Consider the following 115343-nt stretch of genomic DNA (forward strand, 5'->3'; position numbering starts at 1 on the left):
GCCTTGATCAAGGCCCTCTTCTTCATCTCGGAGTGTTCAGGCTGAAAGAAGCCGACCATCTGCTTATCACGATTCATCACCTTATCACGGACGGCGTGTCATGGAGGATATTGCTTGAAGATCTGCAGACAGCTTATCAGCAGGCATTGGACGGCAAACAAATCGAACTGCCGCCGAAAAGCGATTCTTATATAAAGTATGCTGAAGAGCTTTTTGACATTTCCAAGAGCAAAGCATTGCTGGAGGAAGCCGCATACTGGGACAGCGTGATGTCTGGTAAAACAGCGCCGCTGCCGAAAATAACTGATGAAAACGCCGGACGATTGCAGGAAAACGCGCACACTGCATCGTGGATATTAAGCAGCGAAGTCACGAAGCAGCTGCTGTTGGAAACACAGCAGGCATACGGAACGGATGTTCATGAATTGCTTTTAACGGCGCTTGGAATGGCGCTTCATGAGTGGACGGGTTCCGAACAGATGCTTATCAGCACTGAAGGACACGGACGCCAAGGGCATATTCCTGACATTGATATGTCAAGAACGGCAGGCTGGTTTACATCTGTTTACCCGGTGCTTTTGGATATGAGAGTGCCGGACGGCTCAGGCGAAAAAACCGCGCACCGCATAAAGACGGTAAAAGACATGATGAGACGGGTTCCTCATCACGGAACCGGCTACGGGCTGCTGAGATATTCGCGAAACATTCTTTATAAAGACCCAGAAATAAGCTTTAACTATCTCGGTGCGTTTGACGGTCTTGAGGGGACGCTGAAGATGTCACCGTTCAAGCCGCAGCATGATATAGCATCCGGGCGCATCCGCGAGTTTGATCTGGATATTAACGCGATGGTGGCGGCCGGGCAACTGGAGGTAAAAGCCGTTTATACCGATGTATTTGCACCGGGGGCAATCGAGTTCTTCATGAATCGTTTCCATACTCACCTCGAGGACATCATCGCCCATTGTTCCGGCAAGAAAGAGCGGGAAAAAACATTAACGGATTACAGCCATACAGAATTGACCGCTCAAGCACTATCAAGCATTGAAGATCTCGTAAAAGGACTTTAATTTCATAAAAAGGTGTGTGGCATTCGTGACACAAGCGACAGAAATTCAAGATATTTACCCTTTATCATATATGCAGGAAGGCATGCTGTTTCATTCGCTTCTGGATTCCGGATCAAACGCATATGTCGAGCAGATTTCGTTTACAGTCAGCGGGGATTTATGCATTGATACATTCCAAAAAAGTCTGGATATGCTTGTCAGCCGTTATGATATTTTCAGAACGATTTTCATAAAAGAAGTGCCTGACCTTGAAGGGCCGCAGCAGGTTGTCCTTTCACTCCGTGACACTGCCGTACAGACTGAGAACATTTCAGACTATTCGGAAGAACGGCAGCAAAGCATCATTGACGAATTTAAGGAAAACGACCGGCATAAGGGGTTTGATCTGCAAAAAGGCCCCTTAATGCGCTTGACTCTTTTTCAAACGGGAGAAAACCGCCATACATGCGTTTGGACTCATCATCACATTATGATGGACGGCTGGAGCTTGGGCCTTGTACTGAAAGATTTCTTCAGCATGTATTATGCGATCCGAAACAACAGGTCTGTAAACCTCGGCAGTCCGGCTCCTTACAGCACTTATATCAAATGGCTCCGAAGCCGGAATAAAGAAGAGACGTCAGCGTTCTGGTCGCGCTGCTTGGAAGATTACGGAGAAACCGTTTCCGTTCCGCAAACGAAGAATAAGCCGGCGAAAAACTGTTATGCATCTGAGCATTTTCAATTTTCCCTTGAGCCTGAAACCGTGCAAAAACTGACAGACATTGCCCGAGGCATCGGGGTCACGCTGAATACTATATTTACGGGCATTTGGGGTCTGCTTCTCCATCGTTACAACGGGACTGAAGATGCCGTCTTCGGTTCAGTTGTTTCCGGCAGGCCGTCAGCTATCAGCGGCATTGAATCCATGGCCGGACTGTTTATCAATACCGTGCCGGTAAGGGTGCGCGCGGCTGGTGATATGACTTTTTCTTCTCTTCTCAAAAAGGTGCAAAAAGAGTCACTCGCTGCGGAAGAGCACAGCTATTATCCGCTTTATGACATCCAAAACGAGAGCGGTCTGCAAAAAGATCTCTTGAACCATATCCTGGTCTTTGAAAATTATCCGGTTCAGATGCAGGCTGCGGTAAACGGCTGGCAGCAAACGGAAAGCAGTGCGCTCTCACTTGAAAACTTTTCGATGGCGGAAGAAACCAATTACGATCTTAACGTCGTCATCGTTCCGGGAGAAGAGTTTTATGTGAAATTCAGCTACAATGCGGGCATCTACGATCGGGAAGACATGAAACGGATCAAAGGGCATATTCTGGAGGTCATCTCCTGTGTAACGGAAGATCCGGACAGGCTTTTATCAAGCATCAGTCTCGTACCTCCGGAGGAAGAAGCCCTGATTCATTCGTTTAACGAAACGAACCGTCCGTACCCTGAGACAACCGTTCATGGGCTGTTTGAAGAACAGGCGGCAATAACGCCTGACCAAGAGGCGTTGAGATATAACGGAGTAAGCTGGAGCTACAAAAAATTAAATCAGCGGGCGAATCAGATTGCCCATGCGTTAAGGGAAAAAGGCGCCCGTTCCGATCAGATCACCGCTGTTATGCTGCGCCGATCAATGAGTACGGTTGCCGCTCTGCTCGGAATTTGGAAGTCGGGCAGCGCCTATATGCCGATTGATGCGGAATTTCCGCCTGAACGGATTTCATTTTTACTGAGAGACAGTGAAGCCTCACTGCTCCTGACTGAAAAAGACCTGCTCCCCCTCATTCCGCCGCATTTCAAGGGCAGCGTCGTCATCATGGAGGAAACGGTTTCCCAGCAGACCGCACCGCTTCCGCCGGTGTCTGACAGCGGAAATTGGGCGTATGTCATTTACACTTCCGGAACGACAGGCCGGCCGAAAGGGGTGCTTGTACAACACAAAGCGATCAGCAATACATTGCAATGGCGGCGTGAAGAATACGGGATGACAGAAGGAGACATAGCGCTTCATCTTTTTTCATACGTATTTGACGGGTCATTAACGAGTCTTTTCACTCCGCTTCTGTCGGGCGCCTGTGTACTGTTAACTGATGAAGATGATGCGAAAGACGTCCTTTCAATAAAACAGAAAATCGCCCGCCACGGAGTGAGCCATCTTCTGATCGTTCCGTCTCTGTATCGCGTTCTGCTTGATTCGCTGACGAAAAAGGATGCGCAGACGCTTCGGGCGGTGACATTTGCCGGGGAAGCGGCCACCCCTGATATCGTGGAAGCGAGCCGCAACATATGCCCGAATGCCGAGCTGCTGAATGAATACGGACCGACGGAAAACAGTGTGGCCACGACGATTCTGCGCAACCTGCAAAAAAGCAGCCGGATTACGATCGGGCGCCCGATTGCCAACACTTCTGTCTATATGATGCACGGAGATCGGCTGCAGCCGGTCGGAGCCGTCGGTGAACTGTGTATTTCCGGAAAAGGTCTGGCGGACGGATATTTTCAGCAAAAAGAGCTGACGGACAAAGTCTTTACCCCTCATCCGTTTCGTAAAGGTGAACGGTTGTACAGAACGGGAGATGCAGCCCGATTTTTACCGGACGGAACGATTGAATACATGGGACGCTTTGACGATCAGGTGAAGGTAAGAGGTTACAGAATTGAATTAGGAGAAATCGAAACGGCACTCAGAAGTCTGTCCGGGGTAAAAGAGGCGGCAGTCACCGTGCGCAAAACGGCGGACGGGGAACAGGAGCTTGCAGCTTATGTCGTACTGGAAAACGTCGGTGTGACATTTGATCCTCATGCCGAATTGGCCGGGAGATTACCTGCTTATATGATCCCGGGAAGCTTTACCAAATTGACGGAAATGCCGCTGTCTGTGAGCGGAAAACTTGACCGGGCCGCACTTCCTGAGCCGAAAGAAGCCGAGAGAACCGGTGATTATCAAGCTCCGCGCACAATGCTTGAGACTGAGCTGCTGTCTATTTGGCAAGAAGTGCTGAAACGGGAACACATCAGTATGAGAGATGATTTCTTCCAAATCGGCGGACAGTCGCTGAAAGCCGCGTCGCTTGTTTCAAAGATACATAAACGGCTGCAAATTGAACTTGCCGTCCGCCATGTTTTTGAACATCCGACTATCGAGAGCATGGCCCGCTTCCTAGAACAGAGGAAAAGAGGAGAATATGCAGAAATCATGCCTGCGGAGGCAAAGGACTTGTACCCGCTATCTTTTGCGCAAAAAAGGCTCTATGCCCTTCATCAGCTTGCGGCGGACAGTACGGGCTATCATATGCCCGCTTGTCTGGAGCTGAGCGGCAGACTCAACCGTGATCGTCTGCACGAAGCCTTTTCAGCGCTGTTACAAAGGCATGAAGCGTTACGCACATCATTTGTTTTGCGAAACGGGGAGCCGATGCAGCACATACATTCACATGTCGATCTCGATCTCACAGAGATTCACATGCCATCCGGGACACTTCTTCAAGCGACAATGGAAACTTTCGTCAAGCCGTTTGACGTGGAACAAGCGCCGCTTTTGAGAGTGACTTTAGCCAAAGCCACTGAAGAACGTCATTTTCTGCTGCTTGATATGCATCATCTTATCGTAGACGGTGTGTCAATGAGCGTTCTGATTCAAGAATTGACGGATTTGTACAGAGGAAAAGAGCTGCGGCCGTTAAAACTTCAGTACAAAGATTTTTCCGTCTGGCAGCATGAGCGGTTCGCCGCTGAAGAATTCAAAAGACATGAGCGGTATTGGCTGGATGCGATCGGGGAAAACATTCCCGTTCTTGATCTGCCGCTCGATAAAAAGCGCCCGCAGCTTCCTGATTTCAGCGGGTCCGTTGTACGAACGCGCCTTCAAAAAGAAACGGCGGAGAATTTGCGCCGGCTTATGGATGAGACGGGTTCGACGCTGTATATGATTCTTTTGGCAGGCTACTCCTTGTTCCTTTCTAAATTGAGCGGGCAGGAAGACATTATCGTCGGTTCACCTGCGGCCGGCAGAAGCCGCGCTGAGCTTGATGGGGTCATCGGCATGTTTGTAAATACCGTAGCAATGAGAAGCAGGCCGAAAGGGGATAAGACATTCCGCGCTTATTTAGAAGAGGTGAAAATGCTTGCCCTCGGCGCAGCCGAACATCAGGACTTCCCGTTTGAAGAACTTGCCCAAAAGCTTGATACACACCGGGAAGTCAATCGCAATCCGCTGTTTGATGCCATGCTCGTTTTGCAAAACAGTGATGATTTCAAAGTGAACCTTCCGGGCTTATCCGTTTCTTCACATGCAGTGAAACATGACATTTCAAAATTCGACTTGACGCTTCATGCCGAGGAACAGCCGGACGGCTCACTGGATTTTCATTTTGAATACAGTACCGCGTTGTTTGAAAAAGATACGATCGAACGGTGGGCCGGTCATTTTAAAGAGCTTTTAGGACAAATCGCATCGGATGATGAGCAGAAGCTGTCTGACATTCATTTGCTGGACACAAACGAGCGGCAGATGCTTCTTCAAGCGGAAAATCAAACAGCTGAGTATCCGAAGCATGAGACGATCGTCAGTTTATTTGAAGCACAGGCGGAAAAAATGCCGGATCAAATTGCAGCCGTTATGTCCGATGAGCGTCTCACCTACCGCGAGCTCAATGACAAGGCGGATCGAATCGCTGATATGCTGTCGGAAAACGGCATCCGCTCCGGACAGATTGTCGGAATTATGACCGAACGATCCCCGGATATGCTGATTGGGATTCTCGGTATTTTAAAAGCGGGAGGGGCTTATCTGCCGATTGATCCTGACTATCCGGACGAGCGGATTTCATTTATGCTGACTGACAGCGGCGCGCGTGTTCTGTTGACGCAATCGGGTCTTGGGATATCCGGAATGGACGGGCTGCCGGTATTATACATTGATAAGCCTGAATCCGTTTCAGCAGACAGAACGAAAGAAATGATAACGCCTGAACAGCCGGCTTACGTGATTTACACATCGGGCACAACCGGAAAACCGAAAGGCGTTATGACGGAACACCGCAATGTCATCAGCCTTATCACACATAAAGGACTGCCGTTTGATTTCGGCTCTGGAGACGTCTGGACGCTGTTCCACTCCTATTGTTTTGATTTTTCTGTCTGGGAAATATTCGGCGCGCTCTTATACGGCGGAAAGGTAGTTATCGTGCCGAAAGAAACAGCCCGTGATCCGCATTTGTACCGGCAGCTGCTGCAAAGTGAAGGCGTAACGGTGCTGAATCAAACGCCGACGGCTTTTTCCGGACTCATTCATGAAGAGGCCGGGCATGCGGACAAGCTGAAGCTTCGATATGTCATTTTCGGCGGAGAAGCGCTTCAGCCCGGCATGCTGAAAAGCTGGAAAGAGAAGTACCCGGAGACGGAGCTTGTTAATATGTACGGCATTACGGAAACCACGGTTCACGTCACATGCAAAAAACTGAAGATGGATGATATTGAGAGAAATAAAAGCAATATCGGCAGACCGCTGGAAACCCTTCATGCTTTTGTCATGGACGCCTATATGAATCCGCAGCCGATCGGAATTCCAGGTGAGCTTTATATCGGCGGGGAAGGCGTCGCGAGGGGATATGTAAACAGGGATGATTTAACCGCCTCCCGGTTCATCACGAATCCGCACAATACCGGCATGCGGCTCTACCGAACGGGCGATATTGCCAAAAGACTCTCAAATGGCGAGCTGGAATATGTCGGGCGGATAGATGCGCAAGTAAAAGTCAGAGGCCACAGAATTGAGCTGGGAGAAATAAAATCAGCGCTGCAGGAGCTTTCCTTCGTGAAAGAGGCCGCCGTGATCACACGTGCTGATCAGCACGGTCAGCACTCCATTTACGCATACGCGGTCATACACGGGAACGAAAAAATAAAAGAAGCAGAGATTCAGGCCTCTCTCAGAGCTTTTCTGCCGGAATATATGATTCCCGCCCGCTTGATAGAGCTTGATGAACTGCCTTTGACGGCGAATGGGAAGCTGGACGAGAAGGCACTCCCGCAGCCTGAATTAAATGAAAGCCTTGGAGATGATATCAGCCTGAGAAATGAAACTGAAGAAATGATGGCTGACATCTGGGAAGAACTCTTAGGTGTTGAAGGACTCGGCCCCAATGCTCATTTCTTCCATCTCGGCGGGGATTCGATTAAAGCGCTGCAAGTATGTGCGAGGCTGAAACAGCAGGGCTATGAAACGACCGTCCGCGAGCTGTTCGAGCATCAGACACTGGGAGAAGTGTCGATGCGGCTCCGGAAAGTCCGCCGCGTGATTGATCAGTCTCCCGTCACGGGAGACGTGCCGCTGACGCCGATCCAGCACTGGTTCTTTTCGCAATCATTGCCGCATGATCATTTTAATCAGTCCGTTATGCTCCGCAGTGCAGACAGAATCAATGAATCTGCTATGAGAAAAGCGCTGGCACAGCTCGCGGTTCATCATGACGCATTACGGATGGTATGCGGCACGCAAAACGGATCGGTGATTCAATATAACAGAGCGGAAAACCTTTCTGAAGAAGAACTCTTTACGTTTGAAACGCATGACGTAAGAGAGAAAGGTTCATTACAAGAGGAGCACGCCGCAATTGAACAGGCGGCCGCCCGTATTCAAACTTCCATTCGGCTGGAGACGGGTCCGCTCGTAGCTGTCGGCTTATTTCATGCCGCTGATGGCGATCATCTGCTGCTTTCCATTCATCACCTTGTCATTGACGGAGTGTCATGGAGGATTTTATTTGAAGATCTCACCGCGTGCTACAGGCAGGCGCTCGAAGGAAAAGAAACCGCGCTTCCGGCGAAAACCGATTCCTATCAGACTTACGCAAAGCAAATCTCTGATTATGCAAAAAGCCGCCGGCTGTTACAGGAAGCAGACTACTGGTCCGAAAGAGAAAAAGCGGCGGTCAAACCGCTTCCGAAAGATGCCCGTATCTCTTCCAATCTTCTGAAAGATACAGATGTGATGACCGTTACATTGACAAAACAGGAGACCGAGCAGCTGTTAACGGAAGCGAACAGAGCATACACAACAGAGACGGGCGAATTATTGCTTGCCGCGTTAAGCCTTGCGCTGAACAGATGGACCGGAAACGAGGCATTCAAAATCAGCATGGAAGGCCACGGAAGGGAAGAGCACCTGGAGCATCTTGATATCAGCAGAACCATCGGCTGGTTTACGTCAATTTATCCGGTATTGGTTGACGCAAGTTTTCAAGATCAGCCTGATGACGGTGAGCGTCTCGGTTATCACATTAAGCGGACAAAAGACATGATGCGCCGCATACCGCATAAAGGAGCGGGATACGGGGTGCTGAAATATATAAGCAAACTCTGGGGAGAGACTGAATCTGATTCTCCTGAAATCAGTTTTAACTATCTGGGACAGTTTGACCGGGAAATCCGTTCCAGCGGCTTCGGTGTTTCTCCCGTAAAAGCGGGAAATGAAGTCAGCCCAGACTGGGAACGCCCGTACACACTTGATATCAGCGGCTCCGTATCGTCGGAATGTCTCAGCATGCATGTCGTGTACAACCGTTTTCAGTATCAAAAAGAAACGATTGAAGTTTTGACGGGATATTTTCATACCTTTCTCAAGCAGATCATCACGCATTGCACAGGAAAAGAGGAGCGTGAATGGAGCGCCGCTGATTTCAGTGACGAGGAGTTAACGCTGGAAGATCTGAATGACATTATGGGAGCCGTCAACAAACTATAGAAAAGGAGTGGCGCAATGGGGCAGCAACCGGAAATACAAGATATATATCCTTTGGCTTTTATGCAGGAGGGCATGCTTTTTCATTCTCTGTTGGATCATGACTCAAGAGCCTACTTCGAACAAGCGGTGTTTACGATCAGCGGACAGCTTGACCGGGAACGATTCCAAAAAAGTATAGATGCTGTTTTTGAACGATACGATATTTTCCGTACGACATTTATTCACAAGAATGTGGCAAAGCCCCGCCAAGTCGTGCTGAAAAACAGGCCGAGCCGCGTTCAGTTTCATGATATTTCTCATTTGGACGAGAAGGCGCAAGACAAATATGCCGACCGGTTCAGAAAAGAAGATAAAGATAAAGGCTTTGATTTGCAATCAGATCCTCTCATGAGAGTCTCCATTTTGAAAAAAGCGCCTGAACGCTATGTTTGTATATGGAGCCATCATCATATTGTCATGGATGGCTGGTGCTTCGGAATTGTCATGAAGGAATTTCTGATGATCTATCAATCTCTGGGAGACGGACGGCTTCCGTCTCTCGAGCCTGTTCAGCCATATGGGAAGTATATTAAATGGCTCATGAAGCAGGATCGTAAAGAAGCTGAGATTTTTTGGAAAACGAGACTTGCCGATCTTGAGCAATCGGCGTCTCTTCCGAAAAAATCCGCGGAACCAAACGGCGAACTTGAGCAGGCGGTTTTCACCATTTCTGAAGAGCAGACAAATGAGCTGAAGAACATTGCGGCAAGGGCTGGAGCAACGCTGAATACAGTGTTCCAGGCACTGTGGGGCATTTTGCTGCAGCGTGTCAGCCGCTGTGATGATGCCGTTTTCGGTTCTGTCGTTTCCGGCCGGCCGTCGGATCTCGCAGGCGTGGAAAAAATGGTGGGACTGTTTATTAATACGATTCCCGTACGGGTGAAAAGCGGTTCATTTTCTTTTCTGGAGCTTGTCAGGCATTTGCAGCAGGAGACGCTGCAAGCAGAAGCTTACAGCTATTATCCGCTGTATGACATTCAGGCGCAAAGCCCTCTGAAGCAAGCGCTGTTTGACCATATTATCGTGTTTGAAAATGTGCCGGCCCAGCGTGAAATTGAAAATGTGAGTCAGGCCGGTTCATTTGATTTTGCGGTAGAGGATTTCACGATGGAAGAAGTCACAAACTACGGATGCAGCATAAAGGTGATTCCGGGCAATTCTCTTTATATCCGCTTAAAATTTGATACCGGTATATACGACGATGTTTTTATGAAGAATATCGAAACATTTTTACGGCATATGGTGAACTCAGTCATTTCCGACCCTGAAATCGGCGCTTCCGAGATCGCATTGCTGGATGCGTGTGAAGCCAGAAGTATGATGGATGCATTTAACCATACAGAAACGGTTGAACCGCCGGCTCCGACGCTTCACGGGCTGTTTGCCCGCCGCGCCGCGCTTTCGCCGCATCGTCCGGCGCTCCGTTTTCCGGACGGTATGCTGACGTACGCCGAGCTCGATCAGTACACGGACAGGCTCGCCGTCCGGCTCCGACAAAAAGGCGTCCGCAAAGAAAGCATGGTCGGCGTACTCGCCGAACGCTCGCCGGAGATGGCGGTTTCTGTGCTTGCCGTGTTAAAAGCGGGCGGCGCCTATGTGCCGCTTGACCCTGACTATCCTGAGGACAGGCTGCGCTATATGCTCGATGACTGCGGCGCTTGTCTCCTGCTTGCACAGCCGGGGTTATCCGTTTCCGGTTTTTCCGGCGAAACGCTAGAAGTGTCTCTTTCTGCTCTGACAAGTGAGACGGAGACAGGGGCTGTCTCTGACGAAGCGGATGCTGATTCGCTCGCTTATATCATTTATACGTCCGGTTCGACGGGAACACCGAAGGGAGTGGCTGTTGAACACCGTCAAGCCGCCGCCTTTTTATCAGGGATGCAAGGGCAGTTTCCGTTAACGGAAGAGGATATTATCGTGCTGAAATCATCCTTTTCATTCGACGCCTCCATCTGGCAATTGTTTTGGTGGACGATATCCGGCGCCTCCGTGTATCTGCTTCCGGCCGGCTGGGAGAAAGATCCAGTGCGGATGATTGAAGCTTTTTCTTCTGAAAAGGTGACGACCGCACATTTTATTCCGGCGATGGTCAACAGCTTTTTAGACGCGCTGGAAACTGAGCCTGCAGAAACAAGAACACGCCTCGGCAGAACACTGACACGCGTGTTTGCCGGAGGGGAAGCTCTTTCCCCGCTTACGGCTGCCCGGTTTGCCGATCTTCTGCCGGAGACCGTGCTTATTCACGGCTACGGGCCGACGGAAGCGACGGTCGATGCGGCCTTTTACGTCTGTGATCGAAAACGGGACAGCGGACGGACGCGGCTTCCGATCGGAAAACCCGTTCCGGGTGCCCGTCTTTATGTGTTAGACGGCGGGGGAACCGTCCAGCCTGCGGGCGTGGCAGGAGAGCTGTACATCGCGGGGACCGGCGTGGCCCGGGGCTATCTGAACCGCCCTGAGCTGACGGAGGAGCGCTTTCTCGATGATCCGTTTTATCCGGGAGAACGCATGTATCAGACGGGCGATATCGCACGCTGGACAGAAGACGGCCTTGTTGAATGGCTCGGGCGTTCAGACGGACAAGTGAAAGTCCGCGGCTACCGGATTGAACCGGGAGAAATCGAAGCGGCGATCCGGCGAATTGACGGCATTCGTGAGGCGGCGGTCACCGCCCGGACCGAACACGGCGAAACCGCACTTTACGCCTATATTGAAGGACGAAAAAGCGATGACGTGCGGGCGGAGCTTGCAACACGCCTTCCGGCCTACATGATGCCGGCTCAGTTCATAAAGATGAGCGAATGGCCGGTCACGCCGAGCGGAAAGCTTGACCGCCGCGCGCTGCCGGCTCCCGGCGGAGCGGCAGACAGACAGGCGTACACCGCCCCGCGGAACGTCACGGAAATGAAGCTTTGCACCCTTTGGGAAGAGGTGCTGAAAAACGGCCCCGTCGGCATCCGGGATCACTTTTTTGAGCGGGGAGGCCATTCGTTAAAAGCGACGGCTCTCGTATCCCGCATCGCCAAGGAGTTCGGTGTTCAGGTGCCGTTACAGGACATCTTCGCCCGGCCGACGGTGGAAGAGCTCGCTTCGGTTATTCAGGAATTGGAAGAGAGCCCGTATGAAGCGATTCAGCCTGCGCAAACACAAGATACCTACCCGGTGTCTTCGGCGCAGAAACGGATGTATGTGCTCCAGCAGCTTGAAGACGGCGGTGTCGGCTACAATATGCCGGCTGTGCTGGAACTGACGGGCCCGCTTGACCGTGTCCGGCTGGAGGAGACGTTCCGGCAGCTTGTGGAGCGGCACGAGTCGCTCAGAACGTCCTTTGAAACGGGGCCTGACGGCGAACCGGTGCAGCGCATCCATGACAGCGTGCCGTTTCAGCTCGATGAGGCCGAGTCAGCTGACGCATTCATCCGGCCGTTTTGTCTGGAGGAAGCGCCGCTCTTCCGTGCGGCCCTCGTGAAAGAATCGGACGAACGCCATCTTTTATTAACGGATATGCATCATATTATTTCTGACGGTGTGTCCGTCAACACCTTGATTAAAGAATTCGGCGAGCTGTACGCAGGCCGTTCGCTTGCGCCGATGCGCCTTCAATATAAAGACTATGCCGTCTGGCAGCGGTCGTTTCAGGAGAAAGAAGGGTATCAGAAGCAGGAAGCGTATTGGCTGAAGCGGCTCGAAGGAGAGCTTCCGGTGCTTGAGCTTCCGGCTGACAAGCCCCGTCCGACTGTCAGAAGCTTTGCGGGCGGCAGCGTATCGTGCACGCTTGACGCTGAAACGGCATCCGGCCTTCACCGCATCGCCCGGGATTACGGCTCCACTTTGTATATGGTGCTTCTCGCCGCGTACAATACGTTACTCGCGAGATTGAGCGGGCAGGAAGACATCATCGTCGGCTCGCCGATTGCCGGGCGTCCGCACAAAGACCTTGAACCGATTCTCGGCATGTTCGTCAACACGCTTGCCATCAGAACGGAGCCGAAAGGAGACAAACGGTTTACCGATTACTTGGCGGAAGTCCGCCAGGCGGCGCTTGAGGCGTATGAGCATCAGGACTACCCGTTTGAAGAGCTGGTGGAACGGCTCGGCGTGCAGCGGGACACAAGCCGCAATCCGCTGTTTGACGTGATGTTTGTGCTCCAAAATATGGAGCGTGAATCCCTGAATTTAAATGAGCTGCATTTGACTCAAGCTGCGGATACAAGTCATAAAACCGCAAAGTTTGATGCCACGCTTTACGCGTCAGAAGGGTCTGACGGTTCCATCAGCTTTGATTTTGAATTCAATACAGATATCTATCAAAAACAGACAATCGAAAAATGGCTTTCTTACTTTACCCGAATTCTTACAAAAGTAATTGAAGACCAAACAATACCGCTTGGTGACATTCACGTACTGGATGATGCTGAAACAAATCGCGTCATTTATCAGTTTAATCAGACGAAAAGCGATTACCCAAGACACGAAACCATCAGCCGTTTATTTGAGCGGCAGGCTGAAGAAACCCCCGATGCCCGGGCAGTTGTATATGATGGACAAATCTTGACATACCGTGAGCTGAACGAACGGGCTAACAGAATAGCGGCGGCTCTCCGATCAAATGGCGTCGGTCCGGAAAGCGTTGTCGCCTTATTAACCGGACGCACAATAGAGCTTGCTTCCGGAATCCTCGGAATATTAAAAGCGGGAGGCGCCTACTTGCCTATCGGTGACGATGTGCCTCGGGAACGGGCTGAATGGATGCTTAAAGACTGTAAAGCTGATATTCTTCTCCAATCTGATAAACTTGACGGTCTGCCGCTTTCAGGAAAACGTTTATTCATAGAGGATATTCAAACAAAGGCCGGCTTGAGTTCGGAAAATCCCGAACCGCTCGGCGGACCTGAATCGTTGGCCTACATGATTTATACGTCCGGGTCAACAGGTGCGCCAAAAGGCGTCATGATTGAACAGCGAAGCGTGATCCGCCTTGTGAAAAACAGCAATTATATTGATTTTACGCCGGAAGACAGACTGTTGTTTACTTCATCATTAGGATTTGATGTAACGACATTTGAAATATTCGGTCCGCTTTTAAACGGCGCTTCTTTATATGTAAGTGACCAGGAAACCTATCTCGACTCTGATGTTCTGGAAACATTTATACAGCAAAACGGCATTACGACACTGTGGCTGACATCGTCTTTGTTCAATCATCTATCAGAACAAAATGAATACGTGTTTTCCGGATTATCCCGATTGATTATCGGCGGGGAAGCACTGTCCCCAAGTCATGTAAACCGGGTTCGGAATGCGCTGCCGTATCTCTCGGTATGGAATGGATACGGGCCGACTGAAAACACGACGTTCTCGACTTGCTTTTTGATTGAACAATCATACGATCATTCAATCCCGATCGGCCGCCCTGTCGGAAATTCAACCGCATATATCATAAACAGCAGGGGAACACCGCAGCCGATCGGCGTCATCGGTGAATTATGCACAGGCGGAGACGGTGTGGCAAGAGGATATTTCGGCCGCCCTGAGCTGACGGAAGAAAAATTTGTCCCTAATCCTTTTGTTCCCGGAGAACGGATGTACCGCACCGGGGATTTAGCCCGCTGGCTGCCGGACGGAACGATTGAATATGCCGGACGGATGGATGATCAAGTGAAAATCCGCGGTTATCGGGTCGAGCTGGGAGAGATTGAAGCCGCACTAAGGAGCCTGGACGGCGTGAAAGAAGCTGCCGTGTCAGTCAGAACCGGGCAGTCCGGCAATAAAGAACTGATCGCATATATGAGTCTGCAGGCGGACATGGATACAGAAAAAGTGCGTTCTTCACTTTCTAAGCAACTGCCGAATTACATGGTTCCGGCCTATATGATGGAACTTGAGAAGCTGCCGCTTACGCCGAACGGTAAATTGGATCGGAAAAATCTGCCCGAACCGGAGCTCGCGCTTCAAACCGCATACACAGCTCCCCGCAATGAGCTTGAAGAACAGCTTTCCGTGATCTGGCAGGAAGTGCTCGGCACAAAACAAGTCGGGATTGAAGACTCATTTTTTGAGTTGGGCGGCGATTCAATCAAAGCGCTGCAAGTTGCCGCACGGCTCGGACGCTACGGGTGGAAAATGACGGCAAGTGACTTATTCCGGCATCCGTCCATTAAGGAACTCGCGCCTCTTATCCGGAAAGCGGAAAGAGTCATCGATCAGCGGCCGGTGGAAGGAGACATACCTTGGACACCCGTTCAGCACTGGTTTTTATCACAGCGGATGGAAAACAGAAATCATTTCAATCAGTCCGTCATGATGTTCAGCTCTGACGCATTGCATAAACAGCCGCTCAAACAAGCTTTGGAGCATCTTGTCATTCATCATGATGCACTCCGGATCACCGTCAGTGCAGAAAACGAAAGTATCAGACAAATCAATCACGGTATTCAAAAAGAAGAACTGTACAGCTTGGACATTTGGGATCTGTCTGAGACAGATACTTGGGAAAGAGAAATAGAAGATGAAGTGGCTGCGCTCCAACAGCGGATGGATATTGAAAAAGGGCCGTTATTAAAAGCCGGATGGTTCAAAACCCGGTCAGGGGATTATTTATTCATCACCGTACATCACCTGGCGGTTGACGGAGTGTCATGGCGTATTCTGCTGGAGGATTTATCTGCCGCTTACACTCAAGCCGTAAAAGGTCAGCCGGTCCAGCTTCCGCCAAAGACCGATTCGTTTAAGCAATACGCCGTAAGGCTTTCAGAATACGCAAAAAGCAGCAAGCTGATGCGTGAAGAAGAATATTGGCGTTTTATTGAAGAAGAAACAGCCGCCGAACTTCCTTATGAAAAACCGCAGCATCAGACGGGAGCCGACAGCGTTCGGCAAACGGTAAGCTTTACGCTTACAGAAGAAGAAACGTCCGTTTTGCTTCAGCAGGTCAACCGGGCCTACCATACCGATACGCAAGATATTCTTCTGACTGCCGCAGCTTTGGCTTTACGGGACTGGACAGGGGGCGGCAGACTGCGCATCGCGATGGAAGGGCACGGGAGAGAGCACATCATGCCGGAGCTCGACATCAGCCGCACCGTAGGCTGGTTTACCTCCATGTACCCGGTGCTCATTGACTTGAACACAGCAGGCGCTGAGCTTGGAACGGCTGTAAAAACGGTCAAAGACACACTCGGAAGAATACCGGATAAAGGAATAGGCTACGGCATTTTAAAATACATGACACCGTCTGAACAAAAAACAATCCGCTTCAGACAAGCGCCTGAAATCAGCTTTAACTATTTAGGGCAATTCAATGATACAGAAGATCAGCACACATTCAGTTTATCCGGTCTTGCGAGCGGGCACGACATCACGCCGACATGGCAGCGGGAACAAGCGGTGGAAATGAGCGCGATGGCAGCACAACATAAACTGCACTTCAGTTTGAGCTATCCGCCGAGCCGCTTCCGCAAAGAAACGATGGAACAGCTGCTGCAAACTTTACAGCAATATTTGCGTGATATTATGGCGCACTGCACCGGCAAAGAGGAAGCAGAAAAAACCGTTAGTGATTTTAGCAGCAAAACGTTAACATCTGATGATTTGGACAGCATAGCGAGTTTTGTCGAGGAACTGTAGAAAAAGGCGACGGGGAGATTATAACATGACAAAAAAGAATGCAATTCAGGATATTTATCCGCTGTCTTATATGCAGGAAGGAATGCTTTTTCATTCCCTCCTGCAAAAGGAATCACAGGCTTACGCCGAACAGGCCTCTTTTTCAATAACAGGGAAGGTTGACACCCGCGTGTTTGAAGAGAGCGTTCATGCCCTTTTCGAAAGACATGATATTTTCAGAACGATCTTTATCAGCCAGAACGTGTCAGTGCCGCAGCAGGTCGTATTAAAAGAGCGGAACGTCAGCATCATTGAGGAAAATCTCACCAATTTAAACAAGGCTGATCAAATCAAGCATATTGAAGAAGCCAAACGAAGAGACCGAAAGAAAGGATTTCACCTGCAAAAAGACATGCTGATGCGGGTGATGCTGCTTCAAACCGGAGAATGTGAATATACGTGCATTTGGAGTTTTCATCACATTATTATGGATGGCTGGTGTCTCGGGATCGTGCTGAAAGAGTTCTTCCAGATATATGCCTCGCGGCTTCGCCGGACACCGTTAACGCTTGAGCCCGCTGTGCCGTACGGGACCTACATCAAGTGGCTGATGGAGCAAGATAAAGAAAAAGCCGCTTCGTACTGGGAACGATACCTTGAAGGCTTTGAGCAGCAGACTGTTCTGCCGAAGCAGAAAAAAGCCGGCGAAAGCAGACAAGAAGAAGTGACGTTTTCCTTTTCAAAAGAGGACACGGCTAAGCTGAAAGATCTGGCCGTGAAAGAAGAGGTCACGCTGAGCACCATTTTCCACACGCTCTGGGGCATTTTGCTTCAGGCGTATAACCAGACAGAAGATGCGGTTTTTGGTTCTGTTATTTCCGGAAGGCCGTCTGAAATCGAAGGCATCGAGCGAATGATCGGCCTGTTCATTAATACCGTGCCTGTCCGGATCAGCGGGGCGGACATCCCGTTTCAAAAGCTGATCAAAAACGTGCAAAAGGACGCTTTGAAAGGACAGGCATACAGCTATCATCCGCTTTATGATATACAGGCGAATTCACAGGTAAAACAAGGCTTAATTGACCATATTCTCGTCTTTGAGAATTATCCGGTTGAACAGGAGCTCGATGTGCTGAACAGCAACGGGGAAACGAAAGACCTTTTTCACATCCATGATTTCAGCATGGAAGACGAAACCAATTACAGTTTTTATCTTATGGTGGCGCCGGGTGACGAGATTCATTTGAAAATGAGATACGATTCAAGCGTGTATGACCGCCAATTTATCGAAAATATCAAAGGTCATTTGACACATATCGTTTCCCAGATTCTCGACAAACCTGATATCACGCCGGATAAGCTTGTAATCATCACTCCTGAGGAAAAAGAGCAGCTGCTTGCTCCGATTTCTGAAGAAACTGAAAAGCCTGAGTATGACACGATTCATGCGATGTTTGAACGGCAGGCCGCACAAACGCCGGATCAAATCGCGATCCGGTATGAAGACGGGTCAGTGACGTACAAAGAGCTGAATGAATCGGCTAATAAGCTGGCCCGTCTGCTGCAAAAACGCGGATTAAAGCGGGAGGAGCCGGTAGGCATCATGCTCGGCCGTTCCCCTTCTTTAGCGGCGGCCGTTCTCGGTATTTTAAAAGCAGGCGGCGCCTTTGTCCCGATAGATCCCGGCAGTCCAAAGGAGCGTATCCGATATGTTATTGAAAACAGCGGCTGCATCCATGTTGTAACAGAGCGGCATCAGTCACTCCCCGCGGAACAAACGCTGCAGGTTACATATATAGAAGAGGCCGGGACGGAAGCGGACGGAAGCAATGTGCAATCCATTAATACGGCGGACGACCTCCTTTATATGATTTATACATCCGGTACGACAGGGAAACCGAAGGGCGTGCTGCTCGAACATAAAAATATGGCCAACCTTCTTTCTGACCAATTGACGAACACAGACATTGATTTTTGCACAAATGTGCTGCAGTACGCATCTTTGGCGTTTGACGTCTGCTATCAGGAGTTATTTTCAGTACTCTTAAGCGGCGGCACCCTTTGTATCGTGCCCGAATCAATCAAACGGGATGTTTCTCAGCTGTATTCGTTTATCGATCAGCACAAAACGGAAGTGGTGTTTTTCCCGACTGCGTTTGTCAAGATGCTTTTCAATGAAGAAGGTTATGCACAGTCTTTTCCCCGCTGTGTGAAGCATGTCATTACGGCCGGGGAGCAGCTGACTATCTCACGTTTGTTCAGGCAGACGCTCCGTTTACACGGTATGCATTTGCATAATCATTACGGCCCGTCAGAAACCCATGTGGTTTCAACGTATACGATTTCTGCGGGAGATGACATACCTGAACATCCGCCGATCGGGAAACCGATCCATCATAATAAGATGTATATTCTCAGCAAAAACAGACAGCTTCAGCCTCTCGGAATTGCGGGAGAATTGTATATTTCCGGAGCGAATACAGGAAGAGGCTATGTGAACAATCCGGCGCTGACGGAAGAGAAATTTTTGCCGGATCCGTTCAGAAAGGGCGCCGTCATGTACCGGACCGGAGATTTGGCAAGACTGCGTGCGGACGGCCAAATGGAATACATCGGCCGGACAGATGATCAAGTGAAGATCAGAGGGTACCGGATTGAACCGAAAGAAATTGAAACCGTTCTGGCAAATCATCATGCCGTGAAAGAAGCTGCCGTGCTGATTCAAACGAATGAGTCGGGCGAAAATGAATTATGCGCCTACTGCACCGTCTCACAAGCGACTGATCCTTCTCAGCTGCGAAGTGATTTGGCCAAAGAGCTGCCTGATTATATGATTCCGGTCAAATGGGCTTTCGTTGACGCGATTCCGCTCACTGCGAACGGCAAAGTCGATCAGCGGGCCCTTCCGGAAGCTTCGGCGTACGCAGCGGGCCGTCGATATACAGCTCCCCGGAATGTGACCGAACTGAAGCTTACCCGCATATGGGAAGAAGAGCTTCAAACCGGCCCGATCGGCGTTCACGATCACTTTTTCGAGCTTGGCGGCCATTCATTAAAGGCGACGGCACTCGTTGCAAAAATAGCTAAAGAGTGCAGCGTGCAAATCCCGCTGAGTGATGTCTTCAGCTATCCGACTGTAGAAGAACTCGCCAAAATCATCGGTGAAGCAGAAGAGAATCCGTTCGCATCCATAGAAAAAACAGAAGCAAAAGAAACCTATCCTGTCTCATCCGCTCAAAAACGGATGTATGTCCTTCACCAGCTTGAAAATGGCGGTGTCAGCTATAACATTCCAGCCGTTTTAGAGGTGAAGGGGCCGTTTGACCGAGACAGGATGGAAGCCGTGTTCAAGGAGCTGATCCGGCGGCATGAACCGCTCAGAACGTCCTTTGAAGAAATAAACGGCCGGCCTGTGCAGAGGATTCATGACGAAGTGCCGTTTGCATTTACAAAAGAACAATCAGCCGAAGCGTTTATCCGGCCGTTCGATCTCGGCAAAGCGCCTCTTTTCCGGGCGGGATTTGTCCAAATAGAAAAAGACCGGCATCTGCTTTTAGCTGACATGCATCATATTATTTCAGACGGCGTATCCGTCAATCTTTTGATACGTGAATTCAGTGAGCTGTATGCTGAGAGAAGTCTGCCGCCGTTACGGATTCAATACAAAGATTATGCCGTCTGGCAGCAATCATTTATGGCGGGCGCCGCATATCGGAAACAAGAAGAGTACTGGCTGAACCGGCTTGCCGGGGAGATTCCCGTGCTTGAATTGCCGGCTGATAAGCCGCGTCCCCCGGTGCGGAGCTTTTCCGGTGACCGGGTGTCATTTGTCATCAGCGAAAAACATACAGCACAGTTGAAAAAGCTGGCGAAAGAAAACAAATGCACACTTTATATGACGCTGCTCGGTGTGTACACGGTTCTGTTAGCCCGTTTAAGCGGACAGGAAGATATGATTGTCGGGTCTCCGATTGCAGGAAGGCCTCATGCCGACCTTGACGCCGTTCTGGGCATGTTTGTCAATACGCTCGCTTTCAGGACGCGTCCCGACGGAAGCATGACGTTCAAAGAATATTTAAAGGAAATTCGCCAAACAGCGCTTGAGGCTTACGAACATCAGGATTACCCGTTAGAAGAGCTCGTCGATAAGCTCGGTGTGCCGCGGGACATGTCCCGAAATCCGCTGTTTGACACAACATTTGCGCTGCAAAATATGGAACAGCAGAAGCTAAGGGCAGCCGGACTTGAACTGCAGCCGGCAGACGTCAGCCTGCCGATTTCTAAATTTGACTTATCGCTGTACATCTCCGAAAACGCCGGTGAATTGTACTGCCAGTTTGAATACAGCACCGATTTGTTTGAGAGAAAAACGATTCGAAAATGGGCGGAATTTTTCACGACACTTGCCGAAAAAGCCGCAGCTGATCCGGGTTTGGAATTAGACGATATTTCTGTTTTGTCAGAAAAAGAAGAAGTATCTCTGCTTCACGCTTTCAGCCCCTTGCAGAAAACAGCGTTTCCGCTTCATCAGTCTCTTCATGAGCTGCTGGAACAACAGGCGGAAAAAACGCCGGACCGTCCGGCGATTTTAACTGATGACATTTCGATTACGTATCAGGAGCTGAACGAAAGAGCGAATGAGCTTGCGCACCGGCTGATCAAGCGGGGAATAAGGCTGGAGGATAAAACTGCCATTATGGGCCGGCGTTCTCCTGACATGCTGATCGGCATTTACGCTGTCTTAAAAGCAGGCGGTGCATATCTGCCGATTGATCCGGATTATCCGGAAGAGCGGATTCGCTTTTTACTGAAAGACAGCGGCGTGAAATTCTTACTGGCAGAACCAGAACTTTTCGCACCAGATCTTTTTGAGGGAGAAACGATCTCTCTGAAAAGCGGGCAAACAGGAAACCCGGAAGCTGCGGCCAACCCCAATGTTCCGGTGAAACCTGATTCATTGGCTTATATCATCTATACATCCGGTTCTACGGGACGCCCAAAAGGCGTGCAGGTTGAACATCAGTCAGCCGTAAACTTTTTATACTCGCTGCAAACGCGTTATGGATTAAAGGATTCCGACACCATTTTGCATAAAACATCATACTCTTTCGATGCTTCGATTTGGGAGCTGTTTTGGTGGCCGATCGCGGGAGCTTCTGTTTTTCTCCTTCCGCAAGGCGGCGAGAAAGACCCTGAAATGATACTGAACGCATTGGAGAAAAACCGCATAACGGCAGCTCATTTTGTGCCATCCATGCTTCATGCTTTCTTGGAATATATAAATTCCAGAAAACAGCCGATCAAAAAGACCTGCTTAAAAAGGGTTTTTGCCGGCGGCGAACAATTGGGCCCTCACTTGGTTTCCCGTTTTTATGACCTTCTGCCGGGAACGGAATTGACAAATTCCTACGGTCCGACGGAAGCGACGGTAGAAGCGGCGTACTTTGATTTGCCGCAAGGAAAGGAATTTCACAATGTTCCGATCGGCATTTCCGGACATAACATGCGGCTGTATATTTTAAATCAAAAGAGACAGCTTCTGCCGCCGGGCTGTATCGGAGAGCTGTATATCGCGGGGACAGGGGTGGCCCGCGGCTATCTGAACCGGCCTGAGCTGACGGAGGAGCGCTTTCTCGATGATCCGTTTTACCCGGGAGAACGCATGTATCAGACGGGCGATATCGCACGCTGGACAGAAGACGGCCTTGTTGAATGGCTCGGGCGTTCAGACGGACAAGTGAAAGTCCGCGGCTACCGGATTGAACCGGGAGAAATCGAAGCGGCGATCCGGCGAATTGACGGCATTCGTGAGGCGGCAGTCACCGCCCGGACCGAACACGGCGAAACCGCACTTTACGCCTATATTGAAGGACGAAAAAGCGATGACGTGCGGGCGGAGCTTGCAACACGCCTTCCGGCCTACATGATGCCGGCTCAGTTTATAGAGATGACCGAGTGGCCGGTCACGCCGAGCGGAAAGCTTGACCGCCGCGCGCTGCCGGCTCCCGGCGGAGCGGCAGACAGACAGGCGTACACCGCCCCGCGGAACGTCACGGAAATGAAGCTTTGCGCCCTTTGGGAAGAGGTGCTGAAAAACGGCCCCGTCGGCATCCGGGATCACTTTTTTGAGCGGGGAGGCCATTCGTTAAAAGCGACGGCTCTCGTCTCCCGCATCGCCAAAGAGTTCGGTGTTCAGGTGCCGTTACAGGACATCTTCGCCCGGCCGACGGTGGAAGAGCTTGCTTCGGTTATTCAGGACTTGGAAGAAAGCTCGTATGAAGCGATTCAGCCTGCGAAAAAACAGGACACCTACCCGGTGTCTTCGGCGCAGAAACGGATGTATGTGCTCCAACAGCTTGAAGACGGCGGTGTCGGCTACAATATGCCGGCTGTGCTGGAACTGACGGGCCCGCTTGACCGCGGCCGGCTGGAGGAGACGTTCCGGCAGCTTGTTGAGCGGCATGAGTCGCTCAGAACGTCCTTTGAAACGGGGCCTGACGGCGAACCGGTGCAGCGCATCCATGACAGCGTGCCGTTTCAGCTTGATGAGGCCGAGTCAGCTGACGCATTCGTCCGGCCGTTTTGTCTGGAGGAAGCGCCGCTCTTCCGTGCGGCCCTCGTGAAAGAATCGGATGAACGTCACCTTTTATTAACGGATATGCATCATATTATTTCTGACGGTGTGTCCGTCAACACATTGATTAAAGAATTCAGCGAGCTGTACGCAGGCCGTTCGCTTGCGCCGATGCGCCTTCAATATAAAGACTATGCCGTCTGGCAGCGGTCGTTTCAGGAGAAAGAAGGGTACCAGAAGCAGGAAGCCTATTGGCTGAAGCGGCTTGAAGGAGAGCTTCCGGTGCTTGAGCTTCCGGCTGACAAGCCCCGTCCGGCGGTCAGAAGCTTTGCGGGCGGCAGCGTATCGTGCACGCTTGACGCTGAAACGGCATCCGGCCTTCACCGCATCGCCCGGGATCACAGCTCCACTTTGTATATGGTGCTTCTCGCCGCGTACAATACGTTACTCGCGCGATTGAGCGGGCAGGAAGACATCATCGTCGGCTCGCCGATTGCCGGGCGTCCGCACAAAGACCTTGAACCGATTCTCGGGATGTTCGTCAACACGCTTGCCATCAGAACGGAGCCGAAAGGAGACAAACGGTTCACCGATTATTTGGCGGAAGTCCGCCAGGCGGCGCTTGAGGCGTATGAACATCAGGACTACCCGTTTGAAGAGCTTGTGGAGCGGATCGGCGTGCAGCGGGACACAAGCCGTAATCCGCTGTTTGATGCCATGCTTGTCGTTCAGAATATGGAACATGAGGAATTGCTGTTGGACGGTTTGCATATTCAGCCTGCGAACGTGTCCCGTCCGGTTTCCAAATTTGATGTCACTTTGCAGGCTTCTGAAGGCGGGGGACAGATTCATTTTCTGTTTGAATATGCGGCGTCTTTATTCCGGAAAGAAACGATGCAGCGCTGGGCTTCCCACTTTATGACGATGCTTGAACACATTGTCCGTGAACCGGAAACTTCTATACAAGCGATCAGCATGCTGACTGCTGCGGAACGGGACCGAATTCTTTCGGACTTTAACGGCATGACGGATAAACAGCTGCCTGAAAAAACAGTTCATGAACTGTTCATCACTCAGGCGCGAAAAACACCGGATGCGGCAGCCCTTATCAGCGGGGAAACGTTGGTCACATATAAAGAATTAGATGAATGGTCGAATAAAATCGCCAGAGCTCTGCAAAAACGGCAGATCGGACCGAATGCCGCCGTCGGCATTGTGATACCAAGATCACCGGAACAAGTCGCCGCAGTCTTCGGGGTTTGGAAAGCCGGGGGCGCCTACGTCCCGATAGATCCTGAATACCCGGAGGAACGCAAGCGATATATCATTTCAGACAGCGGCACAGCGCTTCTCCTTACCGTACACGGCGCGATAGATCAAGTGCCTGATCATTTTAAAGGTGAAGTGCTCGCACTGGAGGATATCCAAGAACAAGACGCATCACCGGTTCAGCCATTATCAGCACCGGAAGATTTGGCTTACATCATTTACACGTCCGGGACGACAGGCAGGCCGAAAGGGGTTATGGTCGAACATCGTTCCGTCAGCAAAACCCTTCAATGGCGCAGCGGATTTTATGATCTGAATGAGAAAGATACAGTTCTTCAGCTTTTTTCATTTTCCTTTGACGGTTTTGTAACAAGTATGTTCACACCGCTGATTTCAGGTGCGAAGGCGGCCGTTCCAGCTGAAGATGAAGCAAGAGATATTCTTGCCATTAAACACTATCTTGCATCTTACCGCATCACTCACATGATCATTGTTCCCGTACTGTACCGTACACTGCTTGACGTACTGGAGCCGGGGGATGCAGAGTCTCTCAGAATTGTCACATTAGCTGGAGAAGCTGTCGACCAAAACATTATCAGCCGCAGTTTATCAGTTTGTCCTCACACGGAGCTTGCCAATGAGTACGGCCCGACGGAAAACAGCGTCGCCACTACAGCGGCAAGACATATAGAACAAAGTGAGAACATTACGATCGGCCGTCCGATTGAGCATTCACACGTTTATATTTTAAACGGGGATCACCCGCAGCCGATCGGTGTAACGGGAGAACTTTGCATTTCGGGTTCCGGCCTTGCAAGAGGGTACCGCAATCTTCCTAAGCAAACGGCCCAAGCCTTTGTCCAAGACCCGTTCCACAAGAACCGGCGCATGTACCGCACGGGCGATCTGGCAAAATGGCTGCCGGACGGCACGCTGCAATATATCGGCCGAATGGACGAGCAAGTCAAAATCAGAGGCTACCGGGTGGAACTGAAAGAAATTGAATCGGCCTTAACAGGCATAAAAGGTGTCAAGGAAGCAGCCGTTACCGCTCTGTCCGCATCAGCAGGCCAAACGGAACTATGCGCTTATATCGTGACAGAAGAAGGAACAGAAAGTGAAACCGTGCAGCAGGCACTCAGAAATGAAATGCCCGCTTATATGGTGCCGGCATTCTTTGAAACACTTGAAGCCCTGCCTGTCACACCGAACGGGAAGCTTGACCGCCGCGCGCTTCCTGAGCCGCGGAAAAAAGCGCACACCGGACGGGCATTTACGGAGCCTGAAAGCGACTTGGAAAAAGAGCTTTCCGCGATTTGGAGCGAAGTGCTCGGAACTGAAAACATTGCCGCGGATCAATCATTTTTTGAACTGGGCGGCGATTCCATCAAAGCCCTGCAAGTATCAGCCCGATTACATCAGGCAGGAAAACAGATCGCCGTAAAAGATATTTTCAGCCGGCCGACAATTAGAGAGCTGGCTCCTTATGTCCGTACAGAGCGGCAGCCGGTCAGCCAAGCTCCCGCAGAAGGAGAAGTGAAGTGGTCGCCGGTTCACAAATGGTTCTTCACACAAGACATGAAGGAAGCAAATCATTTTAACCAGTCCGTCATGCTGACGAGAACAAATTCAATAGATGAAGAGGCTCTGAGGAAAACGTTAAAAGCCATTACCGTTCATCATGATGCCTTGCGCCTTGTCTGCAAAAAAGACGAAGAGAAAGGTCTTCTCCTCTTCAACAGACCGGCTGACCTCGCAGATGAGCAGCTTTACAACATGACCATATTAGAAACGGAAGGCGATGAGCATGAGAAGGAACGTGTTATAAAACGCCGCGTCGCAGAGCTTCAGAGAAACATGGATTTGGAGAACGGGCCGCTGGTACAGGCGGGGCTGTTCCGCTCTGAAGCAGAAGATTACTTGTTTCTGACCGTCCATCATCTCGCTGTCGACGGGATATCATGGCGGATTTTATTGGAGGACTTGGCTTCTGCTTATGAGCAGGCCGCCTCTGGTCAGGAAATCACACTCCCTCCGAAAACCATGTCATTCAAAACATATACGGAGCAGCTGGCCGATTATGCCGAAAGCAGACAGCTTCTTCAGCAGGCGGAGTATTGGCGGGAGATTGAACACTATGAAACAGAAAGTCTTCCTTACGAGCAGGCAGGTCTATCTCAAACTCCTGCAAAAAAACGGAACACGGTATCCTTCACTCTGACAGAAAGTGAAACGGACGCCCTGTTGAAAGATGTGCACAGCGCCTACAATACGGATACGCAAGATATGCTGTTGGCTTCCGCTGTGCTTGCCGTTCAAAAGTGGTCGCCGCGGCACGCTTTGAAAATCGCCCTTGAAGGACACGGACGCCAATCGGAGCAGGCAGGTGCGGACATCAGCAGGACAGTGGGGTGGTTCACTTCCATTTACCCGGTGCTTGTCCGGAGCGGAGTTTATGAACCTCTTGAAGAATATGAAATTCGCACATTGAAAACCGTTAAAGACACATTGCGGCGCATTCCGGATAAAGGGAACGGATACGGCGTCCTCAAATATTTAACACCGCCGAAGCTTGCCGGGATGACTTTCGGGAAAGCACCGGAGATCAGCTTTAATTATCTCGGACAATTCGATGCGCCCGGCGGGAATCCGGCAGAAACGGAACAGCCTGACGCGTTTCAGTTTTCTCCTTTGGGAGGCGGAGATGATGTGACAGATACATGGAAACGGGAGCAGTCACTTGAAATCAGCGCGATTGCGGCGAAAGGCCGGATGACCGTCAGCATTTCCTATGAAACGGAACGCTTCCGGCAAGGTACGATCGAACGGCTGTCCGAAAGCTGCCGGTATTATCTCCTGAAACTGTCGGAACACTGCCTCAGCAAAACCGATACGGAGAAGACCGTCAGTGACTTTGATGATCGGGAGCTGACTGAGGAAGCCTTGCAGGATATTGCCGACTTACTCAGCTTCCACTAAACCGAGCGGGAGGAACACATGGACAAAACAAAAAATATCCAAAATATTTATCCCCTCAGCCGAATGCAGGAAGGAATGCTTTTTCATTCCTTTCTGCAAAAGGAGGGGGCTGCATATATCGAGCAATCCGTCTTCACCATAAAAGGCCGGCTTCGTCCGGAATTGTTTGAGCAAAGCGTACAGTCTGTCATCAGCCGCCACGATATTTTCAGAACGGTTTTTTTACCTCATGTCGCTCAGCTGAACGGCCCCCGCCAAGTCGTGCTGCGTGAGCGGGAATTCCGGCTGCACCGCGAAGATCTTACACATTTGGATGAAGCGGAACAGAGCGCCTACTTACAGCGATTTAAGGAACGTGACCGCTTAAAAGGCTTTGACTTGCAAAAGGATATGCTGATGCGTGTGTCTTTGTTTAAAACGGCTGACGAAAAATATGTATGCGTCTGGAGCCACCATCACATCCTTATGGACGGCTGGTGCCTCGGTATCGTCCTTCAGGAATTCATGCATATGTACCGGGCGATTGAATCAGACTCACCCGTCACATTGGCGCCCGCAAAGCCTTACAGCACGTATATTACATGGCTGACTGATCAGGACAAAGACGCGGCTTCTGAGTATTGGAAAGGATATTTAGCAGGCTGCGAGACACCCTCAGGACTCCCGAAAATATCGGCCCGTCCCCAGGAAAAAGGCTACCGTAAGAAAGAGCTCCTGTTTTCTTTAGATCAAAATCTGACAGACAGGCTGAAAACCATCGCCAAAGAAGAGGGCGCTACGCTCGCTGTTCTTATGCAGACTGTATGGGGCCTGATGCTGCAGCGCTACAACCGGACGGACGATGCCGTATTCGGCGCTGTCGTATCAGGGCGGCCTTCCGTCATTGACGGCGTGGAAAGCATGATCGGGCTGTTTATCAATACCGTGCCGGTACGCATTAAAACGGGTGATGAAAGCTTTAGAGAACTGCTGGGCCGCAGCCAGAAAGAAATGCTTGATTCAGAGGCGTTCAGTTATCATCCGCTTGCTGACATCCAATCTCAGACTGAGCTGAAACAGGATTTAATCGACCATATCATCGTGTTTGAAAATTATCCGATTCAGCAGCAGATGAGAGACGCGGAAAAGGAATCGGATGCACCGTTCCGGATCGGGAATGTCAATGTTTCGGAACAATCGGGCTACGATTTTAACCTCATCATAGCGCCCGGCGATGAGCTGATCATCAAATTCAGCTACAATGCGAACGTTTATGACGAAGTATGGATAGAGAGCGTAAAAGGACACTTGGAAGAAGCGCTGCGCGGCGCCGCCTTCAATCCCGATGTTCCTGCTGATCGGCTTCCGATGCTCGGACAAAAGGAAAAATCAAGAATAATCGGCGAATTTAATGACACGAAAACAATTTATGAAAGAGACGAAAGCATCATCAGCCTGTTCAGCCGACAGGTGAAGAAAACCCCGGATCATCAGGCGCTTCACGCCGGCGGGCTGACGATGACGTACCGGGAGCTCGATGAACGGTCAACTGCGTTCGCCCGCATCCTGCTGGAAAACGGTTTGGCGCCAAAAGGAATTGCCGGGATTCTTGCCGAACGCTCACCGGAATTTATTATCGCTGTTCTCGCTGTATTGAAAGCGGGAGGGACGTACCTTCCGCTCGATGCAGAACTGCCATCCGACAGGATCGCCGATATGCTCACTGAGAGCGGAGCACAGCTGTTAACGGTACAAAAAGGGATTGAGACTGACGTTGACTTTTCTCACATCATCTCTATCCCGGCTGCAGCTGAAAAACAAACAGCTGAGGCGGGAAAACTGAATACCGTAACGTCACCTGAGGACCTTGCCTATATTATGTATACATCCGGTTCAACAGGAAAACCGAAGGGCGTAATGATTTCCAACCGCAACGTCGTATCGCTCGTGTCAAACAGCAATTACACGTCAGCCGGCACGACGGACCGTCTCATTCTGACAGGGTCCATCGGTTTTGACGCAGTGACGTTTGAAATCTTCGGAGCGCTATTGAACGGAGCGTGCCTTCATGTGGTTGACCGCACGACAATGCTTGCCCCTGAGAGGTTCGGCAATTATCTTTGTTCCAATCGTATTACGATTCTGTTTTTGACGACGGCGCTCTTTAACCAGTTTGCCCAGGCGGATCCGGAGATGTTTTCCGGATTGCACACCTTATATGTCGGCGGAGAAGCATTGTCCCCGGCGCTCATCAATAAGGTCAGACACCGCTGTCCGAATCTCAGCCTTTATAACATATACGGGCCGACGGAAAATACGACATTTTCTACCTTTTACGAAATCAGGCACGATTTTTCTCAGCCGATCCCAATCGGAAAACCGATCAGCAATTCAACCGCGTATATCATTGATAAAAATGGCGGACTTGCGCCGATCGGCGTGCCCGGTGAGCTTTGTGTCGGCGGGGACGGGGTTGCCAAAGGCTATTTAAACAGGCCTGACTTAACAAGTGAAGCGTTTGTCAGCCATCCGGTTCATCCTGAAGAAAAGATTTACAGAACAGGGGATTTGGCACACTGGCTGCCGGATGGAAGCATCGGATACATCAGCCGTATCGACCGTCAATTCAAGATTCGCGGGAAGCGTATCGAGCCGGCCGAAATTGAAGCGCGGCTGACTGAAATTGATGGAATCAGGGAAGCTGCAGTCATCGTGTCAGACGAAGGACAAGAAGCAACCCTTTGTGCGTATTATACAGGCGCACATGCTGAAGAAAGAGCCATTCGATCCCTATTGGCCAGGTCGCTTCCCGACTATATGATTCCGCAGTATGTGATTAAGCTTGACCGTATGCCGCTTACCGCAAACGGCAAAGTGGACCGCCGCGGGCTGCCTGCGCCGGAACGGAAAAAAGCTTCATCAAAAGCCGTTCCGCCACGAAACTGGGTAGAGCGTGAGCTGATCGACATTTGGACGCCGATCCTCGGCTGCGGAGAGCTGGGCATACAGGATGACTTCTTTGAGCTGGGCGGCCATTCTTTGAAAGCATTGCAAGTGATTCATCAGCTGAAGACCAGGCAGCAGATGGACGTCCCGATTGAAATGATATTTGAATATCCGACAATTGAACAATTGGCTGAAAAGCTGTATTCAAACACACTGTCAGAAGCTGCCGAACAGCATATCAGCAGACTGAATCAGCCGAAAGGCCGCAATCTTTTCTGTTTTCCGCCTATCTCAGGTTTCGGCATTTTCTTTAAAGATCTGGCGGCGGCATTAAATGGACGGGCTGCTGTGTACGGTTTTAACTTTATTGAAGAAGACAGCAGAATGGAACAATACATTGATAAAATGCTAGAAATCCAGCCGGAAGGCCCTTATATCCTCTTCGGATATTCGGCAGGCGGCAATACGGCATTCGAGGCTGCAAAAGCGATGGAAAAGCGAGGCTTAGAAATCAGCGACGTCATTATCGCAGACGCGTACAGAAAGCTTGACGCACTGCCGCCGCAGCCAACAAACGCAACAGCCGAAAATGTCCCGGAAGCCGTCAGGGAAGCGGTCATCAGAAAAACAGAGCGATATCAAACGTACTGGGCGGAACTGATAAATGACGGCCAAATCGCGGCAAACCTCCATTTTATCGAGGCCGGCTTAAAGGAAGAGCAAAATGCTGAGCCTGAGCCGAAAAAATGGGAAGGCGCCACAACGGGACTCTACCAGGAATATCAAGGCGAGGGAGCCCATAAAGATATGTTTGAACCCGAGTTTGCACACAAAAATGCCGAGGTCATACTGGACATCATCGCAAACAGCGGAAGACGCTTGGCGCGGAATCTGTAACATCCGGCAGAATGACTGAAGAAGTCAAAGGGCAAGATAGGGGAATCAAACTCAGTTTTTTTTGGAGGCTTTGAGATGACGAACCTATCTTGGCTTACGTATGTAATGATTATTCTTGCCAGCTACCGGCTGACCCATTTGATCGTATTTGATAAGATTACGGAATTCATAAGAAAACCCTTTATAAAGCAAGAAAAAACCGTCGATCAAAACGGGCGCGCCGTCCAAAAAAAAGTCCCTTCCTCCGCATTCGGTTATATGCTGCAATGTTATTGGTGTGCGGGCGTCTGGTGCGCCATATTGATCGGCATCTGCTATTTGGTCTGGCCCCGCTATGCGCATCCGGTTATTTTCATTTTGTCCATTGCCGGAGCGCAGGCCATTCTTGAAACATGCGTCGGCGTCGGAACGAAGGTCATTGACGTGCTCGCCGCCATAAAACATAAAAAGTCCTGAAGCGTTTTGATTCGCTTTAGGACTTTTTTCTTTCCCTTTTAGGCTGAGAGGAGCAAAGCGGGCTTTCTGATTCACCGCCCGGAATGCTTCGGAATACCGTAAAGCAGAGAGGGGGAAAAACATGAAAAGCTGCCGTTTTAGCATGATATGGTTTTTGGCCGTTGTACTGACAGCCGGCATCTTTACGTTCTCAGCATCCGCACAAGCAAGCGGCACTCAGCCGGAGAGAGAAATGAGAGCCGTATGGATCGCGTCTGTCACTAATATCGACTGGCCCTCTAAAAAAGGGCTGTCACCGGAAGAGCAAAAAAGAGAATACAGCAAGCTGCTGGATGACGTTCAGGAGATGGGGATGAACGCCGTTATCGTCCAAATTAAGCCTGCGGCTGATGCTTTTTATCCATCAGATTACGGGCCTTGGTCAGAGTATCTGACAGGAACCCAAGGCAAAAATCCCGGCTACGACCCGCTTGCTTTTTTAGTTGAAGAGACACATAAACGGAATCTTGAATTTCACGCTTGGTTCAATCCTTACCGGATCACGATGAATCACACAAATTTGAATGCGCTTTCAGACGATCATCCCGCGCGTTCTCATCCGGACTGGGTCGCTGCATACGGAAAACAGCTGTACTATAATCCTGGAATTCCGGAAGTAAGACAATTTATAACGGATGGAATCAAAGAGGTGGTCAGCCGTTATGACATTGATGCGGTTCATATGGATGATTATTTTTATCCTTATAAAATTGCCGGACAGGAATTCCCCGATCAGGCGGAATACGAACGGTACGGAAAAGCTCACTTTGCATCAATTGATGACTGGCGCAGGGATAACGTCAACCAGCTTGTAAAAGAAATCAACCAAACCATCAAACGAGAAAAACCTTATGTCAAATTCGGAATCAGCCCGTTCGGCGTATGGAGAAATGCCGCAGATGACCCGACAGGCTCCGAAACGGCCGCCGGGGTGCGGAACTACGATGACTTATATGCTGATACAAGAGAATGGATCCAAAAAGGATACATTGATTACATCGCACCGCAAATTTACTGGAGTATCGGATTTAAAGCGGCGGCATATGACGTCTTAGCGGATTGGTGGGGAAAAGAAGTGAACAATCGGCCGGTGCATTTATATATCGGGCAGGCAGCTTATAAAATCAACAACAATACTGATCCGGCCTGGGCCGACCCGGGGGAATACGGAAGACAGATTACTCTAAACAGAGGATCAGCATGGATAAAAGGCAGCATGCATTTCAGTTTAAAGGATTTAAACCGTAATCCGCTCGATGTGAAAAACCGTTTGATCAATGACATGTACAGCCGGCCCGCATTAATTCCCGAGATGCCTTGGCTCGGACAGTCGGCTTTAAAAAAACCGTCTGTCAAACGGGCGGAGAAGAACGCTTCAGGCCATACACTCTATATCGAAGATGCGAAATCCAACGGTAAAAAAACGGCTTATTACGCCATTTACCGCGCAGAAAAGGGAAAGCAGCCTTATTTAGTGGATACAGCCAGAAAAACATCGTCACGGACGCAGACATTTTCAGATACTGATATTCGGGGGAAAGAAGCCTGCACCTATATCGTTACTTCCGTTGACAGGCTTCACCATGAGAGCCGTCCCTCCGCAAAACGGACGATTAAATAGCCATTATTAATAAAACTGACAGTTGCCGCGCTGTCAGTTTTTTTGCGATGGATGAGTCCGAATGTTCAGACTTTATTTGGATGGAATGAATAAAGACCCCCATTAATAAAATGTAGAAAGCAGCAGAAGGAGGAAGGTTAATGAATTTTCAACTGACAAAAGAACAGCAGATGGTGCGCGAAATGGTCAGAGATTTCGCCAAAAATGAAATTGCCCCGAAAGCCCATGAGGTTGATCAATCAGCCGTCTTCCCGATAGACACATTTAAAAAAATAGGCGAACTCGGGCTGCTCGGAATTCCGTTTCCGGAAGAATACGGCGGGGCGGGCGGTGACACCATTTCATATGCAGCAGCGGTTGAAGAAATCGGAAAAGCCTGCGGCAGCACGGGGCTGAGCTACGCGGCAGCCGTGTCACTCGGCGCAAGCCCATTATACTATTTCGGTACTGAACAGCAAAAGCAAGAACATCTTATTCCGCTTGCTTCGGGAAAAGCGCTCGGATCATTCGGGCTGACAGAGCCGAATGCCGGTTCAGATGCCGGCGGCACCCAGACAAAAGCCGAGAAAAAGGGCGATGACTATGTGATAAACGGAGAAAAATGCTGGATCACAAACGCAAATTACGCCCGCACGGTCATTGTCACCGCCGTTACGGGAAAGAACTCCGCCGGAAAACCGATCATTTCAGCTCTCATCGTCCCGACAGACACACCGGGATTTACGATCACAAATCCGTACGACAAGATGGGTGTGAGAGGATCGGATACGGCCGAGCTTGTGCTGGAGGATGTCAGGGTGCCTGCCGATAACCTGCTCGGTGATCCTGAAAAAGGCTTTAAACAATTTTTATATACATTAGACGGCGGGCGGATCTCGATTGCGGCACTGGCTGTCGGTATCGCTCAAGGCGCACTGGAGGCGTCGCTGTCATATGCGAAGGAACGCAAGCAGTTCGGCAGTCCGATATCGTCATTTCAAGCCATTCAATTTAAGCTGGCCGATATGGCGATGGAAATTGACCTTGCCAGACAAATGGTGCTTAAAGCGGCATGGCTGAAGGATCAAAACCTGCCATTTACGAAAGAAGCGGCATTCGCCAAGCTTTATGCTTCAGAAATGGCCGTCAGAACCTGCCTTCAGGCCATCCAAATTCATGGCGGTTCCGGTTATATGAAGGAATGCGGTGTCGAACGTATGCTTCGTGACGCAAAGCTGATGGAGATTGGAGAAGGAACATCAGAAATTCAAAGAATGGTCATCGCAAGACAGCTTTTGAAGTGAAATGAAAACGTTTACTAAGACAGGGATGGAAGGGGGCAGGTCATATGGCTGAACTTATCCATTTAACAGCCGGAAAGCTGCTTGAGCGGACCGCGGAGCTTTTTCCGGATCATGAAGCGGTTGTTTACCCTGAGCGCGGCCTTCGTTATACGTATGCCGAGTTTGACCGGTTATGCCGGCAAACCGCAAAAGGGCTGATGAAGCTGGGAGTTGAAAAAGGAGATCATGTGGCCATATGGGCATCCAACATACCGGAATGGCTCGCGGCGCAATTTGCAACGGCGAAAATCGGCGCTGTTCTGGTCACCATTAATACAAATTTTCAAATCGCAGAACTCGATTACCTGCTGGCGCATTCAGACGTCTCGGCCCTGATAATCATGGATTCCTACCGGCAGACATCTTATGTTGAGATGGTGAATAAGCTGATTCCGGAGCTGAAAACTTGTGAGCACGGCAGGCTGCGTTCGAAACGTTACCCCTTTTTACGGACGGTGTTATATATCGGTGATAAAAGTCCGCCCGGGATGCACCGCTGGGATTCTTTGCTGAAGGATGGCGAAGCTGTAACGGATGCAGCGCTTGACGGAAGGATGGACAGCCTGAAAAAGGATGATTGCATTCATATGCAATATACATCAGGTACGACCGGATTTCCGAAAGGCGTTATGCTCTCACATTTTAATATCGTAAATAACGCGGCCAATATCGCAGAATGCATGAAGCTTACTTCAAGTGACCGTTTATGTATTCCCGTGCCGTTTTTCCACTGCTTCGGGTGTGTGCTCGGCGTGCTGGCGTGTGTTTCCGCGGGTGCGGCGATGATTCCGATCGAACAGTTTTCTCCGCCGGCCGTTCTGAAAACGGTGGAGCAAGAAGCCTGCACGGCTCTGCACGGTGTACCGACGATGTTTATCGCCCTCCTAAATGACAGCCGTTTTTCTGAATATGATCTTTCCCACGTCCGAACCGGGATTATGGCAGGCTCGCCATGCCCGGCGGAAGTCATGAGAGAAGTGATCGGCAAAATGGGGATGACCGACATTACCATTGCCTACGGACAGACCGAAGCATCACCTGTCATTACGCAGACAAGAACGGATGATTCGTTTGAAAGAAGAGTGGAAACAGCGGGGCGCGCACTTCCCCATATCGAAGTCAGAATCGTTCGGCCCGGAACATCCGGAGAAGCCGACCGGGGTGAACAAGGAGAGCTCTGCACCCGCGGATATCATGTCATGAAAGGTTACTATAAAAATCAAGAAGCGACCGAAGAAGCGATAGACAAAGACGGCTGGCTGCATACCGGTGATTTGGCGGTCATGGACGAGGACGGGTACTGCAAAATCACGGGCCGTCTGAAAGACATGCTGATCAGGGGCGGCGAAAATATCTATCCGCGCGAAATTGAGGAAATGTTATATCGGCATCCCGCAGTAGCAGACGTTCAGGTCGTCGGCGTGCCTGATCCGAAATACGGAGAAGAGGCCGCGGCGTGGGTCAGGCTCAAAGACGGACAAACCGCTTCCGCAGAAGACATCAGAACCTTTTGCAAAGAACATATCGCCCGCTATAAAGTCCCCAGGTATGTTTTGTTTACAGATGAATATCCAATGACAGCCTCAGGAAAAATTCAGAAATTCAAGCTGCGGGAAAAAACGATTGAAGAGCTCAAATTAACTTAATGAAAAAGGAGTGCTTCACATTTGTTTAAAAAAGTCCTGATTGCCAACAGAGGAGAAATCGCCTTAAGAATTATCCGCACCTGCAAACGTCTCGGCATCCCCTCGGCAGCTGTGTATTCAGAAGCCGACCGGGACGCGCTGCATGTAAAAGAGGCTGATGAGGCCTATCCGATCGGTAAATCGAGAGTAAATGAAAGCTATTTACATATCGACAGAATCATAGAAGCCGCCAAATCCGCCGGAGCGGACGCCATTCATCCGGGCTACGGGCTGCTGTCAGAAAACAGCCTGTTCGCCGAACGCTGCCGGAAGGAACAAATCACATTTATCGGCCCGCCCGGTGATATCATCGCCAAGATGGGCAGCAAGATAGAGGCCCGAAAAACGATGCAAAAAGCAAAGGTCCCGATCGTTCCCGGTGTTTCAGAGCCATTGCCCGATGTTCACTCCGCCTTAGCCGAAGCCCGTGCCATCGGCTTTCCGGTCATGCTGAAAGCGTCTGCAGGGGGAGGCGGAATCGGCATGCAGATCGTACATTCAGAAGAAGAGCTGGCCAAAGCGTTCGAAGGCAATCAAAAGCGGGCCGCGTCCTTTTTTGGAGACGGCGCAATGTATATGGAAAAGGTCATTGAAAATGCCCGTCATATTGAAATTCAGATTCTCGCAGATTCTTTCGGAAACACCGTTCATCTGTTTGAACGTGACTGTTCAGTACAAAGGCGCCACCAAAAAGTGATAGAAGAAGCGCCGTCGCCGTTTGTTGACGATGAATTAAGACAAAGACTCGGTGAAACCGCCGTTAAAGCCGCTAAATCGATCGGCTACCAAAATGCAGGCACAATAGAATTTCTCGTCGACCAAAAGAAACAAATCTATTTTTTAGAGATGAACACAAGACTGCAAGTGGAGCATCCGGTGACAGAAGAAATTACAGGACTGGATCTTGTGGAAGAACAGCTGAAAATCGCCGCCGGGCAGGCGCTGACTTTCTCGCAGAAAGATATCAATCACCGCGGTCATGCGATAGAAGTGCGGATCTATGCGGAAGATCCGGTCACCTTTTACCCGTCACCCGGTACCATCTTGTCTTTTTCCGTTTTAAGACACCCGTCAGTGCGACACGAATGCGCCGTCGAAAAGGGAAGCGTCATTTCTCCGTTTTACGATCCGATGATTGCCAAAATGATCGTCACGGCGAATACGAGAAAACAGGCCATTGAACAACTGAAAACCGCCCTTGGCGAATATCATGTAGAAGGGATTAAAACCAACATTCCGCTGCTGACAAAAATTGCCCATTCAGAAGTGTTTGAAAAGGGTGAGGCAACAACCGGTTTTTTACAAACAATGAACGAGGGGGCGTCAAAATGAGCGTCATAAAAATTCAGATGGCGGGAAACCTGTGGAAAATTCATGTGAAGCCGGGTGATGTCATTGAAGAAGGGCAGGAAGTGGCCATCTTGGAATCTATGAAAATGGAAATTCCGATTATCGCTGATGCAGCGGGTACGGTGAAAGAAGTGAAAAAATCAGAAGGTGATTTCACTGATGAAGGAGAGGTCCTGATTGAACTTCAATAAAACGGGAGGTGCAGCATGAACTGTCCGAAACATGTCCGCATCAATGAAGTAGGACCGCGTGACGGCTTGCAGAATGAATCGGCGTGGGTGGATACAGAAGATAAGATTGAGTGGATCAATATGCTGTCAAAAACAGGCCTTCCCTATATCGAAGTGACATCATTCGTGCATCCGAGATGGATTCCGGCTCTTCGTGACAGCCTGGACGTCGCAAAAGGCATTGCCAGATCTGAACATACGGTCTACGCGGCTCTCGTTCCGAACCTCATCGGACTGGAGCATGCTGCAGAAGGCGGAATCGATCAGGCCTGTGTATTTTTATCTGCAAGCGAAACCCATAACCAAAAAAACGTAAACAAACCGATTGACCGGACCGTTCAAGAGCTCAGGCGGGTTATTACTGAAGCAAAAGCTGAAAAAATGGCGACGAGAGCTTATCTGTCTACTGTGTTCGGCTGTCCGTACGAACAGAACGTGCCGGTCGAACAAGTCATCCGCCTGTCAGACACCCTGCTCGAAATGGATGTTGATGAAATATCGCTCGGCGACACAATCGGCGCGGCAAACCCCTTGCAGGTCATAGCCGTGCTTGAAGCCCTTTTGCCGAGAATTCCCGCCTCAAAAATCGCACTCCATTTCCATGATACAAGAGGAACGGCTCTAGCGAATATCATTCCAGCTCTTGATATGGGGATTACATCCTTCGATACTTCCTCAGGCGGGCTTGGCGGCTGTCCGTATGCTCCGGGATCAGCAGGAAACGCCGCCACAGAAGACGTCATTTATATGCTCGAACAAATGGGGATTGATACCGGGACGGACATGAATAAACTTCTTTATGCCGCCGACTGGATCGCGGATAAAATAGGCAAAGATCTGCCAAGCAGAAACCTGCAGGCATTCAGAACGAAATGAGAAAGGAGAAGCCATGGGAGATTGCGTCTTGTATTCCGTCTGTCAAGAAACGATCGGTCTGATCACGCTGAACCGCCCGCATGCGGCCAACTCACTGTCTTCAGAAATGATTGATCATTTACAGCGTGTGATTGAAGACATCAAAAACTCGCCATCCATTCGCTGTGTCATTCTCACCGGCTCCGGAAACACATTTTGCGCCGGCGCTGATTTAAAAGAGAGAGCGGGGATGAATCATGAACAAGTTAAGAAAAGCGTCAGGCGTATCGGTGAAACGGCTGCATCCATTGAAGCTCTCCCGCAGCCGGTCATTGCAGCGCTGAACGGAACCGCTGTCGGAGGAGGCCTTGAACTCGCTCTCGCCTGCGATATCAGAACAGCCGTCAGCCGGGCGGGCCTCGGCCTTCCTGAAACAGGGCTTGCAATCATTCCCGGGGCGGGCGGAACGCAGAGACTGCCCCGGCTTATCGGCCCCGGCGCGGCAAAAGAATTGATCTATACCGGCCGAAGGCTTTCTGCCGAAGAGGGAAAAGACATGAAGCTGATCGAGCATGTTTGTGAAGCCGATGAACTTATGGAAAAAGCAAAAGCACTGGCCGGCCGCATCGCCGCTAATGGGCCGATCGCCGTCAGACAAGCAAAATCCGCGATAAACAAGGGTCTGGAGACAGATCTCAATACAGGGCTCGAAATCGAACGAAAAGCATATGAACAAGTCATCCCTACACTTGACAGAGAAGAGGGCCTGCGCGCTTTTAAAGAAAAAAGACCCCCTGAATACAAAGGAAAATAAAACATGGAGGGACTCGGATGGATTACGAAAAAGAACGGCAGACACGCAGCAAAACGATTGAAAAGGGAGGAGCCGCGAAATATCATGCAAGCAACGAAAAGAAGGGAAAACTTTTTGTAAGAGACAGGCTGAAGCTTTTATTCGATGACGGCATATCCGTTGAAGACGCTTTTTTCGCCGAGTGCATGTCAGACGGACTGCCGGCTGACGGGGTCGTTACCGGGATCGGAACCATCGGCGGCAGAACCGTTTGTGTGATGGCAAACGACTCAACCGTAAAGGCGGGCTCGTGGGGCGCGAAAACGGTGGAAAAAATCATCCGCATTCAGGAGACGGCGGAGAAGCTTCAGTGTCCGCTCTTGTACTTAGTCGATTCCGCAGGTGCGAGAATTACGGATCAGGTTGACATGTTCCCGGGCAGAAGGGGAGCCGGCCGCATCTTTTATAATCAAGTAAAGCTGTCGGGCCGCATTCCGCAAATCTGTTTATTGTTCGGTCCTTCCGCTGCGGGCGGCGCTTACATTCCGGCCTTTTGCGACATTGTCATTATGGTCGAAGGCAATGCATCCATGTACTTAGGTTCCCCGCGCATGGCAGAAATGGTGATCGGCGAGAAAGTATCGCTTGAAGAAATGGGCGGCGCCCGTATGCATTGTTCCGTATCAGGCTGCGGTGATCTCCTCGCCCCGACGGAACAGGAAGCAATCATGATGGCGCAGACATATCTCAGCTACTTTCCGGCAAATTATACTGAAAAAGCGCCCGTCAACAAATCTAAGAACCCGAAAGCTTTTGAAAAACCGCTCTCAGATGTCATCCCGGCACATCAAAACGCACCGTTCAACATGATGGATTTAATTGAACGTGTCATTGATGAAGACTCATTTTTTGAGATTAAACCGTTATTTGCGCAGGAATTAATAACGGGGCTTGCGCGGATTCACGGACAGCCGGTCGGCATTATCGCCAATCAGCCGCGTGTCAAAGGCGGAGTTTTATTTCTCGATTCGGCGGATAAAGCCGCAAAATTTATCGCTTTGTGCGACGCATTCCATATTCCGCTTCTGTTTTTAGCAGACATTCCCGGATTCATGATCGGAACGAAGGTTGAGCAGGCGGGCATCATCAGGCATGGCGCAAAAATGATCTCCGCAATGGCGGAAGCGACTGTTCCGAAGCTTTCCGTTATCGTCAGAAAAGCCTACGGTGCCGGATTATACGCGATGGCGGGGCCTGCTTTTGAACCGGACTGCTGTTTAGCGCTTCCGACTGCGCAAATTGCCGTAATGGGTCCTGAAGCAGCGGTGAATGCGGTCTACGCAAACAAAATCAGCGAGCTGGCCCCTGAAGAAAGGCCGGCTTTTATTCAAGAAAAGCGTGATGAATATAAGGAAGATATTAACCTTTACCGGCTTGCCTCTGAAATGGTGATTGACGGCATTGTTCCTGCTGATTCCTTGCGGGAAGAACTCAATAAACGCCTCACTGCTTACATGTCCAAACAACTGACATTCACACACCGGAAACACCCCGTATACCCGGTATAAATAAAAAAGACTGCATAGATCCGGCTCGCAGCCGTTCTTATGCAGTCTTTTTTCACAGTCTTGATCTCATTTTCTTCACAACAAAATAAACAACAATAAATACGAGAGCCAATATAATGATCGGAGTTGTATACATTCCGGCATAGCTGTCTACGTCTTTCCACTGTCCCCCGAGCTGATACCCGAGATAAACGAAAATGACAGACCACGGAATAATGGCAAGCGTCGTCAATATGACAAACTTGGAAAGAGGCATTTTCGCAAGGCCGGCCGGGATGGAAATCGCATGTCTGACGACCGGGATAAACCGCGCCGAGAACACAACGCCGGCGCCGTAACGGCGAAACCAGTTTTCCGCAACATCAACATGATGCTTTTTCAGAAGTAAGTACTTGCCGTACTTGTCCAAAAACGGCCGTCCCCCATAACGGGCGATCCAGTAAATAAAGCACTGCGCGATCGTTCCCCCGATCACACCGGCGACAATGGCGCCGATAAAGCTGATCGTGCCTTCTGACACCATATAGCCTCCGTAAGCCAGAACGATTTCACTCGGAATGATTTCAATCATTAATCCGAGCGCAATCCCTAAATAGCCCATACTTGTCAGCCAGGATAATATTTCACTAATAAAATTGCCCACACTGTTCACAACCTCTTTATCTTTTTACCCAATTATATGACTGATTGACAAGCAAAATGGTTACAAATTATTTTTTAACGCACGATTTCTTCAGATTCTCTTTTTAACACCTCTTCTAAATAAGCTAAAAGTTTCGATCTCATTTCTTCCCGCAGAAGCCCGATCTCCGTGCCGGCCTTAAAACAGCCGAACTTATCTCCTATATCAAACCGGCTTCCTTCAAGCTCCCGCGCGTAAATGCTTCGGGTGCGGCATACTTCGCGCAGCGCGTCTGTCAATTGGATTTCGTTGCCCGCGCCTCTTCCGATCGTCTTCAGCGCTTTAAAAATGGCAGGGGTTAATATGTAACGGCCCAACACGGCAATATGAGAGGGCGCCTTTTCAACGGCCGGTTTCTCAATCAGATCCTCAACCCGGTACACATGACCGCTCTGCCGCCCCGTCTGTATAATACCATATTTGCTGACATCAGCAGGATCGACGGGCTGTACGCCGATCGTTTCTGTGCCGTGTTGGTTATAGACGTCTATGAGCTGTGAAAGAGCGGGAGTGTCAGATACCATAATATCATCACCTAATAGAACGGCAAAAGGCTCATCTCCGATAAAATGCTCCGCACACAGCACCGCATGGCCTAGTCCGAGCGGTTCTTTCTGACGGATGTAATGAATATTGGCCAAATCGGCAATCCGCTGCATTTCCTTCAGCGTCTCTGACTTGCCTTTTTCCTCAAGATTGATTTCCAACTCCGCCGACCGGTCAAAATGATCTTCAATCGAGCGTTTGTTTCTCCCTGTAATAATCAGTATATCTTCAATTCCTGACTCTCTTGCTTCTTCGACAATGTACTGGATGGCCGGTTTGTCGACGATCGGCAGCATTTCTTTCGGCTGCGCCTTTGTCGCCGGCAGAAATCTCGTTCCTAAACCCGCTGCGGGGATGACCGCTTTTCTCACTTTTTTTCTCATTCATCTTCACTCCTGATCCTGTATGTTTTTCAGCGAATCTCCAAATACCCAGATTCGGTTTCCGATAAAATTCATCATCATTCCGCCGATAGTGGCGGCGAGCTTACTCACCAAAAGCGAACAGCCGCCTTTTTGAAACTCGTACAGCAGCAAAAAGGTGATTCCCGACGCGGCAAGATTAATGATGAGAAAGCGCACGATCTCTTTCCCGCCAGCCTTGCGCTTTACACGAAACGTCCACTTCCGGTTCCACACATAGCTGTTGATGATCCCTGCCGAATAGGAGCAGATCTGCGCCGGCAGATAGGGGACAAGGCAAGCGGTGAGAAGAAAGAAGACACCAAAATCGATCAGCGTATTGCCGGCGCCCACGGTGCAAAAACGGCCTGCTGTCTTTACTTTTTCTTTCAGCATAACGGCATCCGGTTTTGACCTCCCTTCATAAGTAAGATGCGGATCGCTGTCCTATTTGTTGATATGGATTACTTTAGCGGACAGTGTTGAATAAACAATTACTAAAATATGAACAAAACATGAAAACGTAATGAGGCTTTGTAAAACTCATTAAGTTAACAGTTTTGTAGTTTAGGTTGACATATTAAGCGTGAAACACTAATATTCTGTATAAGTGTTAACCTTTTATTATTTTGGTTAACATTAAATTTCAAAGTGAAAGAAAGGAGGGAAATTTCATGCGGGAAGAGACCTATTACAGCGTCAGAATGAGAGCTTCCCGAAACGCCCCCCATGAGCAGGGCGGAAAACACATTTCCGGCGGAGAACGGCTCATCACTTACAGCGGTTTACAGGAAGCGGTAGATGGCTTATTACATAAAGGCTTCTCGCACTCAAGAGGGATACCTGATTTTATGCAGATTCAGCTTGAAAGCGTTCATGAACCGATCGAAACGATCCGCCCTTTGCCGGTTGCCTTCCATCAAACAGACACGCCGGAAAAAGGACAAGCAATCGCCCGCAAGCTTCTGCAAAAGGCGGGGATTCCTCCGCACATGATCGAGAAAGCGTACGAAAACATTGCGGAATATGCAGAAGCAAGAGGAGCGGTCCTGTTTGATATCCGGGCAGGAAAACGCATTGACTGCAGAGGGAATAGAGGTGTGCGGGTATCCCGAGTGGATTGGCCGTCACATGATTTTCAAAAATGGGCTTTTACTCACAACATGCCGGAAAATTCACGAATAAAAGAAGCACATGCCATCGCGGCAAAAGTTTGCGCACATCCGGGAATTATTGCCGAATTGTGCTGGTCAGATGACCCTGATTACATAACAGGCTACGTTGCCGCAAAGAAGCTGGGATATCAGCGGATTGCCAAGATGAAGAATGCCGGAGATGAAAGCGGATGCCGGGTTTTCTTTACTGATGGCTCCATAGATACGGAGAGCTGTATCCATTTTTTAGAGAAGCAGCCTGTATTCATTCAGCGGGAGGAGAACATATGAAACAATCAATGATTGAAAAAAGCAAACAGCATCTTTGGCTGCCTTTCACACAAATGAAAGATTACGATGAAGATCCGTTAATCATTGAAAGCGGAAACGGGATCATGCTGAAAGACATCAGCGGCAAAGAATATTATGACGGCTTTTCTTCAGTATGGCTCAATGTACACGGCCACCGCAAAAAAGAAATGGATGAAGCGATTCAAAAACAGCTTGAAAAAATCGCTCATTCGACTTTGCTGGGTATGACGAACGTTCCCGCAACAGAACTTGCGGAGATGCTGACGGGCATCACACCGGAAAAGCTGACACGCGTTTTTTACTCCGACAGCGGAGCGGAAGCAATGGAAATCGCTCTGAAAATGGCCTTTCAATACTGGAAAAACGTAGGGAGACCTAAGAAGCAGACGTTTATTTCGATGCAGAACGGCTATCACGGCGATACGATCGGAGCCGTCAGCGTCGGCTCCATTGAACTCTTCCACCATGTGTACGGCCCGCTGATGTTTGAAAGCTACAAAGTCCCGATTCCTTATGTATACAGATCTGAAAGCGGTGACCCCGTACAGTGCCGGGATGAATGCCTTCACGCGCTCGAACAGCTGCTTGCAAAGCACCACGAAGAGATTGCCGCACTTACGATTGAATCGATGGTGCAAGGCGCATCCGGGATGATCGTCATGCCTGAAGGCTTTCTGGCAGGCGTACGAAAGCTGTGTACGGCATATGATGTGTTAATGATCGTTGACGAAGTGGCGACGGGGTTCGGCCGCACCGGAAAAATGTTTGCCTGTGAGCATGAAAATGTCCAGCCGGACTTGATGGCGGCAGGGAAAGGCATTACGGGAGGCTATTTGCCGATCGCTGTGACGTTTGCCACAGAAGCCATTTATGAAGCATTCTACGATGACTACGACAAAATGAAAACATTTTTCCACGGCCATTCCTATACAGGAAATCAGCTTGGCTGTGCCGCGGCAATTGAAAATCTGCGTTTATTCGAATCAGAGCGCATCGTTGAACGAGTCGCCGAAAAATCAAAAACGGCTGCGAAATTTCTTCATGATCTGAAGCAGCTTCCTCATGTCGGCGATGTCCGCCAGCTCGGTTTGATGTGCGGCATAGAGCTTGTGCAGGATAAGGGGACAAAACAGCCTTATCCGCCTGAAAAGCGGATGGGGTACAAGGTGTCCTTGAAAATGAGAGAGCTGGGTATGCTGACACGGCCGCTCGGTGACGTCATCGCCTTTCTTCCGCCGCTCGCCAGCACAACCGACCAGTTACAAGCCATGATCTCCATTATGAAAGAAGCGATAGCCGAGGTGACCGGCCGTGGATTTTGACGGATGGCTCCTCGGAAGGCTCGATGCAGTGAAAAGAGACGGGCTGTATCGGACGCTGCGAACACAGGAAACCGCTCTTAAAACCAAGGGGCAAAAGCGGCAGACCTGGGCGTCCAATGACTATTTAGGCCTGTCAAAAGATGAACGGCTGATCACAGCCGCGCAAACAGCGCTGAGCCGGTTCGGAGCGGGAAGCGGCGGCTCACGGTTAACGACAGGAAATACTGTGTGGCACGAAAAACTTGAACAAACAATCGCGGACTTTAAACAGACGGAAGCGGCTTTATTATTTTCAAGCGGTTACTTGGCGAATATCGGCGTGCTTGCCTCACTGCCTCAAAAAGGCGATGTCATTTTAAGCGATCAACTGAACCATGCGAGCATTGTTGACGGCTGCCGTTTATCAAAAGCGGAAACCATCGTGTACCGCCATATTGATATGGCTGATCTTGAGAAAAAACTTGCCTCCGTCCAGACTCGGAACCGCCGCTTTATCGTCACAGACGGCGTTTTCAGCATGGACGGCACCATCGCGCCTCTTGACCGAATAATGGCGCTTGCAAAGCAGTACCAGGCATTTGTGATAGCAGATGACGCGCATGCAACCGGTGTACTCGGGGAAAACGGCGGGGGAACCAGTGACTATTTCGGTGTTTGTCCTGATGTTGTCATCGGCACATTAAGCAAAGCAGTCGGAACGGAAGGCGGTTTTGCCGCGGGATCAAACATTTTCATTGATTTTTTGCTGAATCAGGCGAGGACGTTTATTTTTCAGACGGCCCTCCCGCCGTCAATTTGTGCGGCTTCGCATACGGCATTTGACCTCATATCAGATATGCACGATACGCGCCGTGAGCTGCAGTCGTCTGTCAAAAAGATAAAAACGCGTCTGGCCGATATGGGCTTTATCGTAAGAGGCGGGGATACACCGATTATCCCCGTTATCATCGGTGATGCAAAAACAGCGGTTTCAGCCGCTGCGCTGCTGGAGAAAAAGGGAATCTGCGCCCCGGCCATCCGCCCGCCCGCCGTTCCGGAAGGCGAAAGCAGAATCAGGCTGACCGTTACGGCGGATCGCAGCTTACAGGACATAGACGAGCTGACAGAAGCATTTGATTCCATTAGAAAAGAGCTGAATATAAACAAATGAGAAGTTTTTTTGTCACAGGAACCGATACCGGCGTCGGAAAAACCATCGTTTCTTGCGGACTTGCCGCGGCATTCAGGCAGAAACAGGCGGATATCGGAGTGTTTAAGCCGTTTTTAAGCGGCGTGCCGCGGACTCATCCGGAAAGTGACACCTCGCTGTTGAAAAACATGTCACAAACCGCACTGTCTCATGAAGAAATCACGCCATTTGAATGGAAAGAGCCGCTTGCGCCGTACACGGCCGCCTTGCTTGAGGGGGAATCCGTGAGCATGGATGAAGTCATGGCCCACTGGAGTAAGATCAAAAATCGTCATGAGTGTTTCATCGTCGAGGGGGCAGGCGGCATTTCCGTTCCGCTTGGTGAAAATTACTTAGTCAGTGATCTGATAAAAGCCTTGGAATTACCGGCAGTGATTGTCGCCAGGCCTGATCTCGGAACCATCAACCACACATATTTAACCGTTGAATATGCGAAAAACATGGGAATAGAGGTTCTCGGCATTATGATCAACGGCGTAAGGAACAGGCCGGGGCTGGACGAGAAGACAAACCCGAGCATGATTGAAACATTATGCAAAGTTCCGATTTTGGGAATCACACCGAAGCTGGATCACGTTTCACCGGAAAACATTCAACACATGATTGAGAAACATATAGATGTTTCCTCTTTCATGAATCTGACACAAATGGGGAGATAAACATGAATCAATGGATGGATCTTGCAGAGAGAGTGCTGGACGGGGCGGAAGTAACGAATCAAGAAGCGCTGGCCATTTTAAATTGTCCTGATGAGGATCTTTTATTGCTGATGCATGCCGCTTTTCATATCAGAAAACGATTTTACGGAAAAAAAGTAAAGCTGAATATGATTATGAATGCAAAATCAGGCCTGTGTCCGGAAAATTGCGGGTACTGTTCACAATCTTCAATATCAAAAGCGCCGATCGAGTCTTATCGGATGGTGGATAAGCATATATTGCTTAAGGGGGCAAAACGCGCCCACGACCTGAATATAGGGACATACTGCATCGTCGCCAGCGGGCGGGGACCGTCGAACAGAGAAGTAGATCAAGTTGTTGATGCTGTCAAAGAAATTAAAGAAACGTACGGTTTAAAAATCTGCGCATGCCTCGGTCTGCTGAAGCCGGAACAGGCAGAGCGCCTGAAACAGGCAGGAGTAGACCGGTACAATCATAACATCAATACATCACAAAGGAATCACTCAAACATTACGACCTCCCACACGTATGACGACAGGGTCAATACAGTGGAAACGGCGAAACAATCGGGGATGTCGCCTTGTTCGGGTGTCATCGTCGGCATGAAAGAAACGAAACAGGACGTCATTGATATGGCGAACAGCTTAAAAGCGCTTGACGCCGACAGCATCCCGGTTAATTTTCTGCATGCGATTGACGGAACTCCGTTAGAAGGGGTAAGCGAATTACATCCGGTGTATTGCCTAAAAGTGCTCGCCTTATTCCGTTTTATCAATCCGTCAAAAGAAATCCGTATCTCAGGAGGCCGGGAAGTCAACCTTCGTTCGCTGCAGCCGCTGGGACTTTACGCCGCAAATTCGATTTTCGTCGGAGATTACTTAACGACTGCAGGGCAGCATGAAACAGAGGATCATCAAATGCTCCATGATTTAGGGTTTGAAGTCGAATCCGTTGAAGAAATGAAAGCCGGCCTGCAATCCGCCTGCAATACGGAGGTATAAGATGACGGCGGGCCTATCGACTGCACATCCGTCCCTCCATGCGGATTCGGATTTTTGGAATGACCCTTACCCGTTTTATGAAAAACTGCGTGCCATTGATCCTGTTTATAAAGGAACCATATTAAAACATCCGGGCTGGTATGTCACCGGGTATAAAGAAGCGGCAGCGATTTTGAAAGACACCCGATTTAAAAACCGCATTCCTCTTCCGGAAGCTTCAACGAAATATCAAAATCTATCGCATATCCAGCACGATATGCTGTTATTTAAAAATCAATCAGACCATAAGCGGATGCGGATGCATATAGGTAAAGAATTTACCGCAAAGACGGCGGAATCACTTCGCCCCTGTATAAAAGAAACGGTTCATGACTTGTTGGATCAAATCCAAAACAAAAAAACCGCAGACCTTGTTTCAGAGTTTGCCTTTCCATTGGCAAGCCTCATCATTGCGGAGATACTCGGAGTGCCGAAAGAGGAGAGATATCAATTCAGACAATGGACGGCAGACGTCATTCAGGCCATTGATCTTACCCGGTCAAGAAAGACGTTAGTCAGAGCAAGCGACACCGCAGGCAGGCTGACTGCATATTTCAGAGATTTGATTCACGAGCGGAAAGCACATCCTCAGGAAGACTTAATCAGCAGGTTTATTATGGGGAAACAGCTTTCAAAAGACGAAGTACTCGCGACATGTATCTTACTTGTCATAGCCGGACACGAGACGACGGTAAACCTCATGAGCAACGGTGTGTTTACTTTGTTGAAACACCCTGAACAGCTTAGCGCACTGAGAGAAAACCCCTCGCTTATTGAAACTGCTGTCGAGGAATGTCTGCGCTACGACAGCCCCGCGCAGCTGACGGCACGCACCGCTTCAGAAGACTGTGAAATAAATGGGAAGACCATAAAAAAAGGAGAGCAGGTATATATCCTTTTAGGAGCGGCCAATCGCGATCCAAGCATATTCGATCAGCCTCATAAAATGGATATCCGAAGAAAACCGAATCTGCATCTTGCATTCGGAAAGAACGCCCATTTTTGCATAGGCTCCTCATTAGCGCGCATCGAAGCACAAATTGCAATTCTCACACTGTTTGAGCGGATGCCTAAGCTTCGGCTGGCCGCACACCGCCTTGAATACCGGAAGCTCATTGGTTTTAGGTCGCTCAAAGAGCTTCCGGTTGTCCTTGGCTGAATGACCATGCAGGAGGGCCGGATTTTATCGGTTCCTCTTGCAGGAAATAAATGAAAGAAAAAAGAATACATATTTATAAAGCAAAAATCCTTTCTGATCCATCTCACTGTCCCTAAAAAACTCACTGCTCAGCCAATCAATATCATGCAGCAAGGGTCTCCTTTTCTCTCGCCAAAACGGAAAATTCACCATGATGCACATTTTTTCAGCCTCAGAAACTGTACAAAATCGGCATGTTTTTTGCTTTATTTTCTCGATTTTTGTAAGCGCTTACTAATTTTGAGCAGAAAAGAGGGGGATTTGTGGACATTGTTATTATTTTATTGGCATTAGGCACGCTGATGTTTGCGGCTTACCGGGGCTTTTCAGTTATTTTATTCGCCCCGATTTGTGCGCTGTTTGCCGTGCTTCTTACAGATCCAAGCTTCGTACTTCCTTTCTTCTCGAATATATTTATGGAGAAGATGGTAGGATTTATTAAGCTGTATTTTCCCGTATTTCTTTTAGGGGCCGTTTTTGGCAAGGTTGTTGAAATATCCGGGCTCGCCGAGTCGATTGCAAAAACAATCGTCAGGCTTGTGGGAGCAAAAAGAGCCATTCTCGCCATCGTCTTAATGGGTGCGATTTTAACGTACAGCGGCGTCAGTCTCTTCGTAGCGGTGTTTGCCATTTATCCGTTTGCTAAAAACCTATTTATTAAAGCTGATATTCCCAAGCGTCTGATACCCGGTACGATTGCATTGGGCGCGTTTACTTTTACAATGGATGCGCTTCCCGGCACACCGCAAATTCAAAATGTCATTCCGACAGCTTTTTTTAAAACAAACATTTATGCCGCTCCCTGGCTCGGACTGATTGGTGCAGCATTTGTGCTTACGGCCGGAATGATTTATTTAGAATCCCGGCGCAAAAAAGCGGCCAATGCCGGAGAAGGCTATGCTGGATTTCAATCTGAAGTTTCCGCTGCAGAGGAACCCTCAGGTCTGGCTAATGAAAAACATACGCCTGTTTTACCGCAGGAGGCAGAACCCAGCCCCGCGCGGCAAGTGCTCGCCTTTGTTCCGCTTATCCTTGTGGGAGTCATGAACAAATGCTTCACGATGTGGCTCCCGCATTGGTACCCTGACGGATTTGATTTTGCGCAGCTCGGTTTAGAAGCGTTCGGGAAGATTGACCTTTCCTCCGTCACTGCGATCTGGTCAGTAGAACTCGCACTGTTCATCGGAATCATGACAACGATTTTGTTCGATTGGAAAAAAGTGCTCTTTAATTTGAAAGAAGGACTGAATGAGGGCATCGGGGGTGCCTTGCTGGCGTCGATGAATACAGGAGCCGAATACGGATTTGGCGGCATCATTGCGGCGCTTCCCGGCTTTAAAATGGTCAGCAGCGGCATATCGCAGACGTTTACTGATCCGCTCGTCAACGGAGCGGTGACGACCACTGCGCTTGCCGGGATTACAGGATCGGCATCAGGAGGAATGGGCATCGCTTTAAGCACGATGTCAGCAGCGTATACAGAAGCAATCAATACATTCCACATCCCACCGGAGGTCATGCACCGGGTGATTTCGATGGCCTCCGGCGGGATGGACACTCTTCCGCATAATGGCGCCGTCATTACACTGCTCGCGGTCACCGGGTTGACCCACCGCCAATCCTACAAGGATATCTTTGCCATTACCGTCATTAAAACAGCCGCTGTGTTTGTCATCATCGCCATTTACAGTCTGACGGGCCTTGTGTAGCCAAAACAGAAAGGGGAAACGAATATGGGAAAAGGAAAAGTGATGGACTCTTATAAAGATGCTGCTGCACTGATCAAGGACGGAGACACCCTCATCGCAGGAGGCTTCGGCCTGTGCGGCATTCCGGAACAATTAATTCTCGCGATCAGGGACAGCGGCGTGAAAAACTTGACCGTTGTCAGTAATAACTGCGGTGTTGATGATTGGGGGTTAGGCCTCTTGCTTGCAAACCGGCAGATCAAAAAAATGGTCGCATCCTATGTCGGAGAAAACAAAACCTTTGAACGGCAGTTTTTAAGCGGAGAGCTGGAAGTCGAATTGGTGCCCCAAGGAACGCTCGCAGAAAGAATTCGCGCGGGAGGGGCGGGCATTCCGGCGTTTTATACACCTGCGGGCGTCGGAACATCAGTAGCCGAGGGAAAAGAACATAAGACATTTGACGGGCGCACCTATCTTCTGGAGAAAGGGATTACAGGGAACGCCGCCATCGTAAAGGCCTGGAAAGCCGATCCTCTGGGCAACCTGATGTTCAGAAAGACGGCGAGAAATTTCAATCCGCTCGCTGCAATGGCAGGCAAAGTGACGATTGCAGAGGCTGAAGAAATCGTCGATGCCGGAGAGCTTGATCCCGATCAAATTCATACGCCGGGTATTTTTGTGCAGCACGTGCTGCTTGGCGGGATTCATGAAAAACGGATTGAACGCCGCACCGTCCGGCAAGCATGATAAAGGAGGCTGACAGAATGAGAGATAGCAGAAAACGAATGATCAAACGGGCTGTAAAGGAAATAAAGGACGGAATGAATGTGAACTTGGGGATAGGGATGCCGACGCTTGTAGCCAATGAGATACCGAATGATTATAACGTCCTGCTTCAGTCTGAAAACGGCTTGCTCGGGATCGGGCCTTATCCGGCGGAAGGAACGGAGGACCCCGATCTGATCAATGCGGGAAAAGAAACCATTACCGAGGTAAAGGGAGCCTCGTATTTTGACAGTGCCGAATCCTTTGCCATGATTCGCGGCGGCCACATTGATGTAGCGATTCTCGGCGGGATGGAAGTGTCCGAACGGGGAGATTTGGCGAACTGGATGATCCCCGGAAAAATGATCAAAGGAATGGGCGGCGCCATGGACCTGGTGCACGGAGCAAAACGGATTATTGTCATTATGGAGCATGTTAATAAATATGGGGAATCTAAAGTGAGAACGGAATGTACGCTGCCTTTAACCGGCAGGCAGGTGGTCGATCGGCTGATCACAGATTTGGCTGTATTCGATTTTCATGATGGCCGTATGACGCTCACCGAACTGCAGGAAGGTGTAACAATGGAGGAGGTCTTTGAGAAAACAGAAGGTCATTTTACTGTCAGCCAGTCGTTAAAAAACGGGGTCAGACCAAAATGAGGAGGTGCCGCCATGGATTCATTGCTTATTGAAAAAACAGCCGTTGTAACAGGAGCAGCCGGAGGAATCGGGCTTGAAATTGCAAGAGAATTCGCCCGTGAAGGAGCAGCCGTCATCATCTCTGATGTAAACGAACAAGCGGGGAAAGAAGCGGCGGCAGGACTTAAAGATGAAGGCTGTGAGGCAGTCAGCATCACATGCGATGTAACAAATGAAAAGCAAGTGGCCGACATGCTGCAGACGGTCGAGAAACAATTCGGACGTCTCGATATCCTTGTGAATAATGCGGGCATTCAGCATGTCGCGCCCATCGAGGAATTTCCCACCGAACAGTTTGAACGGCTCATTCGTGTCATGCTGACTGCGCCATTTATCGCAATGAAGCATGCATTCCCCATTATGAAAAAACATCAATTCGGACGAATCATTAATATGGCGTCTGTCAACGGGCTGATCGGTTTTCACGGGAAAGCGGCATATAACAGCGCCAAGCACGGCGTCATCGGTTTAACGAAAGTCGGTGCACTTGAAGGCGCGGCTGACGGCATTACCGTCAATGCGCTTTGTCCGGGATATGTGGACACTCAGCTTGTCCGCAATCAATTAAAGGACATTTCCGCAACAAGGAATGTACCGTACGAGCGGGTGCTTGAGGACGTCATCTTTCCGCTCGTTCCCCAAAAACGGCTGCTGTCAGTGAAAGAAATCGCTGATTACGCCGTATTTTTGGCCAGCGACAAAGCAAAAGGGGTCACAGGTCAGGCCGTAGTCATGGACGGCGGGTATACCGCTCAATAGTTCTTGTACTATTTAAAAAACAGCCGCTCTGAACGGCTGTTTTTTTATGCCTGAAAACCTTGTTCACTCAATAGGCCGATTCACTGCGTCAATCGGTATCCGGGCTGGGTCATTTACTTGTTCTGCGGCGTATTTTGTCCTTGCAGATTTTCCTCACCAGATCCATCTCTTGCACCGCATTTATAATCAAACGCCATCAGTTTACAATCCTTCACAGATATACAAATGAATTTTTACAATAAACAGAAAATATGTAATTTCTGACACAATAATGCCAATAGCCCTAAAACATATGAAACATGAAGAGCTCGTCCTAAGTGAAGAAGAGCCGGTAACAGGCTCCACTCCGGCTTTTCATCATCTCTCTTTAAGACTGATTTTCGGTGAAACCCTCATGTTTTATTTTATGAATAAATATATCTAATTCGTTTGTAAAATCGAACAATAACTCCTCCGAAAGTATTCTATACACATTTGTTATAATCATGCTAGGATGTTAGATAAAGGGATAATTTGTAGGATATTGTATTTCTGTTCAATATGATCGGAGGAATCTCATGAACAATCTTGCCTTTTTATTTCCTGGACAAGGGTCTCAATTTGTAGGAATGGGCAAACAATTTTGGAATGATTTTGTGCTCGCAAAGAGATTGTTTGAAGAAGCGAGCGATGCGATCTCCTTGGATGTAAAAAAACTGTGTTTTAACGGAGATATGAATGAATTGACAAAGACAATGAACGCGCAGCCCGCTATTTTAACGGTCAGTGTTATTGCTTTTCAAGTGTATATGCAGGAAATAGGGGTGAAGCCCCGCTTCCTGGCAGGTCATAGCTTAGGCGAATATTCAGCGCTTGTCTGTGCCGGCGCCCTTTCTTTTCAGGATGCCGTTACACTTGTAAGGCAGCGGGGAATTCTTATGCAGAATGCGGATTCTCAGCAGCAGGGGACGATGGCCGCCGTGACTCACCTCTCTCTTCAAACGTTGCAGGAAATATGTTCGAAAGTGTCGACGGAAGACTTTCCGGCAGGAGTAGCCTGCATGAATTCAGAACAGCAACATGTGATTTCCGGACACCGGCAAGCTGTGGAACGTGTCATCAAGATGGCGGAGGAAAAGGGAGCGGCATACACTTATTTGAATGTCAGTGCGCCTTTTCACAGTTCGCTGATACGATCAGCATCTGAACAATTCCAGACTGTATTACACCGGTATTCCTTCCGGGATGCCGCATGGCCGATCATTTCAAATGTCACTGCACGCCCTTACAGCAGCGGAAATTCGATCAGCGAACATCTCGAGCAGCACATGACGATGCCGGTAAGATGGACGGAATCGATGCATTACTTGCTTTTACACGGAGTGACGGAAGTCATCGAAATGGGTCCGAACAATGTCTTAGCCGGTCTGCTGAGAAAAACAACGAATCACATTGTACCTTATCCCTTAGGACAGACATCTGATGTTCACTTGCTTTCCAATTCAGCAGAAAGAAAGAAACATATTGTCCGTTTACGCAAAAAACAACTGAATAAATTGATGATTCAATCCGTCATTGCGCGAAATTACAACAAGGATTCAGCGGCTTATTCCAATATGACGACGGCATTATTTACGCAAATCCAAGAGCTGAAAGAGAGAATGGAAAGACATGAAAATGAGCTCTCAGAACAAGAGCTCGAACATTCGATCCATTTATGCAAATTAATTTGCGAGGCTAAACAGCTTCCGGATTGGGAAGAATTGCGGATTTTAAAATAAAGCGCCCAGGAGGGGACCTATGTATACCAGTCAATTCCAAACCTTAGTAGATGTCATTCGGGAAAGAAGCAATATCTCTGACCGCGGGATCCGTTTTATCGAATCCGATAAAAACGAGACGGTTGTCTCTTATCGCCAATTGTTTGAAGAGGCGCAAGGGTATCTTGGCTATTTACAGCATATCGGCATTCAGCCGAAGCAGGAAATCGTATTTCAAATCCAAGAAAACAAATCATTTGTCGTTGCTTTTTGGGCTTGTATATTAGGAGGAATGATCCCGGTGCCGGTCAGTATCGGAGAAGATGATGACCATAAGCTGAAGGTCTGGCGCATTTGGAACATATTAAATCACCCGTTTCTGATTGCCTCTGAAAAAGTATTGGACAAAATAAAGAAATATGCTGCAGAACACGATTTACAGGATTTCCATCATCAATTAAACGAAAAATCTGACATCATTCAAGATCAAACCTACGATTACCCCGCTTCGTTTTATGAACCTGATGCGGATGAACTCGCCTTTATCCAATTTTCTTCAGGATCGACAGGAGATCCAAAAGGAGTCATGTTAACGCATCACAACTTAATACATAACACGTGCGCCATTGGGAATGCCCTAGCCGTTCATTCGAAAGACTCTTTCTTATCATGGATGCCTTTAACGCATGATATGGGGCTCATCGCCTGCCACCTTGTTCCCTTCATAACCGGAATCAATCAAAATCTAATGCCTACAGAATTATTTATTCGCAGACCTATTCTTTGGATGAAAAAAGCTCATGAACATAAAGCCAGTATTCTATCCTCTCCAAATTTCGGGTACAACTACTTCCTTAAATTTCTGAAAAACGAACCAGACTGGGATTTATCCCACATCAAGGTCATCGCAAACGGTGCAGAACCGATATTGCCGGAGCTCTGTGACGAATTTTTGAAAAGATGCGCAGTATTCAATCTGAAAAGATCCGCCATTTTGAATGTTTACGGTTTAGCGGAAGCGTCGGTCGGCGCAGCATTCTCTAAATTAGGTAAAGAATTCGTTCCCGTTTATTTGCATCGTGACTATTTAAATCTTGGTGAAAGAGCTGTAAAAGTAAGCAAAGAGGATCAAAATTGCGCTTCATTCGTCGAAGTGGGACAACCTATTGACTATTGTCAGCTTCGGATCTCCGATGAAGTAAATGAAAGAGTAGAAGACGGAATCATCGGCCATATCCAGATCAAAGGAGACAATGTGACTCAAGGGTATTATAACAACCCCGAGAGTACGGAAAAAGCGCTGACTTCTGACGGCTGGGTAAAAACGGGAGACCTCGGATTCATTAGTGAAAGTGGTAACTTAGTCGTAACCGGAAGAGAAAAGGACATTATTTTCGTGAACGGAAAAAATATCTACCCGCACGATATTGAACGGGTCGCGATTGAAATGGAAGAGGTTGACTTAGGAAGAGTTGCCGCCTGCGGTGTATATGATCAAAAGACACAAAGCGGAGAAATCGTGCTCTTTGTTGTTTACAAAAAATCACCTGAAAAATTCGCACCGCTTGTCAAAGAGATAAAAAAGCATTTGCTCAAGCGGGGCGGCTGGAGCATAAAAGAAGTCCTTCCGATCCGAAAACTCCCTAAAACAACCAGCGGAAAGGTTAAACGCTACGAACTTGCCAGACAGTATGAGGCAGGGAATTTTGCAACAGAGTCTGCCGCTATCAATGAATGTTTGGAGAGCAGCCCGGAAACATCCGGACAGACTCCCATTCATGAAATTGAAACGGAATTACTGTCTATCTTTTCCGATGTGCTCAATGGGAAAAAGGTTCACCTCGCTGACAGTTATTTTGATATGGGAGCAAATTCATTACAGTTATCGCAGATTGCCGAGCGCATAGAACAGAAATTCGGACGCGAGCTTGCTGTTTCAGATCTCTTTACGTATCCTTCTATCACTGATTTAGCGGCATATCTGTCTGAAAGACGGGCTGAAATCAAGCAGGACGCGGCAGCGAAACCAAGCCATGTGACGCCGAAAGATATCGCCATTATCGGGATGTCGCTCAATGTCCCAGGAGCATCAACGAAAAGTGATTTTTGGAATCTGCTTGAAAAAGGTGAGCACAGCATTCGAGAATACCCTGCATCCCGGCTGAAAGATGCGGCGGATTATTTAAAGTCCATCCAAAGCGAAATCAATGAGAATCAGTTTGTGAAGGGCGGCTATTTAGATGAAATCGACCGCTTTGATTACTCGTTTTTCGGTTTAGCTCCTAAAACGGCTCAGTTTATGGACCCTAACCAAAGACTGTTTTTGCAGTCTGTATGGCATGCGATTGAAGATGCGGGCTATGCCGGCGGCAGCATGAACGGGAGCCGTGTCGGGGTATATGCAGGGTACTCGAAGGTGGGCTACGATTATGAACGTCTCCTTTCTGCGAATTATCCGGAGGAGCTTCATCAATATATCGTGGGCAATCTCCCTTCCGTGTTAGCCAGCCGAATCGCTTATTTCCTAAATTTAAAAGGGCCGGCGGTCACAGTGGATACGGCATGCTCCTCATCGCTTGCCGCGGTTCATATGGCATGTAAATCTTTAATATCCGGCGATTGTGAAATGGCTCTTGCCGGCGGTATCCGGACATCGCTCTTGCCGATCTGTATCGGACTTGATATGGAATCTTCGGACGGGTACACGAAAACGTTCAGCAAAGATTCAGACGGTACTGGCACAGGTGAAGGCGCGGCCGCAGTCCTGCTAAAACCTCTGCAGGATGCTGTTCGCGACGGAGACCATATTTACGGCGTAATCAAGGGAAGCGCGCTGAATCAAGACGGAACAACCGCCGGGATTACAGCACCGAATCCGGCAGCTCAGACTGAGGTCATTGAGACGGCTTGGAAAGACGCGGGCATTGCCCCTGAAACACTGTCTTTCATCGAAGCGCATGGCACCGGAACGAAGCTCGGCGATCCGGTTGAATTTAACGGGCTTTGTAAAGCGTTTGAAAAGTATACGGCAAAAAAACAATTTTGTGCGATTGGTTCTGTTAAATCGAACATCGGTCATTTGTTTGAAGCGGCAGGCATCGTCGGGCTGATCAAATCTGTCCTCATGCTGAATCACAAGAAAAATCCGCCGTTAGTGCACTTTAATGAACCTAATCCGCTCATTCATTTTCACTCTTCACCATTTTACGTAAACCAGGAAGCTGCAGCGTTCACATCCGGTGAAGAGCCGCTGCGAGGCGGAGTCAGCTCATTTGGCTTTAGCGGGACGAACGCTCATGTGGTATTGGAAGAATATATTTCTCAAAGTAAGTATGCGCCCGAGGATGAACATGGGCCGCACCTATTTGTTTTATCCGCTCATACTGAAAAATCACTCTATGAACTCGCACAGCAGTACCGGCAATATGTATCGGATGACAGCCAAGCTTCATTAAAGTCCATTTGCTATACAGCCAGTACGGGCAGGGCTCATTTGGATCATGGCATTGCCATGATTGTATCCGGTAAACAAGAACTATCGGATAAGCTGACCCGCCTGATTCAGGGAGACAGAAACCTTCCCGGTGTATACATCGGCTACAAGAATATGAAGGAAATGCTGCCCGCTCATAAAGAAGAGCTGAATAAACAAGCAGCCGCACTGATTAAGCAGCGTTTACGTACGCAAGATGAACGGATCACATGGCTGCATCGCGCCGCCGAATTATTTGTGCAAGGAGCCGTTATCGATTGGCGCGCGCTTTATTCCGGTGAAACTGTACAAAAGACGCCATTGCCCCTGTATCCGTTTGAACGGAGCCGATGCTGGGCTGAAGCTGACCAATTGCGCTTAAACGAGGACGAAAAGAGAGGAGAAGCGGCATTGAATATCAATCAATCGAAGGCGCACATTGAATCCTTCTTGAAAACTGTAATCAGCAATGCTTCGGGGATCAGAGCGGAGGAACTCGATCTGAATGCTCATTTTATCGGGCTCGGGATGGATTCCATCATGCTGTCACAGGTCAAAAAAGCCATCGCGGACGAATTTGGGGCAGACATCCCGATGGATCGTTTTTTTGATACGATGAACAACCTTCAAAGTGTCATAGATTACTTGGCTGAGACCGTTCCATCGTCCTTTGCATCCGCTCCGCCTCAAGAGAATGTTCCGGCGCAGGAAATACAGGTCATTTCAGAAGCACAGTCTGAATCGGATCGCAGAGAAGGTCATCAAGAGCATATGCTCGAAAAAATAATCGCTTCTCAGAATCAATTAATTCAGGATACCTTGCAAGCTCAATTAAATAGCTTTAATTTGTTGAGAAACAGCGGACATCATTCCGATGAGAAAGAATACGCTAAAGCGCAAGAGAAATCAATTCCTTCTGTCAAGCAGGGGCCTCCGGCCGTCACTGCAGAAAAGAAAGCGGCTCAAGAAGCGAAACCCTATGTTCCTTTCCAGCCTCAGAACCTGCATGATCAGGGACACTATACCGCACGGCAAAAACAATACTTAGAAGATTTCATCAAGAAGTACGCAGATAAAACGAAAGGTTCCAAACAATATACAGACAACACCCGATTTGCTCATGCAAACAACCGCAACTTGTCCAGCTTCCGTTCGTATTGGAAGGAAATCGTATACCCGATTATCGCCGAACGATCTGACGGTTCTAAAATGTGGGATATTGACGGAAATGAATATATCGATATCACCATGGGGTTCGGAGTTAACCTTTTCGGGCATCATCCTTCCTTTATTACACAGGTTATCGATGATTCAACCCGTTCATCATTGCCTCCGCTCGGCCCGATGTCAGATGTCGCCGGTGAAGTTGCCGACCGGATCCGCACATGTACCGGGGTGGAAAGGGTCGCTTTCTATAATTCCGGAACAGAGGCCGTCATGGTTGCCCTGCGTTTGGCGCGGGCAGCAACAGGAAGAAAGAAAGTCGTGGCGTTCTCGGGATCTTATCACGGCACGTTTGACGGCGTATTAGGGGTTGCCGGCACAAAAGGCGGAGCTGCGTCTGCGAATCCGCTGGCTCCGGGCATACTGCAGAGCTTTATGGATGATTTGATTATTTTACATTACAACAATCCCGATTCGCTGGACGTGATCCGCAGTCTTGGTGATGAATTGGCAGCCGTACTGGTGGAACCGGTACAAAGCCGCAGACCGGATTTGCAGCCGCGGGCATTTTTGAAAGAATTGCGGGCGATCACGCAGCAATCCGGAACAGCTCTGATTATGGATGAAATTATTACCGGATTTCGGATCGGTCTCGGCGGCGCACAGGAATGGTTCGGCATTCAGGCTGATTTAGTGACCTACGGAAAAATCATCGGCGGCGGACAGCCGTTAGGGGTAGTTGCCGGAAAAGCTGAGTTCATGAATGCGATCGACGGGGGTACCTGGCAGTATGGGGACGATTCCTACCCGCAAGACGAGGCGAAACGCACGTTTGTGGCCGGCACCTTCAATACTCATCCGCTTACCATGAGAATGTCATTAGCCGTCCTTCGTCATTTACAAACCGAGGGAGAACATCTGTATGAGCAGCTGAATCAAAAAACAGCCTACTTGGTCGATGAGCTGAATCGCTGCTTCGAACTAGCGCAAGTGCCTATCCGCATGGTTCGATTCGGTTCTTTATTCCGGTTTGTCTCATCGCTTGATAATGACTTGTTCTTTTACCATCTCAACTATAAAGGTGTCTATGTGTGGGAAGGACGCAACTGCTTCTTGTCCGTCGCGCATACCGCAGATGATATCGAAAATATTATTCAAGCGGTGAAAGACACGGTGGAGGATCTTCGCCGAGGCGGATTTATTCCGGAAGGCCCGGATTCCCCTGATGGCGGAGGCCGTAAAAAGTCCGGGACGCGCGAGCTTTCACCTGAACAAAAGCAGTTGGTTATGGCATCCCATTACGGGAATGAAGCTTCCGCCGCTTTAAACCAGTCCATTATGCTGAAAGTGGAGGGCGAACTGCAGCATACGCCATTAAAACAAGCCGTCCGGCATATCGTTGACCGTCATGAAGCTTTACGTACGGTGATTCATCCCGATGACGAGGTACAGCAAGTGCAGGAACGGATGAATATAGAAATACCAGTCATTGATTTTACCGGTCACCCGCATGAACATCGGGAGTCGGAAATTCAAAAATGGCTGACAGAAGATGCCAAGCGGCCGTTGCATTTCCATGAACAAAAGCCTTTGTTTAGAATCCATGTGCTTACTGCGGCTCACAATGAACATCTGATTGTGCTCACGTTCCATCATATCATTGCCGATGGATGGTCAATCGCCGTTTTTGTTCAAGAACTGGAGAGCAACTACGCGGCAATTGTACAAGGAAAACCAATTTCACCGAAAGAGGCAGATGTTTCGTTTCGCCAATACTTAGACTGGCAGCAGGCACAGATTGACAGCGGCCATTATGAAGAAGGGGTCCGTTATTGGCGGCGTCATTTCTCTGAACCGATACAGCAGCCAATTCTGCCGAGCGCAGCTTCTGTCTGTTATCCGAAGGGGTATGAGGGAGACCGGTGTACCGTCAGGCTTGGACGGCCATTGAGCGAGGCTTTAAGGTCATTAAGCATTCAGATGAAAAATAGCGTATTTGTGACGATGCTGGGTGCATTTCATCTTTTTCTGCACCGGCTTACCAAACAGTCAGGCCTTGTGATCGGGGTCCCCGCTGCAGGTCAATCGCATATGAAACAGCATGATCTGATTGGAAATTGCGTCAATATGATTCCGGTGAAGAACACGTCTACTTCAGAAAGCACTTTAACCGGTTATCTTGGCAGTATGAAAGAAAGCGTGAATCTTGCAATGCGGCACCAAGCCGTCCCGATGACACTGGTGGCCAGAGAGCTTCCGCACGATCAAGTGCCGGATATGCGTATTATCTTTAATTTAGACAGGCCTTTTCGAAAGCTGCATTTCGGAAAGGCGGAAGCGGAGCCCGTTGCATACCCGGTAAAATGCACCCTGTATGATTTATTTCTTAACATAACAGACGCGCATCAAGAATATGTTCTTGATTTCGACTTTAATACGAACGTCATCAGTCCGGAAATCATGAAAAAGTGGGGAGCGGGTTTTACAAAATTGCTGCAAAAAATGGTTGAGGGAGATTCAATCCCTCTTGACGCCATGATGCTGTTTTCCGATGAAGAACAGCATGATTTACAAGCACTTTATGCCGAACACCAGAAGCGGGTCTCTTCAATAGGAAGCAATACAGCAAATTTCACTGAAGCCTACGAGGCGCCGGTAAATGAAACGGAGCGGCAGCTGGCGCGGATTTGGGAGGAACTTTTCGGCCTTGAACGGGTCGGCAGATCAGATCGCTTCCTGGCTCTGGGAGGAAACTCACTCCAGGCGACGCTTATGCTTTCCAAAGTTCAGAAGACATTTCATCAAAATGTTTCCATCGGACAATTTTTCAATCACCAGACTGTTAAGGAATTAGCACATTTCATTCAGAACGAAACAAAAGTCGTGCACCTCCCGATGAAGGCTGCCGAGAAAAAAGCGTATTACCCGACATCGCCGGCACAGCAAAGAGTATATTTCCTGCACCAACTGGAACCGGATCAGCTGGCGCAAAATATGTTCGGCCAAATATCAATAACAGGGAAGTACGATGAGCAAGCCCTGATCTCATCTCTTCAACAAGTGATGCAGCGGCACGAAGCGTTTCGCACGTATTTCGACATTATAGATGGCGATATCGTTCAGAAACTTGAAAACGAAGTTGATTTTAACGTTCATGTCCGGACAATGAGCCGGGACGAATTTGATGCCTATTCAGACCGGTTTGTAAAACCGTTCCGCCTGGACCAAGCTCCGTTAGTTCGTGCAGAGCTGATCAAGATTGAAAACGAGCAGGCCGAACTGCTCATCGATATGCATCATATCATTTCGGACGGTTATTCCGTCAACATCCTTACAAATGAATTGCTGGCTTTATATCATCAGAAACCATTACCGGACATTGAATTTGAATATAAAGATTTCGCAGAATGGCAAAACCAACGGCTGAATGAGGATGCTATGAAGCGGCAGGAGACATATTGGCTGGAACAATTTCAAGACGAAATTCCCATCCTTAACCTGCCGACAGACGGTTCAAAAGCGGCAGAACGGTCTTCTGAGGGACAGCGTGTGACATGCTCCTTACAGCCGGATGTCATCCGTTCGCTTCAAGATTTGGCGCAAAAGGCGGAAACCACTCTCTATACGGTGCTTCTGGCCGCCTATAATGTGCTGCTTCATAAATATACGGGACAAGAAGACATTGTCGTTGGCACGCCTGCTTCAGGAAGAAATCATCCGGATATCGAAAAGATCATCGGTATTTTCATACAAACCATTGGAATCCGGACGAAGCCGCACGCCAATAGAACGTTTACGGATTATCTGGAAGAAGTAAAGCGGCAGACGCTTGACGCTTTCGAAAACCAAGACTATCCATTCGACCGGCTTGTGGAGAAATTAAATGTGCAGCGGGAAACAACCGGACAGTCTATGTTTAACACGATGTTTGTGTTTCAAAACATTGAATTTCATGAAATCCGGCACAATGAATGTACATTTAAAGTGAAAGAACGAAATCCAGGGGTCTCTTTGTATGATTTGATGCTCACAATCGAAGATGCCGGTCAACAGATAGAGATGCATTTTGATTATAAACCGGGACGATTCACAAAAGACACCATTGAACAGATCACCAAACACTATACCGCCATTTTAAACAGTCTTGTTGAGCAGCCGGAGATGACATTGTCTTCCGTTCCTATGCTGTCTGAAACCGAACGGCATCAACTGCTGACGGAGTGTAATGGCACAAAGACGCCGTGTCCGCATAACGAAACAGTAACCCGATGGTTTGAAATGCAAGCAGAACAGAGTCCCGATCATGAAGCCGTTATTTTTGGCAATGAGCGGTATACGTACAGACAGCTCAATGAACGGGCGAACCGATTGGCGCGGACGTTACGGACAAAAGGCGTACAAGCGGATCAATTCGTTGCCATCATCTGCCCGCATCGGATCGAACTGATTGTCGGAATTTTGGCTGTTCTGAAAGCCGGCGGCGCATACGTGCCCATTGATCCTGAATATCCGGAAGATCGGATCCAATATATCCTGAGAGATTCAAGGGCGGAGGTTGTGTTGACACAGCGCAGCCTGCTGGATCAATTACCGTATGATGGTGACGTTGTGCTTTTGGATGAGGAAAACTCATACCATGAGAATCACTCGAATCTTGAATCGGACAGCGATGCGCATGATTTGGCCTACATGATCTATACGTCAGGTTCCACGGGAAATCCAAAAGGTGTCCTCATTGAGCATCAGGGACTGGCTGATTATATTTGGTGGGCGAAAGAGGTTTATGTAAGAGGTGAGAAAACCAACTTCCCATTATACTCTTCCATCTCTTTCGATCTGACTGTGACCTCGATATTTACACCGCTGGTTACGGGAAATACCATCATTGTCTTTGACGGCGAAGATAAAAGCGCTGTGCTTTCTGAGATTATGCGGGACTCAAGAATAGACATGATCAAATTGACCCCGGCACATCTGCACGTCATCAAGGAGATGAATATCGCTGGCGGCACGGCAATACGGAAAATGATTGTCGGCGGAGAAAATTTAAGCACCCGTCTGGCCAAAAGTGTCAGCGAGCAGTTTAAAGGCCGGCTGGACATTTTCAATGAATACGGACCGACGGAAGCTGTCGTCGGATGTATGATTTATCACTTCGACGCAGAACGGGACAAGCGGGAATTTGTACCGATCGGCACTCCGGCTGCCAACACGGATATTTATGTGGCCGATGCAAGCAGAAACCTGGTTCCGATCGGGGTAATCGGCGAAATATATATCAGCGGACCGGGTGTTGCCAGAGGGTATTGGAACCGTCCGGATTTAACGGCAGAGAAATTTGTTGAAAACCCGTATGTCCCGGGAGCGAAGATGTACAAATCAGGGGATTTGGCTAAGCGGTTGAAGGACGGAAATCTTGTATATATCGGGCGCGTTGATGAACAAGTCAAAATCAGGGGATACCGAATCGAGCTTGGTGAAATTGAAGCAGCAATGCATAACGCGGAAGCGGTGCAAAAAGCCGCGGTTACGGTGAAAGAAGAAGAAGACGGCTTAAAACAATTATGCGCGTATTACGTAAGCGGCAAGCCTATAGCGGCTGCGCAGCTTAGGGAACAATTGTCATCGGAGCTTCCGGACTACATGGTTCCGTCCTATTTTGTCCATCTGGAGCATATGCCGTTAACGTCCAACGGGAAAATAAACCGTAAGGCACTGCCTGCACCAGAAGCGAGTCTGCAGCAGACAGCTGAATATGTTCCGCCGGGTAATGAGACGGAGTCCAAACTGACAGATTTATGGAAGGAAGTGCTCGGAATAAGCCAAGCGGGGATCAAACATAATTTCTTTGATCTCGGAGGCAACTCCATCCGAGCGGCTGCCTTAGCCGCCAGAATTCACAAAGAGCTGGATGTGAATCTGTCTCTCAAAGACATATTCAAGTTTCCTACCATTGAACAATTGGCTGACAAGGCGTTACACATGGACAAAAATCGATATGTACCGATTCCGGCTGCAAAGGAAATGCCATATTATCCGGTTTCTTCAGCTCAGAGGCGGATGTATTTGTTAAGTCACACAAAAGGCGGCGAGCTGACTTACAATATGACGGGTGCCATGAATGTGGAAGGGACGATCGATCCCGAACGGTTAAACGCCGCTTTCCGAAAATTAATCGCGCGTCATGAATCGTTGAGGACCAGCTTTGATTTATATGAAGGCGAGCCGGCACAGCGTATTCATCAGAACGTCGACTTTACGATAGAACGGATTCAAGCAAGCGAAGAAGAAGCGGAAGACCGTGTGCTTGATTTCATCAAAGCGTTTGACTTAGCCAAACCGCCGCTGATGCGGGCCGGACTGATTGAAATTGAACCTGCGCGGCACGTGCTTGTGGTTGATATGCATCATATCATTTCTGACGGTGTGTCCGTCAATATTCTGATGAAAGATTTAAGCCGAATCTACGAGGGGAACAAACCGGACCCGCTCTCTATTCAATATAAAGACTTTGCAGTTTGGCAGCAATCGGACATTCAGAAACGGAACATCAAGAGCCAGGAAGCGTATTGGCTGGATCAGTTTCACGGTGATATTCCTGTACTGGATATGCCTGCGGATTATGAGAGACCTGCCATACGCGATTACGAAGGCGAATCATTTGAATTTCTTATACCAGAACACTTGAAACAGCGTTTAAGCCAAATGAAAGAAGACACAGGAGCAACACTGTATATGATTTTATTGGCAGCCTATACGATTCTTTTATCCAAATACAGCGGACAAGAAGATATTATCGTAGGAACGCCATCTGCCGGGCGGACTCATTTGGATGTAGAGCTGGTCGTGGGAATGTTCGTCAATACGTTAGTCATTCGCAATCACCCGGCGGGCCGTAAAACATTTGATGCCTACTTAAACGAAGTAAAAGAAAACATGCTGAACGCCTATAAAAATCAAGACTATCCGTTGGAAGAATTAATTCAGCATCTGCATCTTCCAAAAGATTCAAGCCGCAATCCTTTATTCGATACGATGTTTGTGCTGCAAAATCTCGATCATGCTGAATTGACTTTCGATTCTCTTCAACTCAAGCCGTATCCATTTCATCATCCGGTTGCGAAATTCGATTTGACCTTGTCGATTCAGGCGGACCGCGACAACTATCACGGACTGTTTGAATATTCGAAAAAACTGTTTAAGAAAAGCAGAATCGAGGTTTTATCAAACGACTACTTACACATCCTATCGGCGATTTTGGAACAGCCAAGCATTCTAATCGAACATATCGGATTGAGCGGCAGCAATGAGGAAGAAGAGAACGCGCTTGATTCTATTCAATTGAACTTTTAGGGAAAAGCATTATTTCTTTAAATTATATAAAATGAGGTGCTCCAATGTCGGTATTTAAAAACCAAGAAACGTACTGGGAAAACCTGTTTGATGAAGAAGACGGACTAAGCGCATTCCCTTACTTTAAAGCAGCGGATAAAGCGTCGTTGGCCCGTACCGGCTACCAGGAAAAATGCATCTGCCGTTCCTTTTCTCCGGAAGTATCTCAAAGAATCATGACAATGGCGAATCATTCCGATATGGCGGCCTATCTGATTTTATTGGCGGGTATTGAATGCTTGTTATATAAATATACGGATCAAACGAGCCTGATTCTTGGCATTCCGACGGTATCGAAGCAAAAAGCCGGCCAGTCAGCCGTTAACAACATTGTCCTCTTAAAAAATACGCTTTCAAACGAGAGTACATTTAAAACCGTATTCGGACAGCTGAAAGAAGCCGTTAATGATTCTCTGAAAAATCAAAACCTGCCGTTTAGAAAAATGGTTCAGCATCTGAGCGTGCAATACAATGACGAGCATCTGCCGTTGATTCATACCGTCGTTTCGCTTAACGAAATTCATTCCTTGCAATTTAAAGAAGATACTGCAGCCGATACGCTGTTTCACTTTGATTTGGAGAACAACGGGATTCATTTGAAGCTTTTTTATAACGGCAACCTGTACGATGAGCGCTATATCAATCAAATTGTATCCCATTTGGATCAGCTGCTGTCTGTGATCCTGTTTCAGCCTCAAGCCGCGATCCACACGGCAGAGATCTTACCGGAAGCGGAAAAACAGAAGCTATTGTTTGATTTTAACGATACCGTCAGAGATTTCTCCGGGAGCAGAACAGTCTATCAATTATTTGAAGAGCAAACAGAAAGAACACCTGAGCATGCGGCCGTCAAGTTTAAAAACGACCATTTGACGTACAGGGAACTGAATGAGAAGGCGAACCGTTTGGCAAGAACATTGCGTAATTGCGGGGTTCAACCCGATACGTTAGTCGCCATTCTCGCCGATCGTTCATTAGAGATGATCGTATCCATTATAGCCGTTTGGAAGGCAGGGGGCGCTTATGTGCCCCTGGATCCTGAATATCCAAAAGAGCGGCTTCAATATTTGCTTCATGATGCGGATGCAGACGTTCTCCTTGTTCAGCGTCATTTAAAAAACAGTCTCTCCTTTGATGGCCCGGAGATTGATTTGAATGATGAAACATCATACCATGCCGATAGCTCATTGTTATCACCAGTAGCGGGACACAGCCATTTAGCCTATGTCATTTATACGTCGGGTACAACAGGAAAGCCGAAAGGAGTCATGGTTGAACACGGCGGCATTGTGAATTCGCTCCAATGGAAGAAGGCGTTTTTTAAGCATTCTCCGGCGGATCGCGTGCTTGTCTTGTACCCGTATGTTTTTGATGCGTTCATTTTAAATTTCTTCGGCCCGCTCATCTCGGGGGCAACTTTGCACCTATTGCCTAATGAAGAGAATAAAGAAACTTTCGCCATTCAAAATGCCATAAAACAAGAGAGAATTACTCATTTCTCAACTTCTCCCCGTCTTCTGAAAACGATGATCGAACAGATGAACACAGAGGACTTCATCCATGTTCAGCATGTTGTTGTAGGCGGTGAGCAGCTGGAAACAGATACAGTTGAGAAGCTCCATTCTCTGCAGCCTCGCATTCGGATCAATAATGAATACGGACCGACAGAAAACAGCGTGGTATCTACATTTCACCCTGTTCAGTCCGCTGATGAACAGATCACAATCGGCAACCCGGTGGCCAACCATCAAGCTTATATTTTAGGAGCGCACCATCAAATCCAGCCGATCGGCGTACCGGGAGAGCTGTATGTCGGAGGAGCGGGAGTGGCCCGCGGCTACCTCAATCGTCCTGAATTGACGGAGGAAAAATTTGTGGAGCATCTGCATGTCCCTGGTCAAAAGATGTATAAAACTGGGGATCTCGCCAGATGGCTGCCGGATGGAAGAATCGAATATTTAGGGCGGATTGATCATCAAGTGAAAATTCGCGGCTACCGGATTGAGATCGGCGAGGTAGAGGCAGCCATGTTCAATCTGGAAAACGTTCGTGAAGCCGCAGTCGTCGCGCGTGAAGACGCAGACGGGGCCAAACAATTGTATGCCTATTATGTCGGTGAGCCTTCTTTGACCGCTGCGCAGTTCAGAAAAGAATTATCCCGGGAACTGCCGAATTATATGATTCCCTCCCGCTTTATCCCATTGGAACGCATTCCGCTCACTTCCAATGGGAAGATTGATCTGAAAGCTTTGCCTGCTGCTGACGAAAATACGCGGGCGGAATACGAATACATAGCCCCGCGGAACACAATAGAAGAACTGCTGGCGTCTATCTGGCAAGAAGTATTAGGGGCAGAACGTATAGGAATTCTGGATAATTTCTTTGATTTTGGCGGAGATTCGATTAAGTCAATTCAGGTGTCATCCAGATTGTATCAAGCCGGATACAAGGTTGATATGAAGCATTTGTTTAAACACCCCTCGATTGCTGAACTTAGTCAGTTTGTAGCGCCGGTCAGCAGGGTGGCTGATCAAGGAGAAGTGAATGGCGGAACCAAGCTGACCCCGATTCAGCATTGGTTTTTTGAACAAAACATGCCGCATGCACACCATTACAATCAGGCCGTCATGTTATATTCGGCGGAATGCTTTAAAGAGGCTCCGCTTCGCCGGACGATGGAACAGATCGCGTCGCATCACGATGCCTTGAGGATGATTTTTGAAAAAACGCCGGATGGATACGCTCCGCGAATTACAGGAACAGATGAAAGTGAACTATACCATCTGGAAGTGATGAATTATAAAGGGGAAACCGATCCGGCTCAAGCGATTGCCGATAAAGCGAATGAGATTCAAAGCAGCATGGTATTAGACAAAGGGCCATTGATGAAGCTCGGTTTGTTCCAATGTCCGGACGGAGATCATTTGCTGATTGCAATTCATCATTTGCTGATTGACGGAGTATCCTGGCGTATTTTGCTCGAAGATTTTGCAAGCGGTTATGAGCAGGCAGAACGCGGACAAACGATCCAGCTCCCGCAAAAAACAGATTCGTTTCCATTCTGGGCCGATCAATTGTCCAAATATGTGGCGGAAACCGACATGAAAGAGGAGATTGCTTATTGGACTGAGCTTTCAAGCATAAAGCCTCAGCCATTGCCTAAGGACACTATCAGCGAAGGATCGTTATTAAGTGACAGCGAAGAAGTGACGATTCAATGGACAAAAGAGGAAACGGAGCAATTATTAAAACAAGCGAACCGCGCCTACAACACGGATATCAACGATCTGCTGCTGACTTCGTTAGGGCTGGCCGTTCACAAGTGGACAGGCACGGAAGACATTGTCGTGAATTTGGAAGGCCACGGGAGAGAACCGATTATTCCGGATGCTGACATTTCCCGCACGATAGGATGGTTCACAAGCCAGTACCCTGTCGTCCTGAGGATGGAAGCCGGAAAAGATCTGTCGCAGCGGATCAAGATCGTAAAAGAAGGGCTGCGCCGCATCCCTGATAAAGGAATGAATTACAGCATCATCAAATATATATCCGGGCACCCGGAAGCCGACAGCCTGCAGCTGAATCCGGAGATATCGTTTAACTATTTGGGACAATTTGACCAAGACCTGAAGCATCAGGCTTTGCGCATATCGCCATATTCCACAGGGTTATCGATGAACGAAAATCAAGAGAGAACGGCTGTGCTTGATTTGAACGGCATGATTGCCGAAGGGACATTATCACTGACACTGAGCTACAGCAGCAAACAATACGAAAGATCTACTATGGCGCAATTTGCCCAAGGGTTGAAAGAAAGTCTGCAAGAAGTCATTGCGCATTGCGTAAGCCGGCAGCAGACTTCTCTCACACCAAGTGACATCCTGTTAAAAGATATCTCAATCGACGAACTGGAACAGCTTTTGGAGCAGACGCGTGAATTAGGCGAAGCGGAAAATATTTATCCATTAACGCCGATGCAGAAGGGCATGCTGTTTCACAGCTTATTTGATCCGAATTCAGGTGCTTATTTTCAGCAAACGATGTTTGATCTGCATGGAGATCTGGAGATTGATTCATTTTCAAAAAGCTTGGACGGCTTATCGCAAAAATATGATATTTTCCGCACGAATTTTTACAGAGGCTGGAAGGATCAGCCGCTCCAAATTATATTCAAAACGAAAAAAATCGGTTTTCAATTCAATGACATACGAGAGATGAAGGAATCACAAAAAGAAGCGATGATTCAGCAGTATGCCAGAGAAGATAAGATGCGGGGGTTCGACTTAGAAAAAGGCGCGTTAATGCGGCTATTCATCCTTCGTACGGATGAAAAGACATACCGTTTTATCTGGAGCTTCCACCATATTTTGATGGACGGCTGGTGCCTGCCGCTGATTACAAAAGAAATATTCGAGAATTACTTTGCCTTGCTTCAGCAAAAGCAGCCTGAACAATCATCAATTACTCCGTACAGTCAATATATTGAATGGCTCGGCCGGCAAGATGCGAAAAAGGCCACGGCTTATTGGGATCAATACTTAGAGGGATATGAGGAGCAAACCGGCCTTCCTAAGGATCACCATGCAGCGGAAGACGGACGATACGTTCCTGAAAAAGTGACGTGTGACATAAGCTCCGATCTCACTTCAAAAATGAAGCGGACGGCAGGCGAGCATCATGTCACGCTGAACACGCTGCTGCAGACGGCATGGGCGGTTTTGCTGCAGAAATATAACCGCAGCCGGGACGTTGTGTTTGGAAGTGTTGTATCCGGAAGACCTGCTGGAATTCCAAACGTGGAAACCATGATCGGCTTATTCATTAACACCATTCCCGTCCGGTTCCGGTGTGAAGCCGGGACAACGTTTGCCGAGCTTATGAAAGAGGCGCAGGAAAGGGCTGTAGCGTCTCAACAATTTGAGACGCACCCGCTGTACGATATTCAAGCGCGTACAACGCAAAAGCAAGATTTAATTACACATTTAATGATATTCGAAAATTATCCGGTTGATCAGTATATGGAAAGCATAGGCCGCCAAAACGGAACATCCATCAAAATTTCCAACGTGCAAATGGAAGAACAGACCAACTACGATTTTAATTTGACCGTTATACCGGGCGACGAGATGAACATCTCTTTTGAATACAATGCAAATGTGTATGATCGTGCAAGCATAGAGCGGGTTCGGGAACATTTCATGCAAATCCTGCATCAAGGCGTGACAGATGCGGATATCCGGGTGGATCAAGCGGAATTGTTAACGGAAGGCGAAAGAAGAACCCTTCTGCAGACGCTTAACGACACGGCCGCGCCGTTTCCGCAGACGCCGGTTCATCAATTATTTGAAGAGCAATCGCAGCGTACGCCCGATCAAGCAGCCGTCATTGATAAGGACAGGCAGCTCACGTACGGAGAGCTCAATAAGCGGGCCAACCGACTGGCGCGAACGTTAAGAGCGAAAGGAGTCCAGACGGATCAGCCTGTAGCCATCATCACAAGAAACAGCATCGAATCGGTGGTCGGAATCCTTGCCGTTTTAAAATCAGGCGGAGCCTATGTCCCTATAGATCCGGAATATCCGCAAGACCGCATCCGGTATATGCTGGATGACTCCCAAGCCGGAATCGTTTTAATGCAGCGGGACGTCAGGAAACAGCTCGCCTATGAAGGCGTCACGGTTTTACTTGATGATGAAAGTTCTTATCACCAAGATGGCTCTGACCTTGCTCCGATAAATGATGTGAGCCATTTGGCATATGTCATTTATACGTCAGGTTCCACAGGCCGGCCAAAAGGCGTACTAATCGAGCACCAAGGCTTGACCAATTATATTTGGTGGGCGAAAGAGGTTTATGTAAAAGGCGAGAAAGCCAACTTCCCATTGTATTCGTCAATTTCTTTTGATCTGACGGTGACTTCTATTTTCACGCCGCTTGTCACAGGAAATGCAATCATCGTCTATGACGGAGAAGATAAAACAGCTCTGCTTGAATCGATTGTGAGGGACCCGAGGGTGGATATCATTAAATTGACTCCGGCCCATTTGCAGGTTTTGAAAGAAATGAACATTGCCGATCAAACGGCTGTCCGAAGAATGATTGTGGGCGGGGAAAACTTAAGCACCCGGTTAGCCCGCAGCATTCATGAACAGTTCGAAGGCCGGGTTGAAATATGCAATGAGTACGGACCGACGGAAACCGTTGTCGGCTGCATGATTTACCGTTATGATGCCGCAAAGGACAGACGGGAATCGGTACCGATCGGAACCGCTGCGGCAAACACGAGCATTTACGTTCTTGATGAGAATATGAAACCCGCACCGATCGGAGTGCCGGGAGAAATCTATATCAGCGGCGCCGGTGTGGCAAGAGGATATTTGAATCGTCCCGAATTAACGGCAGAGAAATTTGTCGATGACCCGTTTGAACCCGGAGCGAAGATGTATAAGACCGGAGATTTGGCGAAGTGGCTGGCGGACGGAAACATTGAATATGCGGGCAGAATAGATGAACAAGTGAAAATCAGAGGCTATCGTATCGAATTAGGCGAGATCGAGGCGGCACTGCTTCAAGAAGAAGCGATCAAGGAAGCTGTCGTTACAGCCAGAGAGGATGTCCACGGGTTTAAACAATTGTGTGCATATTACGTAAGCGGCGGGCAAACAACGGCTGCCCGGCTCCGGAAACAATTGTCTCATACCCTTGCAAGTTATATGGTTCCGGCTTATTTTATCGAGCTTGATGAAATGCCTTTAACTTCTAACGGAAAAATAAACAAAAAAGGGCTGCCGGCTCCGGATTTCGAGCTGCAGGACAGAGCAGAGTATAAAGCTCCCCGAACAAAAGCGGAAGAAATATTAGTTTCTGCCTGGGAATCGGTATTAGGCGCTGAAAACGTCAGTATTCTTGATAATTTCTTTGCCCTTGGCGGAGATTCCATTAAATCCATTCAAGTATCCTCCAGATTAAATCAGCAAGGATACAAAATGGAAATCAAAGACTTGTTTCAATATGCAACAATTGCAGAATTGAGTCCGCATATCAAGCAGAATCTGCGTATAGCCGATCAAGGTGAGGTCAAAGGAAAAGTCAGCCTGACTCCTATTCAGCATTGGTTCTTTGATCACATAACGACAGATCAGCATTATTATAATCAAGCCGTCATGCTGCATGCGCCGGAAGGTTTTCAGGAAACGCAGCTTCGTCAAACCCTGCAAAAGCTTGCTGAACATCACGATGCGCTCCGCATGACGTTCCGGACTACGGAAAATGGCTGCGAGGCACAGAATGAAGAAATCGCCCAAAGCGGACTGTACCGCTTAGAAGTCCTGAATCTGAAAGAAGATTCCGATCCGGGACGGACAATTGAAGCCAAAGCTGATGAGATACAAAGCAGTATGCGTTTAAGTGATGGGCCGTTAATGAAAGCCGGGTTGTTTCAATGCGCAAATGGAGATCATCTGCTCATTGCCATCCATCATTTGATTATAGACGGGATTTCATGGCGCATTTTACTGGAAGATATCGTTAGCGGCTACAAGCAAGCCGAGAACGGGCGAGTGATTCAACTGCCGCAAAAAACAGACTCTTTCCAATTATGGGCTAAGAGACTTTCAGAATATGCGCAAAGTGAAACCATAAAACAGGAACAGGAATATTGGACAAAGATCGAACAAACCGAAGTCAAACCGCTGCCTAAAGATTTTCATGAAACCCATACAACTGCAAAAGACAGTGAAACAGCAACTGTGGAATGGACGAAAGAGGAAACGGAGCTGCTATTAAAACAAGCGAATCGCGCTTATAACACGGAAATAAACGATTTGCTCTTAACTTCTCTGGGTCTTTCCATATCGCATTGGTCAGGACTGGAACAAATTCCGATTCATTTAGAGGGACACGGCCGAGAACAGATTATACAAGATATAGATATCTCCCGCACGGTCGGGTGGTTTACAAGTCTGTATCCGGTTGTGCTGCACGCGCATCCGGGCAAAGAGATCTCTGATTATATCAAGACGACCAAAGAAGGATTGCGCCAAATTCCGCATAAAGGGATCGGATATGGAATAGCAAGGTACTTAAGCGGCGGAATGCCATCGAAACTCAATCCTGAGATCAGCTTTAACTACCTGGGACAGTTTGACCAAGATTTACAGCAGCATGGGGTTCAATTATCTTCTTATTCTTGCGGTTCAGACTCAAGCGGAGATCAAGAAAGACCGTATGTATTGAATATAAACGGAATGATCACCGACGGCCGGCTGAAGCTTACGATCAGCTACAGCAGCAAACAGTACGCAAAAGAAACGATCATGCGGTTATCGGAAACGATTCAAAGCCGCCTGCGGACAATCATTACGCATTGCGTCCATAAAGAACAATCGGAACTGACGCCAAGCGATATTTTGTTAAAAGGCATGTCCATTGACGAATTGGATCAGCTCCTCATTCAACTGCCGCATGCAGGTGAGGTTGAAAACGTGTATCCGCTCACTCCGATGCAGAAAGGAATGCTCTTCCACAGCCTGCTGGACGAGGCCTCAAGTTCTTATTTTGAACAAGCATCGTTCGATTTGCAGGGAGAGTTAAAGATTGATTGGTTTAAAGCAAGCCTTGAACGATTATTTGAAACATACGCCGTGCTCAGAACCCGTTTTTACAGCGGCTGGAACGATACTCCTTTACAAATTGTCTATAAAACGCAAACACCGCAAATTCATTTTGCAGATTTGCGTGGTATAGAGGAGCACCTGAGAGAGGATGCAATCGCAGCCTATCAAAGAGAAGATAAGGCAAAAGGATTTGACTTGGCTCGGGATCCGCTGATGCGCATAGCGATTTTCCGTATGGAAGACCGCAAATATCATTTGATTTGGAGCTTCCATCATATTGTGATGGATGGCTGGTGCCTGTCTCTTATCACGAAGGAAGTGTTTGATCATTATCGCGCCTTACAGGAAGGCAGGGAACCAGAACCGTCATCGGCAGCTCCTTACAGCGACTATATCGAGTGGCTTGACCGCCAAGATCAGGGAGCGGCAAAGCGGTACTGGAGCGGGTATCTTGAAGGATATACAGGTGAAACCACGCTTCTTCATAAAATAGAGCAGCATGAACAAAAAGAATACGCCTATGCCAATGTGATCTGCCGATTTGATCACGAACAGACAAAACAATTACAGCAGATCGCAAATCAGCATCAGGTTACATTAAACACGTTGATCCAAACGTTATGGGGAGTTTTATTACAGAAATACAGCGGGTCCGCAGACGTTGTCTTCGGCAGTGTCGTGTCGGGAAGGCCGGCGGAAATTCCTGATGTAGAACAGATGATCGGCCTGTTCATCAATACCATTCCGGTTCGCATCCGCTGCGATGAGGACAGCACTTTTGCTGATACGATGCAAATGGTTCAACAAAACGCTCTGGCTTCCCAATCATACGATACCTATCCTTTATACGAAATTCAGGCCCAAACGGAACAAAAGCAAAACTTAATTGATCATATACTGATCTTTGAAAATTATCCGATAGAGCAGCAAGTCGAAAAGGGCCATGATGCTGCGGATTTAAATATCGTGAATTTCCATATAGAAGAACATACCCATTACGATTTTAATGTAGTTGTCATCCCTGGCGAACAACTCACCGTTCATTTTGATTTCAACCAAAATGAATATGGACAATCAGAGGCAGAGCGGATTCGCGGACATTTTGAACAGCTCATTCACCAAATTTTGCAGCAGCCGTCTGTCAAAATAGAAGAAATGGAACTTCTGACGCAGCAAGAAAAAGAACAGCTGCTCACTCCGCTTTCCGGGGGAACAGAGAAGCCTGAATACGAAACGATTCATACTATGTTTGAACGCCAGGCGGCACAAACGCCGCAAGAAATCGCAGTTCAATACGAAGGGGCGGAGATTTCTTACAAAGAGCTGAACGAAACAGCCAATAAACTGGCGCGGATTCTCCGTAAGCGAGGTGTGAAGCATCAGGAGCCGGTGGCTGTGATCGCCGGGCGTTCACCATCATTAGCGATTGCTGTTTTAGGCATTTTAAAAGCGGGCGGTGCCATTGTTCCGATTGATCCGAGCCATCCTGCCGAACGAATCCGCTATATCATTGAAAACAGCAGCTCCACTCATGTTGTAACAGAGAAAGACCGGTCAGTCCCCGAGGCAGCAACGCAGATTGTCACATTCATAGAAGAAGCGGTGACAGAACCGGACGGGAGCAATGTGCAGACGATAAACACAGCGGAGGATCTGCTTTACGTTATTTATACATCAGGAACGACGGGGAAACCGAAGGGTGTGCTGCTTGAACATAGAAATATGGCCAATTTGCTGTATGACCAATTTACAAACTCAGGCATCGATTTCAAAACCAATGTGCTTCAATACGCATCTCCGGCATTTGATGTCTGCTATCAAGAGCTGTTTTCAGCCCTGCTCAGAGGCGGCACACTCCACATCGTGCCGGAATCAATAAAGCGGGACGCGGCTCAGCTGTTTTCGTTTATTAATAAACATCAGACGGACATCGTCTTTTTCCCGACTGCTTTTGCCAAAATGCTTTTTAGCGAAGAGAGCTATGCATATTCATTTCCGCGCTGTGTGAAGCATTTGATTACAGCAGGAGAACAATTGACAGTATCCCGTTTATTTCAGCAAGTGCTCCGCACCCACGGCTTGCATTTGCACAATCATTACGGTCCGTCAGAAACTCATGTGGTGTCGACGTATACCATTCAACCGGGAGATGATATTCCTGAATTTCCGCCGATCGGAAAACCGATATGCCATAACAATATGTATGTCATCAGCAAGAACAAACAGCTTCAGCCCTTGGGCATTGCGGGAGAACTGTATATTTCCGGAGCAAATACCGGGAGAGGCTATGCGAATAACCCGGCTTTAACGGGAGAGAAATTTTTGCCTGATCCGTTCAGAGAGGGAGCCGTTATGTACCGCACCGGAGATTTGGCAAGGCTGCGTGAGGACGGGCAAATCGAATACATCGGCCGCATTGATGATCAGGCGAAAATAAGGGGCTACCGGATCGAACCGAAAGAAGTTGAGGTCATATTGGCCAATCACCCGGCGGTGAGAGAAGCAGCCGTCCTTATTCAAAAAAACGCTTTGGGTGAAAATGAATTGTGCGCGTACTGCAGCGTCTCAAAAGCGACTGATCCTTCAGCATTACGGAAAGATCTGGCCAAAAACCTTCCTGACTATATGATTCCCGTGAAATGGGCTTTTGTTGAATCGATTCCGCTCACGGCAAACGGAAAAGTCGACCGCAAAGCATTGCCGACACCAGAAGGAGGCGTGCAAACAGGGGGCGAATACGTTGCTCCCCGTACAGCGGCGGAAGCGCAGGTGGCGCATATCTGGAAAGAGGTGCTTGGACTTCCGCGTATCGGCGTGAAAGATAACTTCTTCGACATCGGCGGTCACTCGCTGCGGGCAACGACTCTGACGGCGAAGCTGCACAAAGTGATGGGGGTCAGCCTGCCGCTGCGGGAAGTGTTCCGGTCGCCAACAATTGAAGAAATGGCAGAAACGATTACCGGAATGAAACACACAGCATATACATCTATCCCGGCCGTTGACGCAAAAGAATACTATGCCGTCTCCTCGGCGCAAAAACGGCTGTACATTTTGAATCAGCTGAAAGGCGGAGAGCTGAGCTACAACATGCCGAGTGTCATGAGGGCCGATGGAGCTCTGGATCGGGAACTTGTCGAGAAGGCGATTCGCAAGCTGATTCAGCGCCATGAAACGCTGCGTACCGGCTTTGAATTGATAGACGGAGAACCGGTGCAGCGGATTTATGACGACGTCCCATTTGCAGTGGAATTCACTCAGGTGAAAGAAGAACAGGCGGAAGTCCTCGTTCATGGGTTTGTGCGGGCATTTGACTTGGAGAAAGCGCCGCTGCTGCGGGTAGGACTGATTGAGCTTGCAAAAGACCGCCATTTGCTGCTGTTTGACATGCATCATATCATTTCAGACGGCGTATCTATCAAGAATTTGATTGAAGAGTTCGTTTCATTATATGAAGGAAAAGAATTGCCGGCATTGCGGGTTCAGTATAAAGATTATGCGGCGTGGCAGCTGGCGGATATGCAAAGCGAACGCATGAAGCAGCAGGAAGCGTATTGGCTGGATGTGTTCAGCGGAGAGGTTCCGGTGCTGGATATGCCAACCGACTACGGAAGACCGGCTGCGCGGAGCTTTGAAGGAGGACAAATCGAGTTTGTTATCGGACCGGAGCTGACGGAACAGCTGAAAGGCTTGGCGGTGAAGAGCGAAAGCACACTGTACATGGTGCTGCTGGCTGCTTATACGACCATGCTTGCCAAATACAGCGGGCAAGAAGACATCGTAGTAGGCAGCCCGATTGCCGGAAGAACCCATTCGGATTTGGAAAGCTTAATCGGCATGTTCGTGGGCACGCTGGCGATACGAACGAAACCGATCGGGGAAAAAACATTCCGGGAGTACGTGCAGGAAGTCAAAGAGCATACATTAAAAGCGTACGAAAACCAGGAGTATCCATTCGACGAACTGGTGGACAAGCTGAATGTGTCCCGGGATTTCAGCCGCCATCCGCTGTTTGACACGATGTTCATATGGCAAAACACAGAACGTGGAGAATTGAGCCTCGATGATGTGCGTTTTACCCCTTATCCGGACAACCATGCGATGGCGAAGTTCGACCTGACGTTCCAAGCGGCAGAAAATGAAGACGGAATTACAGGTATGATCAGTTACGCGGCAGCGCTGTATAAGCAGGAAACTGCAGAACGCATGGCAAAGCACTTTATCCAATTGATCGAGGCGATTGCGAATGATCCGCAGGCGCCGCTTTCATCGCTGGAGATGATCACCGCGAAGGAGAAAGAGCAGATTGTGGAGAGATGGGGCCAACCGGCAATAGACTGCCCAAGGGACAAAACAATTCACCAATTGTTCGAGGAGCAGGCGGAGCGTACGCCGGAACTTACGGCCGCAGTTTACGAGAAAAGCCGATTCACATACCGTGAGCTGAATGAGCGGGCCAACCGCCTGGCACGGATTTTAAGAAGCGAAGGCGTGCAGCCTGACCAGCCTGTGGGTATTCTGGCAGAACGTTCTCTGGAAATGATCGTGGGGATTATGGCGATCCTGAAAGCCGGGGGCGCGTATGTGCCGATGGATCCGGACAGCCCGCAGGAACGCATCCGCTATATTCTGGAGGATTCAGGAGCAAAGGTTCTGCTGGCACAGCCCCATTTACAAGATCGTGTATCCTTTGCCGGAGAGATTTTACTGCTGAATGACGAACGAATGAACAGCGGGGATGGCTCGAATCTGGTGACGGCAGCCGGACCGGATCACTTGGCGTATGTGATTTACACATCAGGCACAACCGGCAAGCCAAAAGGCACGCTGATTGAGCATCGCCAGGTACTTCATTTGATGGAGGGGCTCCGCGGACAAGTGTACGGTGCTTATGATTCGGGATTGCGTGTGTCTCTGTTGGCACCGTACTATTTCGACGCATCGGTCAAGCAAATTTTCGCGGCACTGTTAGGGGGACATGCACTGTATATCGTCCCTAAAGCATCAGTATCAGACGGTTATGCCTTGTCAAACTATTATCGCACCCACCGCATTGACGTAACAGACGGAACACCGTCACATTTGCAATTGCTTATCGCTGCAGACAGCCTTCATGGGGTAACGATCCGGCACATGCTTATTGGAGGAGAGGCGCTCCCGCAGGCGACGGTGGCGCAATTGCTTGAATTGTTCGCTTCGAACGGGTCATCAATGCCGCTCATAACCAATGTATACGGTCCGACGGAAACCTGCGTGGATGCATCGGTCTTCCATATCGTACCGGAGACATTGGCATCCGCTGACGACGGCGGTTACGTGCCGATCGGCAAGCCGCTGGGCAACAACCGTGTGTATATTGTTGATTCCCATGACCGGATGCTGCCTATAGGTGTAAAGGGTGAGCTGTGCATCGCCGGAGACGGAGTAGGACGAGGGTATCTGAACTTGCCTGAATTAACGGGTGAAAAGTTTGTGGCCGATCCGTTTGTAATCGGAGAGCGGATGTATAAAACAGGCGATCTTGCCCGTTACCTGCCGGATGGAAACATTGAATATGCCGGAAGAAAGGATCATCAGGTCAAAATTCGCGGTTACCGGATCGAACTTGGCGAGGTGGAAGCCGCTCTTCTCAACATCGAGCATGTACAAGAAGCGGTGATCCTGGCCAGAGAAAATGCAGAGGGACAAAGCGATTTGTATGCCTATTTTACAGGGGAGAAGTCACTGCCGATCAATCAGCTTAAAGAAAAACTCTCCGATCAAATACCAGGCTACATGGTTCCTTCATACCTGATGCAACTGGAACAAATGCCGTTAACCTCCAATGGAAAAGTGAATCGCAGCGCGTTACCGCTGCCTGAAGCAGGCTTGCAGACCGGGATTGACTATGTTGCTCCAAGGACAAAGCCGGAAGAGCAGCTGGTTCACATCTGGAAAGAAGTATTGAAGTTAGAACAAGTCGGCGTCAAAGATAACTTTTTCGATCTCGGCGGGCATTCGTTACGGGGGATGACGCTCGTTACCAAGATCCATAAGCAATTCGGCAAAAGCATTTCATTGAGAGAAGTGTTTCAATACCCGACGGTTGAAGAAATGGCGAGGGTCATTGCGGGCGCGGAAACCAGCGGACCGGATGAAATCCCTGTTGCAGAAGCCAAAGATGTTTATCCTGTATCTTCCGTACAAAAGATGGTTTACCTGTCTACACAAATTGAAGGCGGAGAACTAAGTTACAACATGCCGGGGATTTTGACATTGGAAGGCAGGATGGATATGAATCGTTTACAATCTGCGTTCCAAAGTCTGATCCAGCGCCATGAATCGCTACGAACCGGATTTGAAATGGTTCGGGGAGAGCTGGTGCAGGTGATCAAGCCGCAGGCGGATTTCTCTATAGAAAGGTACAAAGCAGCTGATGAGCAGGTCGAGGAGCTGTTCCGCAATTTCGTGCGGCCTTTCGATCTCAGTCAGGCTCCATTGCTTCGGGCCGGGCTCATCGAATTAGAACAGGACAGACATGTTTTCATGTTTGACATGCATCATATCGTTTCAGACGGCGCTTCTATGAATATTTTCGTTGAAGAACTGATTCAATTGTATGACGGCAAAGAATTAACCCCGCTCCGGATTCAATACAAAGATTACACTGTATGGCAGCAGCAGGCGGAGCAGAGGGAACGCATCAAAAGGCAGGAGAACTATTGGCTGAATGTATTTCATGAGGAACTCCCGCCATTTGAGCTGCCGAAAGATTTTGCCAGACCGCGAATTCGAAGCTTTGAAGGCAAGCGATACAATTTCGCTCTCGATGAGACTGTGGTCCAGGGGATTAAACAGATGGAAGAATTGACCGGATCGACCGCTTACATGATCTTGCTGTCAGCCTATAACATACTGCTGGCGAAATACAGCGGTCAGGAAGATATCGTCGTCGGTACGCCTATTGCGGGAAGAATGCATGAAGATTTACAGCATATTATCGGGATGTTTGTGAATACACTGGCCATCCGTACGGCTCCGGCTGGAGAAAAGACCTTTATGGATTATGTAACGGAAACAAAAGAAACGATGCTGAAAGCTTATGAAAATCAAGAATATCCTTTTGAAGAATTAGTTGAGAAACTGGGAGTGAAACGGGACTTAAGCCGTAATCCGTTATTCGATACGATGTTTGTTCTGCAAAATACGGAACAAACGGATATCGAATTGGACTCTCTCGCGGTCAGACCATATGAACAAACAAATACGGCGGCCAAATTTGATTTACAGCTGACTTTCGTGATGAATCCGCACGAGATTCAAGGAAGCTTTGAGTACTGCACGAAGCTGTTTAAACAGAAAACCATCGCTACGCTGAGCAAAGATTACGCCATGATTCTGTCGGCGATCATAAAAGACCCATCGATTCCTTTAAAAGAAATTCAATTAAGTGAGAAAGTAAATAGAAGTGAACACTTTGCAAGCGAAATCGAATTGAATTTCTAAAAAAGGCCGGTACCGGCTGTCCCCGGCATGATGTTTTTACGGGGACAGCGGTCAGCCGGCTAAAACTTACTGGAGGGATATTAATGTCAGAATTCAAGCAACAGGAGTTGTTCTGGAGCAGCATGTTCGATGCGGAAGATCGTCCCAGTGCAATCCCTTCGTTTCAAATGTCGGACTCAACAATAGAGCACGATGCGCCGAGTGAACCCAACCGGATTCACAGTTCATTGAGCTCCGATGTATCCCTGCGCATCATGAAAATGACGAATAAATCGCCAATGGCCGTTTATATGGTTCTCCTGGTCGGAATCGAGTGTCTTTTGTACAAATATACGGGGGAAGAGGGCGTTATTGTAGGTGTACCGGCCTTTGAAGACGAAACCGATGAAGACCTTCGTTTAGATCAAGTCATGTTAATCAAACAAAACATAAATGCGGACAGCACATTTAAATCCATATTTAATGAATTCAAGCATACGCTGAACGGAGCCATCTTAAATCAGCACGTTCCTTTCGATAAAATGGCCGGTCCATTAAATCTGAACTACGATTCAAATCATTTGCCAATGATCCATACGATCGTATCACTAGATCAGCTTCATCCCATTCGTTTTATAGAAACGGCTGCTGCTGATACGTTATTTCAGTTTTCCATCGAAAATGATTCGATTCATTTAAAGTTAACTTATAATGAACAAGCTTATGATCGCCAGTATATGATGCAAGTGATCGAACATGTAAACCGGGTTTTTTCAAGTTTGTTATTCCAACCCGACCTTATGATCCGACAGCTTAATATTCTGTCAGACTCAGAGACAAATCAACTCATCGCCTATAATCAAACGGCTGCAGAGTATCCAAGAGAAAAAACGATTCATCAATTTTTGGAGGAACAAGCGGAACGCACCCCTGATCAAACGGCTGTTGTCTACGAGGATAGCCGTCTGACGTACCGGGAATTGAATGAAAAGGCGAATCAACTCGCTCGGACACTGCAATCTGAAGGCGTGCAGCCGGATCAGCCGGTCGGGATTATGGCCGAACGCTCCCTGGATATGATTGTAGGGATCTTCGGGATCTTGAAAGCCGGCGGGGCGTATGTACCGATTGACCCGGGCTATCCCGAGGAACGGGTTCGATACATATTGGAGGATTCGGATACGAAGTTGTTACTCGTGCAGAATCAATCGCAAGAGAGAGTACCTTTTACGGGAAAAGTGCTGGATATGAAAGATCCGCACAACTTTTGTGAAGACGGGTCGAATGTAGAGCCGGCTGCTGGTCCGGATCATCTGGCCTATGTTATTTATACATCGGGTTCAACGGGCAAGCCGAAAGGGGTTATGGTTGAGCACCGGTCGGTCATCAATCGGCTGGTGTGGATGCAGGAAAAATACCCTCTGGATGAGCGGGATGCGATTCTGCAAAAAACTGCGATCACCTTTGATGTATCAGTGTGGGAACTGTTCTGGTGGACGCTGGCAGGTTCTAAACTGGTGCTGCTGCCAAGCGGAGGAGAAAAGAATCCCGAGCTGATTTTAGATACAATTGCACAAAAAGGCGTCAGCACACTGCATTTTGTACCGGCGATGCTGCATGCCTTCCTGGAATCCATGGATCAGAAGCCAAGCGGGATGTTGAAACAAAAATTAGCGTCATTAAGACATGTGTTTGCAAGCGGTGAGGCTTTGAAGCCTGTACATGTCGCAGGCTTCAAACGCATCATCATGTCGGTGAGCCAGGCTCAAATCATCAACTTGTACGGACCGACTGAGGCAACAATTGATGTATCATACTTTGATTGCCAGACGGAAGAAACATATGCAACGATTCCGATAGGCAAACCGATTTCCAACATTCAATTGTATATATTACATGCTGATTTGGAACATATGCAGCCGATCGGTGTGGCGGGAGAACTGTGCATAGCGGGCGATGGGCTTGCAAGGGGCTACTTGAATCGTCCCGAACTGACGGCCGAGAAGTTTGTAAACCATCCGATTGCATCAGGAGAACGGATATACCGGACGGGAGACTTGGCAAGATGGCTGCCGGACGGCAATATCGAGTATTTGGGCCGGATTGATCACCAGGTGAAAATCCGCGGTTACCGCATTGAAATCGGCGAAGTCGAAGGCGCTTTTTTTCAGCTGCCGGCGATCAAAGAAGCCATCGTCATCGCCCGGGAAATCGATGGGGAAACATCCTTGTGCGCCTATTATACCGCACAACATGCTTTAACTGCAGGCGAGCTCCGTGAAGAGCTGTCCCGGCAGCTTCCATCCTATATGATACCTGCTTATTTCGTTCAGCTGGAAGAGATGCCGCTTACTTTCAACGGGAAAATAGACCGTAAATCCCTTCCTTCTCCAAGAGAGAATCTTACAGGCATGAACTATGAAGCTCCTCGAACAGAACTGGAAAAAATACTGGCCGCGGTGTGGGAGTCGGTCTTAGGCTTAGAACGGGTCGGAATCTCAGATCATTTCTTCGAATTGGGGGGCGATTCCATTAAGTCGATTCAAGTGTCCTCAAGATTATACCAAGCCGGGTATAAGTTTGAAATCAAACACTTGTTTAAATACCCAACCATCTCCGAGCTTGTTCCATACGTAGAGCCGGTAACCCGAATCGCAGAACAAGGAGAAATCAAAGGCCGTGCACTGCTGACACCGATTCAGCATTGGTTTTTCGACCAGAAATACCCGGAATTACACCATTACAATCAAGCGATTATGCTTTATTGGAAAGAGGGACTGGATGAATCCAAGCTTCGGGAAGTCATGAAGAAGATCACAGAGCATCACGATGCTTTGCGCATGGTCTATGTTCCGACAGAAGATGGATATGAAGCCCGAAATCGGGGGATCGAAGAAGGTGATCTGTTCAGCCTTGAAGTGATCTCATTACGCGAAGAAAAAAATGTGTCCCAGACGATAGAAACCATTTCAAATGAGATTCAGCAATCCATTCATTTAGCGGAAGGACCGCTCATGAAACTGGGATTGTTCCGGTGTCAAGAGGGAGATCATTTGCTGATTGCGGTTCATCATCTGGTCATCGACGGCGTATCGTGGAGGATTTTACTTGAGGATATAGCGGCAGCTTATGAGCAGCTTCAAAACGGAGAAGCGATCCGGCTTCCGAAGAAAACGGACTCTTACCTGTTATGGGCTGAACAGTTGAATCGTTATGCAGAAAGTCAGGAATTCGAAGCGGAAAATCAATACTGGTTCAGACAGAAACATAATCCGCAACATACATTGCCAAAGGACAATGGACAGGAGACCGGTCTGGCCAAAGACAAGGAAACGGTCATTGTTCAATGGACCGTCGAGGAAACCGAACGTTTATTAAAAAACGCTCACAGGGCTTATTCGACCGATATGAACGATTTATTACTGACCGGTCTGGGAATTGCTGTTCATCGTTGGACCGGATATGAAGACATTCTCATTCACCTTGAAGGACACGGCAGAGAGTCTATCATTCCGGATCTCGATATTTCGCGTACGGTGGGATGGTTCACAAGCCTATATCCGGTTTCGCTTCAAATCAAAGCTGATCAGGATATCCCGGAGCGGATTAAAACAGTGAAAGAAAATTTGCGTCAGATCCCCCAAAAAGGAATAGGTTACGGCCTGATCAAATATTTGTCCGATCACCCGAAGGCGCATGAATGGACCAGACATCCGGAAATACGTTTCAATTATTTGGGTCAATTTGATCAAGATGTCCGGAACGGCAGGATGGAAGTATCCCCTTACTCAAGCGGGAAAACAGCCAGTGACAATCGCCCCTTGACCTATACACTTGATATCAACGGCATGATTTCAGACGGCCGATTGTCGCTGGCCATCAGCTATAGCGGTAAACAATATCAAAGAGAAACAATGGAAGCCTGTGCCGATCTCTTAAAAAGCAGCCTGCAGCAAGTCATCGCACATTGTGATGCTCAAGATCAAATTCACCTGACGCCAAGCGATATTTCGTTAAAAGGTATAACGATCGGTGAACTGGATCAATTTGTGCAGCAAACGAGTCATCTCGGTGACATTGAAAATATATACCCATTAACCCCGATGCAGAAAGGAATGTTGTTCCACAGCTTGATCGATTCGGCTTCCGAAGCTTACTTTGAACAAGCCGCTTTTGATCTGAAAGGTTTCTTGGATATCGATGCATTCAGGATGAGTTTAGCGCATCTGGCCGAAAAATATGACATTCTTCGGACTCTTTTTTATACAGAATGGAAAGATCAGCCTTTGCAGATTGTATTCCGGCAAAAACCGATTGAAACGGCCGTTGAAGATATTCGCAGCATGAACAGTCATCAGCGCAGCGAGTTTATTGCCGATTTTGCCAGAAGAGATAAGGCGCGGGGATTCAATCTCACCCGGGATGCTTTAATGCGCGTATCAATCCTGCGGACAGAGGAAGACCAAGCGCGATTGATATGGAGCTTTCATCATATTTTAATGGATGGCTGGTGTTTGCCTCTTGTTACGAAAGAAGTGTTTGAAACCTATTATGCGATACTCGAGCAAAGGCAGCTGAAGCGGGGAGCCGTCACTCCATACAGCCGATATATCGAATGGCTCGATCAACAAGATCACAAACAGGCGTCAGCCTATTGGCGTAATTACTTGGAAGGTTATGAAGGGCAAACTGTTTTATTACAAGAACAATCTTCCGGCCAGACAAACCAGGCGAAAGGATACGAAAAAGGAGAGCATACGTTTCATTTAGGAAAGCAGCTCTCAGACGAAATCAAACGGGCCGCAAGCCGCCAGCAAGTCACCGTCAATACATGGATACAAACCGCATGGGGCTTATTGCTGCAAAGATATAACGGAAGTCAGGATGTCGTCTTCGGCACGGTCGTATCCGGCAGACCGGCAGAAATTCCGGGAATTGAAACCATGGTCGGTTTATTTATCAATACCATTCCCGTACGTATTCATACGCAGCCTGAAATGACAGCTGCACAAGTATTGAAAGTGAACCAGGAGCAGGCACTGGCTTCTCAAAAATATGATACATTTCCGTTGTATGACATTCAGGCTCAAACTGAGCAAAAGCAGCAGTTGATCAATCATATTATGGTATTTGAGAATTACCCGGTTGAGAAACAAATAGAACATATGAAGCAGGATGACAACGCATTAGACATTCTCGATTTTCATATGGAAGAACATACACATTATGACTTTACTTTTATCGTGATGCCGGATGGAGAAATTGACATTCGTTTTGTATACAACCGCGATGTTTATGATCAAGCAAGTGTCGAACGGATGCAGACGCATTTCATGCAAATCATGAAGCAAATGGCGGACGATCAGAAAGTTCGCGTACAAGACCTTGATATCGTAACAGCGGATGAGCGATCGCTTCTGATAGATAAGTTCAACGATACGGCGGCTGAGTATCCAAAGGAAAAGACGATTCATCAATTGTTTGAAGAACAAGCGAAGCGAACGCCGGAGCAAGCAGCGATTGTTTTTGAAGATAAGAAGCTGACATATCGGGTAGTAAATGAACGCGCCAATCAGCTGGCCCGAACCTTGGTTGCCAAAGGACTTCAGGCCGAGGAGCTTGTCGGCATTATGGCGGAACGTTCACCGGAGATGGTGATAGGCATCCTTGCTATTTTGAAAGCCGGGGGCGTTTACGTACCGATCGATCCGGATTATCCGAAAGAACGCATCCATTATATGCTTGAGGATTCTAACGTCTCTATCTTATTATTGCAACATCATCTTCTGGAAGGTACCGATTATCAAAGTCATACTGTCTTCCTTGACGATCCGTCATCATACGACGCCGAACCATCTAATCTCAATCTGAGCGTGATGCCAAATCAATTAGCCTACGTGATTTATACATCAGGAACTACGGGGAATCCGAAAGGCACGCTCATTGAACATAAAAACGTGGTTCGTCTGTTATTTAACAACAAAAATGTTTTTGATTTTAACGCATCGGACACTTGGACTTTGTTTCATTCCTTCTGCTTTGATTTTTCAGTATGGGAAATGTACGGAGCGCTGCTGTATGGGGGCAAATTAGTGATTGTTCCGAAACAAATAGCAAAAAACCCGGAAAGGTATTTGCAATTGTTAAAATCGGAAGCTGTGACCATTTTAAATCAAACGCCAAGTTATTTTTATCAACTGATGCAGGAGGAGAGAGCAGATCCCGAATCCAATTTAAACATCCGAAAAATCATATTTGGCGGAGAGGCGTTAAATCCATCCTTCTTGAAAGACTGGAAGCTTAAATATCCTTTAACACAATTAATCAATATGTACGGCATCACCGAAACCACCGTTCATGTCACATATAAAGAAATCACGGAACGGGAAATCAACGAGGGCAGAAGCAACATCGGACAACCTATTCCTACTCTGCAAGCGTATATTTTGGACGAATATCAACGCATTCAGGTCATGGGCATACCGGGCGAGCTCTATGTGGCAGGAGAGGGACTTGCCAGAGGATATTTGAACCGCCCGGAATTAACGGCTGAGAAATTTGTTGAACACCCGTTTGCTGCAGGCGAAAAAATGTACAAAACGGGAGATGTCGCCCGGTGGCTGCCTGACGGCAATATCGAGTATTTAGGAAGAATTGATCATCAGGTGAAAATCCGGGGCTACCGGATTGAAATTGGCGAGGTCGAAGCGGCTTTATTGCAATCGGAATCTGTCAAAGAAGCGGTCGTCATCGCGATTGAAGAAGAGGGCTCAAAGCAGCTGTGCGCCTACTTGTCAGGAGACGATTCATTAAATACGGCGCAGCTGAAGCGTCATTTACTGAACAAACTGCCCGCTTATATGATACCGGCTTACTTTGTTCAAATGGAGAAGATGCCGATAACCGCAAATGGGAAAATCGATCGAAAAGCTTTGCCGGCTCCTGAGGGAAATAGGCTCACCGGAACCGAATACGAAGCGCCCGGAACGTTAATTGAAAAGCAGCTGGCCGAGATATGGAAGAACATTTTAGCTCTCAGTGACCCGGGAATTAAAGATAACTTCTTTGACGTTGGCGGCCATTCGCTCAAAGTATTGCAAGTTATTCATCAAATCAACGACCGTATGGGAATCAAAATGCATTATCAAGCCGTATACGATTTTCCTACCATCGAAACAATGGCACGCGCCATTCAAGCGGCAGTTTTCGAGTCCAAGACGGATAACGTATTCGTCAAGATGAATCAGAACGGTTCAATCCCTTTGTTCTGTTTCCCGCCTTTAATCGGGTACGGGCTGGTCTATAATGAAATGGCGAAAAGACTAGACGGCCGCTGCACCGTCTATGCCGCTGATTTCTTAGAAGAGCCGTCTTACGAGCAAGAGATCGTCGACCGGTATGCAGAAAGCATGATAGGCATTCAGGAACGAGGGCCTTTTGTTTTACTCGGTTACTCCTCGGGGTCGAATTTGGCTTTTGAGGTTGCCAAAGCCTTGGAGAAGCGCGGACGCATCGTATCGGACATTATGATGCTTGATTCTAAAAGAGCTGTTTCGGTGAATTATTTTTCGGAAGAGGAAACCGAAGAGATCATTCATCGGAATCTGGATATCATTCCGGATTATTACAGAGAATTATTAACCATTCCTTCCATTAAGGATAAAATCAGAAGCTATCTCACATATCACAATAAACTGATCAATTCCGGCGCGGTGAGCGCCAACATTCATCATTTTCTATGCGGCGAGTTGACCGATAGAGGATGGAAGCAATCAACCGCACAGCATTACCTTGAGTACAAATTAAAAGGAGACCATGTGACGATCTTTGACCCTCACAATATTGAAGAAAATACGGATACAATTCGATCTCTTATCAAAAGGATTGAAGAACGGCATCATCACGGACTTGTTCTTGAAGAACAACTGTCAATAGGATCGTTTGCTGGCGACACGAAGTTTGACAAAATGTAAGTGATTCAGGGCAAAATGCCGCTGACTGCAATCGGCGGCATTTTTCATAAAAGAGGGTCAGATATTTGCAACGTTTTCACTCTAAAAATCATTCATTTTACGCATTCTTCATGACCTGTTGTTATCATATTTTTTAAAAATCTAATATGCGGAAACAGGAGGATGTTAAGCTGATGAAAAAGTGCAGCGTATGTTTATTTGTTCTTGCTTTATTATTGAGCTGTTTACCTGGGGAATATGCGAATGCGGTAAGCACTCCAATTGCAAAACATGTTGGGAATTCAAATCCGCTTATCGACCACCATCTGGGCGCAGATCCGTTTGCGCTGACCTATAACGGAAGAGTCTACATCTATATGTCAAGCGATGACTATGAATATAATAGCGACGGCACGATTAAGGATAATTCATTTGCCAATTTGAATAAAATATCCGTCATATCTTCAGCGGATATGGTGAACTGGACAGATCACGGAGCGATTCCCGCAGCGGGTGCCAATGGGGTGAATGGCGGCCGGGGGATTGCCAAATGGGCAGGAGCATCATGGGCCCCGTCAGCCGTGGTGAAAAAGATCAACGGTAAGGATAAATTTTTCCTTTATTTCGCAAACGGCGGCGGAGGTATCGGGGTTCTCACCGCAGACAGCCCGACCGGCCCATGGACAGATCCGATCGGAAAACCGCTGGTGACGCCAAGTACACCAGGAATGTCCGGTGTTGTATGGCTTTTTGATCCTGCAGTATTCGTAGATGATGACGGTACCGGTTACCTATATGCCGGCGGAGGCGTTCCGGGCGGTTCAAATCCCACACAGGGGCAATGGGCCGATCCTAAAACAGCAAGAGTCATGAAATTGGGGCCTGATATGACCAGTGTTGCCGGAAGTGCATCTACGATTGATGCGCCTTTTATGTTTGAAGATTCGGGAATGCATAAGTATAACGGAAAATATTACTATTCCTATTGTATCAATTTCGGGGGCGCGCACCCGGCCGATAAACCTCCAGGTGAGATCGGCTATATGACCAGCTCAAGTCCTATGAATTCTTTTTCGTATAGAGGGCACTTTCTGAAAAATCCGGGAGCATTTTTCGGAGGCGGCGGAAACAATCACCATGCTGTTTTCAATTTTAAAAACGAGTGGTATGTGGTGTATCATACTCAAACTGTCAGCTCCGCTCTTTACGGGGCCGGCAAAGGATACCGTTCTCCCCATATAAATAAGCTTGTGCATAATCCTGATGGCTCCCTGCAAGAGGTAGCGGCAAATTTTGCAGGTGTCAAACAGCTGTCCAACTTGAATCCATATCACCGGGTAGAAGCGGAAACGTTTGCCTGGAACGGACGGATTTTGACCGAGAATTCCTCTGCACCCGGCGGGCCGGTCAATAATCAACATGTCACAAACATTCATAACGGAGACTGGATTGCTGTTGGAAATGCAGACTTCGGGTCAGGCGGTGCAAGGACGTTTAAAGCAAATGTAGCGTCCGCTCTTGGCGGAAAAATAGAAGTGCGACTAGACAGTGCAAACGGTAAGCTTGTCGGAACCTTGAATGTCCCTTCCACAGGCGGAACGCAATCCTGGAGAGAAATAGAAACTGCGGTAAGCGGCGCATCCGGTGTTCACAACGTATTCTTTGTATTTACCGGAACTGGTACAGGAAACTTGTTTAATGTTGATTACTGGCAGTTTACACAAAGATAAGCAAAGGTACGTTTTCTAAGTCTATAAAAGACAAATGAAGGAGAGGAAAAAAATGATGTCGAGCGTAAAAAAAACAATTTGTGTATTATTGGTATGTTTCACAATGCTGTCCGTCATGCTGTTAGGACCGGGAGTTACTGAAGTTTCAGCAGCAAGTGATGCAACAGTTAATATATCTGCAGAAAGACAAGTGATTCGCGGTTTTGGAGGAATGAACCACCCGGCTTGGATTGGAGACTTGACTGCGGCTCAACGGGAGACCGCTTTTGGCAATGGGCAGAATCAGTTAGGTTTTTCGGTTTTAAGAATTCATGTAGATGAAAATAGAAATAATTGGTACAAAGAAGTGGAGACTGCAAAGAGTGCGATCAAACATGGAGCAATCGTTTTTGCTTCCCCTTGGAATCCGCCAAACGATATGGTTGAGACTTTCAATCATAATGGTGACACATCAGCTAAGCGGCTGAGATACGATAAGTACGCTGCATACGCGCAGCATCTTAACGATTTCGTTAATTTCATGAAGAGTAATGGTGTGAATCTGTATGCGATTTCTATGCAGAACGAGCCTGATTACGCTCACGAATGGACATGGTGGACGCCTCAAGAAATCCTGCGTTTCATGAGAGAGAATGCCGGTTCCATTAATGCCCGTGTGATTGCGCCGGAATCATTTCAATACCTGAAAAATATATCGGACCCCATTTTGAACGATCCGCAGGCGCTTAGGAATATGGATATCCTCGGAACCCACCTGTACGGCACTCAGGTCAGTCAGTTTCCTTATCCTCTTTTCAAACAAAAAGGAGCGGGGAAGGACCTTTGGATGACGGAAGTATACTATCCGAACAGTGATAACAACTCGGCGGATCGATGGCCTGAGGCTTTAGGTGTTTCAGAGCATATTCATCATTCAATGGTAGAGGGAGATTTTCAAGCTTATGTGTGGTGGTACATCCGCAGATCATACGGCCCTATGAAAGAAGATGGGATGATCAGCAAACGCGGATACAATATGGCTCATTTCTCAAAATTTGTGCGCCCTGGCTATGTAAGGATTGATGCAACGAAAAATCCTGAGCCGAATGTTTATGTGTCAGCCTATAAAGGAGACAATAAAGTCGTGATTGTTGCCATTAATAAAAATAACACAGGGGTCAACCAAAACTTCGTGTTGCAGAATGGATCTGCTTCGCAAGTATCCAGATGGATCACGAGCAGCAGCAGCAATCTTCAACCTGGAACGGATCTCAAAGTAACGGATAATCATTTTTGGGCCCATCTGCCGGCTCAAAGCGTGACAACATTTGTTGTAAAGCGTTAGAGACATCAGCATCGCAATAAGCCAATTTTCTTACTCGAAAAAGAAAATTGGCTTATTTTCTGTGGAAGAGAAGTGTTGGTTTTTTAACGATACACGGACATTGGGTATAATAATGACAATGACTTCAAGGAGTGATCAATATATGTCACGGCTTCACAGCAAAGTATTAATCATAGACGATGAAAAAGAAATTTTGGAACTGATCAAAACCGTATTAATAAGAGAAGGCATTGATCGCGTAGTGACCGCTTCAACTGCCCGTGACGGATTGGCTCAATTTCATCAAGAAAATCCCGATCTTGTGATATTGGATATCATGCTGCCAGACGGTGAAGGCTATGATATCTGCAAGCAAATAAGAGACATTTCACACATTCCTATTATCTTTTTGTCTGCAAAGGGGGAGGAAACGGATAAAATTGTAGGACTTGCCATCGGCGGGGACGACTACATTACAAAACCTTTCAGCCCTAAAGAAGTCGCATACCGGGTCAAAGCGCAGCTGAGACGGGTCTCTTACTTACAGCCTTCTCAAACCGGAACCGTGATAAAAAAGGGGCCATTTGAATTAAACCAACAACAAGCCGAGCTCACCAAAAATGAAGCGGCTATTGAGCTAACACCTAAAGAGCTTATGCTTATGACCTATTTTCTGCAGCATCCCAATCGGGTGATCAGTAAAGAAACACTCTATCAAGCTGTATGGGGAGAAGACTTTTTCGGTTCTGACAATACGGTGATGGTTCATATACGCAGGCTCCGTGAGAAAATAGAAACTGTCCCATCAAAACCAGACTTTCTCGTCACTGTGAAAGGGTTAGGCTACAAATTTGTTGTAAAGGATGCGTAAGGATGAATTGGCGATTAACAGGCAGATACATGGTATCTGTCATCATAGTGACCGTCATTACAGTCTTCATTAATTTATTTATTTTTATGTTTTGGCTCGTTTTCCAGGCGAACACCCAACATGACGAAGAAAGTACACCGGAAACTTTCACAAGATCATTCCGACAATATGTCACGTTATCGAACAATGGTATCACAGTAAACAAAGAGGGCCAAAAAGCTTTAAAAGAGCAGAATGCATGGATTCAAATATTAGATGAAAACGGACAGGATGTTTATCATGATAGAGAACCTAAAGGACTGAAGAAAAAATATACGCCTATTGAAATTGTAAATTTACATAAATATAAGGATGAACAGTTATTGTCAACCATTTACGCCGGCGGAAAAAAAGTAAACGGCAAGGAGTACAGTTACTTTATAGGGTTTAAAAATCCCTCTCTCGGAAAATTTGTCCTCTCATATGATACCAAGGAATTTGTGACGAAGTTCAATGCAGGAACCATCATATTATTATCAATAGATGCATTGATCGCGTTACTCATTGGCTATCTATTCAGCCGGCAGCTCACAAAACCGCTCGGCCGTGTCATTCAAGGAATCCAGCGGTTAGCTAATGGAGATTATACGATCAAAATGAAATCCAAAGGCATTTATAAAGATGTCTTCTATAATGTCAATCACTTATCGGAACAACTATCTTTAAGCAAAAAAGAAAAAGATAAATTAGAACAAATGCGTGAAGAGTGGATCAGTCATATTTCTCATGACATTAAAACACCATTAGCATCTATTCAAGGCTATGCAGAAATCATCAAAGATCCGAATTATCATCTCACAGTCGAGCAGATCAGAGAGTACGCCCGGATCATTGAGAGTAAATCCCTCTATATGAAAGATGTGATGGAAGATTTAAATTTAACGACAAGGCTGAAAAACAACGATGTGATGTTAAATAAAGAACGGGTAAACCTTGTATCGCTTCTGCGGGAAACGTTAATTGATATTTTAAACGATTCCAGATATGCGGATAAGTCCATTGAGCTTCAAACGAACCTGGAAAAGCTGATGCTGAACCTTGATGCGATATTGATTCGGAGAGCGGTCACGAATCTCATTTTAAATGCCCTCGTTCACAATGATCCCGATGTGAAGATCGTTGTACAGCTTGAACAAAAAGAACGAACTCATGTGACAATTAAGGACAACGGCAAAGGGATAGAAGAAGAGGAGCTGGAAAAAGTGTTTGATCGCTATTACAGGGGGACAAATACAGGAACGACGCATGCAGGCTCTGGTCTTGGAATGGCCATAGCAAAGGATATTATCCAAAAGCACGGAGGGGACATCACCATTCACAGCACCGCGGGAGAAGGGACAACGATAGATATACAATTATCATAATGGCTATACAAAAAACGGTTCTGCTGATTAATAACAGAACCGTTTTTTCCTATTGTTCCGAAAACACTTTGATTCCTTTGACAATGTTCCAAATGAAAAAATAGATCGCCACAAGGAATGTAACAGCATAAGTCGCAAGCAGGAAAGGCCCGGCATGTCTGATATCATTCATACCAAGTAAACCTGAAGCGATGATGCCAATTCCAAAAATCAAATAAGGAATCAGATGCGTCCATAAAGATTTTTTCGCATGATCTTTCACATCATCCTGGCTTAAGAAATAGACGATAATCGGAAACAGAAACGGTGCAAAAAATATACTGAAGTAACATAATGAAGACAAAATTTTATTTTCTCTCAAACCTTTTCACCTCTATGATTTATTGAAGGGGGAATTCTTCTGGCTGAATCTCACACTGAAGTACAATCTTATTGTACAACTCCAACCTTAACCCGTATTAATCCGAACCTTACATCAACCTTAAATTAACAAGGACGGGCAAGGGCTCGTCTTTTTACAGCAATCATAAGATTCAATGCCATATTGAGACTCATCACATTTAGCGCGTCTACGTTGGAAATACATTTAATTTTTCGATTCGATTGAAAAATAACGTGTAAAGTCCCGATTCAGTCCAGTTTTCTTTGTTCTATATGTGTCAGGTGTGTCTTATTCAATAGAGATAGAGCAAATTGACAGGCTTTTAAACCTCCCAAAAACAAGAAATTAGGTTGATAGACAATCATGAGAAAGATTTTTACAATGAGTTCGAGCTCATAAGAAGCGAAGAGCCAAAATGATGCGAAGGAGGAAAAGATCAGATATGAAACGGTCAATTTCTATTTTTATTACGTGTTTATTGATTACGGTATTGACAATGGGCGGCTTGCCGGCTTCGCCGGCATCTGCAGCAGGGGCAAAAATGCCAGCAGCCAAGAATGGTCAGCTTAGCATAAAAGGAACACAGCTCGTAAACCGAGACGGCAAAGCGGTACAATTGAAAGGGATCAGTTCACATGGACTGCAATGGTATGGCGATTTTGTCAATAAAGACAGCTTAAAATGGCTGAGAGACGATTGGGGCATAACCGTTTTCCGCGCGGCGATGTATACGGCAGATGGCGGTTATATTGATAATCCGTCCGTGAAAAATAAAGTAAAAGAAGCGGTTGAAGCGGCAAAAGAACTTGGGATATATGTCATCATTGACTGGCATATCTTAAATGACGGCAACCCAAACCAACATAAAGAGAAGGCAAAAGAATTTTTTAAGGAAATGTCAAGTCTTTACGGAAACACGCCAAACGTCATTTATGAAATTGCAAACGAACCAAACGGTGATGTGAACTGGAAGCGTGATATTAAACCGTATGCGGAAGAAGTGATTTCCGTTATCCGCAAAAATGATCCAGACAACATCATCATTGTCGGAACCGGTACATGGAGCCAAGATGTGAATGATGCAGCCGATGACCAGCTAAAAGATGCAAACGTCATGTACGCGCTTCATTTTTATGCCGGCACACACGGCCAATCTTTACGGGATAAAGCAAACTATGCACTCAGGAAAGGAGCGCCTATTTTCGTGACGGAATGGGGAACAAGCGACGCGTCTGGAAATGGCGGTGTATTCCTTGACCAGTCGCGGGAATGGCTGAATTATCTCGACAGCAAAAACATCAGCTGGGTGAACTGGAATCTTTCTGATAAGCAGGAATCATCTTCGGCTTTAAAGCCGGGAGCATCTAAAACAGGCGGCTGGCCGCTTACAGATTTAACTGCTTCAGGAACATTCGTAAGAGAAAACATTCTCGGCAACAAAGATTCAACGAAAGAACGCCCTGAAACGCCAGCACAAGATAACCCCGCACAGGAAAACGGCATTTCTGTACAATACAAAGCAGGGGATGGGGGTGTGAACAGCAACCAAATCCGCCCGCAGCTTCACATAAAAAATAACGGCAATGCGACGGTTGATTTAAAAGATGTCACTGCCCGTTACTGGTATAACGCGAAAAACAAGGGCCAAAACTTTGACTGTGACTACGCGCAGATTGGATGCGGCAATCTGACCCACAAATTTGCGGCGCTGCATAAACCTAAGCAAGGTGCAGATACCTATCTGGAACTGGGTTTTAAAACAGGAACGCTGTCACCGGGAGCAAGCACAGGGAATATTCAGCTTCGTCTTCACAATGATGACTGGAGTAATTATGCACAAAGCGGCGATCATTCCTTTTTTCAATCAAATACGTTTAAAACAACGAAAAAAATTACATTATATCATCAAGGAAAACTGATTTGGGGAACAGAACCCCATTAGTTAAGCTTTAGGCGGACATCAGCAACGATGTCCGCTTTTATCATCTTAAACAGCAATACATGGAGGTTTACGTGAAGGAGTAGATAATGATTCACTGAACATATAATGTAATCGTTTCACAGTTTTGAAAAGCGTTTATCGCGCAATGTATGTATTTCACATCCGCCACTTTTATTACTTAAGGGGGAACAAGAGAATGAAAAGGTATGACGCATTTCCAGAGCCAATTGGCGGCTATACTGTCGGCCGCACCCAAATGGATTTTGAGTACACGGCATCAGATCATACAAAAAGAGAACTGACGGCGTTTGTGTACTATCCGTCCGACAGCAGCGAAGGGAAGACTACATCAACGTACATGTTTCCTGAAGTCTGCGAAATGCTTGATGAGCAGCCGCTTCTCACTGCGTTGAAGGATGCTTACTCTATAGATATCAAGACCCAATGTTACGACGACCTTGCTCTCTCCGGGAAAGAAAAGCGTTATCCGGTGTTATTCTATGTTTGCGGCGGAGGCGGTTCTCCAGAATGGGGCACAGTGATCTGTACAGACTTGGCAAGCATGGGATATGTGGCGGTAAGCATCGGCCATCAGAATAGCACGATGTATAAGCGTAAAGATGGGCGCCTGTTTAATGTATCAAAGGATTTTTCTGATGCCATTTTGGCGTTTTCTGAAGATCCGGAGATGCTGGCGTTGTCTGGTAAGATGGAGATGCGTCCTGACGATGAAACTGCCATTAAGATGTGCCATAACGTGTTTACACTGCCGATTCTTGGCAAGTTAACAAAGTATTGTGAATTACAGGCGGAAGATGTAAGGTATGCAGCCGATTATCTTGTCAAACTGGACTCTGGAGAGCTGAATTCCATCTTTAAGGACAGATTGTTGCTTGACATCGGCATGGGCATAGTCGGACATTCTTATGGCGGGGCTACGACGGCGATTGTTTGCCGGGACGACGACCGGTTTGCCTGCGGGATTGGATTGGACAGCGGAGCGTTCGGCCTTCAGGGCAGCGACCTTAAGAAACCCTTTTTGCTGCTGTTTTCTGAACCGAACTATAACATGAATGCGATCATTGGGGCTAACAATAGCATGGATACCTATTATTTCTCTGTTGATCGTGCTGCGCATTTAGATTACTGCGACATCGTGTTTACCAGTGTGAATGAGGAACTTAGAGGCGAACGGGATGCCACGGAGATGCGAAATCTTGTTACAGACTATACGAAGAACTTTTTTGATCATTACATCCTGCAGAAAGCTGCAAGTGTGGAAAGTCTGGCATACGATGGCGTGGACTTGATCAAGAAGACCAGCAACAAGTGACATAACCGATGAAAATACTCAAACTGAAAAACCTTTATGACCAATTTAATTTATTAAGGACGTAGAGGTTTTTTAATATTACCTTACAAAAAAGGGGATGCTGTTAGAATATGGATTCGCTTTTATATTCTCTTCATAATTTCTAGTTTACATAATATATATTCTAGGAAGTTACACAGAGAAATGAATTACCAGTCTCATAAACCAAGTATACTTTAGTTATTGAGACAAAAAAGAGAAATTTATAACTGCAATAACCGCACATTGTGTTATTGCAGTTAGCGTTACACGTATAAAAATGTTTACAGCGTTAGTTTTGATTCAGCTGAAATAAAACCTAACGCAAAAGCAAGCTTGAAATGAATTTCTTGTTTGGTCATTACCCGCAATGAGATCATTTCTTTAGGCAAGCATATAAAAAATCAGGTCTGATAATACTTTGCCGCATCTTCCCTGCTTTTTTCCGACGAATTTTTCGCATCGGCTCCCCGAGCAAGTATGACAGCCGCCAGCCAAAGCACTGCAGCGAAATAAAATCCGGCTCTGAGCCCAGCCAATCATTAAAAAATCCCGCAACCAAGGTCCTCCGAAAATACCGAGTGCATAAAGCGCCTGGTATGCCCCATCGATGTTGCTCTCATGCCCGCCGGAACAGACTCAATCGACATTCCAAGCAGCAAAGGAAAGATAATGCCGAGTGAAAAACCTATTATAAAAGGAATGATTTAAATAAAAACGGCAATGTGACCCAGTTTCCGCACCTGCGAACAAAAGTTCTCATCACTAACAGAGCCAGTGCGTGCGGAATCATAAACAAAAAGAACAAGATTTTCAGCAGGGCCATCTGCCCGGCTGCCTTCATCATGCCGCTCAATGTAGGAATCTTTGCATGAGAAAAAGCCGCCTGATGAACAGACGGCTCTGCAGCTTGTTATTTGCTTCGGTTACCTGCGGAAGCGTGAGTGATCCGATAATGCACAGTTAAAAATTTCAGTCCGAACAGCCACATATGATGAACGGCCTTCAGGCTTGTTTCGCTCTGGGCTGAAATAAGAAATGTCTCTGCCAGCGGAAGATGACACGTTCCCCATTTTGTCTGGAGATAAATCCCTTCATCACCCGCTCCGCTTTTTCGCCGTCTGCTTGTCAAAACAAGATTCTGCTTATGCGCATAAGGCTTTAAAATGCCCGTCATTTGGCCGTACGGCAGCGGAAGAGAGATATTCATGTATCCTTCCCCTTTTGCCCTGTACGCTGAATACAGCGCAGTAAAAACGGTTTCCTGCTTTTCATTTGTTCTGATCCACGCACGGACATTTTTTCTGCCGTCTTTGTCAGAGTCAATTCCTATAATATCACTGTGCATGATATACCAATCCGGATTCATGGACAGATGAATCTGCCCCGCTCTTCTGCTGAACCGCTCGTACACGCACGCGAACGGACGAAACCATCCGCTCCATGTCACTTTTGCCATGATGTCATAATCAATTGTCTCTTCATAAAAGGAAATAACGGCCGGCGCCAGCTTTTCAATTGAAAAGTCTTCAGAATGCAGTTCTCTCAGCTGATCCTGAAGGCCGGTATAATGGATGTCATTTGCTGCATGAATGTCAGTCAAAAAATCTTTGCCTATCGTTCCTTTCCCGTAAATTCTGCTGAACGTTCTTTCACTGTTCTCATCGAACGGTCTAGGATTTTCTATTCTCCACCCCGCCAAAGCCGGCAGGATAACGCCGAATGCATTGACGGCCCCGTGAATCCAAATCATCTGGCTGATCGTGAGCGTTGCCTCCTCGCGGTAGACACCGTACGAATATATCAAAGAAAAAGCAATTGTGATCATTAACACAGCCGAAGAACTCCTGATCAAGATCCTGCCTGTTTTCGTAACAAACGGCGCCTTAAAGACGAGATATGCATTTACATACAGACCCGCCAGGTACAGAGCGACAGCAATCACATCAAGTGTCTTTGAAAATGTAATCCCCAAGGCAATAAGGACCGGCGAAATCAAAATAATGACCGTGCTCCACCGGTAAAGTACGCGTTTCTCCCGTATGATCCTGCCGAGCAATCCGTTAAAGATCGGAATGAGAAAAGCGGAATAGTGAAAGTGCACCGCCGTCAGCAGAACGATAAGCGGGCCGAAATTCATGACGGGAATCTCAAGAACATATGCGAAGAACCAGAATCCGCCCCCGGCCAAATAAATGAAACCCGCCATAACAGACATCTCTTCTGTTCTGTGAATATTTGTTTTCATCAGCCGCCAGACAGCATACAGTGCCAGTCCAAGCGTATAAATGAGCCACACAAAGGCAAAAAAACTGAAGCCTGTGACAAGCGCAAGCGCCGCACATATAGCGGCAACAGGATAACTCCGTAACAACACATTCTCTAAGGTCTTTGACGGCCGAAAAGCAAAGCAGAATACAGCGGGAACGAAAAAAAGTATGGATAATAAAACAAACGTCTCAGCAGCTGATATATACGGAGCTTCAGCCGCCGCAAATCCCAAAAAGCTAATCACGCTGACCATGAGATGACGCTTCAGCATGTTTCTCCCTCTGTTTCCCGGAAAGTCCCCCGGTAAGAGAAAAGCGTGCCGAGTATCCGGTTTTTCACATGAACCTTTATGCTGAAGCAATTCATTTCCTCATCATAAGCCTCATAAACGGTTGAACTGCCGCACAGCCATGCCGGAAGCGGGATTTTCTTTCCGCCTATCAGGAGCCACTGCCTTCCGGATGTAATAACAAGCCCTCCGTCTGAAGACGCTTCTAAATGCAGTTCAGACAGTAGGATGTGAGGTTTGCCGAAGTAATCAAGAATTCTGTTTTCCCGCTCATCATATTCCATGACTGCATCAAAAAAACGCGTTTTGCTTTTAAAGAAAAAGGTACGATTCCATTCCACGCCATTTTGCCTGATTTTGTTTTCGATAGTGAAAGGGATATCGTTTCCCCTCTCTGAGAAAAAACATCTGAAAAAAACACCGGTCTTTAAAAGCATTCTGACAAGAAAAGAACCTCCCTTTATTTCTGACATAACGCCTTCTCCGCAAAACGTGCGTGATCCGTCAAATCTGTACCGTTTCTGCAGCATCGGGTGCAGTGATTGATAATGAGTAATCGCTTTTTCATACATTGAATCCGTCATTTCACTTCTCTCTTTCGTTTTGTATGCCAGGCGCTCGGCAGCTTGAACTTAAGAATCATGCCGGCTATCGTAAGCACTCCTAAAGAGATCACGAATCCGCCGCCGGAATATAGCAGTGCCGTTACACAAAAGAAGACTGACTGCCCGGCGTGAATCAGCCACTTTCTCCGCATGGGAAGCAGCCATAATACCCCTAACCCTGTCTCCAGCGCTCCCCTCACGATCTCTGCATCGGCACAGCCATCATGAAAGCCTTGAAAAAACCAATACAGACTGAATACGAGACACATACAGACATAGACAAATCCGAAACGGACTGATATCTTCGGATGTCTGTTTTGTTCTATCCAAAGCCGCAACGCATCAAAGCTCCATGCGGTAGCCCAGCTTAGCAGAGGACGAAATAAAAACCGGTCTATCCAACTTCCCGGCAGACCGCGGACCGTTTCATATTGATATTGAGTCAAAAATGAGGTTTGTCCGTTATCCCGCTCTATATACTTCCAGTAGCCCCTGCCTTCTTTTATAAGTGACAGCGGATGATCAGAGGCAAAAGCGAGCGAAGACACTCTTTCTGACGAGCGAGGCCTCATGTCACCTATTGATTCGCCTGTGCCGGATACCTTCAGCCCAAAACCGATTCGTGTTTCATATAGAAATCTCTGCGGTTCATCTGGCAGCCTATGAAGATATGTAATGTCAGAAAAACGCAGATCCCATTCCTTATGAAGATGCGGGTTTTGCGTATATTCCCAAAGTGTTTCTATATCAGATGCAATATTGATTTCGACATATATCGGCTTCTGTTTCATGCTCCCTTCTCTTCCCTTCTTTTGTAAACAATTCCTATATTATCATAGGAACAGGTCAAACGGCAGAACGAAAAGGCCATCCCGTTATCGGCAGGACAGCCTCAATGACTTTGATGACTTATGAATAAGGTATGGTGTCTTTTTTATCTTCAGAAACTGTTTGAATGATAATCGGACGCACGAAACGGATTACCGCAGCTGAGGCCAAAACAGCTAATCCGCCTGCAAGCAAAAACGCCCCCGAGAATGATCCGCTTTTATCCGCGATAAAGCCGGTTAAAGCAGGCCCGATAATACCGGCCGTGTTTGCAAGAAAATGCATAAAGCCGCCGACTGACCCGACATTCCTTTGATCAACCACATCGTGAATCACCGCCCAATAGATAGAGCCCGTTATATATAAAAAGAAGACTGATAAAGCAACGAGAATAACGGCACTTACGGCAGTGGTAACAAGTCCGGCAAATCCGATCAGTACAGCGGAAGCGAACAGGCAAGTGACAAGAATGACTTTCCGTGAGAATAAAACCCCTTTTCCGGCGGTTTTTTTGAATACATAATCAGAAATCATTCCGCCTGCCGCCAAACCGATAAATCCAAGAATCCAGGGAATAACAGTCACCACACTCATAAATTCAACACTTAAACCGCGTTCTTTCACCAGATAGCTCGGAAACCATGTTAAGAAGAAAAATAAGATGTAATTGTAGGCGAAAAAGGCAAAAGCCGTGAAGAGAACCGTTTTTTGTTTCAAATAAAAGGTCATCGGGATATGCTGCTCATGCGATTGAATCGCCGCTTTCATGGCCGGGGCGTCTTCCGTCGGCGCCGGCCGTTCTTTGACAAATTTAAACCAGATAAACGCCCAGACTAAACCCACGATCATGATCAGGACAAAGGAAACCTTCCAGCTGAATGCCACAGCAATCATCCCGACAATCGGGCCGGAAATCGCTCCGCGCCGAGCGGCGTGCCGCTGTTTGTCAGGCCGATGACCGTGGCGCGCTGAGACGGAGGAAACCAATTGTTGACCATTTTGCTTATGGCAGCCGACAGCGGCCCCTCGCCCATACCGAATAAAATACGGATAATCAAAAGACTTACAAATCCGAAAGCAAGCGCAACCGCCCCGCTGAAAAGAGACCAAACGATCATCGCCGTACACAATGTCAATTTAGCCCCGTACCGGTCAGATGCAACACCGCCGAGAAAGTTAAACACAGCGTATCCGACAGAAAAACTGCTGAAAATCAGCCCCATTTGGGTTGCAGACAATGTGAGATCCTGCTGTATGAACGGCGCTGCAATAGACAGCGCTGAGCGGTCTAAATAGTTAATCACCCCGGCTGAAAATAAAAGAAGAATAATAGGGAATCTATCCTTTGAGAACATAAAATCCCTCCCTCTTATTTCATAATTTAAATTGCCGGAGTAAACCGGTTTATGCAATGAAACCGGTTATCCGGATTGCCTTGCGAGAAGCGCCGGTTTATAGCGGTATATCCGTTTTTCACCGCTATCTTTTTCTTGTATCTGGCGAAGAAGAAGGCTTCCCGCTTTTCGCGCCATTTCTGCCGCAGGCTGGACGATCGTCGTAATCGGAGGAGTAAAAAAACCCGCAAAAGGAACTTCATCAATTCCGATGACGGCTGCCTTATCAGGAATTGTCATATCATGCTCCTTCATATACTTCAGCACCTCAACAAGAACGATATCGTTTGCCGCCAATATCGCTTTCGGAGGCTCCTGAAGTGAGAACAGCTCTGACAAAACATTGGAAATATCAGCCGCATCGGCTGTTTTGATATATTCGTTCCGCACCATCATTCCGTGGCGGTCAAGCGCCTTTTTATACCCTTCAATCCGCTCTACCCTCGGACTGATTTCCCGAATAATGGACGTCGTAATAATCGCGATTCTCTTAATGCCGCTCTCGATAAACCGGTCAACGGCAAGACCGGCTGCATGATGGTTATCAAGCATCACTGTCGGAATCCCGAGTTCTTCAATGGTTCTGTCCATAAACACGACCGGAAACGTATCGCGTTTCATCTTTTCATATAAGGAGAGATTTTCGCCCGTCGGAAAAATAATAATTCCGTCCACCTGCTTGGCCCTGAGCATTTCAATATATTTCTTTTCTTTTTCCGGTTCATCATCCGCATTGCAGACAATAATATGAAATCCTTGTTCATGAAAATAGTCTTCAACCGCCCTGATGACCTGAGTGGAAAAGGTGTGAAGAATATTAGCCACCACCACACCTACCGTAAATGTTGATTTCTGTTTTAAGCTGCGGGCGACGAAATTCGGCTGATAGTTCAGCTCTTGAATGGCCGCTTCTATTTTTTGTTTCGTTTTCTCGCTCATATAGTCATAGCGCTGATTTAAAAATTGAGATACGGTGCTTTTAGATACGTTTGCATATTTCGCCACATCAGAAATTGTAATGGTTTTCATAGACTCATCCCCGTCTGTCTTCATTTTTCACTAGTATAAGTCAGAAGTAAATCGTTTACAATCTGACAGGGAACTGGATTCTGTCACACTCCCGAATAAGCCATAAAACCTCCGTCGACGGGAACGGTGACCCCGGTGATAAAGCCTGAGCATGAATCATCCGAAAGCCACAGGAGCGTTCCCAGAAGGTCTTCCGGTTTCCCGAAACGTTTCATCGGTGTATGTGCCATAATCTTATTGGATCGGTCTGTCAGACTTCCATCTTCCTGTAATAATAACTCACGGTTTTGCGCAGTCAAAAAGAAACCCGGAGCGATGGCATTCACCCGCAGCCCTTTTTTTGCGAAATGAACAGCCATCCACATCGTAAAATTCTGAACCGCCGCCTTAGCCGCGCTGTAGGCAGGCACCTTTGTCATCGGTGTATACGCGCTCATAGAAGAAACATTAATAATCGCGGGATATTCCGCCTTCAAAAGGTCTTTTCCAAACACTTGCGATGCCAGAAATGCACCGGTAAAGTTGCTTGAAAATACGCTGGAAAATCCCGTTTCGTCCATATCAAAAAATGATGGGCTCTGCTCATCCTCTTCATACGTCTCACTGGCAGTGATCGCATCAGCGTGGTTTCCCCCGGCTCCGTTAATTAAAAGATTGACAGAACCGAACCGGCTGATAATCTCGTCTTTTGCCTTTTCGAGAGAATCACGGGCTGAAACATCAGCCGGTACAGAAACCGCGGTTCCTCCAGCGTCAGCAATCTCGCCCGCCGCACGCTCTGCTTTATCAGCATTCCGGCTGACGATCGCAATTTTCATCCCCTGCCGTGAAAGCTCCTTTGCCATTGCTGAACAGAGAACACCGCTCCCGCCTGTTATGACAGCGGTTCTTCCTGATAAACGTTCATGAATCGGTCTCATCCTTCCACCTCTTTCTCATGAGACGAGAACGCATCCCACAGTCCGTTCAAGTACATAATTCCTAAGGCACGATCATATAAACCATAGCCCGGCCGGCATTGTTCGCCCCAGATATGACGGCCGTGATCAGGCCGTACATATCCTTTGTAGCCTTGGCCGTGCAATTCTTTTACCACACCGGTAATATCAATGGACCCATCACTGGTAAGATGCGAAGTTTCCGTAAAATCACCGTTATCACAGATTTTCACATTTCGTATATGGGCAAACGGCGCAGCTCCCGCATAGTGTTTGGCGATCTTCACCATATCATTGGCGGGATCCGCTCCCATCGAACCCGTGCACAACGTAATACAGTTGGCGGGTGAATCTGAAATCTCTCGCAGCTTTTCATAACATTCTCACCGGTGATAATACGGGGCAGGCCAAAAATTGACCAGGGCGGATCATCCGGATGAATGGCCATTTGAATGCCGGTGTTCCTCCGCTACAGGAAGGATTTCATGTAAAAAGAATTCTAGATTGGCCCAAAGCTGTTTTTCACCGACCGTTTGATAGGCCTCAAACAGTTCCTTGATCCGGGCCATTTTCTCCGGCTCCCACCCGGGAAGCGTCAAATCAGAAGATTTCTCAACCGTGCGGATCAGTTCCTCCGGAGGCAGACTTTCCACTTTCGCTTTTTCAAAAAACAAAGCGGTTGACCCATCCTCCAGCGCGCGGAACATATCGGTACGCGTCCAGTCAAATATCGGCATGAAATTGTAACAGATGACTTTCACGCCGAATTCGGACAGATTGCGAATGGTCTGTTTATAGTGTTCGATATATTGTCCGCGTTCTTCATGGCCGAGTTTAATGGCTTCATGAACATTCACGCTTTCCACGACCTCTGCATGAAACCCATAGGATTGAATGAATCTGACTTCCGCTTCAATGTCCTCCTTTTCCCATACTTCGCCCGCGGGCTTCTGGTGAAGAGCCCAGACGATGCCTTTGACCCCGGGAATTTGTCTGACATGTTCAAGAGTCACCGTATCATTACCTTGGCCATACCAGCGAAACGTGATATTCATGTTACACCCCCGTATATTCGTTTTTTCGGCAGACGTATTCTTTGCTGAGGGATACGGCAGCTTCATAGCCGCCCTTTTGATATGCTTTTATCAAGTCACTTCCCACTCCGACCGCGACCGCTCCGGCAGAAAGCCAGTCATTCATGCTGTTTAATGAGATACCCCCGGTCGGCATAATGCGGACATTCGGCAGAGGGCCGTTGACCGACTTGATAAATGAGGGATTAAACGAATTAGCGGGGAACAGCTTTACCACATCACATCCGGCTTCGAGCGCCAAAGCCATATCAGACACGCTCATGCATCCCGGAAGATACGGTACGCTGTACTGGTTGCATAGAGATGCTATCTCTTTTACAAAATGAGAGCTGACGATAAATGAGGCGCCTGATAAAATGGCGTGTCTCGCTGTTTCGGTATCCATTACAGAACCGGCTCCAAGAAGAATATCTTGATGCCGGAGTTCCTTAAAGACATCTTCCACTTCAGGAGTTGTGTATGTAAGCTCAATGGCGCTGATACCTCCTGAAATGGCCGCTTTTGAAACTTCAAGCGCCTCTTGGCTGTTTTGTCCCCTTATGACAGCCACCACTTGTGCATGCAGAAGTTTTTCGTAAATGGCGTACTTAGGCAGCATTCTCGCTCCTCCTTTAATCAAACGTAATGATTGCTTTTCCCACCTTGCCCGGGTGCTGTTCGATCAACTGAAATGCTTGATGGACGTCATCTGCTGAAAATGTATGTGTAATAAGACCGCCGTGCGTTAACAGGCCTTTATTCAGTAAGTCTGTAATGTACGGAAACTGATTCGTCTGCAATCTTGAACCGGTGATCGTGACTTCCTTTTTTGTGATCGGAAGCTGAGAAATGCCGGCAGTCCTCTCATCAAAACCTAGCACAACCACATGACCGGCCGGAGACACCGCGTCAATGGACGTTTCAAACGTTGAGGGGAGACAGACAGCATCAATGACGACATTGGCGCCTTCATTTTTTGTCCATTCGTTCACCCGCAAAACGGGATCTTCTTTTTGCGCGTTGACAGTAACGTCCGCACCGTTTTTTTCAGCGAATGCTAAGCGTTCATCATTCAAGTCGGTTATCATGACGGAAGCGCCTTTGAACTTTGCCATTTTTAATATGCAGATTCCGATTGGTCCCGCTCCTTGAATCAAAACGGTATCTTCCTTCTCGACACGGCCTCTCCAAACGGCCTGGGCGCCGATCGTATATGGTTCTGCCATGACCGCTTCCTCCCAAGGCAGATCGGGCGAAACAGCATGCAGCAGCTTTTCCGGAAGCACGATATATTCCCGCATCCCGCCATCTTCATGAACGCCGAACACCGAAAGCGCTTTGCAGACGTTCGGACGTCCTTTCCGGCAGGCATAGCATGTTCCGCAATAAGATATCGGTTCAATCACTACCCGGTCACCCGGCTTGAAACGCCGGACATGAGAACCGGTCTTTGCGACTTCCCCTGTGACTTCATGTCCGATTACTCTCGGCAGGGAAGCTAACGGATTTGTCCCATGATAAATATGCAAATCTGATCCGCAAATTCCGACCCGCTTCACCTTGACAAGAACATCATCCGCGTGGACAACAGACGGTTTCTCACATTCCGTCACCCTCAGATCAAATGCTTTCCGTACTTGAACCGCTTTCATTTTTTCACCCGCTTTTTAAGTTGTGCTTGCTACCGTTCAATCACAGTCTCTTTGTTTACAAATGACAAAACCTCTTCTAGGCAGGGAAGCCCTTCATTGTCACCGGAAACTGTGGTGACGAGCGCACCGACTGCATTTGCAAACTCCAGACGTTTTTCCGGTTCAAAACCATGCAAATAACTGTACAGGTAGCCGGCATTAAAGCCGTCACCCGCTCCTACCGTGTCAACAGGCGCAACCGGGAAAGCCTCTTTGTGAACCCACTTATGATCATGATACAGCGCAGAACCTGCTTCACCGTCTTTTATAACAAGCTGACTGATTGAATAGCTCTCTGCAAACCGGGCTAATGCTTCATTTTCTCCTATACCTGTCAGCTGTTTCATTTCGTCCCGGCCCGCCAGAAGAATATCAGTATGCGGAAAGATTTGATGAAATGCCGCACGCGCCTCCTCAATCGTCCACAGCTTCAGCCTGATATTCGGATCAAAAGATACGGGAATCTTTCTTGCTTTGGCGATGGAAAGCACTCTTTCAGCAATTTCAAGATTTTTCTTATCAAGTGCGAGGAACACACCGGTAAGATGAACGATGTGAATGCCGGCAAACATATTCTCTGTTATATCTTCCGGTGCAAGAGTCAGAATTGGTGAATTGAAACGATAGTAAAACGTCTTGCCTGAACCGTCATTTCTGATCTCTTTGACATTTAAAGATGTAGGAAAGCCTTCAACATAGGAGACGTCAGTCACATCAATTCCTTCTCCTTTGGCAAACTGATAAATCACTCTGCCGAACTCATCCTTCCCCAGTCTGCTGACCCACTTTGAGTGCAGGTTCAATCTGGCGCATGCAATCGCAAAATTCAGTTCAGCTCCTCCTGCTTTTCGTTCAAAATGGGTAACAAAACGCAAAGGTCCTGTGCTTGCGGGATTTAAGGTGATCATCGCATCACCGATCGTAAAAATGCCATAATCAGAAGCCACATCAATACTCCTTTCCTTTAAGACTAAATCGGTTTGGTAAACCGGTTTAGTTAAACTTTATATGAAAGCCCTTACATACACAAGAGAAAAATACAATAAATTCAAAAAAATCTGTTTTCAGTAAAAATAACCCGTTTTTTCACATAAAAAACCCCTCACAACAAAATGTAAGGGGGTTTTTTGAATATTGTATGCATGTGTCCTCAGTTAGCAGTCTTACGTTCAGGGCTTGTACCTTCTTCTTCCGCCCATGTTTCAATATGCTGGAGCTCCGGGGTATTCTCGGCTTTGAATACAGGATCAAGACCTTTTTTGCGCTGAGCGGCATAATCCTTATAGATCTTGTAGGCTACATTACTCAGCAGTAAGATTGCCACTAAGTTAATGAGAGCCAAGAGTCCCATAAACAAGTTTGCCATGTCCCAGACGATCTGGAAGTCAGCCAAACATCCGTATACCACCATCACTACGACGAATACGCGGTAAATATTAAGCCATGTTTTGCTTGTTTTAATAAATTCGATATTCGTTTCACCATAGTAATAGTTGCCGACGACTGAGCTGAATGCGAATAAAAACATCGCAATCGCAATAAATGTCGGCGCCCATCCGCCGAGATGGTGCTGCAGTGCGGCTTGCGTCACTTGGATGCCGTCGCCTTTAGGCGTAAAGCTGTACAATAAAATGATAAAAGCAGTCGATGTACAAACGATAAACGTATCAAAGAACACGCCGAGGGTCTGAATTAATCCCTGCTTAGCCGGATGCGACACATGTGCAGCTGCTGCCGCATTCGGCGCGCTTCCCATTCCCGCTTCGTTTGAAAACAGGCCGCGCTGCGCTCCGATAATAATGATGCTTCCTAAGCTTCCGCCGACGATCTGCTCAAAACCGAACGCATTTTTCACAATCGTAACAAGCAGCTCAGGTACCGCCGAGATATTTACAATCACGACATACAGCGCGATCAGGATATACATTCCCGCCATAACCGGAACGATTAATTGCGAGACGGAAACAACACGCTTCAGACCGCCGAATATAATGAAAGCCGTTAGTACAGCTAAAATGATTGCGATAACTGTTTTATTCACATGGAATGCTTCGTCAAACGCCACAGAAATCGTATTTGACTGCACGGCGTTAAAGATAAGTCCGAAAGAAACGGTAATCAATACGGCAAATAAAATACCGAGCCAGCGGGCGCCCAGTCCCTTTGCCATGTAATATGCCGGACCGCCGCGGAATTCGTCACCGGAACGCACTTTATACAGCTGCGCCAAGGTGCTTTCCACAAAGCTGGAAGCCATACCGACAATCGCTACGATCCACATCCAAAATACTGCGCCGGGACCGCCTGTTGCAATCGCCAGCGCGACGCCGGTCAAGTTTCCGGTTCCGACACGAGAAGCGGCTGAGATAAAGAATGCCTGCATTGAAGACACTCCTTTATTTCCTTGCGGCTTCTCCCCGACGATTCTGAACATTTCAAAAAAGTACTGGAATTGAATAAAGCGAAAACGGAACGTAAAGTACAATCCGATCCCGACTAAAATATAAACAAGATACTTCCAAATAAAATCATTTGGAACATTTATGATTTCACTGATGAAAGCCTCCATGTTTAACCTCCCTTTTACATATCTTTTACTGTCATTTTTGCTGCATATGTTAGATCTTTTAACACAACGGGTATTATTATATCACAACAACAGTGGTTGAGAAGTTTTTTTAAGAAAATGTTTCGGTTTCTTCATCACATCTTTTGCTGTCATGCCCCGTTTTTTATCTTACAGCCCGAAAAATGTTGTCACGTCATAAGGAATGCGTGCATATCATAACAAATAGGTCTTTAAGAAAAAAGAGATGAAAAGATGGATGGAATGGTATATACTTAACCAGGATAATAATTTTTTAAATTTAATAAATGTGTTTACTTTACATTTAAATTAGGGTATTATAATAAAAATATTCAGACTTATGAAGGGGGGAGAACATTTGAAAAAAATCTTGTTTTTAAAAGCTTCTATTTTATTTTTAGCGATTGCAAGCTTTCATTTGCTCTCCATTCCCCATGCGTTTGATACCGCTCATCATTTTAAAGCGGTAGCCGACCAGCAGGAAATGCACGAAATGAAGGCCGGCCAAAATGCTGATGATGAGAAAAAATCGCTGACGGGCTCATATATCTTGACGGCGCTTTTTGCCGCTTCTGTCTCACTGATCGTGATATCAGACAGGAGACGCCCCGCTTCCCGGAGAAGACAGCGAAAGAAAAGCTTTTTAATCGCTAAATTTTATCAGTCCTCGTATTTCGATGAGCTTCATGTTCAACATCGCCTATCTATGTAACATAAAATGAGGAGGTTGTTAAACATGTTGTTTATCTTACGAATGGTGATTTTAGGGTTGTTTTCATTCACTGCATTGAATTTATTTGTATGGCAGGGAATCGAAGTCATTCACGCTATCACTGACTTATTCGGCAGCCATGAAAGCTAAATAGTAAAACCTCCGCTCAATGAGCGGAGGTTTTTTATTTTTACTCTTAAACATCGTATGCAGGGATACGCCATACATCTGTTACCGGCCCTGTCTCATCTTCATCGGTAAAGAAGGAGCCGTTGCTGTATCGGTCATTCGACCGCAAGGACTTCACGGCGATTTCGATTCTCTCGCCTTTTTCTGTTTCCGCAGCGATCATGTCGGCTAAAGCGCACGCGAATACGCCGACTGTGCGATGCGGGTTCTTTTTAAGCTCTCGCAGCATGATGACACCGCGTTTCGCCCTGGATGTTTTTTCGAATTCAGATAGGTTCATCCGTTTGATCGCTCCCCGCTGTGTGACGAGGACGAGCGAATCTGTCTCATGCAGGATTTGCCCTGATACGACGGTATCACCGTCTTTTAAATTTATGCCCTTTACGCCGGCCGCACGGGCACCGACTACATTTACTTCATCTTCACCGAACCATAAACCGTACCCGAGACGGGTGGCGATAAACAGCTGGCTCCCGCCGTCTGTGACATGAACATCAATCAGCTCATCATCCCCTTTGAGGTTAAGGGCAACAAGCGCTTTCGAGTAACGCTGCGCTTTGTAATGCGTCATTTCAGTTCTCTTCACCATACCGTTTTTCGTCATGAACAATAAATATGAAGATGGATCAAATTCTTTTACCGGTATAGCTTTCACGATGGTTTCATCACGGTCAATCGTGATGATGTTCGTTACGTGCTGCCCCATGTCTTTCCACCTGATATCGGGAAGCTGGTGAACCGGACAATAAACATAGCTTCCCTTATTCGTAAAGAGCAGAAGAACATCCGTTGTATTCATTTCGAATTGGTGAATCAGCCTGTCAGTATCCTTCATACCGAAATCCTGGCCGTTAGAAGCAGCAAATGACCGCTGGCTTGTTCGTTTTACATAGCCGTCTTTTGTGACTGTCACATATACGTCCTCAGAGGCAACCATGACTTCAAGGTTGATTTTAATTTCCTCAATCTTTTCTTCGATGACAGATCGTCTGCTGTCAGCATAGGTCTTTTTCAATTTTTTCAGGCTGCTTGTAATGACTTTTAACAGCTTTTTATCATGACTTAAAATGGCTTCGAGCTCCTGAATTTTCTTGCTGAGCTCTTCCGCTTCCTCTTTTAGCGCCGTAATATCCGTGTTTGTCAGACGATACAGCTGCAAGGATACGATCGCTTCGGCCTGCGGCTCCGTAAATGCGAATTTAGAAATTAAGTTTTGTTTCGCATCTTTCTTGTCGCTGCTTGCCCGGATGACCGCTATGACCTCATCTAACACAGACAGCGCCTTCATCAGTCCTTCAACGATGTGATGCCGCTCTTTTGCTTTTTGCAATTCAAAGACGGAGCGGTTTGTCACCACTTCCTTCTGATGGGAAATATACGCATCCAGGATGGCCGTAAGACTCATCAGCATCGGCCGGCGGTTATGTATGGCGACCATATTAAAGTTATATGTTGTCTGCAGATCAGTGTTTTTATATAAGAAATTCAGGATGCCTTTTGCATCGGCTTCTTTCTTTAACTCA

51 protein-coding genes and 2 pseudogenes (1 of these 53 running past the window's edge) are annotated in these 115343 nt (G+C 47.7%); 36 read left to right on the forward strand and 17 right to left on the reverse strand.

Features of this window, described 5'->3' with window-relative positions; translation table 11 throughout:
• From OWN49_RS00005 to OWN49_RS00070, 14 genes are all read left to right on the forward strand, one after another.
• Positions 1 to 1070, forward strand: a 1070-nt coding sequence (locus OWN49_RS00005; protein WP_270908341.1) for a condensation domain-containing protein, incomplete at its 5' end; no start/stop codon positions are given.
• Positions 1071 to 1095: 25 nt separating this feature from the next.
• Positions 1096 to 8793, forward strand: coding sequence for a non-ribosomal peptide synthetase (locus OWN49_RS00010; RefSeq protein ID WP_176283356.1), 7698 nt, complete (start codon positions 1096 to 1098; stop codon positions 8791 to 8793).
• A gap of 15 nt (positions 8794 to 8808) precedes the next feature.
• Positions 8809 to 16458: a non-ribosomal peptide synthetase gene (locus OWN49_RS00015; RefSeq protein WP_176283355.1), complete on the forward strand. Its 7650-nt coding sequence runs from the start codon at positions 8809 to 8811 to the stop codon at positions 16456 to 16458.
• A 25-nt stretch (positions 16459 to 16483) separates the two neighbouring features.
• A complete protein-coding gene (locus OWN49_RS00020) occupies positions 16484 to 27259 on the forward strand; it encodes a non-ribosomal peptide synthetase (protein ID WP_176283354.1) in 10776 nt (3591 codons plus the stop codon).
• An 18-nt stretch (positions 27260 to 27277) separates the two neighbouring features.
• Positions 27278 to 31081 (forward strand): non-ribosomal peptide synthetase, encoded by a 3804-nt coding sequence (locus tag OWN49_RS00025; protein ID WP_176283353.1) that lies wholly within the window; start codon positions 27278 to 27280, stop codon positions 31079 to 31081.
• 75 nt (positions 31082 to 31156) lie between these two features.
• On the forward strand, positions 31157 to 31537 hold the full coding sequence (locus tag OWN49_RS00030) for a DUF1360 domain-containing protein (RefSeq protein WP_003153891.1): 381 nt from the start codon (positions 31157 to 31159) through the stop codon (positions 31535 to 31537).
• A 121-nt stretch (positions 31538 to 31658) separates the two neighbouring features.
• On the forward strand, positions 31659 to 33197 hold the full coding sequence (locus tag OWN49_RS00035) for a glycoside hydrolase family 10 protein (protein ID WP_176283352.1): 1539 nt from the start codon (positions 31659 to 31661) through the stop codon (positions 33195 to 33197).
• Between the two features lie 140 nt (positions 33198 to 33337).
• Positions 33338 to 34480: an acyl-CoA dehydrogenase family protein gene (locus OWN49_RS00040; protein ID WP_003153894.1), complete on the forward strand. Its 1143-nt coding sequence runs from the start codon at positions 33338 to 33340 to the stop codon at positions 34478 to 34480.
• A gap of 44 nt (positions 34481 to 34524) precedes the next feature.
• Complete coding sequence (locus OWN49_RS00045; protein WP_176283351.1) at positions 34525 to 36165, forward strand: AMP-binding protein; 1641 nt, start codon at positions 34525 to 34527, stop codon at positions 36163 to 36165.
• Positions 36166 to 36186: 21 nt separating this feature from the next.
• Complete coding sequence (locus OWN49_RS00050) at positions 36187 to 37536, forward strand: acetyl-CoA carboxylase biotin carboxylase subunit (RefSeq protein WP_166706237.1); 1350 nt, start codon at positions 36187 to 36189, stop codon at positions 37534 to 37536.
• On the forward strand, positions 37533 to 37745 hold the full coding sequence (locus tag OWN49_RS00055; RefSeq protein WP_007410121.1) for an acetyl-CoA carboxylase biotin carboxyl carrier protein subunit: 213 nt from the start codon (positions 37533 to 37535) through the stop codon (positions 37743 to 37745). Before OWN49_RS00050 ends, OWN49_RS00055 begins: the two co-directional genes overlap by 4 nt.
• 15 nt (positions 37746 to 37760) lie before the next feature.
• Complete coding sequence (locus OWN49_RS00060; protein WP_102422651.1) at positions 37761 to 38660, forward strand: hydroxymethylglutaryl-CoA lyase; 900 nt, start codon at positions 37761 to 37763, stop codon at positions 38658 to 38660.
• A gap of 13 nt (positions 38661 to 38673) precedes the next feature.
• Positions 38674 to 39453: an enoyl-CoA hydratase gene (locus OWN49_RS00065; RefSeq protein WP_058906072.1), complete on the forward strand. Its 780-nt coding sequence runs from the start codon at positions 38674 to 38676 to the stop codon at positions 39451 to 39453.
• A 17-nt stretch (positions 39454 to 39470) separates the two neighbouring features.
• The gene (locus OWN49_RS00070; protein WP_007410124.1) at positions 39471 to 41000 is read left to right on the forward strand and encodes an acyl-CoA carboxylase subunit beta; all 1530 of its coding nucleotides are present in this window, start codon (positions 39471 to 39473) and stop codon (positions 40998 to 41000) included.
• 52 nt (positions 41001 to 41052) lie between these two features.
• On the opposite strand, the gene OWN49_RS00075 is transcribed toward OWN49_RS00070, so the two are convergent.
• From OWN49_RS00075 to OWN49_RS00085, 3 genes are all read right to left on the reverse strand, one after another.
• Positions 41053 to 41643: a DedA family protein gene (locus OWN49_RS00075; protein ID WP_007410125.1), complete on the reverse strand. Its 591-nt coding sequence runs from the start codon at positions 41641 to 41643 to the stop codon at positions 41053 to 41055.
• A 74-nt stretch (positions 41644 to 41717) separates the two neighbouring features.
• Positions 41718 to 42611 (reverse strand): UTP--glucose-1-phosphate uridylyltransferase GalU, encoded by an 894-nt coding sequence (gene galU / locus OWN49_RS00080; RefSeq protein ID WP_176283350.1) that lies wholly within the window; start codon positions 42609 to 42611, stop codon positions 41718 to 41720.
• A gap of 6 nt (positions 42612 to 42617) precedes the next feature.
• Positions 42618 to 43025: a GtrA family protein gene (locus tag OWN49_RS00085; protein WP_077722412.1), complete on the reverse strand. Its 408-nt coding sequence runs from the start codon at positions 43023 to 43025 to the stop codon at positions 42618 to 42620.
• 278 nt (positions 43026 to 43303) lie between these two features.
• On the opposite strand from OWN49_RS00085, the gene OWN49_RS00090 reads away from it, so the two are divergent.
• From OWN49_RS00090 to OWN49_RS00175, 18 genes are all read left to right on the forward strand, one after another.
• Positions 43304 to 44074, forward strand: coding sequence for a 6-carboxyhexanoate--CoA ligase (locus tag OWN49_RS00090; RefSeq protein ID WP_077722411.1), 771 nt, complete (start codon positions 43304 to 43306; stop codon positions 44072 to 44074).
• Entirely contained in the window at positions 44071 to 45417 is a 1347-nt protein-coding gene (gene bioA / locus OWN49_RS00095; protein WP_077722410.1) for an adenosylmethionine--8-amino-7-oxononanoate transaminase, read from the forward strand. Before OWN49_RS00090 ends, bioA begins: the two co-directional genes overlap by 4 nt.
• The gene (gene bioF / locus OWN49_RS00100) at positions 45407 to 46567 is read left to right on the forward strand and encodes an 8-amino-7-oxononanoate synthase (RefSeq protein ID WP_003153909.1); all 1161 of its coding nucleotides are present in this window, start codon (positions 45407 to 45409) and stop codon (positions 46565 to 46567) included. The genes bioA and bioF overlap by 11 nt, the downstream gene beginning before the upstream one ends.
• Positions 46564 to 47265, forward strand: a complete 702-nt coding sequence (bioD, locus tag OWN49_RS00105; RefSeq protein ID WP_077722409.1) for a dethiobiotin synthase — start codon at positions 46564 to 46566, stop codon at positions 47263 to 47265. Before bioF ends, bioD begins: the two co-directional genes overlap by 4 nt.
• A gap of 2 nt (positions 47266 to 47267) precedes the next feature.
• Positions 47268 to 48287: a biotin synthase BioB gene (gene bioB, locus OWN49_RS00110; protein WP_003153914.1), complete on the forward strand. Its 1020-nt coding sequence runs from the start codon at positions 47268 to 47270 to the stop codon at positions 48285 to 48287.
• Between the two features lies 1 nt (position 48288).
• Positions 48289 to 49485, forward strand: coding sequence for a cytochrome P450 (locus tag OWN49_RS00115; RefSeq protein WP_077722408.1), 1197 nt, complete (start codon positions 48289 to 48291; stop codon positions 49483 to 49485).
• Between the two features lie 302 nt (positions 49486 to 49787).
• Positions 49788 to 51233 carry a GntP family permease gene (locus OWN49_RS00120; RefSeq protein ID WP_077722407.1) on the forward strand — a complete coding sequence of 482 codons (1446 nt, stop codon included), beginning with the start codon at positions 49788 to 49790 and terminating at the stop codon, positions 51231 to 51233.
• 24 nt (positions 51234 to 51257) lie between these two features.
• Entirely contained in the window at positions 51258 to 51959 is a 702-nt protein-coding gene (locus tag OWN49_RS00125; protein WP_003153920.1) for a CoA transferase subunit A, read from the forward strand.
• Between the two features lie 17 nt (positions 51960 to 51976).
• A complete protein-coding gene (locus tag OWN49_RS00130) occupies positions 51977 to 52639 on the forward strand; it encodes a CoA transferase subunit B (RefSeq protein WP_007410136.1) in 663 nt (220 codons plus the stop codon).
• 12 nt (positions 52640 to 52651) lie between these two features.
• Positions 52652 to 53437, forward strand: a complete 786-nt coding sequence (locus tag OWN49_RS00135; RefSeq protein ID WP_077722406.1) for a 3-hydroxybutyrate dehydrogenase — start codon at positions 52652 to 52654, stop codon at positions 53435 to 53437.
• Between the two features lie 557 nt (positions 53438 to 53994).
• Positions 53995 to 55197, forward strand: coding sequence for a bacillomycin D biosynthesis malonyl-CoA transacylase BamD (gene bamD, locus OWN49_RS00140; protein WP_077722405.1), 1203 nt, complete (start codon positions 53995 to 53997; stop codon positions 55195 to 55197).
• A 19-nt stretch (positions 55198 to 55216) separates the two neighbouring features.
• A complete protein-coding gene (bamA, locus tag OWN49_RS00145) occupies positions 55217 to 67165 on the forward strand; it encodes a bacillomycin D hybrid PKS/NRPS BamA (protein ID WP_176283349.1) in 11949 nt (3982 codons plus the stop codon).
• A 44-nt stretch (positions 67166 to 67209) separates the two neighbouring features.
• Positions 67210 to 83301 carry a bacillomycin D non-ribosomal peptide synthetase BamB gene (gene bamB / locus OWN49_RS00150; RefSeq protein ID WP_176283348.1) on the forward strand — a complete coding sequence of 5364 codons (16092 nt, stop codon included), beginning with the start codon at positions 67210 to 67212 and terminating at the stop codon, positions 83299 to 83301.
• Between the two features lie 83 nt (positions 83302 to 83384).
• Positions 83385 to 91253 carry a bacillomycin D non-ribosomal peptide synthetase BamC gene (gene bamC / locus OWN49_RS00155; protein WP_176283347.1) on the forward strand — a complete coding sequence of 2623 codons (7869 nt, stop codon included), beginning with the start codon at positions 83385 to 83387 and terminating at the stop codon, positions 91251 to 91253.
• Positions 91254 to 91423: 170 nt separating this feature from the next.
• Positions 91424 to 92962, forward strand: coding sequence for a glycoside hydrolase family 43 protein (locus tag OWN49_RS00160; RefSeq protein WP_176283497.1), 1539 nt, complete (start codon positions 91424 to 91426; stop codon positions 92960 to 92962).
• Between the two features lie 52 nt (positions 92963 to 93014).
• Positions 93015 to 94286 (forward strand): glycoside hydrolase family 30 beta sandwich domain-containing protein, encoded by a 1272-nt coding sequence (locus tag OWN49_RS00165; protein WP_146276874.1) that lies wholly within the window; start codon positions 93015 to 93017, stop codon positions 94284 to 94286.
• Positions 94287 to 94428: 142 nt separating this feature from the next.
• Positions 94429 to 95136: a response regulator transcription factor gene (locus OWN49_RS00170; RefSeq protein WP_101563063.1), complete on the forward strand. Its 708-nt coding sequence runs from the start codon at positions 94429 to 94431 to the stop codon at positions 95134 to 95136.
• 2 nt (positions 95137 to 95138) lie between these two features.
• Positions 95139 to 96539, forward strand: coding sequence for a sensor histidine kinase (locus OWN49_RS00175; protein ID WP_165409106.1), 1401 nt, complete (start codon positions 95139 to 95141; stop codon positions 96537 to 96539).
• A gap of 49 nt (positions 96540 to 96588) precedes the next feature.
• On the opposite strand, the gene OWN49_RS00180 is transcribed toward OWN49_RS00175, so the two are convergent.
• Entirely contained in the window at positions 96589 to 96900 is a 312-nt protein-coding gene (locus tag OWN49_RS00180) for a DUF4870 domain-containing protein (RefSeq protein ID WP_070081898.1), read from the reverse strand.
• Positions 96901 to 97363: 463 nt separating this feature from the next.
• Between OWN49_RS00180 and OWN49_RS00185 the strand changes: the two genes are divergently transcribed.
• Together OWN49_RS00185 and OWN49_RS00190 are read left to right on the forward strand one after the other, a co-directional pair.
• On the forward strand, positions 97364 to 98863 hold the full coding sequence (locus OWN49_RS00185; protein ID WP_176283346.1) for a cellulase family glycosylhydrolase: 1500 nt from the start codon (positions 97364 to 97366) through the stop codon (positions 98861 to 98863).
• Between the two features lie 196 nt (positions 98864 to 99059).
• Positions 99060 to 100196 carry an alpha/beta hydrolase gene (locus OWN49_RS00190; protein ID WP_176283345.1) on the forward strand — a complete coding sequence of 379 codons (1137 nt, stop codon included), beginning with the start codon at positions 99060 to 99062 and terminating at the stop codon, positions 100194 to 100196.
• 422 nt (positions 100197 to 100618) lie between these two features.
• Here the strand turns inward: OWN49_RS00190 and OWN49_RS00195 are convergent, their stop codons facing one another.
• The 12 genes and pseudogenes from OWN49_RS00195 to OWN49_RS00250 form a co-directional block, all read right to left on the reverse strand.
• Positions 100619 to 100753 carry a hypothetical protein gene (locus OWN49_RS00195; RefSeq protein ID WP_255219917.1) on the reverse strand — a complete coding sequence of 45 codons (135 nt, stop codon included), beginning with the start codon at positions 100751 to 100753 and terminating at the stop codon, positions 100619 to 100621.
• A 374-nt stretch (positions 100754 to 101127) separates the two neighbouring features.
• On the reverse strand, positions 101128 to 102756 hold the full coding sequence (locus OWN49_RS00200) for a YndJ family protein (RefSeq protein WP_070081895.1): 1629 nt from the start codon (positions 102754 to 102756) through the stop codon (positions 101128 to 101130).
• Positions 102750 to 103358: a DUF4166 domain-containing protein gene (locus tag OWN49_RS00205; protein ID WP_070081894.1), complete on the reverse strand. Its 609-nt coding sequence runs from the start codon at positions 103356 to 103358 to the stop codon at positions 102750 to 102752. The genes OWN49_RS00200 and OWN49_RS00205 overlap by 7 nt, the downstream gene beginning before the upstream one ends.
• Positions 103355 to 104170 carry a hypothetical protein gene (locus OWN49_RS00210; protein ID WP_176283344.1) on the reverse strand — a complete coding sequence of 272 codons (816 nt, stop codon included), beginning with the start codon at positions 104168 to 104170 and terminating at the stop codon, positions 103355 to 103357. The genes OWN49_RS00205 and OWN49_RS00210 overlap by 4 nt, the downstream gene beginning before the upstream one ends.
• A 118-nt stretch (positions 104171 to 104288) precedes the next feature.
• Positions 104289 to 105562: pseudogene (locus OWN49_RS00215) on the reverse strand (MFS transporter).
• Between the two features lie 66 nt (positions 105563 to 105628).
• Complete coding sequence (locus tag OWN49_RS00220) at positions 105629 to 106630, reverse strand: substrate-binding domain-containing protein (protein WP_176283343.1); 1002 nt, start codon at positions 106628 to 106630, stop codon at positions 105629 to 105631.
• 83 nt (positions 106631 to 106713) lie between these two features.
• Positions 106714 to 107550 (reverse strand): SDR family oxidoreductase, encoded by an 837-nt coding sequence (locus tag OWN49_RS00225; protein WP_168984958.1) that lies wholly within the window; start codon positions 107548 to 107550, stop codon positions 106714 to 106716.
• A pseudogene (uxuA, locus tag OWN49_RS00230) lies at positions 107547 to 108623 on the reverse strand (mannonate dehydratase). Before uxuA ends, OWN49_RS00225 begins: the two are co-directional and overlap by 4 nt.
• A gap of 1 nt (position 108624) precedes the next feature.
• Positions 108625 to 109260, reverse strand: a complete 636-nt coding sequence (locus OWN49_RS00235) for a bifunctional 2-keto-4-hydroxyglutarate aldolase/2-keto-3-deoxy-6-phosphogluconate aldolase (RefSeq protein ID WP_076851242.1) — start codon at positions 109258 to 109260, stop codon at positions 108625 to 108627.
• A 13-nt stretch (positions 109261 to 109273) separates the two neighbouring features.
• Positions 109274 to 110293 (reverse strand): zinc-binding alcohol dehydrogenase family protein, encoded by a 1020-nt coding sequence (locus OWN49_RS00240; protein WP_176283342.1) that lies wholly within the window; start codon positions 110291 to 110293, stop codon positions 109274 to 109276.
• 29 nt (positions 110294 to 110322) lie between these two features.
• Positions 110323 to 111279 carry a sugar kinase gene (locus OWN49_RS00245; protein WP_070081888.1) on the reverse strand — a complete coding sequence of 319 codons (957 nt, stop codon included), beginning with the start codon at positions 111277 to 111279 and terminating at the stop codon, positions 110323 to 110325.
• A gap of 203 nt (positions 111280 to 111482) precedes the next feature.
• Positions 111483 to 112901 (reverse strand): alanine/glycine:cation symporter family protein, encoded by a 1419-nt coding sequence (locus OWN49_RS00250; protein WP_071391774.1) that lies wholly within the window; start codon positions 112899 to 112901, stop codon positions 111483 to 111485.
• A 376-nt stretch (positions 112902 to 113277) separates the two neighbouring features.
• Here OWN49_RS00250 and OWN49_RS00255 point away from each other — a divergent pair, with 376 nt between their 5' ends.
• On the forward strand, positions 113278 to 113631 hold the full coding sequence (locus OWN49_RS00255; RefSeq protein ID WP_003153956.1) for a hypothetical protein: 354 nt from the start codon (positions 113278 to 113280) through the stop codon (positions 113629 to 113631).
• A 24-nt stretch (positions 113632 to 113655) separates the two neighbouring features.
• The gene (locus OWN49_RS00260) at positions 113656 to 113781 is read left to right on the forward strand and encodes a hypothetical protein (RefSeq protein ID WP_003153957.1); all 126 of its coding nucleotides are present in this window, start codon (positions 113656 to 113658) and stop codon (positions 113779 to 113781) included.
• Between the two features lie 46 nt (positions 113782 to 113827).
• Here the strand turns inward: OWN49_RS00260 and parC are convergent, their stop codons facing one another.
• A protein-coding gene (parC, locus tag OWN49_RS00265) for a DNA topoisomerase IV subunit A (RefSeq protein ID WP_069013574.1) crosses the window boundary here: on the reverse strand, positions 113828 to 115343 show its 3' portion. 908 nt of this gene lie beyond the right edge of the window; the window shows 1516 of its 2424 coding nt (coding positions 909–2424); the start codon falls outside the window, past its right edge; it ends in the stop codon at positions 113828 to 113830.

Origin of the sequence: Bacillus sp. NEAU-242-2 (assembly GCF_027853835.1) — a bacterium.
Taxonomy (GTDB): Bacteria; Bacillota; Bacilli; order Bacillales; family Bacillaceae; genus Bacillus; species Bacillus velezensis.

Coding starts and splice junctions, on each gene's coding strand:
- OWN49_RS00015 (WP_176283355.1), top strand. CDS start 8,809: ATGGGGCAGCAACCGGAAATACAAGATATATATCCTTTGGCTTTTATG.
- OWN49_RS00020 (WP_176283354.1), top strand. CDS start 16,484: ATGACAAAAAAGAATGCAATTCAGGATATTTATCCGCTGTCTTATATG.
- OWN49_RS00025 (WP_176283353.1), top strand. CDS start 27,278: ATGGACAAAACAAAAAATATCCAAAATATTTATCCCCTCAGCCGAATG.
- OWN49_RS00030 (WP_003153891.1), top strand. CDS start 31,157: ATGACGAACCTATCTTGGCTTACGTATGTAATGATTATTCTTGCCAGC.
- OWN49_RS00035 (WP_176283352.1), top strand. CDS start 31,659: ATGAAAAGCTGCCGTTTTAGCATGATATGGTTTTTGGCCGTTGTACTG.
- OWN49_RS00040 (WP_003153894.1), top strand. CDS start 33,338: ATGAATTTTCAACTGACAAAAGAACAGCAGATGGTGCGCGAAATGGTC.
- OWN49_RS00045 (WP_176283351.1), top strand. CDS start 34,525: ATGGCTGAACTTATCCATTTAACAGCCGGAAAGCTGCTTGAGCGGACC.
- OWN49_RS00055 (WP_007410121.1), top strand. CDS start 37,533: ATGAGCGTCATAAAAATTCAGATGGCGGGAAACCTGTGGAAAATTCAT.
- OWN49_RS00060 (WP_102422651.1), top strand. CDS start 37,761: ATGAACTGTCCGAAACATGTCCGCATCAATGAAGTAGGACCGCGTGAC.
- OWN49_RS00065 (WP_058906072.1), top strand. CDS start 38,674: ATGGGAGATTGCGTCTTGTATTCCGTCTGTCAAGAAACGATCGGTCTG.
- OWN49_RS00070 (WP_007410124.1), top strand. CDS start 39,471: ATGGATTACGAAAAAGAACGGCAGACACGCAGCAAAACGATTGAAAAG.
- galU (WP_176283350.1), bottom strand. CDS start 42,611: ATGAGAAAAAAAGTGAGAAAAGCGGTCATCCCCGCAGCGGGTTTAGGA.
- OWN49_RS00085 (WP_077722412.1), bottom strand. CDS start 43,025: ATGCTGAAAGAAAAAGTAAAGACAGCAGGCCGTTTTTGCACCGTGGGC.
- OWN49_RS00090 (WP_077722411.1), top strand. CDS start 43,304: ATGCGGGAAGAGACCTATTACAGCGTCAGAATGAGAGCTTCCCGAAAC.
- bioA (WP_077722410.1), top strand. CDS start 44,071: ATGAAACAATCAATGATTGAAAAAAGCAAACAGCATCTTTGGCTGCCT.
- bioD (WP_077722409.1), top strand. CDS start 46,564: ATGAGAAGTTTTTTTGTCACAGGAACCGATACCGGCGTCGGAAAAACC.
- bioB (WP_003153914.1), top strand. CDS start 47,268: ATGAATCAATGGATGGATCTTGCAGAGAGAGTGCTGGACGGGGCGGAA.
- OWN49_RS00115 (WP_077722408.1), top strand. CDS start 48,289: ATGACGGCGGGCCTATCGACTGCACATCCGTCCCTCCATGCGGATTCG.
- OWN49_RS00125 (WP_003153920.1), top strand. CDS start 51,258: ATGGGAAAAGGAAAAGTGATGGACTCTTATAAAGATGCTGCTGCACTG.
- OWN49_RS00130 (WP_007410136.1), top strand. CDS start 51,977: ATGAGAGATAGCAGAAAACGAATGATCAAACGGGCTGTAAAGGAAATA.
- OWN49_RS00135 (WP_077722406.1), top strand. CDS start 52,652: ATGGATTCATTGCTTATTGAAAAAACAGCCGTTGTAACAGGAGCAGCC.
- bamD (WP_077722405.1), top strand. CDS start 53,995: ATGAACAATCTTGCCTTTTTATTTCCTGGACAAGGGTCTCAATTTGTA.
- bamA (WP_176283349.1), top strand. CDS start 55,217: ATGTATACCAGTCAATTCCAAACCTTAGTAGATGTCATTCGGGAAAGA.
- bamB (WP_176283348.1), top strand. CDS start 67,210: ATGTCGGTATTTAAAAACCAAGAAACGTACTGGGAAAACCTGTTTGAT.
- bamC (WP_176283347.1), top strand. CDS start 83,385: ATGTCAGAATTCAAGCAACAGGAGTTGTTCTGGAGCAGCATGTTCGAT.
- OWN49_RS00165 (WP_146276874.1), top strand. CDS start 93,015: ATGATGTCGAGCGTAAAAAAAACAATTTGTGTATTATTGGTATGTTTC.
- OWN49_RS00170 (WP_101563063.1), top strand. CDS start 94,429: ATGTCACGGCTTCACAGCAAAGTATTAATCATAGACGATGAAAAAGAA.
- OWN49_RS00175 (WP_165409106.1), top strand. CDS start 95,139: ATGAATTGGCGATTAACAGGCAGATACATGGTATCTGTCATCATAGTG.
- OWN49_RS00185 (WP_176283346.1), top strand. CDS start 97,364: ATGAAACGGTCAATTTCTATTTTTATTACGTGTTTATTGATTACGGTA.
- OWN49_RS00190 (WP_176283345.1), top strand. CDS start 99,060: ATGAAAAGGTATGACGCATTTCCAGAGCCAATTGGCGGCTATACTGTC.
- OWN49_RS00200 (WP_070081895.1), bottom strand. CDS start 102,756: ATGCTGAAGCGTCATCTCATGGTCAGCGTGATTAGCTTTTTGGGATTT.
- OWN49_RS00205 (WP_070081894.1), bottom strand. CDS start 103,358: ATGACGGATTCAATGTATGAAAAAGCGATTACTCATTATCAATCACTG.
- OWN49_RS00210 (WP_176283344.1), bottom strand. CDS start 104,170: ATGAAACAGAAGCCGATATATGTCGAAATCAATATTGCATCTGATATA.
- OWN49_RS00220 (WP_176283343.1), bottom strand. CDS start 106,630: ATGAAAACCATTACAATTTCTGATGTGGCGAAATATGCAAACGTATCT.
- OWN49_RS00225 (WP_168984958.1), bottom strand. CDS start 107,550: ATGAGACCGATTCATGAACGTTTATCAGGAAGAACCGCTGTCATAACA.
- OWN49_RS00235 (WP_076851242.1), bottom strand. CDS start 109,260: ATGCTGCCTAAGTACGCCATTTACGAAAAACTTCTGCATGCACAAGTG.
- OWN49_RS00240 (WP_176283342.1), bottom strand. CDS start 110,293: ATGAAAGCGGTTCAAGTACGGAAAGCATTTGATCTGAGGGTGACGGAA.
- OWN49_RS00250 (WP_071391774.1), bottom strand. CDS start 112,901: ATGGAGGCTTTCATCAGTGAAATCATAAATGTTCCAAATGATTTTATT.
- OWN49_RS00260 (WP_003153957.1), top strand. CDS start 113,656: ATGTTGTTTATCTTACGAATGGTGATTTTAGGGTTGTTTTCATTCACT.